The sequence below is a fragment of the Mucilaginibacter agri genome, assembly GCF_009928685.1.
Lineage (GTDB): Bacteria > Bacteroidota > Bacteroidia > Sphingobacteriales > Sphingobacteriaceae > Mucilaginibacter > Mucilaginibacter agri.
This window is the reverse complement of the sequence record NZ_WWEO01000041.1, coordinates 1-115,343: the sequence shown is the minus strand read 5'-3', so window position 1 is coordinate 115,343 and position 115,343 is coordinate 1. Positions and strand designations below refer to the sequence as shown.

Here is a 115,343-nt window from a genome sequence, read left to right as displayed (position 1 = left end):
CATAAAAGCTAACTTCAGAAATATAGTTGCGGAGTTCTTCCCAATCGAAAAGCGGTACGCCCGCTACCTGGCAGCTAAATTTAAGCTCCTCATAAAGCGGCACGAACCGGATACCCGAAACGCCATTTTGTATCGAATTTAAAAAATCGGGCACCCCAACGCCATTTGGCGCAACAACTCCTAAGCCGGTAACTACAACCCGTTTACTCATTTCTTAAATCCGGCATTTTTGATGATGCCCGAAAACATCCCTTTGGCAATCAATTCGTTATTGGTATCTAACATCTCTACGTAACACTTAAGCTTACCAAAGCGAAAGTATTGCTTTTGCGATTTTACAATAACCTTTTGCCCCGGTAATACCATTTTATAAAAAGAAACGTCTGTTGAGGTAAGCAGGGGAAACATTAACTCATCGTCCGCAAAATTAGTATCAGTATCGTGTAATATCAAGAAAATTCCTAAAACCACCAAGCCTATCTGGGCCATAATTTCTGTTACAATTACGCCCGGTGTAACAGGGTTTCCGGCAAAATGGTCTTCGTAAAAAAAGGCATCTTCCTTTAATGTGTACTCGCCCACAACGGCGTTTTCATCTAACGATGAAATATGATCTACAAACCTAAAAGATGATTTATAAGGTAAAAGGTTTAATATATTTTTATACATAGGTTTAATTAACAGGGAATTAGCGACAATGTTCGCCGCCATCAACATGTATTATCGATCCGTTTATCCAGGCTGCCTCATCGGTGCAAAGCAAATAAATTACCCCGGCTACATCGCCCGGCTGGGTTATGCGGCCATAAGGGTTGCGTGCCGTAGCCATATCAATCAGCTGATCGTGGCCCGGTATTTTGCGTAACGAAAAGGTATCGGTAATGCCAGCCTGTATCACGTTGGTGTTGATGCCGTACTTGCTATACTCAACAGCCATATAAGTACAAAGGCTCTCCAAGGATGCCTTAGCCATAGACACTGCTGCATAGCCGTCCCAATACTTGTGCGAACCTTCGCTGGTTAGGCCAATAATGCGGGCGCCCTTGCAAAACAGGTTATTATTGATAAGTAGGTTTGCCCAGTCTAGCAAACTGTTAGACATGGCGTAGGTGGTTAACTGAATATCTTCGGCGGTTAAAGTGCCGTAAGTTTCCGCCTCCGGGGTGTCGGCGGTTAACGGTTTTAGATTGCCGCGCGCAATGGCATGAAGTAACAACTTTACAGATGATGTTTCGCCTACAGAGGCTGTAAACTGTTTCAGAAAATCATTGCGGCCATCTTCAGTAAGCGCATTGATGTTGTATGACAGCACTTGTACATCGTTTAACGAAGCAATGCCTGCAAATTTTTCCCGAACCTGTTTATCAGCAGCAGCCATTTCGCGATAAACCACTGCGATGTTCATGCCCTGTTGTGCCAGTTTTTCAGCAGCAGCCAGCCCAAAGCCACCCGATCCGCCTAATATAACTGCCCATAAGCCTTTAAATTGTAAAGTTTTATCCACCCTTATTGTTTTGTACCCTGTTGCAAGCTACCCCTTAATTTTAGTCTGCTATTTGGCTAACAAGTATTTATAAAAAATAATAACCTTCAAAGTAAGTGAAAGTTATTGGATTTTAGGCAAAGAGAATCAAGAATCGAGAGTCGGGAATCAAGAGTGCATAACGATTCTTAACGAGGGCTGTCATACTGAGGCTCTCGAAGCATCGCGCGCAGAAGCCACTTCACCATGCTTCGAGTCCCTCAGCATGACCCAGATTTTGTTCCTTAAGATTATTTAAAAGAGAAGCTTACTTCAGCTTCTCATTATTCTTATGCCTGTCGGCGTCGCGGATGCTTTTCTTAACCAGGTTTTTCTCCAGCGCTTCGGTTAAATCGATGCCGGTTTGGTTGGCCAGGCAAATCAATACAAAAAGCACATCGGCCATTTCGTCGGCCAGGTTAACTTCGGTATCTGATTTTTTGAATGACTGCTCGCCGTACTGTCGCGCCATAATGCGGGCTACTTCACCAACTTCTTCCATTAAAATGGCGGTGTTGGTAAGTTCATTAAAGTAGCGGATCCCCATGGTATTTATCCACTTATCGACTAATTCTTGGGCTTCTTTGATTTGCATAGGTGTAAAAGTATTAAATCAGACCGTCATGCCGAACTTGTTTCGGCACCCCACTTGCTAAGTTTGCGTTGTGCTTGGTTAATCGTACATCTGTCCTGTGGGGTGCCGAAACAAGTTCGGCATGACGAGGAGGTGAGGGAATTGCTTACTTAAAAATTCTCCTTATCCTTTGTATCCATCACAATCGTAACCGGGCCATCATTAACCAATGCCACTTTCATATCGGCACCAAAAATGCCGGTTGCTATTTTTTTGCCTAATAGGGATTCCAGCATTACAATCATTTCTTCATAAAGTGGAATGGCTATCGGCGGCTTTGCCGCACGAATAAAGGATGGACGGTTGCCCTTTTTGGTTTGGGCATACAGGGTGAATTGCGAAATGAGCAGGATATTACCGTTAACATCGGCAAGAGATTTATTCATTAAGCCATTCTCGTCGCCGAATATCCGCATGTTAACGATCTTTTGAGATAGCCATTGCAGATCGTCGGTATTGTCGGTTTCTTCGATGCCTAGTAGGATCATGAAGCCGTTTTGTATTTCGCCGGTTATTTGGCCTTCAACGGTGCATGATGCCTGTGATACTCTTTGAATTACTGCGCGCATAGGTCAAAAATAGAATCGGGAATCGAGAATCAAGAATCGGGATGTGAATTTGGTGATTTTCATTTCCTTTGAGAAACAATACTTTGTGTCTCTCGATGCGCTGGTCTTGATCCTCGATTCTTGTTTCCTGATTCTCTTCACGCTACGCCCGCGTATCATTACCATGATAAATACTCAGGTAACTTTCATAACGCGAGGGTTCTATTTCGCCATCTTCTAAGGCAGCCAGCACGGCGCAGCCGGGCTCGTTAATGTGTCGGCAGTTGTTAAAGCGGCAATCGTGCATGCGCTGGCGCATTTCGGGGAAGAAATGGCCGAGTTCCTGCTGTTCTATATCGATAACACCTAATTCGCGGATACCGGGGGTGTCTATAATAAAGCCGCCTTCGGGCAATTCAAACATTTCGGCAAAAGTGGTGGTGTGCATCCCCTTGTCGCTCCAGTCAGATACTTGGTTGGTACGTAATGCTAATTCAGGCAGAATGGCGTTCATCAGGCTGGATTTACCTACGCCCGAATGACCGGAGAAAAGCGTGATCTTATCTTTAAGTTCGGCCTGTACTTCGGGAATATTAGTGCCTTCCAAGGCCGATACCTTAAAGCAACGATAACCAAGGTTTTCATAAACGGCTTCGTATTCGGCTAAAATTTCGAGGCCCTGGTCGCTAAACAGATCCAGCTTATTGAATACCAGGCAAGCGGGAATGTCGTAGGCTTCGGCCGTAACCAAAAAGCGGTCGATAAAACCTAACGAGGTGCGGGGCGAAGCCAGCGTAACCACCAGAAAAGCCTGATCGAGGTTGGCTGCTATAATCTGCGCTTGTTTAGACAGGTTGATAGACTTGCGGATGATGTAATTCTTTCTATCAAAAAGCTTGGTAATTACACCGGTGTCCTGATCGGGTTCGGCTTCGAACTCCACCCGGTCGCCAACGGCAATGGGGTTGGTAGTAGTGATGCCTTTTATACGGAACTTGCCCTTTATGCGGCAATCAACCACATCACCTTCTGGTGTTTGTACCTGGTACCAGCTTCCGGTTGATTTTGTAACAAGTCCCTGCATAGCTGCCAAAATTACAAAACTAAGCTGCGCGAAAAAATAAAAACGCTTTGTCTTGCATATTTAAATATAATCAGCTTAATTTACATCCGTCAAACAAAGACATAACAACGTGATTATTAACAACACCATTATTACATCGATTATTATGACCACATGCCGAGTGCATGGAGGAAGATAACCGTATGGTGTAAACAAATACAAACCAACAAGGCGCCTTCCTCCAACCGGGGAAGGCGTTTTTGTTTTAACAAGCTTATGAAAGTTTTAAAATTCGGAGGTACATCAGTAGGATCGGCAACAAGTATCAAAACGCTGATCGAGATCTTAAAGCAGGAAAGTAAGGCTGAAAACAAGCCGGTTATCGTGCTATCTGCCATGAGTGGCGTAACCAACCTCTTAGCATCAATGGCCGAAAAGGCCGCAGCCGGCGAAAGTTTTACCCCGCAACTGGCAGAATTGCAAACGCGCCATTTCGATGCCGCTAAAGACCTGGTTGATATTCACAACCAAAACCCGCTGCTTACCCGCCTTAAAATTTATTTTAACGAGCTGGAAGACCTGCTGCAAGGTGTGCTGACCCTGCGCGAACTTACCCCGAAGACCCGCGACCTGATTTTAAGCTATGGCGAGCGCTGCTCTGCCCTGATGGTGAGCCGCATTGCTTTGCAATACATCCCCGAAGTAATTTTTGTGGATAGCACCACACTGATTAAAACTGATAGCGCTTTTGGCCAGGCTAAGGTTAATACCGAATTAAGCGAACTGCTGATCAGCGGTTTCTATAACGAAAACAAAGGCAAGCTGTTAATCGTAACCGGTTTTATTGCCAGTAACGATGCAGGCCAGATAACTACGCTGGGCCGTGGTGGCAGCGACTATACTGCTGCAATTTTTGGTTCGGCATTAAATGCATCGGCTATTGAAATCTGGACCGATGTTAACGGGATGATGACTGCTGATCCTCGTATTGTGAAGAAAGCGTTCTCTTTAACAGATTTGACCTATACCGAAGCCATGGAGCTTTCATACTTCGGTGCAAAGGTTATCTACCCGCCAACCATGATCCCGGCGTTTTTGAAGAAGATCCCTATCGTGATCAAAAACACTTTCGAGCCCGAGTTTGAAGGTACTGTGATCAGCCATACCTCTAAAGAATCGCATTTGCCGATAAAAGGGATCTCGTCTGTAAACGAGATCAGCGTAATTAACCTTACCGGTAGCGGCATGGTTGGCAAAGCTGGTTTCAGCGGCAGGTTATTCTCCTTGTTATCGCGTGAGCAGATCAACGTGATCCTAATTACCCAATCGTCATCGGAGCATACCATTACGTTTGCCGTACAACCAGCGGATGCACATAAAGCTAAAGCTTTAATTGAGCAGGAGTTTGAACTCGAATTGCTGGCTAATAAATTGGAAGCCCCTGTTATCGAAGATAGCCTGGCGGTATTAGCCGTAGTGGGCGAGAATATGAAACAAACCCCAGGTATGAGCGGAAAATTGTTCCACGCGCTGGGCCGTAATGGTGTTAACGTAAGGGCAATTGCGCAAGGTTCGTCAGAATACAATATCTCGGTAATTATTTCGGCGGTTGATTTGGCTAAGGCCCTTAATGCTGTACACGATGCCTTCTTTACCCAATTAAATAAAACTTTAAATGCGTTTTGCCTGGGTACAGGTAATATTGGCCGCACTTTGTTTAAACAATTGCACCAGCATAACCAGTTTCTGCGCGAAAAAAACAAGATCCAGGTTAAGATTGCCGGCATTAGCAACAGTCGTAAAATGACTTTCAGCGCCGACGGTTTGCCGTTAGACAATTGGGCCGAAGAACTGGAAAAGAACGGCGAGCAAGCCAACTTAGAAGAGTTTGTTGACCGCATGATTAACATGAACCTGCCAAACTGCGTATTTGTAGATAATACCGCAAGCCCGCTGCCAATTACTTTTTACGAGAAATGTTTCAAAGCCAATATCTCGGTGGTTACTTGTAATAAGATCGGTAACTCATCGTCGTACGCGCAGTACCGCAACTTTAAGGACACTGCATTGCAACACGGTGTAGATTTCTTTTACGAAACCAACGTTGGTGCAGGCTTACCAATTATCCGTACCCTGCGCGACCTGATGGTGAGCGGAGATAGGGTACAGCGTATGGAGGCTATACTTTCGGGAACCATCTCCTTTATATTTAACAACTTTAAGGGCGACGCCAGCTTTCACGACGTAGTTAAAATGGCGCAGGAAAAAGGCTATACTGAACCAGATCCTCGCGACGATTTACGTGGTACCGACTTTATGCGTAAGGTGCTGATCCTTGCCCGCGATGCCGGTTACGCCATGGAAGCATCAGACATCGTGATCGATAATATATTGCCGCAATCGTGCCTTGATGCACAAACGGTAGAAGATTTTTATACCGCACTTAAAAACGAAGAAGCCTACTTCAGCGAGTTGAAAAACAAAGCCGAGGAAGAGAAAAAGGTGTTGCGTTATGTAGGTAAACTGGATAATGGCAAAGCAACCATCAGCCTGCAAATGGTTGACGAGAACCACCCTTTCTACATGATGTCGGGTGCGGATAACATCATCGCCTTTACCACAGATCGTTATTACGAACGCCCTATGGTAGTAAAAGGCCCTGGCGCCGGTGCCGAAGTAACCGCAGCAGGTGTATTTGCAGATTTGATAAACGTAGGCGCTAACTAGAATCAAGATCAAGAGACAGGAATCAAGACAAAAGACTCTTGTCAAAATATAATCCGATGGAAAACGAGATACTAATGTCAGAAAAAAAAGAAGCCAGCCCAGAGTTTAGCCTCCCATTTGGGGGCCGCGAGAGCGTTCGTGTTTTTGCACCGGCCACCGTAGCTAATGTGGTTTGCGGTTTTGATGTGCTCGGGTTCGCTGTTGAGGCACCAGGCGACGAGGTAATTATGCGGTTGACCGATAAACCGGGCATAACCATTAGCAAAATTACCGGCGACGACGGCCGTTTACCGCTTAACCCCGAAAAAAATACGGTGAGCGTGAGCGTTCAGCATTATTTGAATAGCATTGGCCGCCCTGACATTGGCTTCGACATCGAATTACATAAAAAAATGCCTATCGGTAGTGGATTAGGTTCAAGTTCGGCTAGCACGGTGGCGGGTTTGTTTGCTGCCAAAACCTTATTGGGCGACGAAAGCGATGCTGCCAAATTGTTGCCATTTGCTATGAAAGGCGAAGAAATGGCCTGCGGACATGGCCACGCGGATAATGTGGCACCCGCGCTGATGGGCGGCTTTGTGTTGATTCGCAGTTATGAGCCACTGGATGTAATCCGTCTGCCGCATCCTAAGGAGCTGTATTGCGCCATCGTATTCCCAGATGTGGATGTGCCTACGCGTGAAGCCCGCCAGATTATCCGCAACAAAGTATTGTTAAAAGATGCCGTAACCCAGTGGGGTAACATTGCCGGCCTGGTAAGCGGTTTATATACCAATGATATTGACCTGATGGGCCGCAGCATGCAGGATGTGCTGATAGAACCGGTACGCGCCATGCTGATCCCTGATTTTTATAAACTGCGCGAAATTGCGATGGAAAACGGTGCCGTTAGTTTCGGTATCTCGGGCTCTGGCCCGTCGGTGTTTTCTTTTACCCGAGACGAGCAAACAGCACACACCATTACCCGAAAAATCCAGCAACATCTGGATAAGATCAAGATAGACTCGCAAGCCTTCGTATCGCCAATTAATGATGCCGGGCCGAGAGTCTTAGAATAACCCCTCCTAATCCTCCCCAATTGGGGAGGACTTAAAGAAATAATAAATCCGAAATCGAACATCCGAATTCCGAAATCAAAATGAATTTTTACAGTACCAATAATACCGCTCATCAGGTTGAATTTAAAGATGCAGTGTTTAACAGCATGCCGCAGGATAAAGGTTTATATATGCCAGAGCATATCCCGCAATTGCCATATAGTTTTTTTAATAACCTGGATCAATATACTCTGCCCGAAATTGCTTTTCACGTGGCTAAGGCTATGTTGGATGGTGCCATTCCGGATGAAGACCTGAAGGCAATTGTACACGATGCCATTAACTTTTTAGCCCCTGTGGTGAAACTGGAAGAGCAGGTATATGTGCTGGAACTTTTCCACGGCCCATCGCTGGCATTTAAAGATTTTGGCGCCCGCTTTATGAGCCGCATCATGAGCTGGTTTCTGGAAGATGGCGAAAAGCAACTGGACGTATTGGTAGCAACATCGGGTGATACTGGTGGCGCTGTAGCTCTTGGCTTTTTAGGCGTGCCGAACACCCGTGTAACTATTCTTTATCCTAAAGGAAAAGTAAGTGATATTCAGGAGCAACAGTTAACCACCAATGGCCAAAACATCCGCGCGCTGGAAATTGATGGCACCTTTGATGATTGCCAGGCACTGGTTAAACAAGCCTTTACTGATAAAGAACTGAATGAGAAGTTCCGTTTAACTTCGGCCAACTCTATTAACATCGCCCGTTTAATACCGCAAACGTTTTACTATTTTAATGCCTATGCGCAGCTGCTGCGTCAGGGTAAAAGTAAGGTGGTATTCTCGGTGCCGAGTGGCAACTTTGGTAATATCGGTGCTGGTTTACTGGCCTGGAAAATGGGCTTGCCTGTTGAACATTTTATTGCGGCAACCAACGCTAATGATACTGTGCCTGCGTTTTTAAAAACAGGTGTTTACGAGCCAAAGCCATCGGTGCAAACTATATCAAACGCCATGGATGTTGGTAATCCAAGCAACTGGGCGCGTATTGCCGATATGTTTAAAGACGATCTTTCGGCTGTGGGTAAACTTATAGATGGCTACAGCTATAACGACGAAGAAACCCAGCAAGCTATTCAAGAGGTGTTTGATGAATACAACTATGTAGTTTGTCCGCATACCGCTATTGCCTGGAAAGCGCTTAAAGCATGGCAGGTACAGAACACTTCAGAAGATGTAACAGGTGTGTTTTTGTCAACAGCACATCCTTGCAAATTCCCTGATGTATTTACCGATGAGGTTGCAGCAGCCATTAAAGTACCAGCCTCCGTAAAAGAATTGGAAGGCAAAGAGAAACAAGCTGTTGCCTTGGGTAAAGATTTTGAAGGGTTTAAAGAGTTTTTGTTGGAGAATAACTGATAATTCGCCAATTTGTCATCCAGAGCGATAGCGAAGGATCTTTTTCGCCCTGTATGCGATAAAGCATAACGAAGAAGATTCCTCACTACGTTCGGAATGACAACTGGGGTAAAGGGAGAAATAAATCCGAAATTGAACATTCGAAATCCGAAATTAAAATGACAAACACCATTATCTTCGACCTTGGCGCTGTATTGATAGACTGGAACCCCGACTACCTGTATACCAAGCTATTTACAGATGAAGCGGAAATGCGCCACTTCCTCACCAATATTGCCACTTCCGATTGGAATGAGGAGCAGGATGCCGGCCGCAGCTTACAGGACGGTACCGAATGGTTAGTTGCAAAGCATCCCGACCATGAAGCCAATATCCGTGCGTTTTACGGCCGATGGGAAGAGATGCTGGGCGAACCGTTTCACGATGTGGTAGAGATTTTCAGAAAGCTGAAAGAAAGCGGTAAATATAAGATCTACGCGTTGACGAACTGGTCGGCAGAGACATTTGGGGTTGCCAAGGCCCGTTATGATTTTCTGCACTGGTTTGATGGGATTGTAGTGTCAGGAGAAGAGAAATTGCGCAAACCCAGTCGGGATTTTTACCAGATCTTGTTAGATCGTTATCGCATTAACCCCGAAGAAACTGTGTTTATTGACGATAATTACCGCAACGTACTGGCGGCACGAGAAATGGGTATCCCAACTATCCATTTTACATCAGCTGCTGCATTGGAGGAAGAACTACCTGCGTACGGCGTAACGATATAAAAAAGGAGATCTTTAAAAGATCTCCCTTGCTATGCGTTTAGTGGGCTCTGGATTGCCCATTGTATAAAAGTGGAGTACCGGTGCGCCGAATTCAACCAGCTCTTTACACTGGTTTATCATCCACTCAATACCAACTTCTTTTACTTCCGAATCATTTTTACAGGCCTGCACCGCATCGCTCAGATCTTCAGGGATATCGATGTGGAATATCTTTGGCAGGTTAATAAGCTGCTTGGCCGTGGTAAGCGGTTTTAAGCCGGGTATAATCGGAATGTTTATATCGTTTTCGCGGCACTGCGTTACAAATTGTTTGTACTTGTTATTATCATAAAACATCTGGGTTACAATAAAACCGGCACCGCCATCTACCTTTTGTTTCAGGTAACGGAAGTCGGTTTTAAGATTGGGTGCCTCGAAATGTTTTTCGGGATACGCTGCAACACCAATGCAAAAATCGGTTTTAAAGGCCGTGTTTTGATCGTGCAGATAAACACCGTTGTTCATATTGGTAACCTGCTCTAACAAGTCTGTAGCATAGCAGTGTCCGCCAGGAGTAGGCACAAAACCAGAGTCGCCTTTACGGGCATCGCCGCGTAAAACCAATACGTTATCGATACCCAAAAATTGTAAGTCGATCAGCGCGTATTCCGTCTCTTCCTTTGTAAAGCCACCACAAATCAAATGCGGAACGGTATCAACCTTATACTTATGCATAATGGCCGCACAAACAGCCACTGTACCAGGTCGCTTACGGTAAGTAACCTTTTCTAACAGGCCATTAGGCTGCTCTTTATAAACATGATCCTCGCGCGATGAAGTTACGTCGATAAACGGAGGTTTAAACTCCATTAACGGATCAATAGAGTTAAATATGCCCTGTATGCTCGAGCCCTTAACAGGCGGTAATAATTCGAAAGAAAAAAGTGTTTTGCCCTTTGCGTTGGCAATATGTTCGGTGATTTTCATTTTTTAGTATCGGGTAGCAAGTATCAAGTAGCAAGACTTTTTTGAAGTCCGAATAGCATTTTTTGAATCTCAATTATTTGAATACTTAACTGTTGTAATTTTTCTTCAGTTATATAGTTAAATTCTTTAGCAAGTATAACATGTGTTTCAAGTTCAAATGATGAACCTGTTGCGATGCTTAAAAACTGGTAAAGTTCTTTGTTGGATTTTCGGCCGCAACCTTCAGCTATGTTTGACGGTATCGAAACTACAGCACGTGTCATTTGCGATATCAAACCAAATCTTTCAGACGAGGGAAAATCTTTTGTAATTTCAAATACAGCTTTGGACAAATCGATGCCGGCTTTCCAAACTTTCAACTCTTTAAAATTATGCATTTTTTGTCTTGATACCTGATACTTGCTACTTGATACAATCTTAATAATTTATATTCGGGCTCAGCCATCGTTCCACGGTCTCAAGACTCATGTTTTTGCGTTTGGCGTAATCTTCAACCTGGTCTCTACTAATTTTTCCCAATCCGAAGTAACGGGCTTGCGGATGGGCAAAATAAAAGCCGCTTACGGATGCAGCAGGCATCATGGCCAGGCTTTCGGTCAGGTACATGTGCGCGTTATCTTCGGCTTTAAGCAAATCAAATAAGGTTGTTTTCTCAGTATGATCCGGACAAGCAGGATAACCCGGTGCCGGACGGATGCCTTGATACTCTTCTTTGATCAATTGCACATTATCCAATTGCTCGTCTTTAGCATAACCCCAATGTTGGCGGCGCACCAGCTCGTGCATTTTCTCTGCAAATGCTTCGGCGAGGCGATCGGCAAGGGCTTTGGCTAAAATGCTGTTGTAATCGTCATAGTCGGCCTCAAATTTGGCAACCAACTCGTCGCAACCAATACCGGTTGTAACGGCAAAGCCACCGAAGTAATCCGGAACACCGCTGTCTTTCGGTGCAATAAAGTCTGAAAGGGCATAATATGGTTCGCCCTTAACTTTTTCCGATTGCTGACGCAGGGTATGAATCTTACTTAGCAACTGGGTGCGGGTTTCGTCGGTATATAGTTCAATATCGTCGCCCACGCTGTTAGCAGGCCAAAAGCCAATTACGCCGTTTGCCTGTAATAGTTTTTCTTTAATAATTCTTTCTAACAACACCTGCGCGTCATCGTAAAGCTTTTTAGCTTCTACACCTACATACGGATCGTTAAAGATTTTCGGGTAACTGCCGCGCAGCTCCCATGTATGGAAGAATGGTGTCCAGTCTATATAGGGTACCAGTTCTTCGAGCGGGTAAGCCTCGAATACTTTTGTGCCGGTAAATGTTGGTTTAGGCGGCATCATTCCGTTAAGGTTTATCTCGCAGTGCTGTTTGCGGGCTTCTTCAATTGTAACAAAACGTTTGTCGTTACGCTTGTTTAAGTGTGCTTCGCGGGCTTTTTCATATTCGGCTTTGATCGACTCTACGTATGGGGTCTTATTCTCGGCACTCATCAGGTTACTGCAAACCGTAACACTTCGCGAAGCATCCAGAACGTGTATAGCAGGGCCCGAATAGTTTGGCGCAATTTTAACAGCAGCATGGATACGTGAGGTAGTTGCCCCGCCAACAATCAGCGGAAGATTTAACCCTTCGCGTTCCATTTCTTTGGCAAAGTGTACCATCTCATCAAGTGATGGGGTAATTAAACCGCTAAGGCCAATTATATCAACGTTTTGCTTTTTAGCCTCGTCTAATATTTTTTGGGCAGGTACCATTACGCCAAGGTCTATTACCTCGAAGTTGTTACAGGCCAATACCACGCCTACTATATTTTTGCCGATATCGTGTACATCGCCCTTAACAGTTGCCAGTAAAATTTTACCTGCATTACTGCGCGATGATGCATCTGCATTTTTTAACTTTTCTTCTTCAATAAATGGCAGTAAATACGCCACGGCCTTTTTCATAACCCGGGCTGACTTTACCACCTGCGGCAGAAACATTTTACCCGAACCAAATAAGTCGCCTACGATGTTCATACCGTCCATCAGCGGACCTTCAATCACCTCTAACGGGCGGGCATATTGCTGGCGGGCCTCTTCTACGTCGGCATCCAGGTATTCGATAATACCTTTTACCAACGCGTGCGACAAACGCTCCTGCACCGGGGCATTGCGCCAGGCCTCGTCGCGCACAATCTCCTTGCCTTTACTTTTAATAGTATCGGCATACTCTACCAGGCGTTCGGTAGCTTCAGGATGGCGGTTTAATAATACGTCCTCTACCTTTATTAACAAGTCGGCTGGGATTTGCTCGTAAACCTCCAGCATACCCGCGTTAACAATACCCATATCCATACCCGCTTTAATAGCGTGATATAAAAATGCCGAGTGCATAGCCTCGCGTACCACATTATTACCGCGGAAAGAGAAGGAAATATTACTTACCCCACCGCTCACTTTAGCCATCGGCAGGTTTTCTTTGATCCAGCGGGTGGCGTTTATAAAGTCAACGGCGTAATTATTATGCTCTTCTAAACCAGTAGCAACGGTAAGGATGTTTGGGTCGAAGATGATATCCTGTGGTGGGAAACCCATCTCATTAACCAGTATATCGTATGATCGTTTACAGATCTCGATACGGCGTTCGTACGAGTCGGCCTGGCCTTGCTCGTCGAAAGCCATTACTACAGTAGCGGCTCCATAGCTTAGTATTTTACGGGCGTATTCTTTAAACTTTTCTTCGCCCTCTTTAAGCGAAATAGAGTTAACAATGCCTTTGCCTTGCAAACACTTTAGCCCGGCTTCGATAACCGTCCATTTCGATGAATCGACCATGATGGGCAACTTGGCAATATCAGGCTCTGACGCAACCAGGTTAAGGAATTTTACCATAACCTCTTCCGAGTTGATCATCCCTTCGTCCATGTTGATATCGATAACCTGTGCGCCACCTTCTACCTGCTGGCGGGCAACGGTTAAGGCTTCCTCGTAGTTTTCGGCCAGTATCAGTTTAGAGAATTTTGGCGAACCGGTAATGTTGGTACGCTCGCCTACGTTCACAAAATTAGTTTCGGGCGTTACGGTAACGGCTTCCAAGCCGCTTAGCCTCATAAAAGGATCGCGCTCGGGAATTGGGCGTGGCGAATATTTTTCGGCACGGTCTGCAATGCATTTAATGTGATCTGGTGTGGTGCCACAGCAGCCGCCAACAATATTTACAAAACCGGCCTTCATAAAGTCGTCAACCAGATGCGCAGTTTCGTGCGGCATCTCGTCGTACCCGCCAAACTCATTTGGCAAACCGGCGTTAGGGTAGGCCGAAATAAATACATCGGCTTTTTCTGAAAGTTCTTCGATATGCGGGCGCATTTCTTTAGCACCCAAAGCACAGTTTAAACCTACCGATAGCAAGTTGGCATGGCGGATAGAGTTCCAGAAAGCCTCAACCGTTTGCCCCGAAAGGGTACGGCCAGATGCATCTGTAATAGTGCCCGATATCATGATCGGGAGGTGCTTGCCAGTTTCTTCGGCATAACGCTGCACGGCAAATAAAGCTGCTTTGGCGTTCAGCGTATCAAAAATAGTTTCTATTAATATCACATCGCTGCCACCATCAACCAGTCCGCGTACCTGTGCGTAGTAGGCGTCACTAAGGTCATCAAAAGTAACGGCGCGATAGCCCGGGTCATTTACATCGGGCGATAGGGAAGCAGTACGGTTGGTTGGGCCAACAGCACCGGCAACGTAGCGGCGTTTTTCGGGCGTTTTAATATTCCACTCATCTACCACTTCGCGTGCAATGCGCGCACCTTCGTAGCTCATCTCATAATCGAGCTCTTCCATGTGGTAATCGGCCAGCGAAATGCGCTGAGTGCTGAAGGTATTGGTTTCAATAATATCGGCACCCGCAGCCAAATATTCGGCATGAATTGCCTTAATCACATCCGGACGCGTTAGGTTAAGCAGGTCGTTATTACCCTTCAAATCTGACGGGTGATTTTTAAAACGCTCGCCACGAAAGTCTTCTTCGGTTAATTGGTACCGCTGTATCATGGTACCCATTGCGCCGTCGATAACTAATATTCTTTTCTTTAATTCTTCTCTGATGTCCATGTTAGTATCAAGTAGCAGGTATCAAGTATCAAGTACACACTTAATACGTAACTAACAGATAGCTTATCATCGCATCAAAATATCTTGATACATGATACTCGCTACTTGATACCCCTATAAAGCTTATTCGAAAAAGTCGGTTTTACCACCATCTGACTTTCGCTTATCTTTCCCAAACGTGTTTGAAGTGTTTGAGTAGAATGCAGCACCTTGTTGGCACAGGTTGCTAAGATTTCGCAGGGTCTAATCCCTCCATCTTTCTCTATAAGCGATGCAAAATTGCACAATAAACTGGTAATATGCAAGTGGTTTCGTTAATGTGCGGATGTGGAGGATAAGCAGATGTGCAGATTTGGAGATATGAGGATGAGTGGATAGGCACATGAGCATATGCGCGGGCGTGCAGATGCTTAAAGGGCTTTTCTTTAATTCCACTCTTGAGAGGGGTTAGGGCGTCTCTACGCCGCAAAGGCTAATTATAAGTATTATACCTCTGGTGATATCTATTTTTTAATGATTCTAAGATAAGGCAGCTGCCAAAATACTGTCATCAAAAATACTTTTAAGTAAGGAAAGTGGTGCACAGGTCAATGTTAATGACTTTTAAGTCATTGATGCAATTAGTTGTATGCCAGCAATATAAGCGCTTTTTGCGCCGAAAAATGACTTTTAAGTTGGAACACAGTGGTGCATGTGGTGCTTTGCACCACGCACCATCCGGAAATAAAAAGAGCCGCTCTGATAAGAGCGGCTCTTTTTGTTATATCCTTGGGCCAAGATTAGCGTTTTCTGCCGAAAATTCTTAATAAAGAAAGGAACAGGTTCAGAAAATCAAGGTACAAAGTTAATGCACCCATAATAGCCATCTTTTTGCCAGATGCATCGCCATACTCGATACCAGCGCCAATGCGTTTTAGTTTCTGTACGTCGTAAGCGGTTAAACCTGTAAATACTGCAACACCAACGTAGCTTAAAATCATGCTTAAACCTTCGATGTGTAAGAACATGTTTACTAAAGAGGCGATCACCATACCGATTAAGCCCATGATCATTAACGAACCAAATTTGGTTAAATCCTGATGCGTGGTGTAACCAGCTACTGCCATAATGCCAAACACTGCCGACGCGGTAATAAATACCCCAGCAACAGAAGATGCGCTATAAACCAATAAGATAAAACTTAAGCTGATACCTAAGATTGATGCAAAAGCTACAAATAAAATTGCTAATACCGGGTAAGACAACCGGTTTAAGCCAAATGACATGGCGAGTACAAAAGCAAACGGTGCAAACATGGTGATAGTACCCAAGCCAGTGTTATGGCCGGTAACTGGGTCTATTAAAAGTGTTAGTAAGCTTAAGTTGCTTGCAAACAGATACGCGCACAATGCAGAAATACCTAATGCCAGGAACATCCACAAAAATACGTTAGCTATAAACCTGCGCGATGAAGCAACCTCGTCGTCCAATTGGATAACGGTATCGTCGTAGGTGTAATTACGGTTATTTTCCATTGTTATTTTAAAAATTTAATGATCTAAGTTAATACAAATTTATGAAGAACGCATTAAGTGAGCCTGCGCGTTAATTGCTCTTCTATTTTCTTAAAAACCTGCAGCGGCTTTAATGCCCGCCAGTTAAAATCGTCCAGTTCGCCGCCAAAGTTAATGTAATAGTCGATGTTGTTACGTTTAAACTCTTCTATCACATGTTCGCGGAAGTTAATGCCGGCAATCCACCCGTCTTCCACATCCTGAAACCACTCCTCATAGTAACAATCGTCGGACGAATGGAAGTTCAAAACGTTTTCGCCAATGAGTACAAACTTGTTAATGCCATTGTCTATCATTAACTCCAGTAGCTCACGCTTCATTAGCATCACATCGTTATTGATGGCATCGTTCCATTCACCTATCAGTTCTATAATACTATAGTTGCGATCATAGTCGGCATACAATACCTTTAAATAGAGCGTGTTGGAGCCAAACGAATCCCACTGTGGATGCAACAAATAGTTATATACCTGCTTATCAAACTCAAACTCGTTATACACCGTAGCATAAAACGGCGAAAGCTCATCTTCTGCTGCAACGTAATCATCCCTCCAGCGGTAATATGGTTCTATCTCGTGCATATACCCTCCAAACCTTCCGCTGTAAGCAAAAGGCGTTTTATTTCGTTTTTAAATATTCGTTAACTGCGTTACGCACGCTACCGAATTGCTTTAATATGTCGGCAGCGGTAGTCTCGTCAAGCCCGGTTTCTTTCATCACCATGCGTGTGCCGCGGTCAACCAATTTGTTATTAGTTAACTGCATATCTACCATTTTATTACCCTTTACACGGCCCAGGCGTATCATCACGGTGGTGCTCAGCATGTTAAGGGCAAGCTTTTGCGCGGTGCCGGCTTTCATACGGGTTGAGCCTGTTACAAACTCCGGACCGGTTACTACTTCAACCGGGAATTGTGACACGGCTGCAACCGGGCTATCGGCATTACATACAATACAACCTGTAGCCAGGCCATGCTCGTTGGCGGCTTTTAACCCACCAATAACATACGGTGTGCGGCCCGAAGCGGCAATACCTACAACCACATCCTTATCACTAATTTCGTACTCCTCCAGGTCTATCCAGGCTTGCTGTTCATCATCTTCAGCAAATTCAACTGCTTTGCGTATGGCGCTATCGCCACCTGCAATAATACCAACCACCCAATCAAACGGAATTCCGTAGGTAGGTGGGCATTCAGAAGCATCTACAACACCTAAACGGCCGCTGGTGCCAGCGCCTATGTAAAACAAACGGCCGCCATTGCTCATGCGGTCAACAACAATGTCAACCAGTTTTTCTAATTGGGGTATTGCTTTAGCTACAGCATCGGGTACGGTACGGTCCTGCTCGTTAATGTGTTGCAATAGCTCTGCAATAGGCATTTTGTCGAGATTTTGATAATAAGAATCCTGTTCTGTGGTGTTTTCCATTTAAGTGCTAATATTCCGCAAATTTCCGCAAAATTTCAAACAGATGAATTATCAATTAATTATTAATTCTGTTTTTGTCTGCAACAGTTAAATTTGTAGCAGTAAAATGAAACACGCAGCCTCAGTAATATTCAGAACGGTAATTATACTCCTTGCCGGTATTACAATAGGCATGCTGATTAACGGGCAGGGCTACGTAGCGCGGCGGGTGGCCGGTAAATACAAGATAGATAGTGCCTTACGATATATTAAGCAGCATTATGTTGATACTGTTAATGCTGATACCATAGAGGTAAAAGCGATATCAAAGGTACTGGAGGAGCTCGACCCGCATTCGGTATACCTGCCCAAGCAACTGGCGCAATCTGTTCATGAGCGCCTGGAGGGCCGCTTCAACGGAATTGGTATTGAGTATGTTTTACTGCGAGATACCATGTTTATTACCCAGGTTTATCCTGGTAGCCCCGCCGCCAAAGCAGGCATTATTAATGGCGACCGGGTGATTACTGTTAATTATAAAAAAGCGTCGGGACTTAAATTGGGTACCGACAGCATCAATCATTTAATAAGGGGCACGGTTGGCAATAAAGTAGAGATGAGCGTTATGCATCTCGAAAGTAAAAAAGTTAACAGGTATATGCTTGCCCGGGGCCACGTGCCGTTAAGTAGCCTCGATGCTGCTTACCAGCTCACTCCGCTTGCGGGTTATATTAAGCTAAGCAAATTTGCCACTACTACCGACAGCGATTTTCGGGCGTCACTTACCGATCTGCAAAAACGAGGAGTGAAGAAATTAATCGTAGATCTGCGCGGCAATCGCGGCGGATACCTGGATGCGGCTACTGCGCTCGCTGATGAGTTCTTGATCAAAGATAAGCTGATTGTTTACACCCAGGGGGCGCACGAGTCGAGGGTGAATTACTATTCGAGTAACTCGGGATTATTTCAGGAGGGTAAAGTTGCGGTGCTGATAGATGAGTACTCCGCATCGGCCAGCGAAATTGTGGCCGGGGCTTTACAAGATCTGGACCGGGCCGTGATAGTTGGCCGCCGTTCATATGGCAAAGGACTGGTGCAACAGCAGTTTTCTTTCGACGATGGATCAGCCTTGAACCTTACGGTTGCGAGGTACTATACACCTTCGGGAAGATCAATCCAAAAATCTTATAAAAATGGTGTTGAAGATTACCGTAACGAAATAAACAACCGCCAGCAAAAAGGCGAGCTTACTTCGGCAAATAAGAACATGGTTGACAGCACTTTTAAAACCCACGCTTATTATACCCAGGCCGGCCGTAAGGTATATGGTGGTGGTGGCATTATGCCCGATATTTTTGTACCCGAAGATACCACTGCTAATATTAAATTGATAGGTGAATTAGCCCATGCCCAGATTTTTACTGCCTATGTGATAGATCACTTGCAACCTTCGCTGTCCAAATATCCAACACAGCAAAGTTTCATCAAGCAATTTAATGTGACTGACGGCCAACTGGACGATTTTCTGCTTTATGCCTCGCAAACCATTAAAGAAATGGATTCGACTGAAATACGCCAGGCACGACCACATCTTAAGCAATATATCAAGGCATTTGCAGCACGGTTTAAATGGGGCGATAATGCTTATTTTGAGGTGATGAACCTTGACGACAACGGTATCAGAAAGGCACTAGCTGCTATTAACTAAATCAAATAAAAAAGGCTTCCCCATTCGGGAAGCCTTTTTTATTAAATCATAATGTTACGATTAGTGATGACCATGTCCATTGTCATGATGATCATCGTGACCATGGTTATTATGGCCATTGTTATTATGATTGTCATGACCATTATCATGTTTATCGTGACCATAGGCGTGGCCGTTATTACCATTCCAATGATTTTGGTAGCGCTGATCGTGGCTGTCGCGAATTACCGGCTGGCCGCGATGGCCTTTGTACTGCGCATATTTGGTACGATAAGTAGCCGAATGTAACCACGGGCTTGGCTCGTTAATTACCGCTTTGTAACCATTGTATACGTTATAGTTGCTGTAACGTGGCGGCAAAGCACTAGAGCGTGTCCACCTGCTGCCAGATAAATAAATGTATTGGTGGTTAGGCACATCGTAATAAGTGTCGATATCCGGCATGTAGTAGTACTCGGCATGATCATACCCTGTCGGGCCCCATGCTGGCTGGCTGCCAATGTTTAAACCAAGGCTAATACTTACCTGCGCATCTGCTAATTTAAAGCTGAGTGAGCTAATGAGCATCACTGCAAAAAAAATAATCTTTTTCATTTGAGTAGTCTGTTAGTTAAAGTTTCGATGTTGTGCCGGCGTTTATTTATTGGGGCTGCGGGCAGGTCCATCTTTATATAAATTTGGATGTATGACAATCAAATTCAGATATAGTTTAACAATTAACACGAAGGTGTTGTAACTACTTGATTACGAAAGTGGTTTTTTGAAAGAAATGCCGTGTTAATTGATGTTGATATGGCTTTGTAAATCAGCTTTTTAACATTTGTATATATTCCTTTCTACTGATGTCACGTGCTCCCATAGAGGTTAGGTGATCAGTATGCACTTGGCAATCAATTAGATTGTATAGGCCACTGGTGCAAAGGCTTATAAGAGCAGTTTTAGAAGCATTGCTCACCTTGCTAAACATACTTTCGCCACAAAAAACCTGGCCAACTGCAACGCCGTAAAGCCCGCCTACCAGGATATTATTTTCCCATACTTCGTAAGAGTGTGCGTGGCCTAGGCGGTGGAGATTGATGTAGGCCTCCTGCATTTCATAGGTTATCCAGGTTCCGTCCTGTCCTTCGCGTGGGGCTGCGGCACAGGCCCTGATCACGCTCTCGAAATCCAGATCTGTAGTAACAGTAAAGCGCCCGGAGTTTAAAACCTGGCGCATGCTTTTGGAGATCTTCAATTCGCCTGGAAATAGTACGAATCGCTCGTGAGGCGAGTACCAAAGGATAGGGGTATCATCGCTATACCAGGGGAAAATGCCATTATGATAGGCAAGCAAAAGGCGTTCTGGCGAGAGGTCGCCCTCTACAGCCAGAAGCCCGTCGTCTTCTGCCAATTCCGGATCCGGAAATACTAAACGTTCGTCGAGCCTGAAAATCATCAGGCGCAAATTTAGGAAGCCTTATGGCGGATCACTAATTTTTTATTTTGTGCTTTGGCAATATTATCAAGATACTGCTGTAATTCGTTGTATTTTGCTGCCGGTATCTGCTGGTTGGTTAAAGCAAAGGTAGTTGTGCTTAACACCTGATTTTTATCGGCGATGTATTTATAATTTACATCATATGAGCCATAGGTAAACTTGAGGCTCACGTTGGTTGGCAACGATTCTATTTCAAATCCTGCCGGTAGATCAATCGTAGTTGTGCAGATTTTTTGCATGGGGTGTTCGAAATAGAAATCTGCCCGGCGCTTATCAACAATCGGAATAGTGTAGCTCCAAAGGTCGAAGGCGCGCGGACGGTAGAATTGTTTGTCGCCGGCAGATACATCGCAAAAACGGTCGAACCCCAGCTCTATGTCTACTTCTTTAACATCCTCCTTGTTATCACTTATTTTAAAATCGAGCGTAGACGGCTGTTTCATGTGTAGCTGCTTGATCAGGAATTCTTTTTGCTGATCTGTTTTGGCAGATGCCATGTTTACATAAGTGTCACGATATTCGCCGGTGCTTAAAATTTTAATGTTCGCCTTGGCGCCTCCGTCGGCGTTTAGTGTTAAATGCACATCGCTGTTAAAAATATTGTTTTGCATGGTGCTGCGCGGTGTATTTACCAACTTGCCGCCATCTTCAGTAATTAACAGGGCTTTACGGTTTTCTGTAAAGGTTCCTAATTGTCCAAATGGTTGGGTGGTGCTTGTGCACTCCAGCCAGGTAGTGTCGCTCTTAAATGGTATGCACAGGATCACGTGATTAAAAGGGTCGTATGGAAATTTTTCATCAGCGGATTCTTTATTCACGCCTGCGTTAATAATAGCATAGTACGAAGGGATATTAACAGCTTTTAACAATGCATACATATAATTGCTGAGCGCCTTACAATCGCCGTATTTTTTTTGATCTACAAATGATGCCGGGAAGGGTTTAAGCCCTCCTATGCCGAGCTGTATGCTTACATACCGGGTATTCTGCTGCATGTATTTATATAAAAACTTCGCCTTTTCCTTATCTGTTTTAAGGTCGGCTGTCATTTTTCTGATTTCTTCAGCCCGTGCCTCGGGCAGCGTGCAAACATCATTATTCAATCCTTGTATCCATTTGCCAAAATTTAGCCATGTACTTATATCGCCCTGGCGGCCAAAAAAGTTAAATTGATTAGTAGCAAAGCTAATTGCCTTGTGTGTACGCCAGCCGGGTACATCGTCTTCTGGCTTTTCGGCTTTAATGTTTTTTGCCTGCCAAGAGTAGGTCTCTAACTCACCTTCAGCTTTTTTATCTACCGGCAGGTTTACATTTTTAGCGCTATATCTAAACCCTAATGCAGGGTTAACAGATACTTTGCAATAAGCGGTTTGTACAGCGGTCTCCGAATCCTGTATATCCCACGATGGCAGGTTTATAAAACTGCTCATGTCATATTCATAATTCACCTCAATTGTTGCTGGATAACTGGCAATATTATGTTTTATGGCCAAATACCTGTCATCTGTAACGATGGTCATATCGCTAACGGCCGATCTATCGTACATATCGCCTTTGCGGTACTTTTTGATAAGCTTGCCGTTGGCGTCGTAAATGTTCATTTCGATAGATTCTACAGAATTATATTTTCTTTCGTACGGTAAAACTAAAAGAGCTTCATCGTCAGCCTTGTCGTTTAAAACGGTTATTAGATGGTAGCGGCTGTATGTAGCTTTACCCGATGACTTAACCACAATTTCGTCGGATGAATACCTTAGAACAGCATTGGCATTTTCCTTTAGCGAATCGGGTATAGTAGATGCTTTGTATAAGTTTTTATCAATGTCCTTTGGCTGAGCAAACAGGGTGCCGCACAAAAACAGCAGCACTGTGCTAAAAAGCACAGTGCGATATGGTGTTTTAATAAACATAGTTTAAGACTTTTTCAGTACGATTTGTTCGTTCAATAACTCCTGCATTTTCTTGTAGAATTCGTGCAGTTGGTCATAATCTTCTTTAAAAAATACGGTTTTGGCATAGGCTAATTGATAGCTTACCCTAATCATCCCGTCTTGTTCAACAATAATGCGTTTGATGCTTATACTTTTATCCGGCATAACCATGCTTACACTTTTAGGCAACGCATCAGCTTTATAACCGGCGGGTATTTTGTACATCCCGGTTACCGAACAATTATTACGATAGCCAAAATCTATATCAGAATGTCGGTTCTCACTTAAGAAAGGATTGGTGTGCAGGGATGTAAAAATGTTCGGCGCAAAATAAATATAAGTACCGTCAGAGCCGGTAAGGTCGAGCTTAAAGTCAATATTCTGCGTCAACGGGATTGAATCGATTTCGAGTCCATCCATTTTTAAAGAGGAGATCTTTAAATTATTATCGTGGTCGGTAAGCGATTCCATGTATTTTTTCTCCCCATCGGTCTTATAATCCCGTACTGCCTTGATGCGGCTATAACTAGAGCTATTAATACTTGCCGTGCCGCTCATCTGGCCATCGGGCGTAATTTCGGCTTGAATATAAACCGAGCGATACGATGGTTTTGCTTTTTCTAAAAAGACAAGGTCATAAGCCGCTTTTTCTTTGTTAATGCAAAAGCCAAAGGAGTTAAGCAAATTATCTGGGGTTTCATTATAAACATTGTATTTACTGGTAGCATCCAATACATAATGTGTGGTGCTATCAATGGGTACGTAGGCAACAGTGCGGTTAAATTGATAGGTAAACGGAAATGCCGGGTTAACTTTGCCATGCGCCCTTGTGCTCACTACCATCGGGTAAACATCAACACCGGCTTGTTTAAGCAAGTGATAAAGAATGATGTTGATCTCGGTAGAGTTACCCGATTTTTTATCCCAGGCAGATCGCGTTCCTTCATTAGTGTACCAACGGTCTACATTGTTCCACTTTAAGGTATTTTTTACTTCGTTAAAAATGTAGCTTATTTTTTCATCCTGAGTTTTTAAAGTTTTGGCTTTGGCGATAATCGGTTCTTCGTTAGTAAGCTTTCTTTTTAGCTGTCCGCCAAAATCGTCATTATCAGCAAGTGCCTCGCCTACTTTCGGCCATGTATCAGCGTAGTTTTTAATAAAACCACCTGCCGGCGCGGTAATATTCACCAATTGGAAATAAATGCTTTGCAGGTTATCATTATCTGAGGTCATATAAGGTTCATCAGGTAAAGACGGGATATTTTCAAGAGCCCGCTCGTTCTTTACAACAGTGAATGTTAACGCATTTGTCCCGGTGCCTAGGGTACCGCTTGAGCTTGAGGGTTTATCTTTAACCCAGGGTTGCACCGTATGTATCTGTGTTTTAAAGGTAAAGATATCGGGGATGGCAGTATCCAACTCGCTATACTTTACAGGTATATGCGCCTGGAAAAACCAATCGGGTATGCCGTTATACGAACCTGTAACGGTACGGACATATTTATATTCGATTACCGAGCCCGCCTTTACATTCGGAAATGAAAACGTGTATTGATTCTCAGCCTTATCGATAATTTGATTAAATATTTGCTTTTTATCTACCTTGGTTATCTCTACTTTATCGCCTTCGAGATTAATGGTTTCTGCCTGTATATTGGTAACGTTTTCGTAATGATTACCACCGTAATAATCAATTTTAACGTTTGCCTGGTCTTTGCCATTTTCGTTAAATATTTTAACACGTTTGTGATATTCCAGAACGATATTAAAATCCTGATCGAAATAAAGGTCTCCTTTTTCGAAGAGTACCATGGCATTGGCGTCGGGTTCAAAAGAACAGGTTTTCAGCTCCAGATCGGCTTTGTCAATTTTTCCGTAAGGTTGAGTTGGTTTGACAACCTGAGCGGTTGCCGACAATTGGAGCACAGCGCAGCCAATTGCCAGAAGGGGGGTAAACAGTTTCATGGGTTTAATTAGTGAGGTTGAGAGGTTGAATTAATTGTTAGATTTTTTCTAAAACGATCTGCTCGTTTAGGTATTGGTACATGGTTTTATAGAACTCGTGTAATTGTGGATAATCTTCTTTAATGTAATAGGTTTTAGTGTGAGCTATAACGTAGCGAACGTTTATGATACCATCTTCTTCGGCAATAACACGTCTTAAAGAAATGCTTTTGTCGGGCATTTCCAGGCTGCCGCTTTTAGGGAAAGCGCTCACTTTATAGCCTGCCGGAATTTTGTACTGACCCGCAAGGCTCAATTTATCGAGGTGCCCAAAATCTATTATCGTACTTCTGCTTTCACTTAGCAGGGGATTGTTATGTAACGATGTGAAAATGTTAGGGCTGAAATATATGTAGTGCTCATCTGAGCCAGCCAAATCGAGGTTAAAGTTTATGTTTTGTGTAAGCGGAAGAGAGTCTATGCCAAGGTTTTCTAATTTTAAAGAAGATATCTTCAAATTATTATCATGTTGGGCAAGCTCCTCTATATATTTTTTTTCACCGTCGGCCTTATAAGCCTGTAAGGCATTAATGCGACTGTAACTGTAATTGTTAACACTGGCAACACCGGTCATTTGCCCGTCTGCTTTAATTTGGGCATTAACGTAAACCGAGGTTACAGAGGGGTTAAGCTTTTCTAAATAAACAAGATTATAATCTGCCTTTTGCTTGTCAATACATAAGCCATAAGAGTTGAGCAACTCTTCTGGTATTTCGTTAAATAAATTGTACTTGTTTGTGGCGTCTAATACGTAGTGCTTAGCGCTGTCAACAGGTAGGTAAACAACCGCGCGGTTAAACTGATAAATAAACGGAAATGCGGGGTTAACCTTGCCATGCTCGCGTGTGCTGGCTACCATAGGATATACATCAATGCCAACCTTCTTAAGCAAATGGTAAAGTATCAAATTAACTTCGGCCGAGTTGCCCGACTTTTTATCCCAGGCAGCACGCGTACCATCGTTGGTATACCATCGGTCTACATTATTCCATTTAAGGTTGTTTTTTACTTCATTGAAAATGTAGTTTACTTTTTCGTCCAGAGACTTAAATGTTTTGGCCTTATTTATAATAGTTTCTTCGTTGGTTAGATATCGGTTCAACTGCCCGCCGAAGTCTTCATAATTAGCAAAAGTCTTGCCCACTTTGGTCCAGGTATCGTCATACGTATTTGTATTATTAACCGATGGAGCCACGGCTATTAGTTGAAAATGGATGCTTTGCAGATTATCTGCTTCGGATGTCATGTAGGGCTCTTTACGCAGTGAGGGCACGTTCTCCAATGCCCTTTCTTCGACAAGATCATTATATAAAACCGTCTTAGTCTTATACTTCGCCCATGGCAACGAAGTATGCACATGGGTGTTAAATGTGAAAATGCTCGGTATATTCGTATCCAGTTCGCTATACCTTACCGGTATATACGATTGGAAATACCACTCGGGCATACCAACAAATGAGTATATGGTACGCGTATATTTATACTCAATTATCGACCCTGGTTTTACATTTGGGAACGAAAAAGTGTATTGGCTTTGTACTTTATCTATTGCCTGTAAAAAAACTTGTTTCTTATCAACTTTGGTGATCTCCGGCTTGCCGCCATTAAGGTTAATGGTTTCGGCCTGAATTTCATTAATGTTTTCGTATCTGTTACCCCCGTTGAAATCAATTTTAACATTGGCCTGGTCTTTACCATGCTCGTTGAAGATTTTAACTCGTTTGTGGTATTCTAATACAATGTTAAGATGGCTGTCAAAATACAGGTTTCCTTTCTCAAACAAAACCATGGCGTTGGCGTCGGGCTCAAAATCACATTTTTGAAGTTCCAGATCTGCAATTTCTACTTTTCCGAAAGGTAAAGGTGTGTTTGGGGTTTGTGCAAATACGGGCAGTTGGAGCATGGTGCAACCAAGTGCAATTAGGGGGGCAAATAATCTCATAGTCCAATTGATAGGGTTTGGGCGTACGAATGTAGCTAAATAATTGCTTTTGCAAAAAATGGGCTTTATGTAGTCTAGTAAGGTTGCTGTACGCACACAGGAAATGTGTTACTGACTCGTTTGCAGATTTTGATCAAAAATTTTTTTGACAGAAAATGAATTAATTGTAGGTGATTAAAATTTCAACCAGGGAAATTTTTGGCGATGAGAATACCAGAAACTTCCTGTTGTTAACTTTTAGGGTTTTCCTCAGCCAAATGTGACGCGGCTGAAATGGGCTTAAAAATGTATAAATCTGTGCGTATAATGGTGAAGTGCTAACAAATATGCAATCGATAGCAGAATATTACAATAAATGTTTGGATGACGGTATTTTTAATCCTACATTTCTTTTACCAATTGGTGATTAACCCAACAACCTTCATTTTTTATGATAAAAGATACTGTAAATGTTAACGGTAAGGCCAAAGCGGGCAACACTTACGATGCCATTGTAATAGGCTCGGGTATAAGCGGCGGATGGGCTGCCAAAGAGCTTACCGAAAAAGGCTTAAAAACTATTATGCTGGAGCGTGGCCGAAATTACGAGCACCTTAAAGATTATAAAACTGCTACCAAAGATCCCTGGGAGTTTGAGCACAGGGGCAGTATAACGCAGGAGCAGAGAAAACAACATCCAATCATTGCACGGGGCTGGGGCGCTGCCGAGCAAATTATTGATAAATGGGCTAACGACGTTGACGCCCCTTATACCGAAATAAAACCTTTTAATTGGTGGCGCTCTTACCAACTGGGCGGCCGCTCGCAATTATGGGGACGGCAGAGTTACCGTTGGAGTGACCTGGATTTTGAGGCAAACGCCAAAGATGGCTGGGCGATAGACTGGCCTATTCGCTACGCCGACCTGGCACCATGGTATGATTATGTAGAGAAATTTGCCGGAATTAGTGGTTCGAGGGAAGGCTTACCGCAGCTACCGGACGGCCATTATCTCCCACCCATGCAAATGAACGTGGTGGAGAAAGATGTAGCCCGCCGCATTCAGGAAAAATATAAAGGCAACCGCCACATGATCATTGGTCGCACAGCTAATTTAACGCAAGCAATACCCGGTCGTACGGCATGTCAATTTAGAAACCGCTGCTGGGAGGGATGTCCGTTTGGCGGGTATTTCAGTACACAATCGTCTACCTTGCCGGCGGCTGTAGCTACAGGTAATTTAACGGTGAGGCCGTTCTCTATTGTTACCAAAATATTGTACGATAAGAATACGCAAAAAGCCACCGGCGTTGAGGTATTGGATGCAGAAACGAACCAAACCTATGAATACCATGCTAAGATCGTTTTTGTAAATGCTTCGGCTTTAAATAGTGCCTGGGTGTTAATGAATTCGGCAACTGATGTATGGGAAGGCGGCTTGGGTAGCAGTAGCGGCGAATTGGGGCATAATGTGATGGATCATCATTATAATCTTGGCGCCGCAGGCGTGGCAGAGGGTTTTGAAGACAAGTACGTTTACGGTCGCCGGGCTAACGGAATCTACATACCCCGCTTTACCAACCTTTTTGGCGACAAGCGAGATTATTTGCGGGGCTTCGGTTACCAGGGAAGCGCTAACCGTGATGGATGGAGTCGCGATGTTGCCGAAATGGAGTTTGGTGCTGGCTATAAAGAGGCTTTAATAGAACCAGGCCAATGGAGTTTCGGGATGACCGGTTTCGGCGAGTTATTGCCTTATCATGAAAATAAGATCAGCCTGGATAAAAATCGTAAAGATAAATGGGGACTTCCTGTTTTGGCTATGGATGCCGAGATTAAAGATAATGAGCAAAAGATGCGGGTTGACATTATAGCCGAGGCCAAAGCCATGTTGGAAAGTGCAGGTATTAAAGACGTGCGCACCTGGAACAACGGCCATAACATAGGCGACGGCATCCACGAGATGGGCACCGCGCGTATGGGCCGTGACCCTAAGACTTCGGTACTTAACGCGCATAACCAGGTTTGGGATGCCAAAAATGTTTTTGTAACCGATGGCGCCGCCATGACATCGTCTGCCTGCCAAAACCCATCGTTAACTTATATGGCGCTAACTGCACGCGCAGCCGATTTTGCGGTTAGTGAACTTAAAAAAGGTAACATTTAATCAACAGAAACCATGAACAGAAGAGATGCAATTACCCGTGTAGCCTTATTAATGGGCGGTACTGTTATTGGTGCCGACCTTTTTTTAAGCGGATGTAAAACCAAAGAAGATAAAGTTGAAGACTTGTTTGCAACGGACGATGCCAATTTTTTTAACGAAGTAGGCAATACCATTATCCCCGACACCAATACTCCCGGCGCTAAGGCCGCCAACGTTGGTGGCTTTATGGCGGTAATGGTGCAGGACTGTTATTCGCCAGACGATCAGAAGATATTTTTAACCGCCAAAGAAAAGATCAACAAAGAAGCTCAAAAACAATTTGGCAAAGATTTTATGGCCTGCGATGTGCCGCAACGTACCAAAGTGTTAAACCAACTCGATAACGAGCAAAAGGAATATAATAAAACAAAAGAGAAGACAGCACCCAACCATTATTTTAAAATGGTGAAGGAGTTAACTCTATTGGGTTACTTTACTTCGAAGATTGGCTGTACCGAAGCATTACGCTATGTAGCCATCCCGGGGAAATATGAGGGCGATGTGCCTTATAAAAAAGGCGACAGAGCCTGGGCTACGAGGTAGCATTGTAAAATGTGTCTTTGCGAGGTACGAAATAATCTTGTAATATATCATCGATAACGTACGACGAGATTGCTTCGTACCTCGCAATGACATAAAGGATCGATCATTCTTGCTTTTAATTCCCTCCGCAATATTTAAAAATAAAAGAATCGGCACGGCTGCTGCCAATGTTTCGGATAAAGTTCCAATCTTCGCACGCACCAGATTGATCGCCTTGCTTTAATTTCTGGCCGGCTTGCTCCAGCATATCACTAATAAAGTCGTCGTCATAGCCAAGCTGCTTTTTAAGCACCAATATCTGGCCCTCTTTGGCAGGGTCGGCCTTACCTGCTTGCTTGTTTTTGTAGTAATTAGTAACCGCGTTTTGCAGTTCCTGCTGGGCTTTATAATTGTTGATGGCCAGTGTAATACTTGCTTCGGTTACGTTAATGCAGCGGGTATTATCCGGAACAAAACGTATAGGGATAATGACAGAAGTAGTTGGGTTATAACCAAGAGGTAAAGTCCATTTACCCGATGTCAATTTAACCACACGTATGGCCTCATCATCCAAATCTATACCCGGACCATCTACCACAGTAGCATTGTTTACGTTACCTGCCGAATCAATTTTAAAACTTACTTTAATGGTGGCGGGTATACAGTTCTGCCGGGAGTATTCGGGATAAACGATATTGTTTGTCAGGAATTGGTTAAACGCTTCTGTTCCACCTTTAAAGCTGGGCTGCGCATAACTTTTTACTGATAGCAATGCACAAAATAGAAGTGATAATAATACCCGCAACCGCATGATGATCAATTGTATAATAAATATACAACGATTTTATCGGATGATAGTTGTTGGCGGTATCTGTAAAATAATATCCGGGTCGGGGATGTTGACCTCGAGGCTTTCTTTTTGGGAGAATTTGCCAACACCGGGGTAATCGCCGCGCATATCTCCAATGTCAAACATCAGTTGAAAATGCAGGTGAGGCGGCCAGCTGCCGTTTTCGTCGGCATGTCCAAGCGAGCCTATCTTTTGGCCCGATTGGATGTTGTCGCCAACTTGAAGCGCTGTTAAGCTCGTGCGGCTTAAATGTCCGTACAGCGAATATAAGGTTAAGCCATCCAGATCGTGTTGCAGGATGATGGTAGGGCCATAATCACCGAAATGATTATTGTCCTGAAAACTGTGGATCTTTCCAGCCAACGGCGCAAAAACCGAAGTGCCTGACGGACCCCAGATGTCGACACCTAAATGTAAAGTGCGGGGTTCATCGTAATTGTCGAACAAGGCACTGCGTCTGTAAATGGTGCGGTTTTCCATATAACCGCCAATGCCAAAACGAGCGTTATGCTGCAATAACTGTGCATTAACCCACTTGCCGAATTTTTCGGTATCGGTAACGTCGTCGAGGTTCAATTGCTTGTTGGCGGCCGTAAAATCCAGCTGAAAAAAATGGTCGGTGGCCGCATTATACTCCACCACCTTGCTTAAAGCATTGGGATGCTCACTAATATAGCTGCGGAGTTGCAGAGCCTTGTCCATCGTAATTATTCGCTGTCTGTATCCGGCTGGCGATCTTCTTTGCTAATTTTGTCGAATATTTTGTCCATACGTTCAACGTATTCGCTGGTATCATCAACAAAGAATTCTAATTGGGGTACAATTCGGGCCTGGTCCTTAATGCGGGCACCCAATTTGTAGCGGATCTCTGAGGCGTGCTGTTTAATAGTTGCCAGAGATTGTTGCGTATTGGCGTTGTTAAAAAAGCTCAGAAACACACGTGCAATGGCCAGGTCGGGTGTAACGCGTACTTTGGTAATGGTAACCAGCGTATTGGGTAGATAGTTCATGCCCTCGCGCTGAAATATAGCGGCCAGATCTTCTTGTATTACTCCGGCAAATTTTTGTTGGCGTTTTGATTCCATGTGTTTATAATGGTTAGGGGAGGATAAGGTTATTTAAGAAGTTAAAAGTTAAAAAGTTAAAAGATGAAAGCATTTTGTCTTTCATCCTTACACCTTTACTTGCTTTCACCCTTAATTACACATGTCCTGTGGTATTTCTTTAGTAATCTTAATTAGCTTCTTTACAATGAGGGTGCTGTCTAATTCGGCGCCCAGGCCTTCTTTGCCCGATTTTACCTTTACACCTTCTACTTCAACATAAACCGGTACGTAAGGTTTTTCGATATTCATTTGCGAATATTTCAATTCCAATTGGGCCGACTCGTCGGTTACCCAAAACTCATGACCATTATCGTCGCAATCTTTAAATGATTTCGAATCGGGGCCAAAACTATATAAGCCCTTGTATACTGTATTGTCGCCATTATTGTGCTTGTTACCGCACGAGCAAATGAAAACAATAACTGCAAGCGTAAAATATTTGATCAGCCTTAACTGCATTCGGCAAATTTATAAATCCTGTTTAAATTCATTTAGTCCTTTAACACTTAGCCGGGCGCTTATGCCCGATGCTATTACCGCAATGCCCGCAACAGTTAAAAATACCAATATAAAATCGGATATTTTAAACTCAACCGGGTAAGCGCTTACAACCGTGAGGCCGCTCCCCATGCCAATAAAGCCATATTTTTGCTGCAGCAGGCCAATAACCAGGCCCGTAAGCATGCCACCTATGCAGCCCACCAGAGAAATCATCATCCCCTCGTAAAAAAATATGCCTTGTATTAATAGAGGCTTTGCGCCCAGGCTGTTTAATATAGCAATATCCTTTTTCTTATCAATAACCAACATGGTTAGCGAGCCGATAATATTAAATATAGCAATTACCAGAACAAAGCTCAGTATTAAAAATACCGCCCATTTTTCGGAATGCAACAGCTTATACAGTAACGTATTTTGCTCGTAGCGGTTTTTAATACTGTATTTATCTGTACCGATCCTGTCTTTAACGTCGTTTTCGGCCTTATTAATATCTGTGCCCGGCTTAAAATTAAGTTCGATGGCAGATACCTGTGTAGGTTGATCGAGTAAATTGCGCATAAACTCTATCGGCACAATCACCATGTCGTCAAAATCCTGCTGAACGGTAAATATGCCCGAAGGATATACATAACGCACCGTAAACTCATCGGCAGGGTTAATACTGTTTATAGCTGCCTTCCGGCTTGGCGAATAAACCTGCAGCGGACTAAGCGGATCGTTCACATTTACACCCAAACTGCCTTGTATGGTTGCGCCCAAAACGGCCGCAGGCTGATTGAATACATTTAAGGTAAATGAACCTTTGATAATAGTACTATCTAAGCGCGGATTCTTTAAGAAATCGGTGCTAACGCCCTTCATTGTGGCAATTACCTGTCGGTCGTTATAGCGAAGCAAGGCACGCTCTTGTAATACCTGGGTATAAGAAAATAGCTTTGGATCTTTACGAAGGCTATTGAAAGCAGCGCTGTTAGCATCAAACGTTTTACCCAGTTTAGGTTCTATCTTAAGCTCGGGCGTGAAGTTATCATAGAGCGACAAGATCACATGCTCCAGCCCGTTAAACACAGACAAAATGAGTACAAGCGCGGCACTGCCAATAAACACTCCAAGCATCGAGATACCCGAAATGATATTAATGGCATGCATCTTTTTTACAGAAAAAAGATAACGCTTGGCTATGTAGATAGAAGTGTTCAAGCGCAGCCCCCTAACCCCCTAAAGGGGGAACTTATGCCTTTTACTCCCCCTTTAGGGGGCTGGGGGGCTCTAAAAGAACGGATTAGTTTCTTTCTCATAACCTATTGTTGTTTCGGGGCCGTGGCCTGGATATACGGTGCAATCGTTGGGCAAGGTAAAAAGTTTTTCTTTGATGTTTTTGATCAACTGCTGATGATTGCCTCCAGGAAGATCGGTACGGCCGATACTGTTACGGAACAACACATCTCCTCCGATAACTATGTTGGCGGCTTTATCATAAAAACAAAGGTGCGCGGGCGAATGTCCCGGTGCAAAGATCAGCTCGAGTGTGGTGTTGCCGAATTTTATCTCTCCGCTTTCTGGCAAATAAGTATCCGGCTTTGGCGAAAGCTCGTACCTGATCCCAGATTGCTGCGCCCATACAGGCATGGCATCCATCACAAATTGCTCACCTTGATGAAATTGTGGCTTTAAACCGTACTGATCGAATACGAACTTATTACCTAATATATGATCGATGTGGCAATGGGTGTTAAGCAGCATAACAGGCTTAAGGTTATTATCCTTAATAAAGTTAACTACCGCGTTTTGCTCGGCACCGGTATCCATACCCGGATCAATGATCACACACTCACCCGTTTCGTCGTAGAGTAGATAGGTGTTTTCCTGGTATGGGTTATTGGTAAATGATTTTACTGTAGACATGGTCTTATATTATAGTGTCATTGCGAGGTACGAAGCAATCTCGTCGGTACTTATTCGATATACACAGCTACGAGGTTGCTTCGTACCTCGCAATGAGAATTTTTATTAGTTTACTTTTTCCACTTAAAGCTTTTGATCATTACATCAACATCCTTCTTTACAAAATCCAGCACAGGTTGAATGGAATCCAGGCGTGGTTCTGAGTTAAAGTAAAGAGCGCCGCGCAGGTAATGCTGTGTGCTATCGGTTAAGTAAAACTGTGCCGATGATGCCGCGTTACCATCGATGGTGTAATAGATGCCATAAACCTTGCGGTCGGGAAAGCGGATAACGCCTTCATCAATAGATGTAGCTTTAACCGTGTGTTTAAAAGCAAACGTGCGGGCATCTTCCACCAATTCGTTAAATATCTTTTTAGATGTAACCGGCTGATAGCTTAAATGTAAAGTGCCCTTAAAACCCGGGAACTGCATGTTTAACCAGCAGGGTTTTGCGCCTCGCGCCATATCCGGCTCCAGTTTGGCGTAAACGGGGTATTCAAAGCTGATGGGGCATCCTCCGGTGTATTCCTGATACTCGTGCTTGGGGAATACGATTCTGTAAAAGCCTCGGGGCTTGGGTGCATAGTCGTGGTTGTTGCCACAGGCAGCTATAAACAACACTGCAATACATAATAGTTTGATGCCTACGGATGCAGTGCTTTTGAATTCCATATTTCCCATGATTTTTCTGCCTGCAATACTAACATTTCGTAGCCATTTTTTATGGCTGCACCCTGATCTATTCCTTTTTTTAAGAACAGGGTGGTTGGCGGGTTGTAAATAAGGTCGTATAATAAGTGCTCCTGGCCGATGAACTCGTATGGTATCGGTGGACAAACGTCCACATCGGGGCTGGTGCCCAGTGGTGTGGTATTAATAATTAATTTATGCGATTCTATAATTTCGGCTGTAAGGTCTTGGTATAAGGTGCAGCCGGGCGTAGGCTTGCGTACCACCGTAATAAATGGTATGTCGAGTTTCCGTAAAACAAACTTTACCGCTTTGGCGGCGCCACCGTCGCCTAATATTAATGCCTTGTTATGTGCCGGTTTAAGCAATGGCTTTAGCGATGTTTCGAAACCATATGCATCCGTATTAAAACCTTCTAGCATAAAGTTTTTTCCCTCGATACCCACTTCGCCGGTAAGAGCCGCGGTAACCGGACTTTCAGCCGAAATGCGGATACAATTTACTGCACCTATCTCTTTTGCCTCAACGCTCATCCAGTCCATGTATTTAATTACATCAACCTTGTGCGGTATGGTTACGTTAAGGCCGCACAGATTAGGATGCTTATCTAAAAGTGCGTCGAAATCGTCTATAGATTGTAATGGATGCACGTCGTATCTAACGCCATCAATTTTGTCGTGAGCAAATTTATCGGTGAAAAATTGCTGCGAGAACGAATGAGAAAGGGGGTAGCCTATAATCCCGTATGTTTTCATATCAGTAGCGTTTAGCCTGGTCGTATAGCGGGTAAATATAAAGGTTTGATACCAATCTCCCGAATACGAACGAATTACAGGAGTTTAAAGGCATGAACTATGCCAATTGTGAGGAAAGCTAAATTACACGAATTCTGCTTGAAGCAAAATTCGTGTAGCGGCTATAGATCAGTAATAATTACTGTTGATTAAGAAAATGATCGAACGTATCGCTTCTGATACCTAAGCGCAAAGTTTCTAGTGGAATCACATCTGCAGTAGCAATATTGCCCAGGTTTACGTTAGCACCTAAAAGTTTGATAAACCAAACCTGTTGCGCTTTTTGCGGAGCCTCCCAGATAATGGTGTCCTGCGGAATTTTGGTAAGGATCTCATCAACCAAACCCTGGCGCACTTCGCCCGAATCGCGGTAGATGCCCACATTTCCGCTTTCGCGTGCTTCTGCAATTACTTTCCAAGAGCCGGCTGCCAGTTCGGCCTCCATTAACTGGATCCATTTATATGGTGCGAAGATTTTGGTAACGTCTTTAGAACCCACCTCAGAAATTACGGTGAAGTTTTTAGCCAGTTTGGCAATGTATTCACATTTCAGACCGTGATCTATCGTGATAGAACCGTCGGATACTTCGCAATGCTCCATCTGGTAACGATCGAGCGTGCGGCAATACTCGTCATATTGGCCACGCACCAAAAACGCCTCGAACAAGGTACCGCCAAAATAAACAGGGATGCCGGCATCGCGATAAAGCTTCAGTTTTGCATCAAGGTTAGGCGTAACGTACGATGTTGCCCATCCTAATTTAACAATGTCGGTGTAAGCACCGCTTACCTCAATAAAATCTTCAACCTGGCGTAAGCTAAGCCCTTTATCCATCATCATGGTCATTCCGCTGCTCCTTGGTTTCGCTGTCCGTTCGGGTAAGTTATCTAAATGGTAATTCATTGTTAAATTATGGTTATAAGCTATAACTAAAAGTACTATCGGCGCAAAGGTCACAAAAAAAACCAAACCGTAAAACTGGTTTGGTTTTTTCTAAGTCATTATAACTTTATTTCATATAGCGGGCAATGATATCCACTATAATCTTGTTTTTTTGCAGCTGAGGCAAATAATCAAACAAAATATAGTGTTTCTCAGGGTCGGCTGTTAAGGCCATTTCGAGATGAGCCAATGCCTCATTGTATTCGCCTTTGGCAAATAAGTAAGCAACCATACGATAATACAACTCGGCCGATTCCGGGTTGTTCTTAATAGCCTGCGACATCACTTCAATAGCATCAACCAAACGCTCCTGCTCATACATGATAGACGAGTAGTCGAGCCAGGCATCAACATCAAGCGGATTTAATTCAACCACTTTTTCGTATGCTTCTTCGGCTTTGGCCATATTGCCTAATTTATACTCGGCATCTGCAATGGCAAACCAGTAATCGGCATTAAGCGCATCTATATCCAGTGCTTTTTTGTAAAAGTGCAGCGCTTCGAAGTAACGCTCTTCAAAATCTAAGGTTACACCGATACCAAACCAGGCATCTGCCAATTTAGGATCCAGCCTAACTGATTTCTTGTAGAACGAACGCGCCTCGTCCATTTGCTCCAGTTTCTCATAGCATTCGCCAATTGCGCAATAGGTGTCGCCGTTTGGTTGTTCGTATTCGAAAGTCTGGCGGTATACTTCAATAGCTTCCGCAAATTTTTCGAGGTTAACCAATGCATTGCCTTTATTAAAGTAAGCCGATGCAAAGCTGTCCTTAATTAATATGGCATAATCGTAAGCATCGATAGCTTTCTCAAACAGGCCGAGCTTGGTGTAGGCGTTGCCCAGGTTATACCATGCTGCGTAGCTGTAAGGCTCATTATCAATGTACTGCATGTAAAACTGCACGCTCTCTTGCTGGTTGTCCATTACATCGTAACAGAAAGCCAGCTCATACAGCGCATCCTGGTTTTCCATATTGTATTCCAGGCAGCGTTTCAAGTACGATATTGCATCTTCATAGTCGCCCATGCTTTGGTAAACGTACGCTATATGCAGCAGAATGTCATCCTTCTCCTCGGCCATATCAAGGGCCTTTTCATAGTTCTCCAGCGCTTCTGCAAAACGCTCCATATTTTCATACAGGTTACCCCGTATAATGTAAATGTCAGCTTCAGAAGCTTCCAGCATTTCTGCTTTATCAAGGGCACTAAATGCCTCAGACATGCGGTTGGTTACTACTAAAAGCTGTGCTTGTTTTATTAAAAACACTGCCGCGAAGGGGTGCTGGTTGCGGGCGTATTCTACTACCTGTAAAGCCTTTGCCGGATCGTTCTTCTCTATGTAATAATCAATAATATTTTCAAAGGCCTGTGCATCGAAAAAGTACTGATCTTGGTTGCGGATCATTTCCTCGTATCTTTCAACGGAAAACTTAGGATCCTCGGTAAAACCGAATTCAAATTCTTCTTCCATCCGATAGGTTTTTTATACTAAGACTGGTAATATCAGCAAAAGTGACATCTTCTTTCACTTTTCGTCAATTAAATTACAATAATAAGACCCTTATAAAACAATTAAGTTTTCAACATATAAACGTTTTCAACACACGCTTTTCGTAAATGATTGATATTAAGTTCCTATTTATTGCGTTGTAACTTTTAAGCAAACAGTTATAGGATGCCTGTGTGAGATGTTTACCTTTGGAGAAAATTTTTGTTATGGTCGATATTGCAGCTGTACTCCATCATTTTAATATTAACGCTATAAACCCTGCTTTTAGTACTGGTGCCCATTGGGGCAGCAGTGAAGGGGCTTTTGTTAAAGAAATTATTTCGCCGGTTGACGGTAAAAAGATAGCAGCTGTGCAAATGGCAACAGAGGCCGATTACGATGCCGTAGCTGATAAAGCAACTGAAGCATTTAAGCAATGGCGTACCCTGCCAGCACCAAAGCGTGGCGAAATTGTACGCCAAATAGGAGTTGCTTTGCGCGAAAATAAAGACGAACTGGGCAAACTGGTTTCGTACGAAATGGGCAAAAGCCTGCAAGAGGGTTGGGGCGAAGTACAGGAAATGATCGATATCTGCGATTTTGCTGTAGGGTTAAGCCGTCAGTTGTATGGATCGACCATGCAATCGGAACGCGCTAACCACCGTATGTATGATCAATACCACCCGCTGGGAGTTGTTGGTATTATTTCAGCATTTAACTTTCCGGTTGCAGTTTGGAGCTGGAACAGTATGTTGAGCTGGGTATGTGGTAACGTGTGCGTTTGGAAACCATCAGAAAAAACACCTTTAACCGCAATTGCCTGCCAGTACATTGTACAACAGGTGTTTGCTAAAAATAATATTGCCGAAGGCGTATCGTGCCTGGTTATCGGAGATCGCAACATCGGCGAGCGACTGGCAGCCGATTCACGCATCGCTCTGGTATCTGCAACGGGCTCAACCCGCATGGGTAAAGCCGTAGCCGTTACCGTGGCCCAACGGTTGGGAAAATACCTGTTAGAGCTCGGCGGCAACAATGCCGTAATTGTCAGCGAGCACGCTAACGATGAGATTGCTTTGGTTGGCGCGGTGTTCGGTGCTGTGGGTACAGCCGGGCAACGTTGCACCTCAACACGCAGATTAATTATCCACGAAAGCAAGTATGAGGCTTTGAAACAAAAGTTGGCAAGTGCTTATGCTCAGATCCGCATAGGCAACCCGCTTGATGAGCATAACCACATGGGTCCGCTGATTGATCACGATTCTGTTAACACTTATTTGGCGGCGATTGAAGCTTGCAAAGCCCAGGGCGGTAAATTTATCGTAGAAGGCGGTGTGTTGGAAGGCGAAGCTTATGCATCGGGTTGTTATGTGAAGCCTTGCATTGCAGAGGTAGAGAATCACTTCGATATTGTACAGCACGAAACTTTTGCTCCGATACTCTACCTTATTAAGTATAAAACCATTGATGAGGCTATCGCACTCCAAAACGGTGTGCCTCAGGGTTTGTCATCATCTGTAATTACTAATAATTTACGGGAGGCTGAACAATTTTTATCATTTGCGGGTTCTGATTGCGGGATAGCTAATGTAAACATTGGAACGTCGGGTGCCGAAATTGGGGGGGCTTTTGGTGGCGAGAAAGAGACTGGCGGAGGCCGCGAATCGGGTTCTGATGCCTGGAAATCGTATATGCGCCGTCAAACCAATACCATTAACTACTCTGCCAATTTACCATTGGCCCAGGGTATAAAATTTGATCTGTAGACCATATATTGCTGTTATTTTAATGAATGTTTTTTTTGCGCGTGTTGCCGGTTATGTTATTTGTTTAAGCTTATTAACTTCCTTTTCTTCCGATGCACAAGACCGGGCTACCGATGCTCCGGTGCCCAACAATTGGTTTACACTCGATGCTAAAGCCGATGGCTATTATGGTATTAGCCTTAACCAAGCCTACCAGTTTTTAAAAGGCAAAAAAAGTAAAACGGTTGTTGTAACCACAATAGATAGCGGCATTGATACCGCCCAAAAAGATCTGCAATCCGTTTTATGGGTTAACCCTAAAGAAAAGCCCGGTAACGGCAAAGATGACGACAATAACGGCTATGTTGACGATATACACGGCTGGAACTTTTTAGGCGGACCGGAGAACAAATGCGATTGTAAGGAAACATCCGAAGAAGTACGCGAGTACGAGCGCCTGAAGCCTAAATACATTAATGCTACGGCGACCACCGCTACCGATAAAAAGGAATATACCTATTGGCTGCACGTGAAGCATCTGCGCGATTCGACAGTAGACAAGGCCAGCAGCGAGCTTAAACAGCTTACCCCAATAATGAGCGCCCTGGTTGAAACCAGCGGTATCATTAAAAAGGCACTGAAACTTAAAGCCGACCAAAGTTTTACGTTGGAGGATTTGAACCGCGTACACGCCACTAATGACACGCTGAAAGATGTTAAGTTTTTGTGGAATGCCACACTTTCCGCTGCCGGCGACAAAGCGACCAGTGTTAAGATTTTAAAAGACTACTCTGAATACATCGCCAAACTGAACAATGACATTAGCCCTGATCTGGATATGCGCAAACGCACGGTAGGAGATAATCCCGATGTGCTTAGAGATAAACCTTACGGCAACAATATTTTAAAGTCCGACCAATCCTTCCACGGCACCATGGTGGCGGGTTTTATAGGCGCTGTACGCGATAATGGGTATGGTATTAATGGGGTGGCCGACAATGTACGCATCATGTCCGTAGTGGCTTCGCCTGATGGTGATGAGTATGATAAGGACGTAGCCAACGCTATTTATTATGCTGTTAACAATGGCGCCAAGATCATCAACATGAGCTTCGGCAAAAAACTATCTCCGCATAAGGATTGGGTTGACGCCGCCATAAAATATGCCGGTGCGCACGATGTGCTGCTAGTGCTGGCATCAGGCAACGACAGCCAGAATGTTGACGACGTGCCCGACTATCCAAACGATACTTTCTTAGATGGCTCGGCCACTGATGCAGATTACCTCATCAACGTAGGCGCATCGGGTATGAAAGCCGACGATGCCTTGGCGGCCGACTTTACCAACTATGGTAAAAAGAATGTTGATTTATTTGCACCTGGTGTACAAGTAACTTCGGTAACCATCAACGCCGAAACACAGACCGAAGATGGCACCAGCTTTTCATCACCCATTACGGCAGGTATAGCCGCGCTGGTATTAGAATACTATCCCGACCTAAGTGCCCGCCAGTTAAAGCAGGTGTTGATGCAATCGGCACACCCGTTAACGGGCATGATGGTTAACAAGCCGGGCACCAAAGAGAAAGTTGATTTTGCCACCCTATGTAAAAGCGGCGGTATAGTAAACGCTTACGAAGCGGTGCAGATAGCCTCGAAAATGAAGGGCGAGCGCAAGTAGGACTGATGCCTTATTTTCATGTTGTGGTGGATCGTGGATCGGATCGACCACGTCGTCCGCGGGAATCCGACGTAAAAGTCATTATTTTGCTCGAAAATGGGGTTGTCTAACTGATAGTCAAATTGATGAATCGATGACTTTTAAGTCATTAAAACCAGCTACTCGTCCACTTTTACCTACTTAAAAGTATTTTTGCTGCCATGCTGATGTCAGCAAAAAGCCCTTGGCTACTTCAAGCGTGCCGGTTTGTGGCTTACTCTCGCTACCGCAGGTTTTCAACCAATGGTTAACATGTGGTAAGGTTTCACCTTACGTAAGCTGGAAGCTTACAGTAGATATTGTCACAAGTTACGCTGTGCTAAACTTGCGACAGCGTGTGTTGCTATCGGGAAGGCCTTTAAAGCTCCCTAAGTTTATAAAAGTAAATAACATAGGATTGACTGATGAAATTGAAGGTAGTGTAAGCAGGTGCCCCAATGGCCGGGATTTTGTCTTGATTAAAGGTGGCGGTAATTTCAGCTTTTATCCGGTCTTCAATCTTTTCAAACATACGCAGGGTTATAGGAGAGGTCTGCTGGGTTGAAAATGTCATATCCAGTACGCTACCATCTTGTTTAAAATGTATGATCAGGCCTACATAATTCTGAGCGTCAGCGGCTAGCCGCTGAAAAACCGACGGCTCAATTTCCTCCTTAAAAATATTGTTTAAAGCGGCATTGTTTATTTTCACACCTAAAAGTACCGGATCTACATAATCGAGCCGGTTGCTTTTCATGCGCTGCTCACTTGTTTTATTTTGAGTATTCGCAATGGATACCAGTGGCCTGTTTGATGGAAAATCTCTTGTCTTGACAATGTAGGTGTGACTTGCACCCTTCATTGTTCCAGCCGAATAAATTTGCTGAGCATGCGTGGCGGAAGCTATAGCTATAAATAGAATGGTTAATATCGTTTTCATTTTTAGTCTCTCCACGTAATATGTATAAACCCTTCCCCAATTTCCCGTGGGAGGAAACTGTTTTGCAGCCTCAATCAATTAACCCTCAAATACTTATATTTTATCTTTCCTTCATCAACCCTGCGGCTTGTAATTAGGGTATCCTGGGTGAGTTTCTCTAAAAGAAGATCATCGGTATACGTTTTAAATTTAATATAAAGCTTCCCGTTTTTTATGCTGAAGGAAGCTGGAAAATTGGAACTGGGAACAGAGTTGGTAAAGAAACTACTATCGGCGTTAAATACGGAGATACCGGCTTCAACTGATGTTACGGGGTGCCATTTAAAATCTCCACCTAAAGAATATCCTGCAAAATATTCGATATGATTCCAGGTGCCAATAATGTTATTTGAAGGTGGTTGTTCGATATGAATTTCTTCTGCCGGCTTGTTTTTCTTACATGCCGATAAGAAAAATAGGCATAAAACTACAATTAGCAGGGCCGCTGTCGTGGTAATTTTCATGATAATAGGTTTGGTAAATTGGTAGGCAATTATACGGTAAAATTCAGTAAATCTGCAATTTGGCACCAGGATAGATGTGAGAAGCCTTATTATAAAGAGTAGAAGATCCCTCGCTATCGCTCGGGATGACAAAATTAAAATAGGTAACTATAAAGACTCGCAAAAAACTGTGTATAAATAAAAAGCCCCCCAGTCTTGCACCGGGGGACTTTCAACCTAAACCTTATCACAATTAAACCGGTAAGTTTACCAGTTCGTGTATGGTAATACAATTACTGTACCAAAAGTATTGTGTCAAAATAACACAGTCTTAAAACGTCAAAAGCCCCTTGAGATGCTCAAGAGGCTTTTGTGGGGAATTCCATTACACTAAGATGGTAGAATTTTGTACACATAGTGTTTACAATGTTATACACTCGTGTACACATTTCGGTAAAACAGGCCTAAAACTGTTTGGCCGCACGCTGCTTGCGCAGGTAAGCGTCGAAGAAAAATAAGCCAAGTACCACATCAAAAAAGAAAAATGCTTTTAATACAGGTGCGCTGCTTAGTACATTTTTAGCAGGTGGCAAGTTTACAGGTAATTTAACTTCGGGTAAATTAAGGCTTGCGGTACCAGTGCTGCCGGCGCTCCAATTAATTGTAAACAGGGCATATATGATAACGGCAGCTATAATAAACCCAAATACGGCAAACAGGCTGCGGATAATATTTTTGTTAATAGCTGCTTTAAGCGGCACTGCGGCTTCTTCGGTACGTATGGCTTCCATCACCCGGTAGGTAAAGGCCATAGGCGGTTCGTCCAGCTCCAGGTTGCTAAACTCCTGGTTAAGGGCTAGCAATTCTTCGTACTGGCTGCGATAAACCTCATCAGTTTCTATCAGCATACTAATGGCCTGCTGCTCCTCGGGCGTGCAGGTGCCATCAATATAATTCCAAAGTTTTTCTTCTATGCTGTTCATATCAGTTCTTTAGCTTCGTGTTTTAACAGCTTCTCTAATTTCTCTTTCAAACGCTGCCTGGCCCTAAATAATTTAACTTTAACGGTATTGGCCTCCATACCTAAAGCTTCGGCAATTTCTTCCAGCGACTGTTCCCCGTTGTAAAACAAGGTGATAATGGTTGCATCATCGGGCAGTAGCTGCGATATAGCCTGGTTAACATAATACGACCGCGATTTCTTTTCTGCCAGGTTGTTGTCGAAACTTCCTCCCTGGTTTTCTAATTGAAGGTACACATTCTCATCGTCGATAGACGAGGTGTCCACCCGCTTTTTACGCAGAAATGTCATGGCCGTAGTGTACACAATACTGTAAAGCCAGGTACTGAATTTAGATTGCTGCTGAAAGCTCGATAGCGACCGGTAGGCCTTTATAAAGCAATCTTGCGCAATTTCTTCGGCATCCTCGCGGCTTTTGGCAAAACGCATAGCCAACGTAAAAACAAAACGCTGATGGCGTTTCACCAAATCGGCATAAGCCGCCTGGTTACCACTCAGGGTCTGTTCTATCAGTTCTATGTCGGTTAGCTTACTTTGCATTGTATATAGCTCTCTGACGCGCGGTTTAATTGCCAGGTTACAGGTGATGTAAAAATAAGTTATTTATCGGGTATTTATAGTTTATGGTTGATAGATCATGGTTCCTAGCAGAAAGTTCATTGATTAATAGTCATTAGTCATTGGTCAATAGTTTTTGGCGGATGTTTATATACTATATATACTTAAAGTTTATGGTTGATAGCCCATTGTCTTCTCACATACTGCCACTCACCACTGCCACTATATATTACACTCTTGTCTCTTGATTCTCGATTCTTGACTCTTTTTAATTTTTTTCAATCAAGGTGTAACCTCGTTTAAAAACAGGTAGTCATAGCTTACAAATACACCAGTTAGGGTGTGCTTAACGAAACAAAATTTTTAAACAATTAAAATATAAATTACAATGGAAGGCCCAGAAATACTGATTCCGATCGTGGTACCAACTGCAATGTTCTTAACAATCTTTGGTATCGTTTATTTGTACAAACGCGAGCGCATGGCCATGATAGAGCGAGGTATGGACCCCCGCCGTTACAAGCCGCAATCGGCTCCTTTTCAAAACCTTAAATGGGGCTTGCTATTAATTGGCTCTGGTTTGGGTTTGTTTTTAGCTTACCTGTTAGATCGTACCGCTTTTGGTAACGACAGCGATAACGAAGCGATTTACTTTTCACTCATAGCGGTATTTGGTGGCTTAGGCTTATTTATCTCTTACCTTATCGAAAAGAAAGAGATGCCGTCTGCCAAAAACAACGCCGACGAATTTAAGATAGAAGAATAAAAATTTGATGTTGTTGTGTTAAAAGCCTCCCGGTGCAAGCCGGGAGGCTTTTTTGATGGATACGAAATATTGAGAATAAGGATAATACCCTTCTTTTTCTTAAACGTCGTTGTTTTAAGAGGGGCGGCCAGACAGAAAAGCGGGGCCGAGGGCAGGCCTGTGCGTTGGAGCTTTTTTCTGTCTTGATCTTTTGGTTACTTTTGGATCAAGCCAAAAGTAACTAGGCCTCCGTGGCTATGAGCGGGCTGACAATAATAATGACACAACCGTTCATCGTTAACAACAGCATCGTCCTTCCGCAAGTAATTAACCAACAAACGTTAAGAAGCTAATAGAAACTTTACTGGCGAAAACAGGTGTTAGAATTTCATTCATCCCCTCCTCTTTTATCCCCTTTCCGCCGCTTAAAATCGACCTAAAAAACAATTCCGAAAAAACGTTTTCGGTTTGTTGAAAAAATCCCTACATTTGCGGGCTAATTATCGCTCATTGAAATCGTTAAAAACATATTCGATTCCTTTTACAGGCCTTAAGCTTGGGAAGCATCTTTTTGAGTATGCTATAACAGATGCTTTTTTCGACGAGTTTGAATACTCGCTGGTAAAGAAGGCCAACCTGCAATGCACGGTTGAACTGGATAAGCAGGAAACAATGCTTATTCTCGACTTTAAAATTACCGGCAGTATCGACCTTACTTGCGACAAATGCTTATCGCCATATCCGCAACCGCTGGATATACACGAGCAGCAGATCGCTAAGTTTGCCGACGAGGAAATAGACGAGGATGAGGAGATCATCACCCTGAAAAAAAACGATTTTGAAATAAACGTTGCAGGGTTAATATATGAATATGTAACCGTTGCGGTGCCGTTTTTTACGCGGTGCAACGACGAGGGGAATACCCCATATTGTGATAAAGAAATGCTCGACAGGTTAAAACAACTGGAGGGTGGAAGTGAAACAAACAATGAGCAGCATGACCCACGGTGGGATGCACTCAAAAAATTTAAATGATCATAAAATAGAAAGTTATGCCAAATCCAAAACGGAAATTTTCGAAATCGAGAAGAGATAAGCGCAGAACGCATTACAAAGCAGAAGCTCCAGGTTTAACAACTTGTCAAACAACTGGCACTGTGCATTTACCACACAGAGCTTATACTGTTGATGGTAACCTTTACTACAACGGCAAAATCCTTGTTGAAAAAACTGCAGTAGCTTAAGTTAATTTTCCGAAATGAAGATTGGCTTGGATATTATGGGCGGTGATTACGCTCCCAAAGCAACCGTTTTAGGGGCAATTGAAGCCTGTAAAGTATTATCAGCAGATCATCAGCTTGTACTTATTGGTGACAAGCCAACGGCTTTAGCCTTGCTCGAAGAGCAGGGTTTTAGTGCTGATAAATTTGAGTTTGTGCATACCACCGAGGTGATAGGCATGGGCGAACATCCAACCAAAGCAATCGTTCAGAAACCCGATTCGAGCATAAGCGTAGGCTTTAAAATGCTTAAAGAGGGCCAGATCGATACCTTCTCATCGGCCGGAAACACAGGCGCCATGCTTGTGGGTTCTGTATTTAGCGTAAAAAGTATTCCGGGCGTTATCCGCCCTGCCATGGCATCCATTGTACCCAAACTGAAAGGCGGTTTGGGTATTTTGTTGGATGTAGGTGCCAATGCCGATTGCAAGCCCGAAACATTGCTGCAATTTGGCGTGTTGGGCAGCATCTACGCCGAGCTTATCTACAACATTAAAACACCCCGCGTTGCCCTGGTTAATATTGGCGAAGAGGAGGAGAAAGGCAATATGCTTGCCTTGGCCACCTATCCTTTAATGAAGGAAACTGAGCTGTTTAACTTTGTGGGGAATGTGGAGGGGCGTGATATTTTTAGTGATCACGCCGATGTAATTGTTGCCGATGGTTTCACCGGTAATGTAATATTGAAAATGGCCGAGTCTTTTTACGTGATTACCATGAAAAAGGGCCTGAGGGACGAATTCTTTGATCGCTTTAACTATGAGCAATATGGTGGCAGCCCTATTTTGGGTGTTAATGCCCCTGTTGTGGTAGGGCATGGCATCTCTAACCCCGAAGCTATTAAAAATATGGTGCTTTTATCAAGAGATATGGTTGAGAGCGGTTTGATTGAGAAAATAAAACAGGCTTTTCAGTAACAAGATATTTATATAAAATGCAAAAAATACATGCTGCTATTACAGCTGTAAATGGTTACGTACCCGACTATGTACTTACTAACCAGGAGCTGGAAACAATGGTAGATACAAACGACGAATGGATTACCAGTCGTACTGGTATTAAAGAGCGTCGTATCCTCAAAGGCGAGGGCCTTGCCACTTCAGACCTTGCCGTACCAGCCGTAAAAGGCCTGCTCGAAAAACGCGGCATTTCTGCCGAAGAAATTGAACTTATAATTTTTTGTACTACCACACCAGATATGCCTTTCCCGGCTACGGCAAATATTTTAGCAGATAAAGTAGGCGCTAAAAATGCGTGGGGATACGATTTGCAGGCTGCTTGCTCTGGCTTTGTGTTTGGTTTAGCTACCGGCGCTTCTTTTATAGAGAGCGGCCGTTATAAAAAGGTATTGGTAGTAGGTGGCGATAAAATGTCGTCTATCATTAACTATCAGGACCGCGCAACCTGCATTATTTTTGGCGATGGCTGTGGCTGTGCCCTGCTTGAGCCTAATACAGAAGGTTTCGGAATTTTAGACTCTGTTTTAAAAACCGATGGCTCGGGCCGCGAGTTTTTAAACATGAAAGCCGGTGGTTCTCTACACCCGGCAACGCATGCAACCGTTGATGCGAACGAACATTATGCCTACCAGGAGGGTAAAACCGTATTTAAGTTTGCCGTTACCAACATGGCCGATGTTGCAGCCGAAGTAATGGAGCGCAACAGCCTCCAGTCTGACGATGTTGCATGGCTGGTACCACACCAGGCAAATAAACGTATTATAGATGCTACCGCAAACCGTATGGGTGTAAACTCAGATAAGGTTATTATTAACATAGAGCGTTTTGGTAATACCACCAACGGTACCATACCGCTTTGTTTATGGGAGTGGGAAAGCAAATTTAAGAAAGGCGATAACCTGGTGCTTGCTGCTTTTGGCGGTGGGTTTACCTGGGGCGCCATGTACATCAAATGGGCGTATTAATTTCGCTCAACTTTTTTCGTTTATTTTGTTATAACTTAGATATTTAATCTTTATCCAACCAATTTTTCACTTAAACATGGATATTAAACAAATACAGGATTTGATTCGCTTTGTTGCCAAAGCAGGTGTAAGCGAAGTCTCAATTGAGCAGGAAGAATTTAAAATCACGATAAAAACGCAGCAGGCTCCTACCTACGTTAATGCTACTATTCCGGCATTACCAGCGGCGGCTGCAGCGCCAGCTCCTGTAGCTACTACTGTGGTTGAACACGCGGCGGCTCCGGTTGCAGCAGCGCCAGCGGCAGATGCATCAAATTACATCACCGTTAAATCGCCAATGATCGGTACTTTCTACCGCTCTTCTACCCCAGAAAAACCTTCGTTTGTTAACGTTGGCGACGAGATTAAGCCAGGTACCGTATTATGTATCATCGAGGCTATGAAACTGTTCAACGAAATAGAATCAGAAGTTTCTGGCCGTATCGTAAAAGTATTAGTTGATAATGCATCACCTGTTGAGTACGATCAACCTTTATATTTAGTAGAACCGATGTAATTAATTTGTTAATGAGGTGATTTGGCAATTTGTTAATGAGCCTTGTTATACAGATACCTAATAATTGACAGATTAATAAAACGATTATTTGTCAATCAATTAGTTAATTTGCGCCCCTTGTTGATGATCACTATTAAGCGATGATTACAATTAACAAATTAGCTAATTGACAAATCAACAAATTAAAAGCATGTTTAAAAAGATATTAATAGCTAACAGAGGTGAAATTGCCCTGCGTATCATACGTACCTGTAAAGAGATGGGCATTAAAACCGTAGCTGTATATTCAACCGCCGACCGTGACAGCCTTCATGTGCGTTTTGCAGATGAGGCAGTTTGTATCGGTCCGCCGGCCAGCCGCGACTCTTACTTAAATATTCCAAATATTATCTCAGCTGCAGAATTAACCAACGCCGATGCAATTCATCCGGGTTATGGTTTCTTATCAGAGAATGCCAAGTTCTCTGCTATTTGCGCCGAGTACGGTATTAAATTTATCGGTGCAACTGCCGATCAGATCAACGCTATGGGTGATAAGGCCTCGGCCAAAGCTACCATGAAAAAGGCTGGTGTACCAACTATCCCTGGTTCTGAAGGTTTGTTAACCACCGTTAAAGAAGGTATTACCATTGCCAACAAAATTGGCTACCCTGTTATACTTAAAGCTACCGCCGGTGGTGGTGGCCGAGGTATGCGTGTGGTTTGGAATGATATGGACTTTGAACCGGCCTGGGATTCTGCCCGTGCCGAATCTGGCGCTGCTTTTGGCAACGACGGTTTATACTTAGAAAAATACGTAGAAGATCCACGCCACATTGAGATACAGGTAGTGGGTGATCAATACGGTAAAGTTTGCCATTTATCTGAGCGCGATTGCTCTATTCAGCGTCGTCACCAGAAATTGGTTGAAGAAGCCCCTTCGCCATTTATGACAGAAAAACTGCGTAAAAAAATGGGCGAAGCTGCTATTAAAGGTGCTAAAGCCGTTAAATACGAAGGTGCCGGTACTGTAGAATTTTTGGTTGATAAACACCGCAACTTCTACTTTATGGAGATGAACACCCGTATCCAGGTAGAGCACCCGGTAACCGAAGAGGTAATCAACTTCGACCTGATCAAAGAACAGATTAAGGTTGCAGCGGGTATCCCTATCTCGGGCAAAAACTACGAACCAACCATGCACGCTATTGAGTGCCGTATAAATGCCGAAGACCCTTCTAATAATTTCCGCCCTTCACCGGGTAAAATTACCAACTTCCACTCTCCGGGTGGCCATGGTGTAAGGGTTGATACGCACGTATACACTGGTTACATTATCCCGCCAAATTACGACTCGATGATTGCCAAGCTGATCTGTGTGGCCCAAACCCGCGAAGAAGCTTTGAACACCATGGAGCGCGCACTGTCTGAATTTGTGATAGAGGGTGTAAAAACCACCATTCCGTTCCACTTGCAATTGCTGCAAGACCCTAATTTTAGGGCTGGTAACTTTACCACAAAATTTATGGAAACATTTGAGTACGCTGAGTAACGATTTTCCGTATATAGATTATAATTTTACATACCATTCTAAATATAAATAGAATGGTATTTTTGTTTCCGAACACATGAGCGATAATAGAATAGTAAAGGCCATCAAAGAAAAAAGTAAATCGATGGAGGCCGAGATGTCATTTTTTGACCACATCGAAGAACTTCGTTGGCATTTGATTCGTGCCTCAATTGCCATTATAATTTTCATGATAGTGGCATTTATTTATTACGATTTTATATTCGACACGATTATTATGGGGCCTAAAAAGCCAACATTTTGGACGTATCGAATGCTTTGTAAACTTGGCGAGGCACTCCACAGGCCTGGTTTTTGTATTGATAAAATTCCGGGCAAAATTATAAATACAGAAATGGCCGGCCAGTTTACGCTGGAAATCAACTCGGCTTTGATAATAGGCATTACCCTGGGTTTTCCTTATTTGCTGTGGGAAATCTGGCGTTTTATTAAGCCCGCTCTCCACGAGAAAGAACGTAAAGCAGCCAGCGGTTTTGTATTCTACGCATCCTTATTGTTTATTATCGGGATACTATTTGGTTATTATGTTATCGTGCCGGAATCTATTAGCTTTTTAGCTAACCTCAGCGTAAGTAAGGAGATAGAGAATACTTTTACCGTCGATTCATATTTATCTTCGGTTGCCACACTTACATTGGCAACGGGTATCGTTTTTGAATTACCTATCCTAATTTATATTTTATCAAACCTTGGTATTCTTACCGTAAAGTTTATGCGTGCAGGGCGCCGCTATGCTATTGTAATCATCCTTATCATAGCTGCGGTTATTACACCAACGCCAGATATGCTTACCATGACCGTAGTAAGTATACCATTATTTGTACTTTATGAAGTGGGTATTGTTGTAGCTGGTACTGTAGAAAAAAGAAAACTTAGACAGGCCCAGGAAGCTTAAATTAATGAAAGATCTTAAAATTGCCATCGGTGCCGACCACGCCGGCTTTGAATATAAACAAGCAATACAAGCGTTTCTGGATGTTGCCGAAGTAAAAGACTTTGGCACCTACAGCAGTGACTCGGCAGACTACCCAGATTTTGCCCACCCAGTTGCCAGTGCTGTTGAAAATGGTGAATTTGACTTGGGTATCCTTATATGCGGCAGTGCAAATGGTGTGGCCATAACAGCCAACAAACACCAGGGAATCCGCGCAGGCTTATGCTGGAATACCGAGGTTGCAACATTGGTACGCTTGCATAATAACGCTAATGTACTGTGCATCCCGGCGAGGTTTGTGACCATAGAAGAAGCAAAAGCTATTACCGAGACCTTTTTAACCACCGAATTTGAAGGCGGCCGCCATGCTACCCGAGTGGGGAAAATTTCGTGCTAATTTCCAGTAACATACCAGCTTTAAGTATCAATAAAGTTATAAATCGATATTGCAAAAATTGCAATATTTGTGGTTAATGCTTAGTCGATACCGACCCAAGCTCGAACCCTTATTAATCAAAATGAAGAAAGTATTATTCTTAAGTGCCTGTGCATTGGCTTTTGTTAATTGCACTTATGCACAAAAAGATCCGGTAGCCGAAAAGTTTGCGGGCTACATCACCGTAAAAGATGCCACCAAGCACCTGAGCATTATTGCCTCAGACGAGTTTGAAGGCCGCGAAACAGGAACCCGCGGTGCCGATATGGCGGCCAATTATCTCTCTAACGAATTTAAAAAACTAGGCCTGCAGGGTGCAAACAATGGCTCATACTTTTTAGATGTACCGCTTACCTCAACATCAGCCAAAGTAACCTCATTTGATGTTAACGGCTCGCAACCTGTTTATGGAAAAGATTATACTGCCGGTGGCATTACTGCCAATGGTACTATCAATGCCAGCGAAGTAGTATTTATCGGAGCTGCCACCGACGTTGATTTGGGTAATACAGATATTGCCGGTAAAGTTGTTTTGGTCGCTAACGAAACCAAAGCAGGCTCTAACGAAAGTTTCAGACAAGTTGCAGCCCGTTTTATGGGTGTGTTAAAAACCTTACAAGCTAAAAAACCGGCGCTTATTTTAGTAGCCAGTAGCAACGCGCGTATGCGTGGTGTTAACGGGGCCGAGCGTATTGCCTTGAAAAAGGATGGCGCTACAGCAAATGCTACTGTCCCTTATTTCAGCATCACTGGCGCTATTGCCGATCAGTTACTGAAAAACAGTGGTAAAACGTATGCCCAAATTGTAGAGGCTGCGCAGGTTCAAACTGTTAAAGCTGCCATTACGGTAAACTACCAATACATTACTAAAGACGCTAAAGCGGTTGACGTGGTAGGCTTTCTGCCAGGTTCTGACGCTAAGTTAAAAGACGAAGTGTTGGTATTTTCGGCACACTACGACCACATTGGTTTAAACCCTAATGGCCCGGATAAAGTTAACAACGGTGCCGACGATGATGGTTCTGGTACAACAGGTATCCTCGAAATTGCAACAGCATTTACTCAAGCTAAAAAGCAAGGCCACGGCCCGCGCCGCAGCATTTTGTTTTTAGGTAACGTGGGCGAAGAAAAAGGCTTACTAGGTTCGGAGTACTATACCGATCATCCGGTTATTCCTTTAAATCGCACCATTGCCGATTTAAATATTGATATGATTGGCCGTACCGGCTTTGAGCATCAGGGCAAAGCAGATTCGTCTGATTATGTTTACGTAATTGGTTCGGCCATGCTAAGTACCACGCTACATAAAGTAAACGAGGAAGCTAATACCAAATACACTAACCTGGTATTAGACTATAAATATGACGATCCTAACGATCCGAACCGTTTTTACTATCGTTCTGACCACTATAACTTCGCTAAACACAATGTGCCGATCATTTTCTATTTCGATGGCGAGCACCAGGATTACCACAAACCAGGCGACGAAGTAAGCAAAATCAACTTCCCGTTGTTAGTTAAACGTGCGCAACTGGTATTTTACACCGGCTGGGATTTAGCCAACCGCGACCAACGCCCGGTAGTTGACGTGGTTACAGAAAGTAAATAATATTGGTCCGAAAGTTAGTAAAGTCCGAAAAAAGGAGTTGATTGAGATCTTTCAGACTCATTGACTTCCCGACTCCAATAAAAGAAAAAAGCGGCCTCGAGCCGCTTTTTTCTTTTATTACCTGCAAAAAATTTAATTTAGCTGATATGCCTACCATTGCCGAAGAATTTGACGTAGCATCGGACCATAAGGCTTTTGACCTTGAGCACCGGAGGATTATCAATTATAATATTGGTAAGTATGATGCTGCCGTGGCTAAAGGCCTCGCCAGAATGATTAACCTCGATTATGCCAAGCGCAAATCGCATGTGATCAAGTGGCGGGTAATGGAAAACCTGGATAAATTTTTGCCCGAGTTCGAGGCAAATTTCCAACGTAGGGGTGGCAAGGTAATTTGGGCCAATGATGCCGAAGAAGCCAACCGTGAGATCCTGAACATTATTCAGCGCGCCGGGGCTAAAACGGTAGTGAAGTCAAAATCTATGACCACTGAGGAGCTTGGCCTTAACGAGTTTTTGGAAAGTCACCATATCGAGTCGCTCGAAACAGATCTGGGCGAATATATTGTACAGTTACTCGGCCAAAAGCCCTACCATATCGTAACACCTGCCATGCACCTCTCTAAAGAGAACATAGCAGAGCTGTTTAACCAACGGTTCGGCACGCCGATAGATGCAACGCCCGAGCAACTGACCATGAAAGCACGCGAGTTGCTCAGAGAAAAGTATGTGCAGGCCGATGTAGGTATTACCGGGGCTAATTTCTTAATTGCCGATACCGGAAGCATTGCCATTACCGAAAATGAAGGTAACGCGCGTTTAAGTACCTCGTTTCCCAAAATACATATTGCCATTGCGGGTATCGAAAAAATTATCCCCGCGTTGAGTGATCTGGGCTTATTCTGGCCAATGCTTTCTACACACGGCACCGGTCAAAATCTTACAGTTTATAATAGCATTTTAAGCGGCCCAAGGCAGCCGGGAGAATCCGACGGTCCGGAGGAAATGTATGTTATTTTACTGGATAACGGCCGTACCGATCTGCTCGCCCAAAAAGACCAACGCCAGGGGTTATATTGCATTCGTTGCGGAGCCTGCTTAAATGCTTGCCCCGTTTATAAAAACATCGGCGGACATAGTTATAACACCACCTATAGCGGGCCTATAGGCTCCGTTATTACCCCGCACGAGCAAGGGATGAAGGAGTTTAAACATCTTAGCTATGCTTCGAGCCTTTGCGGGCGCTGTACCGAAGTTTGCCCTGTTAAAATAGATATCCATAAAATGCTATTGCTTAACCGTCGTGATGCGGTAAGAGAGCAGCTGGTTACTAAAAAAGAACAATGGGGTTGGAGCATGTTCAAAAAGGCAATGCTTAACCGCAAGTGGGTGGACTTTTTTAAGGGTAAAACCAAAAACATTTTGCTAAAAACTTTCTTTAAGAAGAGCTTCGGTCAATATCGAGAACTTCCCAAAGTGGCAGATCAGTCGTTTACCGAGCAATGGAAAAAACAACATAACGAAGCTCAGTAATGCGTAAAGTGATCTTGAACCTGGCTGTAAGCCTGGATGGTTTTATTGAAGGCCCAAATGGCGAGTACGATTGGTGCCTGATGGATCAGGATTATGGGCTAACCGAATTTTTCGGTGATATAGACACGTTGTTTTTAGGGCGCAAAAGTTATGAGCTCATCAGCTCTACCGGCGACATCAACCACTTCAACGCCAACAAAATGTATGTGTTTTCGGATACGCTGGCCGAAGTGCAGCACGATAACATAGAAATTATCTCAAATGCTAGTTTCGTTGGAGATGTGAAGGCTATCAAAAATCTCGATGGTAAAAACATCTGGCTCTTCGGCGGTGCCGCCCTGGTAAGTAGCTTTATGGAGAACAGATTGATAGATGAGTTTTTACTTTCTGTACATCCAACTATATTGGGAGGTGGTAAAGCATTGTTCCAATCTATTACAGAACGCACCGATCTGCAACTGATTGAAACAATACCCTATTCGAGCGGCCTGGTGCAATTAAGGTACCAGATACTTCCCAAATTCGATCTTGATCAAATAGCCGGAGTAGGCTACTAGTGCATATTGCCCAGGCCAAACTCTTTATAAGTATTCGGCATAGTATTGTTGCTGCTAAACGCAAAAGTGAATGATGTTTGCCAGCTCTCAAAATCAAGCGTTTGATCTTTAGCAGGCTCCATATGCAGCGATTGTAACATGTAAGTGCCTTCGCGGCTAAGTTTAAAATAAAATAGTCCTTTTTCGTCGGTAGCCAAAAGCTGCGGAAACTCAACACCGCGCGGGCTACGGATAATCAGTGTTACTTTTTCCGATTTGATAGGTTCTCCTTTAAACAGCAATACCCCGGTAACATCGTCGCCATAGCTACCTTTGTAAGGATTTTGCTTCAGGATAATTTCGTAATCTTCTTTTAGAGGTTTCTCCTGTACGCCACCACCATTTTTTTCTACGGCTACCAGTGTTTTTAAGATATTGGTGCTTTTTAATCTGAAGCTTTGTTGAAACTGTTTCAAGCCGTCAACTGCTTTGTCTTGCCCGGCGTTGGTTAGGTAGTTTATAAATTCTTTACGGTCAATATCGTCAGCGCTTTGCTCAACAACAGCTAACATAGCCACGCCGGCACTCTCCAGCTTGGCATTTACAGTGGATACTTCGCCTAGCTTAATCAGGCTGGTCAAATCATTTGGTTTTCCGCCGTCCAGCAACAGTACTTTAGCCGTTCTCTTTGGATCGAACTTTTGCTCCTGTCCCTTTCCGAAACTTTCGCCGCTTAGTAAATGCAGATTGAGGTTATCGCCTTTGTGAGGAAAAAAATCTTCGGGCAATAAAAATTGACTGTGAGCAGCTCCGGCAGCGAAGGTTAAAAATATTAATGTAAGTAGAACGTTTTTCATATTTAGAAGGATAATTGGGCAAACATACAAAGTTTTAAAATTTCATTAGTTTAGCTCTATGGATTTCGACCGTAAAGACCTAAGTCATGACACTTTGCTGAACTTTTACAAAGCAATTGTGTGGCCAAGGCTTATAGAAGAAAAGATGCTGGTTTTGTTACGGCAAGGCCGCATTGGTAAATGGTTTTCGGGTATAGGGCAAGAAGCAATTGCTGTAGGCAGCACTTTAGCCATGCAACCCGACGAGTTTATATTGCCTATGCACCGTAACCTTGGTGTATTTACCGCCCGCAATATACCTTTATTTAACCTGATGGCGCAATGGCAGGGCAAAGCAGCAGGCTTTACTAAAGGCCGCGACCGCTCTTTCCATTTCGGCACACATCATTATAAAATTGTGGGCATGATATCGCACCTCGGTCCGCAAATGGCTGTGGCTACGGGTATTGCCTTGGCCGATGTATTGGCCGGTAAAAAGAAAGCTACCTTGGTTTTCACAGGCGAGGGCGCTACCAGTGAAGGCGATTTTCACGAGGCCATTAATGTAGCTGCTGTTTGGAACCTACCGGTTATATTTTTGATAGAGAATAATGGGTATGCCTTATCTACCACTACCAATGAGCAATACAAATGCGAAAACCTGGTAGACCGTGCTAAAGGCTACGGTATTGAAGGCCGGCAGATAGATGGCAATAACCTGCTCGAAGTTTATCACACCATCAACGAGCTGGCTACAAGCATCCGGCAAAATCCCCGACCGGTATTGATTGAGTGCCTCACTTTCCGTCGCCGCGGACACGAGGAGGCCTCGGGAACAAAATATGTTCCGCAGCATTTGTTGGACAGCTGGCGGGCAAAAGACCCGGTAACCAGCTATGAGAAATACCTCATAAGCCAAAATATATTAGAACCCAAGTGGGTGAGCTATACCTTTAATGATTTTGTGCCCAAGATTGAGGCTGAGGTAGAAAAGGCCATGCAGGAGCCCGATATAATACCAGACGTTGATATCGAACTGGCAGACATGTATAAAGCCCACACGCCAGCCACAAATATAAGCGAAGGCTCGAGCACACCAAGGCGCTACATGGATGCCATTGGCGATGCGCTGCGGTTATCGATGCAAAACTTTCCTAACCTGGTGCTGATGGGGCAGGATATTGCCGACTACGGCGGCGTATTTAAAATTACCGATGGCTTTATGAAAGAGTTTGGTAAAGAACGAGTGCGTAATACCCCGCTGTGTGAATCGGCCATTTTAGGAGCCGGGTTGGGTTTAGCCATCAACGGTTATAAATCGGTAATAGAAATGCAGTTTGCCGATTTTGTAAGCGTGGGCTTTAATCAGATTGTAAATAACCTTGCCAAATCGTACTACCGCTGGGGGCAAAATGCCGATGTGGTAATCCGCATGCCCGCCGGAGCAGGTACAGGAGCCGGACCATTTCATTCGCAAAGCAATGAGGCCTGGTTTACTAAAACACCCGGACTAAAAGTAGTTTATCCGGCAACACCTGCTGACGCCAAAGGGCTGTTAATGGCCGCCATTGACGACCCGAACCCGGTAATGTATTTTGAACATAAATACTTGTACCGCACTTTAACAGACGCCGTGCCCGATGGCGATTACTATGTAGAAATAGGCAAAGCGAAAACCGTGCGCGAAGGTAAGGATGCAACCATCATTACCTATGGGATGGGTGTGCATTGGGCTATCGAACAAGCTAATAAACATCCCGAAGTTTCTGTAGAGATTATCGACCTCCGCAGCCTGCAGCCCTGGGACAAGCAAGCATGTATAGCCTCGGTTCAAAAAACCAGTAGAGCTTTAATACTTCACGAAGATACGCTTACCTGCGGCTTCGGCGCAGAGATTTCCGCTACTCTCACCGAACATTGCTTCCGCTATTTAGATGCCCCCATTATGCGCTGCGCCAGCCTGGATACAGCCGTGCCTATGGATGCAGGCTTAGAAAAGCAGTTCTTAGCTAATGCACAATTGGAAGAGGCAATCGAGAGGTTATTGAGATATTAGAAAATATGCAATTTGTTTTAAAAAACTACGTCATGGCGAGGAACGAAGCAATCCCCGACCGACAGAGACTGTGCTTTAATGAACGTAATCACCCAGATCATTTGTTTGTGCTGTAATTTAAGTCAGTCCCGCTCAATCGCCGCGGGTTGGGCTGTTACTTTTGGCTTGATCCAAAAGTAACCAAAAGATGAAGACGTAAAAAAGCTCCACCGCACAAATCCAACCCTCGACCCCGCTTTTGCGTCTGGGCCACCGCGCGCAGGGGTTAGACTCTTTTCATCGAGCCGAACCAACTCCTATCTTAACATAACCTCTCCTCGTGCAGCATTGGCAATGTTGCGGCAACCACAGGCAGTGCCCAACCACTGTAAGTTCATAGCAACAGAGCCCGGCTGCGACTTTTCTTTTTGGTACTTTTTCTTTTGAGAGAAAAGAAAAAGTACATCCACTGACGAATCAAAAATCACTCTACCCTTCCTAATGAAAAATAGATTGTACGAAATGGAAGCCTCTGTACGTGACGAGATTATTAATGACGTGTTTTTTTCATCGGTATTAATGAGCGCCCTTCGGTCGATTGTCCACGCTATCACTTGCAATAGCGAAAATTCTAAATCAAGCTTCTAACACTTCCACCTCCGCAACGGGACTAAATAAATAAACCCTTTTCGTGCTCACTTCAACGCATTTAAAACGCTTGCGTAGCTGCTCGCCCTTGCGAAAAACGCGGCCGTCTTTAATTTTGAAAACAGCATTGGCCGGGAGTTTCTCTACGGTCAGCATATCCTCTTTTGGAGCGTCGTACTGGCGGAGGGAGCGGTACAGATTTAAATCCGAACAGCTGGATGCGGCCGGATTATTTAAATAATTAGTAATAGCCTTCTGTACATCGGCCGGGAATACCTGCTGATCGAAAAATGGTTGCATCATCCGTTTAAAGTTCTGCTTCCATTCAGTACCATGTGGTTTGGCTTTATGCTTGTGCTCGTTCCAGGTATGCAGGTGTGCAAACTCGTGTACGGTAGTCACCAGGAATGCGTAGGGATTAAGATCATAGTTAACCGATATACGATGGCCTTTGCCTGCATGAGGCGGGCGGTAATCGCCAAATTTGGTATTGCGGTTGCGAGAGATCTTAAACTCGCACTTAAAATAATCAATCCAACGGCCTATCAGCGGGGCTGCAGCAGGTGGCATGTATCTTTCTAAAACTTTTACTTTCTCCAACGGGGACCTCTATACAAAGATAAAGAAAAGAAAATCAGCCTGCTATAGTCTTAATTTAATTTACTCTCGGTTAAAGTTTGGAGCGATTTTATCTAAAGAAAGTATCTTATGTATATATTTATGTAATTGATTATCAATAATAAACCTAACCTTAATAAAATGGAAACTCCAAACTTAAATGAAGAATTAAACAGTTTCGACGAGAATTCACATCAAGACGAATTAAATGAAAAGCAATTAGCCAAGTTGCAAAGAATCGAAGAAGAGAAGAAGGTGCTAAGCAATAATATAGCCAGCGGTAACATTGAAAATATTAAAGACAAGGTTGCATCAATTTTAAACAATTCAATAGATGCCCGGAACTCTGATATAGAACTGGCTTGGGCATATTGGGGAAATTTCGAATCGGATAACTTTAATGGAACTGATATTACAAAAGAAAACTTATTTAAACTGACTAAGCTAAGTTCTCTTTCGCGAATACGGGCGAAAATTCAAAATGAATATAAGATGTTTCAGGCTGATGAAAAAGTTAGGAAGTATAGAGGAGTTTTGGAAGAGAAAAATCGACAAGATGCTATTTCTGATAAACCTAAAGGACTTGCCACCTATTCGGTTTATATTGATGAAACCGGAAAAACTCAAGAATTTCTTTCTGTAGGCTCAATGTGGGTGTTGAAACGTTTTAAGGAAGAAGCACGTTATCAATTAACAAAATGGGTTAAAGATCAGAATTTAAATTATGAATTTCATTTTAAAGATATTAAGTCTAATAGAGTTAATATTTATAAGGAATTTTTCATCAAATTTTTAGCCTTGTTTCCGGAAGTTAGTTTCAAGATAATAGTTCTTAAAAATAAAGGACTATCTGATGTTAATTCAGCTATTCTTCATCTTACCAATCATTTACTAATTAAGGGTGTAAATGATGAAAATGAAAGTGGAAGAGGGCCATTGCCGAGATTGTTGCAGGCATGGATTGATGAAGATGAATCCGGAAGCGATCAACTAAAAATAGAAAATATTAAGGAACGCATAAATAGCCAAAAAATAGAAGGTCTGTACGTGGGCGATTTCATCGCAGTTTCTTCAGCTAAAAACTTGTACATTCAAGTAGTTGATTTATTTACAGGTTCGATAAATAGGAAATTAAATACCCCAGATGGTACTGGGGCTAAAGATGAATTTGCGGAATTTTTACTAAACGCAATTAAGTTTGATCTAAAGAAAATTGATAAAAATAATAGTAACGCGGATAATTCAACAGTATTTAACCTTACTGCCAACTCACAATAGATAGCCGTGTAAAGTTTACTTCAGCAATTGATAAGTAATAAAACTAATGGTATAAGCCAGCACCGTCATATAAGCAAACTGGGCGGCCGGCCAGCGCCAGTCTTTGGTTTCGCGATATACGGTTGCCACGGTACTTGCGCATTGCATGGCAAAGGCATAAAACATCATGAGCGAAAATGCCACCGCGAAGGTAAATACAGGCTGCCCTGTTTGCGGATTTTTAGCATTGCCCATTTTCTGTTGTACAGATTGAATATTATCTGCATCGCCATCTACGCTGTAAATAGTGGCCATTGTGCCCACAAATACTTCGCGTGCAGCGAAAGATGTAATGAGCGCTATACCTATCTTCCAGTCGAAGCCTAAGGGCTTAATAGCGGGCTCCATAACATGGCCTAAAACACCGGCGTACGAGTTCTCCAATTTTTCGGAAGCAACCATACGTTTAAGATCGGCTTCGGGAACAGTTTTAGTGTATTGGGGCTGACTATATTTTTGTTCGATACGTTCGAAACGGTTACCGGGTCCGTATGATGCCAGTACCCATAAAATTACCGATACAGCAATAATAACCTTACCGGCTTGCACCACGAAGGCTTTAGAACGATCGTACATGGTAAGCAACACGTTGTTCCAGCGTGGCATGCGGTAAACAGGCAACTCCATAATAAAGTAACCGCGCTCGCGGCCTTTAAGTATAAACTTCATTACAAAGGCTACCACCACAGCCGATACCAGGCTTAAAACATACATGGCAGTTAAAGCCAGGCCCTGCATGTTAAATATCCACCACACGTTTTTATTGGGCACCACCAGGGCGATTAATAGCGTATAGATAGGTAAACGTGCTGAACAAGTAACCAGCGGCGTAACCATAATGGTAATCATGCGATCTTTCCAGTTCTCGATGGTGCGGGTACTCATAATAGATGGCACAGCACAGGCAAAGCCACCTATGAGCGGTACTACTGATTTTCCGTTAAGGCCAACCTTACGCATCAGTTTATCCATCATAAAGGTAACGCGGGCCATATAGCCGGTATCTTCTAAAATGGAAATAAAGGCAAACAGAATGGCAATTTGAGGGATAAATACCATTACACCACTTAATCCAGCCAATACGCCGTCTGACAGTAAGTTAGTGAGCGGGCCAGCAGGCATATAATCATGCACCAGTTGCTCTACCCAAACAAACAGGTTCGAGATCAGGTCCATCGGGTAGGCCGACCAGGCAAAAATAGCCTGGAAAATGAACATCAGGATAGCAAAGAAGATAATAAAGCCAAATACCCGGTGGGTTAATACTTTATCAATCCGGTTGCTCCAGGTTTCGCCTCCGGCGCTTTCCGCTTTATGCACGGTGTCGTAAAGCAGATCGTTAATATAATTATAGCGGGCTATGGTTTCGGTAGCCTGCGCTTTTTGCGAGTGAAAAGCGTGTACTTGCTCCAGCTCCTCTATCCGGTCACTTTCAGGAATAGAAAGGAAAGAAAGGTGCTCGTGCTGATGAGCCAACTGCAAAGCAAAATAGGGATTCTCTACCTGCATTTCTTCGCCTATCTGTGCAATCAGCTGTGGGGCTATAGCTTCTACATCAATGGTATTTTGTTGCAGCGCCAATTTGTTGGCGTAAGAAATAGCCTGTTTCAGCTTATCTATGCCCTCTAGCTTGCGTGCGCAGATTGGTACTACGTGTACACCCAATTTTTTTGCGAATGCATCAATATCAATGGAAATACCGTTGCTTTTGGCAAGGTCCATCATGTTGAGGGCAACTATTACAGGGATTTTCAGGTCGGCAACCTGCGTATAAAGTAAAAGGTTCCGCTTAAGGTTGGACGCATCCAAAATTACCACCACTAAATCGGGCGTATGGGTGCTTTTTCGATCAGCTAATACAGAAAATACAATGGATTCGTCGCGGCTTTTGGGGTAGAGGCTATACGTGCCGGGAAGATCTATTATCTCGGCATTACGGCCATCGGGCAGCTCGCTGTAGCCCGTTTTTTTATCTACCGTAACCCCCGGAAAATTTCCGATTTTTTGATTTAAACCGGTTAAAGCATTGAAAAGTGTTGATTTACCGGTGTTGGGATTTCCTACAAGTGCAACTCTAATATCTGCTTTCAACTTCCAACTACAGTAATATGATAGTTGAAGCTTCGCGTTTACGTAAACTTAACTGATATCCGGATACATTGATAGCAATTGGGTCGCCAAGGGGGGCAACTCTTTCAACACTTATCTCTTCGCCAGGTAAACAGCCCATTTCCATCAACTTAATCGACATTTCTAGGTCTGTAAACTCCTTTACAATCCCTTTACCACCTACTTTAAGTTGCGAAAGCTTCATCTTTTTTTATTTGATAATGCGACAAATGTATCCCTTATTTAAATTAAATCCAAATTAGTACCCGGCATTTCTGTTCGTTTCCAAAAAATTACTTCTTCATCACAAAACTAATCGGGATGGGCCGCTAATAATTTACGCAGGTACGGAAGCCTTAGATTTAACAAAGGGTGTAACCTTGCTAAAGTGCGGACAGTTACAGCTTTTGTGGAATAGCCCGCATGAGGATGCTGTAACAGAGATTAGTACCAGTATCGCTAAAAATATTTTATGCTTTTGCATATTTGAATGCTGAGTTTAAAACCAGGATGCTAAATGTGGCCATGCCAACACCAACTGCATCGGCAAAAAGATCGGGCCAATTGCCATCGCGCCAGGTGAACACGTATAATTGCAAAACTTCTATCAATGCCCCGAAAAGAACGCCAAGAAAACCAAGTAGAAAAATTGCGGCAGTTGATATCCTTTTATAACGGCTGATAACACCGTTGGCGGCCAATACCACAAACAAAAAGAAGAAGCCGCAATGCACTAATTTATCAAAGCCGGCGAAAAACAAATGTGATTCGCCGACCTTGCCTAATGAGATATTGCACATTACCAATATAAAAGCCGACCACAAAATTGTGAACCGCTGATATTTGAGTTTTTGCAGCATTAAGCGCCTATAACAGATTGGTAATCTTCTGCAGAAAGCAGGGTGTTAACGTCGTCGGCATTTTGCAGGGTGATTTTCACCATCCAGCCATCGCCGTAAGGGTCTGTATTTACCAGTTCTGGTTGGCTCTCTAATAAAGAGTTAATTTCTTCTACAGTACCAGTAACCGGCATAAATAGGTCTGATACAGTTTTTACTGCTTCAACAGTACCAAAAACGTCATCTTTACCAACTTCGGTGCCCACAGACGGGATGTCGATGTAAACGATGTCGCCTAATTCGCGCTGTGCAAACTCGGTGATACCAATGTAAGCCTGGTTACCTTCAACACGGATCCATTCGTGGTCTTTGGTGTATTTTAATTCGGCAGGAAATTCCATATCAATTGATTAAATGAGCCCAAAAATAAAAACTTTTTGAAGATAATTTGTCAATTTGTTAATTAGCCAATTTGTCGATTCGGCAACGTGACAATTAGCCGATTTAAGGGTTATATAAATAGTCAATTCGGCGACTAGTTAATTTGACAATTATTAAGCGGCTTGGAAATATTCTCGTTAATTTGTCGGGAACGCGAGACCATTAGCAAATTATCGAATCAACAAATCAAGGCGCGTCATTGACAAATTATCGAATCAACAAATTAACAAATTAAATATGGATGCTATTGTAACCGGGTTGTTGGCCTACGGGATGTCGGGAAAACTGTTTCACGCGCCGTTTTTGAGTACTAATCCGCATTTTAAGTTTAAGGCAATTGTAGAGCGACACGAAAAGAAGGCCTCCGAACGTTACCCCAACCTCATTAGTTACAACCATACTTATGAGTTATTAAACGATAAAGAGATAGAACTGGTGGTAATTAACACCCCAAGCTATACCCACTATCAGCTAGCCAAAGAGGCGATGGAAGCAGGCAAGCACGTATTGCTGGAGAAACCCGCAGCAGCAACATCCGAAGAAGTGAAACGCCTGTTTGATATTAGCAAAGAAACCGGCAAAAAACTGATGATCTACCAAAACCGTCGTTACGACAGCGAGTTTCTTTCGGTTAAAGAAGTAATAGAAAGCGGCCGTTTGGGCGAATTGGTAGAAGTGCATTTCCGCTATGATCGTTACCGCCTGGGTATTGGCCCTAAGGTATTTAAAGAGAGCAGCGGCTATCCGGCCAATGGCTTAATGTACGATCTCGGTCCGCACATGTTAGATCAGGCCTTTGTTTTGTTTGGCAAACCATTGAGTTATGATAAGGTAACAGGCATTCATCGCCCAAACTCACAGGTGAATGATTATTTCCATTTCAGGTTAGCCTATCCAAATGGCTTGAATGTTTTCCTTACAGGTAGCTTATTGGTGGCCGAGCGTTTAGAGTCGTCCGTAGTGAATGGCACTATAGGTAGCTTTATTAAAGGCCGTACCGATGTGCAGGAAGCACAGCTGATTGCTGAGATGCTGCCAACCGACCCTGCTTACGGCGTAGAGGCTCCTGGCAGTGAGGGTAAGTTGGTAATTATGGGTGCTGATAATCAGAAAGAAACGTTTATGATACCTTCGGCGAAAGCCAATTATAATGATATATTTGATGCTGTGTATCATACTGTAAGGCATAATGCGTTATTCCCTGTAAGCGAAGAACACATTGCCTGGCAAATAGAAATGCTGGAAGCCTGATATGACAGATCAAACAAAACTGAGAAGGGCATTGCCCCATAAACCCCTAACAATAATGAAACAATTATTTCTATCTCTTTTTGCCCTAGTTGCAATAACGGGCTGTATACAGGCACAAAACAAAAACATCGAAAACCTGCCGATGTACCACATCCTGAACACCGATAGCGTGAACGTTACCACCGCGAAGCTGAAAAAAGACAAGCCGGTAATGATCATTTATTTTTCGCCAGATTGCAGCCATTGCCAGCATTTGATGTACGAACTAAAGCCTAAATTGAAAGAGTTGAGCAATGTGCAGATTGTGATGATCTCTTTTGTGCAGTATAGAATGATCAAAGACTTTTATAAAAGCTTTGGCCTCTCTGCCTATCCTAACATCACGGTAGGTACCGAGGGTTATACTTACGAAATGCAGCAACACTTCGAGATAAAAACCACGCCGTATATCGCAATCTTCGATAAGCATGGCAAGCTATATAAAGCTTATGAAAAAGCACCTGCTGTGGATGAACTGATCGCTACCGCTAAAAAAGTTTAAAAAATCCTCATTGTCCTTTCCTGACAAGATGGAACCAAAGGCCGATATCATTTACTTGATACCGGCCTTTTTTATGAGCTTTACACCAAAGTAAAGTTGAGCTTGTCAACAAACCTTCCCCATCGGATAAACCTGATCTTTGAGCCAACAAATTAAAACGAATAATGAAAAAGGTAATATTAATAACGGGTGCGTCCTCGGGTATGGGTAAAGATTTTGCCCGCGAATTACTGAACGATGGCCATACAGTTTACGGTGCAGCGCGCAGAATGGATAAGATGCAGGATCTTGACTCGATGGGTGTAAAACTTCTCAAAATGGATGTAACCGAAGACGCCTCAATGGTGCAAGGCATTGCAGATATTATTAAAGCAGAAGGAAGAATAGATGTGCTGATTAACAATGCAGGTTTCGGGTCGTACGGAGCTGTTGAGGATGTACCTATTGCCGATGCCAAATATCAACTGGATGTTAACGTATTTGGCGCGGCGCGTTTAATGCAGTTAGTAATTCCATACATGCGGGAACATAATTATGGCCGCATCATCAATATATCATCTATCGGGGGCAAGTTTGCCATGCCTATGGGCGGTTGGTATCATGCCAGCAAATTTGCTTTAGAAGCGTTGAGTGATGCTGTGCGAAATGAGGTTAAACCTTTCGGCATTGATGTAGTGGTAATAGAACCAGGTGGGGTGAAGTCTGAATGGAGTGATATCGCTATGGATAACCTTGTAAAAATTTCGGGAAATGGAGCTTATCGTAAAATGGCCGAAAAGCTTGCCAAAATATCTAAAACCCAGGGTCACCGCGTGGCTGAACCTGATGTAATTACCAAGCTGGTAAAGAAAGCTATCGAAGCTAAAAGCCCCAAAACCAGGTATAGTGGTGGTTTTGCAGCTAAGCCGTTATTGTTTTTAAGAAAAATATTACCAGACCGGATGATGGATAAACTTTTTATGAGCCAGTTGAAGTAGTAATAAGTTGATTAAGTTTATGTTGTTGAACGAGTTGATAGTTTGAGAAGAAATAAATGGTACAGGATAACGATCATATACTGCTTAATAACCTGCTTTACTCGTGTGTTGATGCTGCACAGCGTGGAAACGAACAATTTGTTGCCGAACACTCACTGGGTTATGTGATAGCAGGTGAAGTGCAATGCACCACTGCCGATGGCATGGGCAATGTTAAAGAAGGCACCATCGGTTTGATCAAGCGGAATCAATTATTAAAGACGGTTAAAATGCCCCCGCCCGGTGGCGAGTTTAAAGCCATTAATATATTCTTTGGTCAGGATATTTTGCGGAGATATAGTATGGAGAACAACATCCATGCAGCCGGGCCTTACCTTGGCGAGAAATACCGGGTATTGCCCGATGACCCGTTTATAAAAGGATATTTCGAATCTTTACTACCGTACTTCGATCAACCCGGCAGGCTTAGTAATACAATGATTGAATTAAAAACTAAAGAAGCTTTAGAGCTGGTACTTAAAATAGAACCATCGCTAAAAGAGCTGCTTTTTGATTTTGCCGAACCTCACAAAATAAACCTCGAAGCATTTATGAATCAGAACTACATGTACAATGTACCTGTAGATAACTTTGCCAAACTTACCGGGCGAAGCCTTGCTGCATTTAAGCGCGACTTTGGGAAAATCTTTAATACTTCGCCTGGGCAATGGTTACAAGAAAAGCGCTTGAATGAAGCATACTATCTCATTAAAGAAAAAGGCATCAAGCCCTCTGCGGCTTATCTTGATGTTGGTTTCGAAAACCTCTCACATTTTTCGTTCGCTTTTAAAAAGGCTTTTGGCGTATCGCCGTCGTTGATATAGATTGTAAGCCCGGCGTATATTATTTAGATATTATTTATCGTTTTACTTATAACAATGCCTATACATTGTTTAAACAGCATATATATCCCCCAAAAGTAATAGAAATATTACCATAATACCCCGCAGTAATATCAACAAAGTTACACGCTTTATAGTTTATGGATGCTAAAAACGTTGATTTTTGCAGCATGAATTCTAAAGTACTATCTAAATTATTTATAACAGCCTGCTTACTGTTTGTAGCCTTTAATACCCGGGCGCAGACGGGAGGTGGCACCGTATCCGGAAAATTGGTTGATGCCGCTACGGGAAAAATACTCGACTTTGCTACGGTTGCCGTTGTGCGTAAGTCGGACAACCAACCGGTTAAAAGTATGCAAACCGACTTGCAAGGTAACTTTAAACTAAGCGGCATTCCGGATGGTTACTACCTGTTCAGAGCCACGTTTGTAGGTTATATTTCTTTTACAAAAGATAGTTTAAATATAAAAGGCAACACCGTAAATCTGGGTGCTGTGAAAATGCGTGCCTCTAAAGGTGTGTTGAAAGAAGTTACCGTAACGGCACAACGCAGCCAGATACAATTAAGCACGGATAAAAAAGTATTTAGTGTTGACCAAAGCTTAGTAAGTCAGGGTGGTTCTGCAACCGACCTGTTGAGCAACGTACCATCGGTACAGGTGGATGTTGACGGTAATATTAACTTGCGAGGCTCAAGCAGTGTACGGGTATTGATCAATGGTAAACCTTCAGCTTTAACGGGAGCTAACCTAAGCGATATTTTGCAATCTATCCCAGCCAGTTCTATCGAAAACATAGAGGTAATTACTAACCCATCCTCTAAATACGATGCGGAAGGCCAGTCGGGTATTATCAACATTGTTTTAAAGAGAAATGCACAGGTAGGTTTTAACGGTTCGGTTTCAGCAACTGCGGGTACGCAGCATACTTATAACGGTTCGTTAAACTTAACTTACCAAAACAAGCTGATTAACGTTTACACCAATTACAGTTACCGCAAAGGTACCCGTATTGGTAACGGCTTAAGCCAAACCCTTACGCATGATAGCCTTGGCCGTAGCATCTTGCAAAACCAGGTTAACGATCAGGAATTCCAGATCCGCTCTAACAACATCCGCAGTGGTATCGACTTTAACCTGGACCGCAAAACAGTGTTGAGCTTCTCGAACAACATCAACATCCGTAACATGGATCGTTTCCAAACGGGTAATACTACCATTGTTGGCGGTGGATTAAATCAACTGCAAACTCGTGATAACCAAAGCAACGGCAATGGCAACAACCTCGACTTTAACCTCGACTTTAGCCATAAATATAAAAAGCCACAACAAGAGTTAACGGCTAACATTGGTTACTCTACAAGTAAGAATAACAATACCGATAATCTGAATACGGCTTATAATTTCAACAATAACGGCTTGGATTCTACCTACTCGCTATTGCAAAATAACTTAACTATCGGTCGCCAGCACAACTTAAACTTGCAGGCTGACTATGTGTTGCCAATGAGCCATAACAATCGCTTAGAGATGGGCTATCGCAGTACTTTTAATAAAAACGATAACAACTACTTAGTAGATACACTGAATAACTTCACCAACGCCTACGTATTTGCCGATACACTGAGTAACCACTTTGTTTATAATGAGCAGGTGCATGCGGTGTATACCAACTATCAACAACAGTTTGGCAAGTTTGGCATACAAGGTGGTTTGCGTTTAGAGGATGCACACATCACTACTAACACTACGAGTGCAGGTGTTACAGAGCAGCATAAACAAGATTACTTTAGAGTTTACCCAAGTTTGTTCTTAACCGATAAATTGACCGAAAATCAAACTTTACAGTTAAGCTATAGCCGCCGTGTAAGTCGCCCGCGCGACAGGCAAATTTCGCCGTTCTTAGACAGGAGCGACCGCCAGAACTACCAACAAGGTAACCCTGACTTGAAGCCGGAAGATACCCATGCTTTTGAATTGAGTTATATCAACTATTGGAAAGGTTTGACGCTGACTTCGTCATTATATTACCGTTTAACAAACGATAACATCCAGCAGATACGCACCCTGTATAATAACAGCAGCACCATTACCTTAACCAAGTTTGAGAATCTGAATAGTGCATCTAACGCCGGTTACGAGTTAATAGCTAAAGTAAACGCCGGTACCAAGGTTGACCTAACAGGTAACGTAAACATTTATTACCGCAACATACAAGGCGACCCTGAACTGAATGTACAGTCGACCTCTGGTTATGCCTGGAATGGTAACTTAACCGCTAACATTAAGCCTTTCTCTAAATTTGGCATCCAGCTGCGTGGCGACTACCAAGGTCCACAGGTTATTGCACAAGGTAAAATGAAAGCAATGTATGGTATGGACGGTGGCTTAAAATATGATATCACCAAAACATTAAACTTTAGCGCTAACGCCCGCGATATCTTTAACACCCGTAAGTTTAAATCTGAAGTAGTGAGCGATGGTGGTGCATTAACCCAATATTCTGAACGCCGCTTTGCAACTCGTATAGTATTGTTTACTCTGGCTTACCGTTTTGGTGCCAGTACGCCTGCAGGCAAGCAACGCCAGCAACGCAAACAAGACCAACAACAGCCAGATCAGGACAATAACCCTGATGATGTGCCCCAGGGCGGTGGTAACAACGGTGGCGGTGCCCCAGGTGGTTCACCAAGAGGTGGCCAACCCGGTGGTCAGATCAAAATGTAATGTAAGTTCTTCGCAACATAAAAAAGCCCTCGACGAAAGTCTGAGGGCTTTTTGTTTGGGAGCGTTTTAATTAATATTAATTTTTTCCGTGTTTCTCCAAACCATTACTGCCTGTTGAAGATGGGAAATTAGCCTTGATCTTATTATAAATCCCCGTATTAACAGAACCGCTGATTAAAATAGTTCTGCTGGTGCGGGTAGCTGCATCAAGCTCGGCACTGGTTACATTATTAAGGAGCTTACTTAAATGCACGCTTATTGCGTTGGTAAAATCGTTAGTACCATCTACAATTACTGCATCATGGGTTTCGGCTTTGATGGTGGCATCTTCATTAAAATCCAATTCAATTGGTATAACCGCGCCGCCAGCCGAGGTAAAATTACCCTTTAGCACTAAAGGAATACTGTTGGATGATTTACTGATATTGGCCTTAACCTCTATTTCGGTATACGTGCCATTCTCTAATACAACGCTAACCGCTGCTGGGGTAATAGCAAACAGGTCGATATTGGTTAGATTTTGAGAGGTTATTTCTGTTTCTGTATTATTCTTCTTCGCCTCGAGTTTAAAGCTGCTTACATTGGCTACACCAGATGTCCACGTAACGCTGGATGTACTTGCATTGGTGCTTACGCTATTAGTAAAAGCGCTACTGCCAGATATTGCTCCGAGCATTGCAACCGGATTATCGGCCTTTACTGTAAATGATAATTGTGCCTTGCCCGATGGCGTTGCATTGTTATTATCTTTTTTGCAAGAGGCTAGTAAAGCGCCGGCAATAAATAATGTAAAAGCTGTGTTAAAGTGATTTAGTTTCATAATCATTATACTTTGTTGTAGTTATATAACGAGTATGTTACAATAGAAGGTTGCCTGTCAGAGGAAATTGGAGTGAAGATAAATTTTAATTCGCCAAGTCGTATTCTCGCTCGATTGATTAACCCGTCGTGCCGAACTTGTTTCGGCATCCCCAGGGCAAGTCTGTTATGTGATAGTTAACGATCTTGAATATTTGATACCCATCATATGGGGTGCCGAAACAAGTTCGGCATAACGGTGGAGATAAGAGCGTGCATTAAAAAAGGCGGCTCTTTATCCAAGAGCCGCCTTTTTTATATTCATAAAGCTATTGCTTATTATCCTTCGTGCTGTACTTCATGCACTTCTTCCTGACGGAATAATTTAGCGCTTAAGAAGTCATTATTCATGGTAGAGATATTCATAAGTGAAATCTCCTTAGGGCATTCTGCTTCGCAGGCACCGGTGTTGGTACAGTTACCAAAACCTTCTTCGTCCATTTGGGCTACCATAGTTTGTACACGACGGTAACGCTCTGGTTGACCTTGAGGCAACAAACCAAGCTGAGTGATCTTAGCAGATACGAATAGCATAGCCGAAGCATTTTTACAAGCTGCTACGCAAGCACCACAACCAATACAGGTAGCAGAGTTGAAAGCTTCATCTGCAACCACCTTAGGGATTGGAATAGCATTAGCATCGGGCACACCACCAGTGTTGATAGAGATGTAACCACCAGCTTGTTGGATACGGTCGAAAGCAGAGCGATCTACCGCTAAATCCTTCATCACCGGGAATGGTGCAGCGCGCCAAGGCTCAATGGTAATGGTTTCGCCATCGGTAAAGCTACGCATGTGCAACTGGCAGGTTGTAATAGCGCGTTTAGGGCCGTGTGGGTGGCCGTTGATGTACAATGAACACATACCGCAAATACCTTCGCGGCAATCGTGATCAAAGTGGATCGGCTCGGCACCGGTTTTGGTAAGGCTTTCGTTAACCACGTCAAGCATTTCAAGGAATGACATGTCTGGCGAAATATTTTCGGCTTTGTAAGTTTCGAACTTACCAGCAGTTTTTGCATCTTTTTGACGCCATACTTTAAGCGTCAGATTCATATGTGCGTTATCCATCTTTTAATAGATTTTCAGTATCAAGTAGCAAGTATCAAGTATGTTAGTAATCGGCTTTGCAAGTTGATCAGATCCTGATACTTTATACTTGCTACTTGATACCCCCTACAGCTACTATTTATAATTCCTTTGTGCTAAATGTACGTTCTCGAATACCAGTTCTTCTTTGTTAAGCTCTTCTTCCTGGTTTTCGCCCATAAACTTCCAGGCGGCAACAAACGCAAAGTTTTCGTCATCGCGTAAAGCTTCGCCTTCTGGTGTTTGTGATTCTAAACGGAAGTGGCCACCGCATGATTCTTTGCGCATTAATGCGTCTGTAACCATCAGTTCGCCAAGCTCAATAAAGTCGGCAACACGACCAGCTCGTTCTAATGCAGCGTTGATCTCTTCGTTTTGGCCGGTAACAATGGCGTTTTTCCAGAAATCGGCTTTCAGTGCGGCAATAAGGCCTTTAGCTTTAGTTAAGCCTTCAGCAGTACGGGCCATACCACAGTATTCCCACATAATGTTACCTAACTCGCGGTGGTATTCTACTACGGTTTTAGTACCCTTTAAAGCTAATAGCTTATTAACATGAGCAATAACGTCAGCCTTTGTTTGTGCAAAAGCAGGGTGGTTAGCGTCAACAGGTTTCGGGCCGATAGTAGCAAGGTAATCACCCAGTGTGTAAGGGATTACAAAGTAACCATCAGATAAACCTTGCATTAATGCAGACGCACCTAAACGATTAGCGCCGTGATCGGAGAAGTTAGCTTCACCTAAGCAGTATAAACCAGGTACTGTAGTTTGTAAGTTATAGTCAACCCAAAGGCCACCCATGGTATAGTGTACCGCAGGGTAAATACGCATTGGTTGTTTGTAAGGGTTTTCGTCGGTAATCTGGATGTACATATCAAACAGGTTACCATATTTAGCTCTAACAGTTTCTTCACCAAGGCGTTTAATCGCGTCAGCAAAGTCAAGATATACTGCTAAACCGGTAGTGCCAACACCACGGCCTTCATCGCTCATTTCTTTTGCATTACGTGAAGCCACGTCGCGCGGAACCAGGTTACCGAAAGCAGGGTATTTTCTTTCCAGGAAGTAATCGCGATCGTCTTCTTTAACGTCGCTGGCTTTGATCTGTCCTTTACGCAGCTTTTCGGCAGTTTCAACAGTCTTAGGCGCCCAAACGCGGCCATCGTTACGTAACGATTCCGACATCAGGGTTAACTTACTCTGGTGCGTACCCGTTACCGGAATACAGGTTGGGTGAATTTGAGTATAGCAAGGGTTTGCAAAGTAAGCACCACGTTTGTGTGCACGCCATGCTGCGGTTACATTAGAACCGATTGCGTTAGTAGAAAGGTAAAATACGTTACCATAACCACCGGTACATAATAATACTGCGTGGCCGGTGTGCGTATCAATCTCGCCTGTTTTTAAGTTACGGGTAATGATACCTTGTGCTTTGCCGTCAACAACAACAACATCAAGCATTTCGGTACGGGTATACATTTTTACTTTACCCTCATGTATCTGGCGGTTTAGGGCAGAGTATGCACCTAATAATAACTGCTGTCCTGTTTGGCCACGTGCGTAGAACGTACGTGATACTTGCGCACCACCAAATGAGCGGTTATCTAGTAAACCTCCGTATTCGCGGGCGAAAGGAACGCCTTGCGCCACACATTGGTCGATGATGTTTACCGAAACTTCGGCCAAACGGTGTACGTTGGCTTCACGTGCGCGGTAGTCGCCGCCTTTAATAGTATCATAAAATAAACGGTAAACGCTGTCGCCATCATTACGATAGTTTTTGGCAGCGTTAATACCACCTTGCGCAGCAATAGAGTGTGCACGACGGGGGCTATCCTGAAAACAGAAAGCTTTTACATTATAACCCAGCTCGGCCAGTGAAGCTGCTGCTGATGCACCTGCCAAACCGGTACCTACAATAATTACATCGTATTTACGCTTGTTGGCCGGGTTAACCAGCTTTAAGTTAAACTTATGCTTGCTCCATTTTTCGGCTAAAGGGCCCTGAGGAACTTTGGCATCTAAACTCATTTCTTTTCTAATTTATATTTAGTGAGTGGTTGACTTAGTGATGGTTGATTGAGTGAGCTGTTGATTGAGTTGATTAGGGTTTTAAAAACTTGTTCAACTTAATCTAACTTATTCAACGTAATCAACCAGCTTAACTATTCAACTAATTCTACTTCATGAAATAATAAACAACCGGCATTGCGGCAAATCCAAGCGGGATAATAGCTCCGAAAAACCATGTGCCGATAAACTCAACAATCGGGGTGTATTTGCGGTGTACCCAACCCATAGTTCTGAAAGCACTTTGGAAACCATGCGCCATGTGGAAGGTTAACGCACCCATTGCAATTACGTAAAGGGCAACATACCATAACTGGCTAAAGCTTTCCTGCACACGTGCGTGTAAGTCTTTAACACGGATAATTTCGGTATTGCCATCAAATGATTGTGAATGCTCAAAATCAGCTTTCTCTGGTGTGTAAGCTGCTTCAGTTCTTTCGCCTGTAGCAAGGTTAGTGCGGTATTCTTTAAAAGCTACCGTGTTGGTAAACTTGTACTTGTACCAGAAATCGCCCATGTGGATAACGATAAACACAAACAGGATTGAACCTAAAAGGCCCATGTTTTTTGACGACCAGCTTGCAGGCGCTTTAGTTGCTACTGCATAACCAATTGGCCTGGCCTTGCGGTTTTTGGTGGTTAAGATAATTGCATACAACGCGTGTACCAGTATACTGGCATACAAGATGTAAGCAACAACCTCAATCGGTGGAAAGTGTGTCAGGAAATTGGCATACATGTTAAAGCTGTAACCGCCATCTTTACAAAAAAGTAAAAGGTTACCGCCAAGGTGTACAATTAAAAAAGTACACAAAAACAAGCCCGTTAAAGCCATGATAAGCTTTTTTCCCAGTGACGAGTTAAAGGTTTGTTTAGTTTCGCTCATTATTAACAGATTTATTTCGGCAAAATTATTTAATTAAGCCGGGAAAGATATAAAGGGTTTCAACTTATTATAGTAGAATCGGCTATTTAGAAACGTTCTAAGTATTTTACAGTGGGATGACAGTATAAACTGCTTGGCGGGAAATTGCGCAATAGTTTATTATTGCCCGGGCAGGCAAAGTAATGTTTTTAATAAAAATGCATCCTTTTTAAGAAGAATACAATGTTTAAACATTTAATGTGCTTTATTTGCAATAATCTATCATTTCGATTAATAAAATGACACCATCCCTCCTGCTCCCTCCGCAACTATCTTTTTTTAAAAGATTGAAATATCGGCTATCACTAATATTGCTCTTGTCAGCGCTATTTAATGCAAAAGGGCAGGGCATATTGAAAGATACAGCATCTAAAACATCTGTACAGATTGCAGAACCCTGGAAAGCGGTTTTCGACGTACGCTCTGACATTGTTATGGTTTACGGTGTGGATAGCACATTTGAAAGCAGAGTAGCATCGTGGCGCAAACATGGCTATAACGTGCAGTTTATGACAGGAAGCGCCTGGGGCGAATACCAAGATTATTTTTCGGGCCGGTTTGATGGCAAGCAACACTTGAACGAAGGCCAGCAGGATATAAACGGCAAAACCATTTGGCATAACGAAGGTACCGTGCCTTACGTTGTACCCACAGCATCATACACCGAATATTTAAAACAGGCATGTAAGCGTGCGGTAGATGCAGGTGTGACCGCAGTTTATTTAGAAGAGCCCGAGTTTTGGACGCAAGGTGGATATAGCCCGGCCTTTAAAGCCGCCTGGCAGTCGTATTATAAATCGCCATGGATACCGCAGGACCAAAGCCCGGAAGCCACTTATCTGTCGTCCAAATTAAAATACCAGCTTTTTTATAACCTGCTGGGCGATGTTTTTAAATACGTTAAAGAATACAGCGCGCAGAAAGGCTTAAACGTTAAATGCTTTGTGCCAACGCACTCTTTATTAAATTACGCAGCCTGGGGTATTGTTAGTCCCGAAGCAAGCCTGGCTTCGTTAAAATATGTTGATGGTTACATAGCGCAGGTATGGACCGGCACATCTAGAGTGCCTACTTATTTTAATGGCATTAAAAAAGAACGTGTTTTTGAAAATGCCTTTTTAGAGTACGGCACTGTTTGGTCTATGACTGCGCCCACGCACCGCACCGTTTACTTCCTGACAGACCCAATTGAGGACGGCGTGCGTACCTGGGAAGATTATAAGAAAAACTATGAGGCCACCTTTACGGCCGAACTGTTATACCCAACCGTTAATAAGTTTGAGGTAATGCCATGGCCCAACCGTATTTACCTGGGTAAGTTTAAACCCAATGAGCAATCGGCTCCCGAACCCATTGACCCCGCTTTCGCCACCCAAATGCAAATTATGGTTAATAGCCTGCAACACATGCCCGTTACTGCCAACAAAGTTAGCGGGGCGCATGGTATATCGGTATTAATAGGCAATTCGATTATGTTCCAGCGTTTCCCAGAGCATCAGGGGTACAGTGATCCGCAGCTTTCTAATTTTTATGGTATGGTTATGCCTTTTGTAAAACGAGGTGTACCTGTGCAGGTTGCCCATATGGAGAACTTAGGCTACGCAGAAAGTTTAAGAGATACGAAGGTATTAATGATGAGTTATGCCGATCTAAAACCCAACAGTGCTAAGGTACATGAGCAATTGGCGCAATGGGTAAAAAATGGCGGCACACTTGTATACTGTGGTAAAGACGACGATCCATTTCAACAAGTAAAGGAGTGGTGGAACGAAGCCGGAATGGCCTTTAAAACGCCATCGCAGCATTTGTTAAAGTTGATGGGATTTACCCCCGTTGATGGTAAAGAAGAATATAGTGTAGGCAAAGGGAAATTTATCCTGATCCGCGAAAACCCTGCCGATTTAATTATGCAGCCCAATGGCGATAACCATTTTATGAGTGTGGTAGCAAAAGCATATAGCGTACAAAGCAAAGGGAGTACAATTGCCTATAAAAATAATTTTGTGTTGAAACGCGGCGCATATATCGTTTCTGCCGTAATGGACGAACATGATGGAAATAAGCCATTGGTTTTAAAGGGGAAATTCATCGACCTATTTAATACAGAACTTCCGGTTATAACCGAGAAGACGATTGCCGCCGGCACCCAGTCATTACTTTATGATCTCGATAAAATTACCTCGACAAAGCCAGCAGTATTAGCAGGAGCAGCCCGGGTTTCGGACGAAAAAATCACGGCAAACAGTTATTCGTTTATAACTAAAAGTCCCGATAATACGCAAAACGTATTGAGGATATTTTTGCCGGGTAAACCAATGCATGTGCATGCGATAAATAATGAGCATCAGTCTGTGAAAGTAGCTCAGGCTTGGGATGCCGGTAGTCATACTTTATTATTGAAGTATGGTAACGAGAGTAAGGGAGTGCTGGTGGATATTAAGTTTGCTAAGTAATCTGTTAACTATGCAATGGTGTAATTCTAAACATTAATCTTAAGTATGCAGGCGCAGTATAAGGAGCGGTGGGAAGCTGTATTCTGTTATAAAGGAGCGCTGTCATCCAGAGGGACTCGAAGGATATAGGGTCGGCCTGTTTTATGAGTTACATCTTTCTTTTAGATAACTCTGGTAATATTTCCCATTTGCCGTTAATAATCGCCTCCTTTTTTATTCTACTCCAGCCCTTTACTTGCTTCTCAAAAGCAATGGCTTGGTTGACATTCTCAAAACGTTCGTGAAAAACTAATTTTAGTGGTCGTCTTTTATAGGTATAGCATTGTGAATTAATTCCTGTTTCATGTTCTACAAAGCGTCTTTCCAGATTATTTGTTACGCCCGTATAATACGATTGATCCGCGCAATGAAGGATGTAAACAAAGTATTGGTTCATATGATTATGAATAATGATTAAGGCCATCCGCACCACACTTCGAGCGCCTCAGTGTGACACCTATTTTGCACTTTTAGAATAGTAAAGAGCGCTGTCATCCTGAGAGACTCGAAGGATATAGGGGCGGCCTGTTTATAATGCAAGTTAACCTGTCAAGCTACCCGCACCACACTTCTAAGCCCCGGGGGTGACAGCCGAAAGTTATGGTCTTGATTCCTGTTTCTCGGCTCTTGCCTCTCTTTTACCCTGCCCATCCCTCTCTATCCAAGCTCCTAAAATGTATTGCCTCGGCCAGATGCTCCAACTGGATCTCTTCGCTCGCGGCCAGATCGGCTATGGTGCGGGCTACTTTGAGTATGCGGTCGTAAGCGCGGGCGGATAAGCCCAGCTTCTCCATGGCTTTCTTCAATAGATTTTGCCCGGCGGTGCTTATCTTGCATAGTTCGCGAACCATTTGCGGACTCATTTGGGCATTGGCATGCAGATCGGGTCTTTCGCCGAAGCGTTCGATTTGGATCTCGCGTGCTTTGATCACCCGTTCGCGGATCAATTCGCTTTCTTCAGCTTTGCGGTCAGAAGATAATTCGTTAAAGTTTACCGGGGTAACTTCTACGTGGAGGTCGATACGGTCCAGTAGTGGCCCGGATATTTTGCTCAGATATTTTTGAACCACCCCGGGCGGGCAAACGCATTCTTTCTCCGGGTGGTTGTAATAACCGCAGGGGCAGGGGTTCATGCTGGCCACCAACATAAAGCTCGACGGATAATCGACTGTGAACTTAGCACGCGAAATAGTTACCCTTCGCTCTTCCAACGGCTGGCGCATTACCTCCAGTACGCTGCGCTTAAACTCAGGCAATTCGTCCAGAAACAAAACACCGTTATGGGCTAAGGATATTTCGCCCGGTTGCGGGTTACCGCCGCCGCCAACCAGCGCAACATCAGATACCGTATGATGCGGCGAACGGAAAGGCCTTACCGTTACCAGGGCATCTGCAGACGAAAGTTTACCTGCTACCGAATGGATCTTGGTAGTCTCTAGAGACTCCATTAAACTAAGCGGAGGCAATATTGAAGGCAGCCTTTTTGCCAGCATTGTTTTACCTGCTCCCGGCGGACCAATCAATATCACATTATGACCGCCTGCGGCAGCAATTTCTAGAGCCCGTTTAATATTTTCCTGGCCTTTTACTTCGCTAAAGTCGCTGTCGTAATTGCTGAGGCTGTTGTAAAACTCGTCGCGTGTATTTACTACTTCGGCTTCCAGTTTAAGGTCGCCGTTAAAAAAGTCGACTAGTTGTTTGATGCTTTCAACTCCGTAAACGTCGAGATCATTTACAATGGCAGCTTCGCGGGCGTTTTGTTTGGGGAGGATAAATCCCTTGAAGCCCTCCTTGCGCGCTTGTATGGCAATAGGCAAAGCGCCCTTAATAGGCTGCAGGGTTCCGTCTAACGACAGTTCGCCCATAATAATGTATTTGTCGAGTTCTTCCGCTTCGATCTGGCCGGAAGCGGCCATCACCGCCGTGGCAATAGTTAAATCATAGGCCGAACCTTCTTTACGGATATCTGCGGGAGCCATGTTAACCACAACTTGTTGGCGCGGCATACGATAGTTACAGTTTTTTAAGGCGGATTCTATGCGGTAATAACTTTCTTTAATGGCGTTATCGGGCAGGCCGACTATGAAATATTTGGTGCCGGCAGCAATATTAACTTCGACGGTAATGGTGGTGGCTTCTATACCGTAAACAGCGCTGCCAAATGTTTTAACTAACAAGGTGATAAGAATTTATTGATTGCTAATATAATTGGTTTGGGCGTAATTAACGCGCTTTTGCTAAATTGAATTAATTATTAACCCAAAAAAATTGCGGGCATTGTCCAATTCCGGATCTGCCGATTGATATGATGTTAAAAACGAATGATTGTTAACATTTAAATTTAAAACAACATGGACGAGTACGCATTAATTATGAGACACGAGGACGGAACTAAAATAGCTTCGCCCGAGCAAATGCAAATCTGGATGAAACAAACCATGGACTGGATTGGCGGCATTGCTGCCCAAAATAAATTTGTTGGCGGCACAGGCTTACTCTTCGATGGTGCACGGGTAGTTGGCCACGATAAGATGGTAACCAATGGCCCCTTCGGCGATATTAAAGAAACCATTGGCGGTTTGATAACCGTAAGGGCCGAGTCTTTTGACGAAGCAGTAGAATTTGCCAAAGGCTGCCCGGTTTTGCAAGGCGAAGGCAATACCATGGAAGTGCGCAAAATTGCCAAAAACGACGGCACCCACTAACTTATTAAAACCCCTATGCTACAGGCGTAGGGGTTTACTTTAAATATGCAACAGCCCGAGCTAATCCCCAACCTGTTCCGCACGGAGTTTAGTAAAATAACCGCCGTGTTGGTTAAATTACTGGGGATAGAGAACATCGATACGGCCGAAGATATTGCCAGCGAAACTTTTCTGACTGCGTTGGAAAGCTGGCCTTATAAAGGCATCCCGCCCAACCCGGTGGCCTGGTTGTATTCGGTTGCTAAGAATAAAGCTAAAAACCGGATAACCCGCGATTATATCTTTATAGATAAGGTTGCACCTGAAGTTAAGTCGAGATACGATGGCTCATACAGTATCGAAATTGACCTCTCTACGCAAAACATTGCCGACAGTCAGTTACAGATGCTGTTTGCTATTTGCACCCCCGTTATACCTCCCGAAGCGCAAATAGGCCTGGCTCTGCGCATACTCTGCGGATTGGGGATCGAAGAAATTGCCAATGCATTTTTAACCAATAAAGAAACCATTAACAAGAGGCTGTTTCGCGCTAAGGATAAGCTACGGGCCGAAAAGATCATCGTCGGTTTCCCACCCGAAGCCGAGATAGATGCCCGGCTAAACACGGTGTTAGCTACTTTGTATTTATTGTTTAACGAAGGCTATTATTCCGAAAGCCAGGATAGCATTCTCCGCCGCGACTTGTGCCTCGAAGCTATCCGCTTAACCCAGATGCTGATTAACAACCCGCAGACCAACAAGCCACAGGTTAATGCTTTGCTGGCATTAATGTATTTCCAGACCTCACGTTTCGAAGCCCGTAAAAATGAGAGCGGCGAAATAGTACTCTATGCGGATCAGGACGAACGCCTGTGGGACCACCAAATGATAGCCAAAGGCGCATGGTATTTAAAGCAGGCCGCCACCGGCAACCAACTCTCTAAATACCACCTCGAAGCCAGCATTGCCTACTGGCACACCATCAAAGCCGATACCCCCGAAAAATGGGAAAACATATTGCATCTGTTTAATCAACTGCTGGCTCTGGAATATTCGCCAATTGCAGCACTTAACCGCACTTATGCCTTAGCCAAAGTTAAAGGCAACACCGCAGCCATTGCCGAAGCCGAAAAATTGGGGTTGACCGATAACCGTTTTTACTATGTGCTTTTAGGTGAATTGTATAAAACTATTGACCCCATTAAAGCAAGGGAGCATTTTGAAAAGGCGTTAGAATTGGCGAAGACAGAAGGGGATAGGGTGGTAATTGGGAGGAAGATAGAGGGGCTGGGGGGAGTAGTGTTGTAAATCTAATCAGCCATTATTATCTTTCACCATGCCAAACCTTGTAAATAAAAATTTAACGCGCGCATCTAATCTTCTTTTCCTTTCCTCTGCACTGTGTTTTTTCAATCTGCTTTTTTTTATTAAGTCGGCTCCATTGTGGTCTACAATTCCGACTGTTTTACTTGTCATAACTCAATTAGTATTTGCCTATTTTTTACGAGAACACGCATTTAATTGGATTGAAAAACAGCGAGTGATCGGATTTCTTTTTTTGGCGTTAATCTTTAATTTCTGTGCATCGGTGGATGTGATTTCCAAAGTTTTATCAATTGCTCTACAACTCACGGCGTTAGTATTTATTTTTCGTGTTAAAGCGTCGCCGTAAAACACCCGCTTGCTATCACAAGTTTAGCGCGGCTTGGTAAGTTTCCAGCTTACGTAAGGTGAAACCTTACTACCGATTTACCATCCCGATGGCAGCCGGGACGGCCGCAAAAAACGTCTTGATTCCTGATCCTTGTCTCTCGATTCTCTTCCTCAAAATGCTTCCCTGATATTCAAATAGATCCCAGAGAAGCCGTGGCCAATGCCGTAGTCGGCGGTGATGTTCGTGCGATCGGCTTTGTTCATTTTTATACGGAGGCCAATACCACCGCCAGGGGCTATGGTGTCGAAAAGGTTCTGATTTGCATAAGGCAGTGGGTTGCTTGCGGTGGTACAGTTTAAAAACGTTACTCCGCCCAACAAACCATTACGGGTAAGTCGGAACCGAAATTCAGATTCGGCGTAAAACATATTAGGACCCCTAAACCTGCCTTGTATATATCCGCGACCAGAACGATTATAGGTATCCCAGGTAATGGATGGCAACTCTAAATAGGGCACATGCCCCGATATTACGTTTGTCCCCCAAAGCCAAAAGGCTAATAGGTTTTGCGGAATGGCTTTATTTACATTAACATAGGTGCGGTACTCGTAATAAAGCATACTGCTGCCCTGCGAACTGCCCAAAAACTTAGGGTTTACCCGGTAACTCACATTTAAATAGTACCCGCTATACGGGTTTACCGGATTGTCGCGACTGTCGTGCATCACCTGTGCAGAAAGCCCGTTAGTATTGTAACTGTTAGTTTTAAAACCATAAGTTGTCGAATAAACGTAGTGCGAAGTAAGATGAACAGGTGAATCCAATTTCAAAGACTCATCCTGAATTTTGGCATTGTAATCAATCATTACACCCATACCCGCGTACCAATGCTTATCGTTTATCTTTCGCAGGAAAGTTTCATACAGGCGCAGGTAGTTGTATTTTAAAGGTTGCGATAAATCGCCTTTGGTGGTTCCGCTGATGCCGTTCCAGCTAAAGCTATAAGGCTGACTGTGGAGGCCGTAGATTCCCAAACCATAAGTAGGTTGCGTAAAAAACAACAGGCGGTTATCTCCGGATATATACCATTTATTTTTCGGGGTGTAAAAATCATACCTGAGGCTAAATATCACCTGATCTTTTGAGGTTACCGAAAGATTAAGCAGGGCCGTGGTAAGCTTGGTGGTTTTGGGATCGGCAAAGTATTTAGTTGCACCGATAGTGAGCCCTAGCACCGCCCCATTTGAAGGACTGTAGCCAATAACCGGTAAAATAGAAGTATTCCTCTTCCCCGCTTGGGGTGTGTCGACCAGTTTAGCCGGTTTTTTGGTAATCTTTCTGAGCACGTCAAAAATATCTATCTGGGGAATTGCCTTGGCGGAATCAGCAGTTTCTTTTTGAGCATAACCGTGGCCGGCAAATACTATTAAAATAGTGGTCACCATAGTAATAAAGCGCAATGAATTAAGAAGCTTTTGAACTGAATACATGCCTGGGGTTTAACAGCTAATCACCTGATTTTTAAAGATAGGCTGATTAAGCACTGCTGTGGCAGTAGGAACGAACAAGGTAGTTCCATATTCCAAAATGCAACCACAGAGAGAGAAGAGGAGTAGAATCAAGAGACAAGATCCCGCTGCTACCGCAAGTTTAGCGAAGCGTAACTTATGATGATAGTTTGGTAAGCTTCCGGCTTACGTAAGCCGAAATCTTATATAATGTTGACCACAGGTAAGGAAGATGGTGGTAGCGAAGTGGAGGTAAAATGGCAAATAGCTAAAAAAGGTCTTTCTTTAGCAAGTTCAGAACTTTGATTTCTTCATTGATCCAGAAAAATTTCTTCCACATATAATAATAGTTTGACATTTGAGCTGAATGCATAAATATACCTTGTTTAATATTTTTGCAGTATATAAATGCTTCATAAGACACACCATCTGTGGGGATAGGTGGTAAGAATTTCTTTTGATGATATAGTTCAGTAATAAATTTATCCCGCTTATTTAAAGATGGAATTATCGATAGAAAGTACCCTATAGACTGAGGGGCGAATAATTGAGTTTTTACTATTTTATTCTCGCAGTTGTGATGGATAGAATAGTATTTTCCGAATTGCTTATAAAGTATAATATTTGAAATCTCGGTAAAACTTTCGGTGCTAAAAATGCATGACTGGTCACGGCCTCTAACACCGCATTCGCTACAATAAGTGTGATAATAAATAATTGTATCAACCTGTATATGTTTTAGGGAGTCGATTGTGTGTTTAATTAGTTTTGTAGGCGATATACTTTGTGCTTTACCAGCATGGCAACATAGCAATAACGCCAGTAATTTAAATGCGAACTTCATTTGCGCTCTAAATAATAGAAAAAGCGGCTCATCGCCGCTTTCTAATCTTGTTTACTGATTCTTGTATCTTGCCTAGGAGCTTAAGCTGTAAACGCAACTAAAGCAAGTGCAATCCTATTAACGGTTTCTTCCTGCCCTAACAACGTTGCAATATCAAACACATGCGGGCCAAATTTGCCACCAACCAGCATAATACGGAAAGGCAGCATCACATCGCCAATCTTCAAACCTTTTTCTTCGGCTAAGGCTTTAAAGGTAGCTTCCAGTTCGGCGGGTTGCCAAACAGGGGCGGCTTTAAAGGTGTCGCTTAGGGTATTGAAAAAAACGGTTTTGGCGTCGGTCCATTTTGGTTTTACGGCGTTTAGGTCGTACTCTGCAGGTACCGCAAAAAAGTAGGATGATTGCTGATAAAAATCGGGCAGTAAAACAACGCGATCTTTAATGGTGTCGATCACTTTTGATAGGTAATTATCGTCGGTAACGGTAATGCCCTTATCTTCTAAAATCGTCTTAACTTTCGGAGCCAGGCTTTCAGCCGAACTTCTTTTAATCCACTCGGCGTTGAACCATTTGGCTTTTTCGAAATCGAACTTTGCCCCTGCTTTATTAACACGCTCTATCGAGAATTTTTCTATCAGTTCGTCAAGCGTAAATATTTCCTGTTCGGTACCATCGTTCCAACCTAGGGTAGCCAACAGGTTAATAAACGCTTCTGGCAAAAAGCCTAATTCGCGGAAACCCGGTGTTAACTCTTGTGTTTTGGCATCAAACCAATTCATGGCATAAACCGGGAAACCCAGGCGTGCGCCATCGCGTTTGCTTAGTTTGCCGTGGCCATCTGGTTTTAAAATTAACGGCAGGTGTGCCCATTTTGGCATTTGATCCCACCAACCCAGGTATTTCCAAAGCAGCAAGTGAACAGGTGCGCTTGGCAACCACTCTTCACCGCGAAAAGCGTGGGTAATCTTCATCAGAAAATCGTCTACAACAACAGCCAGGTGATAGGTTGGCATACCATCTGCCTTTAGCAGTACCTTATCGTCAACCAAATTGGTATCAAAGCTTACATCGCCGCGAATCATGTCGTTAAAGCTGATATGCTCATCTTCCGGCATTTTAATACGGATCACATGCGGGGCATGTGCGTCTAACAAGGTATCAACCTCGTGCTCACTTAATGAAATCGAGTTACGCATTTCATTGCGATGAGCCTGGCCATATTGAAAGTTCGGAATCTCTTTACGTTTCTGCTCCAACTCGGCAGGAGTATCAAAGGCATAATAAGCATGGCCTTGTGCAACCAAACGCTCGGCGTATTCGCGGTAAAGCGCTTTGCGTTCACTTTGGCGGTAAGGGGCAAAAGGGCCGCCTACTTCGGGGCTCTCATCGGCATGTAAGCCGCACCAGTTAAGGCAGTCTAAAATATATTGTTCGGCACCCTCAACGTAGCGGGTTTGGTCGGTATCTTCAATACGTAAAACAAAAGTACCGTTGTGCTGCTTTGCAAAAAGGTAGTTAAACAAAACGGTACGTACGCCGCCCAGGTGCAGGCCACCTGTTGGGCTCGGTGCAAAACGCACTCTTACTTTCTGATCATTCATATCGGGTGCAAAGATAGGGTTTGGGTTGATAAAGTTGAGTGGTTGAACAAGTTGATTGCGTTAGCTGTTTACTATTTGAAACTTAGTTAACAAATTAACCTAAAGCCAACTTAATCAACGGCCTATACTAAACGACATTTTTTAGCGTAATTTGAAAGGTAAACATGATGAATCCTTACGAGCACAGAAAACGGTGGAAATATTTGCTGCTAGCCTTTGCAGTAGTTATTGCCAGCGGCTCTTTATTATACACCCAATATTTAGTAAAAAACCTGGTTAAGGCCGAGCGTACGCGTGCGCAAATTTGGGCGCAGAGTATGAAGCAGATTCTCTCGTCTGATGATGATGATAATCTTAACTATGTATTCTCGGTTAGGGATAGTCTCTCTGTACCTGCTATTGTGGTAGATGAAAAGGGCGATTTTAAATGGGCAAAGGGTTTAGATACAACTAAAACTTTTATCCCTACTGTAGCATCTTCGGGGTTTGATGTAAAGAACGGACAGAAATACGATCCTAAATATTTTAGAGACGAACTGGCGATTATGAAATCGCAGCATGAGCCGATAAAGGTTGTTATTTTCCATAATACGCACTGGCTGGTATATTATAAAGACTCTTTGCTTATTACCCAGTTGAGGGCGTTTCCGTATGTGCAGCTTACGGTTATCACTATATTCTTACTGGCGGCTTATACTGCTTTCAGCTCGTCGCGTAAATCGGAGCAGAACCAGGTTTGGGTTGGTTTGGCAAAAGAGACAGCCCACCAATTGGGTACGCCTATATCCTCGTTGATGGCCTGGATTGAATTGATGAAAGAAAAATTCAACGCCGAAAACGACCCGCTGATTGCCGAAATGGAGAACGATGTAAAGCGTCTCGAAATTGTGGCCGACCGTTTTTCTAAAATCGGCTCCAAACCGGTGCTAGAGCCTCAATTTGTTTATGAGGTGATAGAAGATTTTGTAAATTATTTCCGCGTTCGCGTAAGTAATAAGATTTCGTTTGAGGTAACGGGTAATCAGAATTTAAAAGCAGGGTTAAATATTCCGCTGTTTGACTGGGTGTTAGAAAACCTGTTAAAGAATGCCGTAAACGCCATTGAGGGCACAGGCAGCATCAAGGTTGACGTTTCTGAAAGTAAAGCGAAAAAGCAAATTTATATCGACGTAACCGATACCGGCAAGGGGATACCCCGCACAAAATTCGAAACTGTTTTTAAACCAGGATACACCACCCGTAAACGCGGTTGGGGACTCGGCCTTTCGCTTACCAAACGTATGGTGGTTAATTACCATAACGGCAATATCTTTGTCCGCGATTCTGAAGTTGGTAAAGGCACCACCTTCCGTATCGTGTTGAAGAGTATGACTAAGGATGCGCCGGAGCCTGTTGTGGTGGCGTGAGAAAAACCTCGCACGTCATCCCGAATTTATTTCGGGATCCCACACATGCTAGTATGCGATGGTAAAGTTTGCGACCTGTCCTGTGGGATGCTGAAACAAGTTCAGCAGGACGAGTTTAGATTATAAAAGCAAAAAAGGGCGACATTATCAATGCCGCCCTCTTTGCTTTGTACGATTTTCTTACTTCACCAAACCTCTGCTCTTCAACATCGATTTAATATCCGGTTCGTGGCCGCGGAAGGCTTTGAACATGTCGCCATAATTTTCGGTGTTACCCTTGGATAAGATCATATCGCGGAAACGCTGGCCGTTGGCACGGGTTAAGCCGCCGTTTTCTTCAAACCACGAGTAAGCGTCGTCATCAAGCATTTCGGTCCATGCATAGGCATAGTAACCTGCGGCGTATCCGTTTGCCCAGATGTGCAGAAAATAGCTGGATCGGTAGCGTGGTGGTACTTGCGACAAATTCAGACCGGCTTTTGCTAAAGCTGCGGCTTCAAATTTATCTACATCTTGCTTGGCGTTATCAGCGCCAAGGGTGTTCCATGCCATGTCGATAGCATCGCCGCCCAGGGCTTCGGTTAAAGCATAGCCCTGGTTAAAGGTGCCTGCTTTTTTAATTTTATCAACCAAAGCCTGCGGCATTGGGGCGCCGGTTTGATAATGCACCGCAAAGTGGGCAAAGATCTTCGGATCCATCATCCAGTGCTCATTAAATTGCGAAGGGAACTCTACGTAGTCGCGGGCAGTATTTGGGCTGGCCAGTGTAGGGTATTGCTGATTGGCAAACAAACCATGCAGGCCGTGCCCAAACTCATGGAACATGGTTTTAGCATCATCAGCACTGATCAATGCCGGTTTGCCTGGAGCTGGTTTGGTAAAGTTGCAAACGTTATAGATTACTGGTTTTTGGTTCAATAGTTTCGATTGGCCTACAATGTTGTTCATCCATGCCCCGCCATTTTTGTTGTCGCGTTTAAAGTAATCGCAATAAAAGATGCCTAACTGGGTGCTGTCTTTGTCGAATACATCGAAAACACGCACGTCTTCCTGGTAGACAGGCAGGTCTTTACGCTCTTTAAAAGTTAAACCATATAGCTGATTGGCTGCATAAAATACGCCGTCCTTTAAAACCTTATCCAGCTCGAAGTATGGTTTTATCTCATTTTCGTCCAGGTTATATTTAGCCTTGCGTACTTGTTCGGCATAATAGTTCCAATCCCAGGGTTCCAGTTTAAAGCCACCTTTTTGCTGATCTATCAATGCCTGGATATCGGCTGCTTCAGCTTTTGCTTTGCTGGTAGCTGCAGGGATCAACTGGGCTAAAAATTTCTCTACAGCTTCCGGTGTTTGGGCCATTTGGTCGTGCAGTTTCCAGTCGGCATAATTTCTGAAGCCCATTAATTTTGCTTCCAGTGCGTGTAGCTCAGCAATACGGGCTATGGTAGCGCGGGTATCATTCGCATCACCTTTTTCGGCACGATTGTATGAGGCTTCGAATAATTTTTGTCGGGTAGCACGCTTACTTAACGATTGCAACAGCGGCTGCTGAGTGGTGTTTTGCAAAGAGATAAGCCATTTGCCATCTTGTTTCGTATTTTTGGCGTTATCGGCAGCGGCTTGTATTTCTGCGTCTGATAGTCCGGCTAATTCGGCTTTGTCGCTTATCAGCAACGCGCCGGCTTTGTTAGCAGCCAAAACCATATTTACAAATTTGGCACTTAGGCCAGCTTCTTCCTGATTGTATTTTTTTAAAGTTTCCTTGTCGCTTTCGGATAAGTTGGCACCTGCCAACTCAAACTTTTGCTCGTAGTATTCTACCAAGCGTTTTGATTCGGCATCGAGCTTTAACTCGTTGCGTTTTTGGTAAATGGTTTGTACACGTTTAAACAGTTTGGTGTTTAAAAATATGGCGTCGGTATTGGCTGCCAGTTTAGGGGCTTCTTCTTCCTGTACCTTTTGCAGGGTTGGGTTAGTGTTTGCGCTGCTAACTAAGCTAAAAACATTGTTAACTCGGGTTAATAGTTGTCCGCTTTTTTCGAGGGCAACCAAAGTGTTTTCGAATGTAGGTGCCTCTGTGTTCTCGGCAATTTTGTTGATCTCTGCTTGCTGCTGCTTCATGCCTTCTTCGAGCGCAGGCTGATAGTCGCTGTCTTTTATTTTGGCAAAGTCTGGTGCCTGCAACGGTAGTTTACTGGCTTCAAAAAACGGATTGGTTTCTTCGCCGTTGTCGGCTCCGGCAGTGCTCAGGCGCTTGCACGAGGTGGTGGCTGCCAGCAGTGCCAGCACGGATAGGTAAGAGAATTTTTTTAAATTCATGTACTTGTGCATTAGTTAATTAAGACGCGAATAGAAATTTTCAATATTGTTTGAAAAACGCCGCGTGGCTAAAATTAAAATTTATATTTGAGGTATAAAGCAATTGTTTCAACCCATATGAGTGCACCCTTACCTAATGAGTATGCGCCTTTACAGGCAAGCTACGTACAAGCCGCCAGCAACCGGGGCGATATTGTTAAACTATTATCCAAACTAAAAGACAGTACCTACGATTTTTTAACGCAAATACCCCGCGGAAAAGCAAGCTTTGCTTATGCTGAAGGTAAGTGGACCGTTAAACAAGTAATTGGGCATTTAATAGATAGCGAGCGCATTTTTGCTTATCGCCTGCTTTGCTTCTCCCGGGGCGAAAAAAAAGAATTGCCAAGTTTTAACCAGGACGAATATGTTGCAGCTATTGACTACGAAGAGCGATCATTAAAAAGCCTGGCCGACGAGTTTAAGGCCGTACGTGAAGCCAACCTTTACCTATACGAAAGCCTTACCGACGAACAATTACAATTAACAGGCAGTGCGAACGGGTACTTTATGACGGTTAATGCCTTGTTGTACATTATTGCGGGGCACGAGCTGCATCATATAGGCATCCTGAGAGATCGGTACCTGCAGGTTCTGGTCTAATTAGGGCTTAGATGAGAAAATAATATATTTGGTGATAAATCACTTTATCAAATATCATGAATGCACCTCTTCCTTCAGACTATTCGCCTATGCAGGCTGGCTATATAGCAGCTGCAAGCAACAAGGGCGATATTATCGGATTATTAAACAGCCTGAAAGACGATACCTATACCTATTTAATGGCCTTGCCTGCCGAAAAAGCAGACTATGCTTATGCCGAAGGTAAGTGGACCATTAAACAATTGATTGGGCACATGAGCGATACGGAAAGGGTATTTGCTTATCGTTTGCTTTGTTTTGCGCGAGGCGAGCAGCAAGTATTGCCCGGCTTCGATCAGGATGAATATGAAGCCTCGAACAACGTTGCCAGCCGTACCTTACAAGATCTGGCCGAGGAGTTCAAGATGCTTCGCCAGGTAAATATGTATGTAATCAATAACCTTAGTGCAGAGCAATTGGAGATCAGGGGGAAGGCTTCAGATTATACCATAACTGTTAAAGCGTTGCTTTACGCCATGGCGGGACATGAGATCCATCATATGAATATTTTGAAGGAAAGGTATTAATTTGACGTGATTTGTTGATTGAGTTCACTAAGTTGATTAGTTATCAAATCGAAACCACTCATTCAACCACATATAATCAACTCAAATACTTACTAAGCTGAATGGCTCTTAAGCGAGAACTATTCAACATAATCAACCATTCACCAAATTATATCTTCAACTTAATACCAATCTTATTTAGCAAGCCGGCAAGCCATATCATCAGGAACGAAAAGACAAGAGCTTTAATCAGACCGCCCATGCCTTCGCTCAGGTATTCGGGGTAGCCAAGGTCGGTCATTTGATACATGGGGTAAAAAATGAAAGGCACCAGGTAGCAGGTAAATGTTTGCTTGCCGGCTGGTTCTATGATTTTTACCCAGTTGTATTTATGTTTGAAATCTACCACGAAGGCAAAAAACGCATAGGCTATTAAGCTGATACCGGTACAAATAAATACCCACGAAGGAGTATCATGTGCTTTAGAAATACCCCCGCTAAAGAAGCGTACTATAAAGCCAAGGTTAAATAAGATAATGGCCAAAAGGATCATGCCCACCCAAAGCAGCTTAATTTCCTTGCTTTCTTTTAGGCGCATATACATTACCGAAACAAATATACCCGCCATGGTAAAGGCCTGCATAGCACCATTACCTGCAATCCAGGCATATTTTTGAACGCCGCTCAGAAAGTCGAGCATGCCGAAGTGGAAATCGAGGTTAAAGAACAGGAAGAAAATCCAGGCAGCTGCCTGCACCCATAATAAGCCGTCGGAATAATAGTAAATAAGGCTGCACAACAGGTACGACCATCCAATTAAGCCCAATATACCCCACCATGTTAGGTGTAGCCATGTTTGGCCCGGATCTGTTGTGGTGTATAAGAAAGACATCAGTATCAACAAAGCAATACCGAATCCCTGTAGTATATACCGTTTAATTTTAGAGGTTTGGCTGTAATCCAGAAATATGAAAAAGAAGCTGATGGTAAGCAAACTTTCCCAAACAGGTTCGGGCAACAGGGCTGTTTTTTCATTATAGGTTTCCATATTGGCATGATAAAAACCTATAAGTATCAGCGCAAATGAGCGTGTAAGGATCCGCATCGGGATCTTGGTGTCGCCCAATTTCATCCGTTTTTCAAAAGCGAATGGTATTGATAAGCCTACTATAAATAAAAAGGCTGGAAAAATAGTATCGGCAAGGCCAAGTGCATCAACATTTTCTCCGGCGTGTTTCAGCCAGTGTGGCACCTTGGGTATTCCGTCCAGATCATTAACAAAGATCATCAGGAACATAGTAACCGCGCGGAACGCATCAATTGACCTTACCCGGTTGTAAACATTATTCATTAGGTAGATAGATGTTTTCGGGTATGTTTTTGTTTTAATGAAAACGAAGTTTTACACTAAAACTGTATCCTGTAAGTTAATTGTGACAAAGATTGTGACGAAAAACGGTTAGTCTCTGTCGCGGCTTAGTTTGGTAAATTTCAAAGGATTTTCGTTAAGCTCGGCTGTTTCCTGCCTGTGTTTAACAATATGTATAGCGGTGAAAACGGCCTCGCGGAAAGATATTTCCGATGCCTGATTTTTACCAGCAATGTCATAAGCGGTACCATGATCTGGCGATGTGCGCACAAATTTTAACCCCGCAGTATAATTAACCCCCGACTCGAAAGCGATGGTTTTAAACGGAATTAAGCCTTGGTCGTGGTACATGGCCAGCACGGCATCAAACTGCATATAAGTGCCGTTAGCAAAAAAACCATCGGCCGGGTAAGGGCCAAATGCCAGGATGTCGTTAGCACGGGCTTCTTCAATCGCTGGCTCAATAATGGTTTGCTCTTCTGTTCCAATTAACCCTTTATCACCGGCATGAGGATTTAGTCCTAACACAGCAATTTTCGGTTTGCGGATCCAGAAATCCTGCTGCAGCGATGTATTCATCAACTTCAGCTTGTTCAATATCTTTTCAACGGTAATGCTTTCGGCAATTTTGCTCACCGGTATGTGGCCGGTAACCACGCCAACTTTCAGGCTGTCGCTCACCAAAAACATTAAAGATTCGGGCGCATTATCACGTTCCTGCAAATATTCGGTATGGCCCGGAAACTTAAAGTTCTCGTTCTGGATGTTCTCCTTGTTGATAGGTGCGGTAACCAGTGCGTCAATTTCGCCATTTACTAAATCGTCAGTAGCGCGTTGTAGAGAAAGAAAAGCGTATTTGCCTCCGGTTTCGTTAGCCACGCCTACTTCAATTTTCACATCCTCTTCCCAACAGTTAATCATGTTGGCCTTTTTGGCTACAGCTTGAGATGCACTGCTAATGACGTTAAAATTGAGGTCGTGCACATTACTCATACGGCGGTGAAAAGATGCAACTTTAGTATGTCCGTATACAATAGGCGTACAATAATCAAAAACGCGCGCGTCGGCCAGGGTTTTAATAATTACTTCGAGCCCGATGCCGTTTACATCGCCAATACTGATACCTATTTTAATTTTTTCGCTCATACTTACAGAATTACACCGATAGCGAATGATTCAACCGCTATGGCAGAAATCACCTTCACCGCTGCAAATAAAAGATTTTAACGCCAATATTCATGACAAAAGCGTAAATATCACGTAATTTGCACTAAATAAACTCACGAATATGTCATTGGTCAGAGCCAAGAAACACCTGGGTCAGCACTTTCTGACTGATAAAAACATAGCTGCACGCATTGTAAACGGACTTACCCCCGAACGCGGATTTAACCAGGTACTCGAAGTCGGGCCGGGCATGGGTATCCTGTCGGATGTGTTGCTGCAAAAAACGGAATACGAAACCTACCTCATCGATATCGATACTGAATCTTACGAATTTCTGCTGAAACAATATCCAGCCGCCGCCACGCGCATTATCAACGCCGATTTCCTGGAAATGGATTTCAGTACGATATTTAAAGAAGACTTCGCCATTATCGGCAACTTTCCCTATAACATTTCCTCACAGATTTTATTTAAAGTACTGGATAACCGCCATCAGGTGGTAGAGGTTGTGGGCATGTTCCAAAAAGAAGTAGCCGAACGCTGCGCCGCCAAGCCGGGTAGTAAAGAATACGGCATACTCAGTGTTTTTTTGCAGGCTTATTATAAGGTAGAATATTTGTTTACGGTTAAGGCCGGGGCTTTTAATCCGCCGCCAAAAGTATTGTCGGGTGTGATCCGGTTAACACGGAACCAGATTTTTACCCTGGATTGCGACGAGAAACTGTTTTGGCAGGTAGTAAAAGCTGGCTTTAATCAGCGAAGAAAAACCTTGCGCAATGCTTTATCGTCACTGATCAACAAAGAAAAAATGGGCGAAGAACCATTGCTCGAATTACGTGCAGAAAGACTTACTGTTGCTGACTTTGTAGAGTTGACTAACAAGATCTCGGCAAATAGATAAAATCAAGATAGTTTAATGTTATATAAATGAGCACAAGAGAGATTACTTATTACATATTCTATTTCGGGTGTTTAATCTTAGCTGTGTTTGCGGGGGTAAAGTTTCCATCAAACAGCCACACGCCGCCTGGATCCTTTCTTGTTGAGATTTTGGCTCTTCTGTTAGGGTTTGTTTTATTTTTAATAGACACATTTAGATATAAGTCTACAAAAGTTCACAAAATTGGATTGGCTGTAAATGGTATTGCGATGGCAATTATCATCGCATTTTTTTAAATAGCACATTCACATTATTTTAATCAAAACATCTTAAGTTGAATAACAAAACGATACTCATTGTAGATGACCTGCATCCGGCCTTTATGGAAGGTGCTGAAGCTTTAGGATATACATGCAATTATCACCCTAAAATTACGGTTCAGGAAGCGTTGGCTATTTTGCCCGAATACGCGGGTTTAGCTATCCGCTCTAAATTTCAGGTAAGTAAAGAGGTGATCGACTTGGCGACTAGCCTGAAATTTGTTGCGCGTGCCGGTGCCGGTATGGATAATATTGACGAGGCCTACGCTTTGCAAAAAGGTATCACCCTGCTAAACGCACCCGAAGGTAATCGCGATGCTGTGGGTGAGCATGCTGTTGGTATGCTGTTATCCTTAATGAACAACTTTAACCGTGCTGATACGGAAGTGCGTAATGGCGAGTGGCGCCGCGAGGCTAACCGCGGTTTTGAGCTAAGGGGTAAAACCGTGGGCATTATTGGATATGGTTTTATGGGGAGCAGCTTTGCTAAAAAGCTTTCGGGCTTTGGGGTTGATGTTATTGCCTACGATAAATATAAAACCGGCTTCAGCGATGGCTTTGCGCGCGAGGTTAGCATGGAGCAAATTGTCAAACTAAGCGATGTGCTGAGTTTACACATCCCCTTAACCCGTGAAACTAAAGGGATGGTTGATGACGAATACCTGTTCCATTTCCGCAAGCCAATATTCTTTTTAAACACTGCCCGCGGCCCAATTGTAAAAACGCAATCGGTGCTGAATGCCATTAAAGAAGGCAAAATATTAGGAGCAGGTTTGGATGTGCTGGAGACTGAAAAATTCCCGGCCTTGGGCGAGCAAGCTTGGTATGAAGAATTGCGTAACTCGGGCAAGGTATTGTTGACCCCACACGTAGCCGGATGGACTTTCGACTCGTACCGCCGCATTAGCGAGGTGCTTGCCGATAAATTGAAAACATTTACAGCACAATAGCTGTTTATAAGCACACGTAAATAATCGACAGTTAAAAAATTTGGATATTAATATCTAAATCGCTTATCTTCGTTTTACACCAAACAAGACTATGCCGGTTACGATGCCGTTATAGTCTTGTTTGTTTTTAAAGCCCTTGCGTACTGTAAAGCCGGAAGGGCGGTTTTATTTAAAGACATTAAGAATAGTAGTTAAAATAATTAGTGAGTTATGGCAGATGTTGCATACTACACCAAAGAGGGTTTAGAAAATTTAAAGGAAGAGTTACAGTTTTTAAAAACTACAGGCCGTGCTAACATAGCTAAGGCCATAGCAGAAGCACGCGATAAGGGAGATCTTTCCGAGAATGCAGAATACGATGCAGCAAAAGAAGCACAGGGTTTGCACGAAGCTAAAATTGCCAAGTTAGGCGAATTATTGGCCAATGCACGTTTGCTAGATGAATCTAAACTTGATACATCTAAAGTGCTCGCATTATCTGTAGTTAAAATAAAAAACATAAAAAATGGTGCTACCATGAGTTATCAGTTGGTTTCGGAAAACGAAGCAGATATTAAAACGGGTAAGATTTCGGTGGCGTCGCCTATTGCTAAAGGTTTACTGGGCAAAAAGGTGGGTGAAACTATAGAGATCACCGTACCTGCCGGTAAAATGGAATTTGAAATTCTGGAAATTAGTAGGTAGTGAATAGTTGATTAGGTTGATTGAGTTAAGTGGTTTAACTTGTTCAACCTAATCAATTTAGTTTGAGCCTCTAACTTAATCAACTGCTCACTCAATCAACCAATCAACCAATCATGGGAACCATTTTTTCTAAAATTATAGCAGGCGAAATACCCGCACACAAAGTAGCCGAGAGTAATGAATACCTGGCTTTTCTGGATATTAGTCCGTTGGCGGAGGGGCATGTGTTGGTGATACCTAAAAAGGAAGTTGATAATCTGTTTGATCTGGATGATGAGACTTACACAGGGTTGCAAATGTTTGCCAAGATTGTGGCTATCGGTATCAAACGTGCTATTCCATGCTTAAAAGTTGGGGTTGCAGTAATCGGGCTCGAAGTACCGCATGCACATATCCATCTTATCCCTATCAACAAGGTAAGCGATATTGATTTCTCTCGTCCGAAGTTATCTTTTAGTAGCGATGAATTAGCCGCAACTGCCGCTAAAATAAAAGCCGCAATACACAACGAAATTGCAGAGGAAGAGGCGTAGTTACTGGGTTGTTTAGTTATTTGTTATTGGGGATGGCTCTAAGCAAAGTAACACTTAGTAACCTAATAACTCAATAACCAACAGCTACTTTTTAAACTTAATAGGCGCATTTACCCGCGCCTTATTGTCTTTCACAAAAGATTCCCAGCCAGAATAGCTAATTTTACTTCCCCTGCCTGTGGTTATCTTTTGAAAACTGTGGCATACCGCAACGGCCAGTCCATCGGTAGCATCTAAAAATTCGGGAGTTTCTTTAAATTGTAATAGCTGCTGCAGCATGGCGGCAACCTGCTCTTTGGTAGCGTTACCATTACCGGTGATAGCCTGCTTTATTTTACGGGGCGAATACTCGTTAACCGGGATATTGCGCGATAAGGCTGCAGCTATAGCAACCCCTTGCGCACGGCCCAGTTTAAGCATTACCTGTATGTTTTTACCGTAAAAAGGGGCTTCGATAGCTAAAGCATCGGGGTGATAGTTATCTATCAGCGCAACCGTTTTTTCGAAAATGCGCTGAAGTTTCAGCATATGGTCATCGCCAGCGGGAATTTTAACGATCCCCATACTGATCAGCTCTGTTTTAGAACCAAGCTCCTTAACCAATCCATAACCCATAACAGAGGTACCGGGGTCGATACCCAAAATAATCCGCTCCTTGCTGCCTGGCAATCCCATGCGGTAAATATACAATTTAGGTTGTCAGTTGTCGGTTATCCGTTGTCTGTAATTTGAATGAACATGCTTGGCTTCTCTAGCTGATGTTAAATGATAATCTCGTTTTTTCCGACAACCGACAACAGATAACCGATAACCAACTTACACTACCGCTATATCTTCCGCTCTTCTAATAATCTCGTTTTCTAAATAGTCAGCCACGCGTTCGTATGGGTCGAAGCCGGTAACGTTCGCAACATCAGGTACAAAATCGGCATGGGTGTTTACTTCATAATATAGTATATCGCCATTCCGGTCGTCAATCACATACTCAACACCACCTATGTCAACACCTGCCATCTGTACAATGGTTTCAACAGTTTTAATCACTTCGGCCGATGGGATATAAGCATCGGCCTTTGAATCATTTTTGCGGACGGCGTATGAATATTTACCACCGAGCGTTTCCACACGATGGGTGTACCCACCACGCGCCGGTATAAATTCTTGTAACAGTAACGTATGGTCGGCTGCTAAGCCGATTTGGTTTGCTTTTATCGCTTCTCGAACTTCTTCAATTGAACCGAAAGGCGTTAACGGTTCGTTTTTGCCACCAACATTAGCTTTAATAACAACCGGAAAACGAAGGCCTGCCGTTGCTGCCTCTATCTGAGATACATCGCTGGCTACATGGGTTTTCGGGTGTTTGATGCATAGCTGCTGCATCAAAATAAGTTGAAGCGATTTGGAGGTTTCATGTGCAAAAGCACGGTACCCGTTAATTACTCGTACGCCGTGGTTTTCCAGGTGTTTTAAATGGCTCAAGGTATGAAATATCTCCTGCACACCGCAATGTTGCAGATAAACATCGGGGCTCATACTGTTAAAGAATATGCCGTACCTCGGTGTCTTATCTTCAATAGCAAAAAAATGATGGACCGGGTTTTCGGTTTTATAAATTATACCGCGTTTATCTAAGGCAATAAGAAGCGGCTTAACCCAATCGGGATGCTGGTTTGAAATAACAAAAGGTTGCATAATGTATCAATTTAGTAATCGTTCAATCGAGCCAATACGTGCTAAAAACGCCGGAGGGGTATTAAATGGATATACATAACAGCTAATGACTCAAGTTTGTTACAACTTTTGCGAACTTTAAAGTCATTTTTTTATAAATAATCATATCTTGTAATAGTATTTAATTATAGATTTGAAGCGAGACACTGTGTCTCAGCATATTGCAATCCTCTTCTCTCACTGCAATGAAAAGACCAATTATAAACGCGCTGGCTTTTAGCCTGTTGCTCATTCTGTGTATAAACCAAAGCTTCGCCCAAAAGGCCAGCCTAGATAGTAATGCAAATAGTTTTGTAGAAAGCTATGTGGTAAACTATTATAATAAATCTGTGGGGCAGCAATCGCGGCTTTACAATGGCGCAGAGTACACGCCGTACAGCCCGGTGATAAAAAATAACCCTTATTTTCAAGATCTTACAGATGTAAAGCCGGGCACGGTTACGTTTGATGGTTACACCTACACCAAGGTGCCTATGATGTATGATATGTATAAGGATGTGCTTGCGGTGCAACTATATAATAACTTCACTAAATATGTTTTAGCAAGCGAACGCGTGGGGAGCTTCGACCTATCAGGTCATCATTTTGTATATGTATCGGCAGATACGGTGGTTAATGCTGGTTCCTTTGCGTCAGGATTTTATGAGCAGATGTACGGTGGTAAAACCGAGGCGCTGGCCAGGTACTCCAAAAGCATCCAGAACCAATCATCTGGCAATGATATCGAAACCTATTTCACAAAAGTTAAAACCCTGTACTACATTAAAAAGGGAGGCTCATACCACGAAGTAAGTAGCGAAGGAGATGTGTTAAAACTGCTTAAAGACCGTAAAAAAGAACTGCAGCAGTATATAAAAACCAACAATATAAATTTCAGGAAAGCGCCTGTTGAGGCATTGACGAGTGTAGCCGGATACTATGACCGAATAAATAGCTAGTATGAGAAAACCTTACCTATTGCTACTGTACCTTTTTTTTAATTGCACATTAGTGATGGCGCAAGGTACAAAGCTCATCACCGTCGATTTTAAGCAGGCAACCATAGGCCAGGTAGCAACCGACCTGCAAACCAAAACCGGCTATCACTTTTATTATGATGCCGCCCAGTTTGATAGTTTGCGCGTAACCCTGCAACTCACTGATAAACCACTGGAAGCAGTGCTTAACCAGGCATTTGCCAATACCAATTATCATTTTGCGATTACAAGCGACCACGATGTTTTCCTGACACGCGAGCATGAGCTGCAACCTCAACTCGCCACAGGCTATTATGGTAAAGGTAGTTCGGCCGCTGGCGTATCAGGAGCGGCTGCCATAGTGGTGGTGCCCGACTACACGGAGCTTGCCGAAAAAAAGGTGGCCAATGCTACTACAGAAAATAAGTTGTATGAGGTAGGTATAAAAACCAATAACGTTAAAGGAGGCAACGTTACGCTGGCAGGCTACATCCGCGATATTAAAACAGGGGAACCTGTAGTAGGGGCTAGTGTTACGCTGCTCAACTCAAAAAATGGCATAGCAACTAATCAATTTGGATATTTTTCACTTAGCCTGCCAAGGGGCCGTAACGTGATTAATATCAAGGCGCTGGGTATGCGCGATACCCGCAGGCAAGTAACCATGTACTCCGACGGTAACCTAAATATAGAGGTACAGGAGCAGGTAACAACTCTTAAAGAAGTAAAAGTTTCTGCTGATAAAGTGGCTAACGTGCGCAGTGTGGAACTGGGTGCTACAAGGCTGGATATTAAAAGCATTAAGCAAGTACCGGCAGTATTTGGCGAAGCTGATGTATTACGCGTGGTTTTAACATTGCCAGGTGTAACATCTGTGGGTGAAGCTACAACAGGTTTTAACGTGCGCGGTGGTGCGGCCGATCAAAATCTGATATTGTTAAACGATGCTACAGTGTATAATCCAGCCCACTTCTTTGGATTCTTCTCAGCCTTTAACCCCGATATCGTTAAGAACATTGAACTATATAAAGCCAGTATTCCCGAGCGCTTTGGTGGTCGCCTGTCGTCGGTGTTGGATGTTACCAACCGCGAGGGTAATAAAAAGCTATTCACCGGTTCGGCGGGTATCGGGTTGCTTACCAGTAGACTTAATATAGAAGGGCCTATTGTTAAAGATAAAACCTCTTTCATTTTCGGAGGGCGTACCACGTATTCAGACTGGTTGCTGAAACTATTGCCCGATGAGTACAAAAACAGCAGCGCTTCTTTTTATGATCTTAACCTGGATATCAGCCATCAGATCAACGAAAAAAACAATCTTTATTTTACGGGCTACATCAGCCATGATGCCTTTAGGTTAAACAGCGATACTACTTATGGCTACAGCAATAGAAACGCAGGTTTAAAATGGAAACATACTTATAATAATAAATTGTTCAGCCTGATATCGGTAGGTGTCGACGATTATAAGTACAACGTAGCGAGCGAAGGAAATGAGGTTAACGGCTACAAGCTTAATTTTAATGTTAGTCAAACTTATGCCAAGGCTGATTTTACGTACTACCTAAGCCCCAAACATACCCTTAGCTACGGTATAAGTACATTGCTTTACCATTTAAACGGTGGCGATCTGGAACCTGAGGGTAATAAATCACTAGTAGTGCCAGATATGTTAGAGCCGGAGCGTGCGCTGGAAAGTGCATTATATCTTGGCGATAAATACGATGTAACCAGCAATCTTTCTTTTAACGTTGGCTTACGCTATTCGCTATATAATTACCTAGGCCCGCATACGGTATACGAGTATGCAGATGGTCAGCCTAAAACAGAGAATTCTTTGGTTGATAGCACCAGCTATGGTAAGAATAAAGTTATTAAAACGTATGGCGGTCCGGAGATCAGGGTATCGGGCAGATATAACATCACCGACGACTTTTCGGTAAAAGCAGGTTACAATACTTTAAGGCAATACATTCATCTATTGTCCAACACTACAGCTATTTCGCCAACAGATGTATATAAACTAAGCGACCCCAACATCAAGCCGCAATACGGCGACCAGGTGTCTTTCGGTTTATATAAAAATTTCAAATCGAATACAATCGAAACTTCTGTTGAGGTTTACTATAAACGCATAAAAGATTACCTCGACTATAAGAGTGGTGCCGTTTTGGTAGTGAACCATCATATCGAAACAGATGTACTAAACACCCGAGGTAAAGCATATGGTATTGAGTTTTTACTGCGCAAAAACGTAGGCAAGTTAAACGGCTGGACGAGCTACACTTACTCGCGCACTTTCTTAAAACAAGATGATCCGAACGCCGGGGAGCTGATTAACGAGGGCACCTATTATCCAGCTAACTACGATAAACCGCATAACTTTAATTTCACGGGTAACTATCGTTTTACTCACCGTTACAGCGTTTCATTAAACGTGGTGTACAGTACAGGCCGGCCAATTACGCTGCCTATTGCCAAGTATGACTATGCGGGCTCGGAAAGGGTTTATTATTCGGACAGGAATCAGTACCGTGTACCCGATTATTTCCGGTCCGACTTTTCTATCAATATAGAGGGCAACCACCGTGTACATCAGAAAACCCATAACACCTGGACACTGGGGGTGTACAACTTAACCGGTCGAAAAAATGCCTACTCAACCTACTTCACGTCGGGTGGGGGCACTATAACCGGTTATCAGCTATCAATTTTTGCAACAGCTATTCCATTTATAAATTATAACATCAGGTTTTAAGGAGATGAAACGCAGGGGCATTTTAACCGGTTTATTTATAACTCTCACTACTATGTGGGGGTGTAAAAAGCCATTTACGCCCGAGGTGATCAATAAACCCTCTAATTACCTGGTTGTAGAAGGAACGCTCAACACCGGCGGCGATACTACCACTTTGAAATTAAGCCGGACGACTCAACTTAACGATACCGCAAAAACTCAGGCGGAAAATGGTGCTGCCTTATATGTGGAAGATAATAACAATATCAGGTATAGTTTTATCCCGGAATCGAAAGGCGTGTATAAAGCTCAGCTTATCTTGCAAGGCTCTAAAACCTGTACGCTGCATATTACAACTAAAGATCAGCAGCAATATGCTTCTGATGTAATACCCGTACTAACAACGCCACCAATAGATAGCCTCCAATTTACGGTTCTAAGTAACGGCCTCCAGTTTTATACTTCCACCCATGATCCTACAAACACGGTTAAATATTACCGTTGGGATTATGACGAAACCTGGGAGTATGTATCCTTTTACCAAAGCCGTTTAAAATACGTAAATGACCAGATCCAGTACCGGGATCTGGCCACAGAAGATATTTATCGTTGCTGGGCGCAGGCTCCGGCATTAGCTATTGTGGTAGCCAGCACTGCAGGTTTAAGTCAATCGGTTATCAATAATGAGCCGGTGGGTTATGTCGATATCAGTTCGGGAAAGTTAGCCCACGGCTATAGCTTATTACTTAAACAATACAGTTTAACAAAAGAGGCTTACGAGTATTGGCAAAAATTGAAAAAGAATACGGAACAACTGGGCAGTATCTTTGATGCGCAACCTTCGGACCTGAAAGGTAACATGCATAACGTTGCCAATTCAGATGAGCCTGTTTTAGGTTTTGTAAGCGCGTCTGGTATAACTACCAAACGTATACTTTTCGATCCTACCAATCTTACACTTCCGGGTACCTCATATTTTCCGCCGCCTTATGCAGATGAATGTGGGAAGGCTTTTATTCCCCTGGATCCTACCGATTCTTTCGATACCCGGGCGCATAACAAATTTTCTAAGGGAGATAGCCTGTTGATAGAAGTGGAGGAGCGGAAGCCCGATGGTAAATTAATAGGCTATAATTATGCGCAGGCAAACTGCGTTGATTGCCGGTTGAAAATTAAAAATGGAACAAATAAAAGGCCTTCTTATTGGCCGGGTTATCTATGATCAAAAATAGATTTTATATCGTCTTAGTAGTTGTAATTGCGGTGTGTACATGGCAATGCAAAAAGGTATATACGCCAAATGTGGTATCCAGCGCCCCTAACTATTTAGTTGTGGAAGGTGTAATAAATACCGGGGCCGACTCTACAACTATAAAGCTGAGTCGAACCACCAATCTGGCCGATAGCGCTAAAACAATAAAGGAGCTTGGTGCATCATTGTATGTAGAAGATAATACCGGACGGCGACACAATCTGACGGAGTTTGGTAATGGACTTTATAAATCGGCACCGTTAAACTTGCAATCCACACAGCAATGCCGCCTGCATATTATAACTAAAGACCAAAAGGAATATGTTTCAGACTTTGTGGATAACATCAAAACCCCGGCTATTGATAGCATAACTTATACTATAACTGGTACAGGAGCGCAGTTTTATGCCAATACGCACGACCCAACCGGCACAGTAAAGTATTATCGATGGGATTTCGACGAAACATGGCAATACGTGGCATTGCTGCAATCGTTTTATAAATACGATGCAATCAATAATAAAATAGTGCCCCGTGCCGGCGAAAACATCTATAACTGCTGGAAAACAAACCCATCAACGCAGGTTTTGCTGGGCAGCACAGCCGGGTTAAGTCAGGCGGTTGTATCTGCATTGCCTGTGTCCTATGTTGATGAGTCAACCGGCAAGTTGGCCCACGGTTACAGTATGTTATTAAGACAATATGGATTAACCAAAGAAGCTTACGAATATTGGCAGAAACTAAAAAAGAACACCGAACAGCTCGGAAGCATTTTTGATGCTCAGCCGTCTGCACTTACCGGCAACCTGCATAATGTAAATGACGCTAAAGAACCCGTGCTAGGTTATATCAGTGCATCAACGGTGTCTGTTAAGCGTTTTTTGATCGGGCATAATGCTATCCCTTTGTATTCGCAGAGCTATTTCCCACCACCTGGGGCTGGGGATTGTACAGGAGGGACAATAAATCTGCTCCCAGCGAATACCTTCGACGCTCGTTTAAAAGCGGCGATGAGCAGTGGTAATTTCACATTGACTGATGACAACGGGTCTGCCGGTGTTTTAATAGGATATAACTATGCGTCATCAGAATGTGTGGATTGTCGCGTAAAATTGTTAGGCGGCACAAATATTAAACCGTCGTATTGGCCAGACGTTTTATAAATTTTAATATGAAGAATACCAGGCAACTATTTACGGGAATTATGCTATTGCTGCTAATTTATAGCTGCAAGCGGCCGTTTGCCCCCGATGTTGTTGCCAGCGACGTTAATTACCTGGTTGTAGAAGGTAATATAAATACGGGTGCCGACACAACCATCATTAAACTAAGCCGTACCACACAATTAAGCGACAGTACTAAACGGAAAAACGAAACGGGTGCAAAAGTTTATGTGGAAGATGATAAGAATATACAATATGCGCTGCCAGAGTTAGCAAGTGGAATGTATAAGGCTGCGCTCAATTTAAAAAATGTACAAAAGTGCCGGTTGCATATTGTAACTAAAGACCAGAAGGAATATGTATCCGATTATGTGGATGCACTTACCACGCCGCCTATAGATAGCATTAGCTATACCGTAACCGGCACCGGCATCCAGCTATATACATACGCGCATGACCCGACAAACCAGATCAAATATTACCGTTGGGATTTTGACGAAACATGGGAATACGTTTCATATTATCAAACACTTTACAAATACGATGCAGTAAATAATAAAGTTGTGCCCCGTGTGGGCGAAGACATATTTCATTGCTGGATAGACGGACATTCGAATCAAATATTACTAGGCTCTTCGGCAGGGTTAAGTCAATCGGTTATCAATAATCAGCCCATTGCCTATGTCGATCAGTCTTCGGGTAAGTTGGCACAGGGATACAGTATGTTGCTGAAACAATATGCTTTAACTAAAGAAGCCTATGAATACTGGCAAAAAATTAAAAAGAACACCGAGCAGCTAGGAAGCATTTTCGATGCCCAGCCATCGGCCCTTACAGGGAATCTGCATAATTTGAATGATGCCAACGAGCCGGTTTTAGGATACATTGGTGCGTCGTCGGTTACGAGTAAGCGTTTCTTAATTGGGCACAATTCGTTACCTATTTCTTCCGCAGTTTATTACCCGCCGCCAGATAGTTCGGATTGTAAACAAAAGGCAATACAGTTTAGCCCTGATGATACTTACGGAGTGCGTTTGAACAACACTTTCGCTAGAGGAGATTCACTGATTACATCAGACTATGGGCTACCTGGTAGAATACTTGGTTATCTATACACCGGAGCGGAATGTGTTGATTGCAGGGTGAAAATGAAGGGCGGCCGAAATGTTAAACCGCCATATTGGCCTGACGTATTATAAATAGAGCTTATTCATTTCAACATGAAGACAAAAATATATTCACTGTTAACTCTCTTTTGCCTTGCAACTGCTTTTGGGGCAAAGGCTCAGGTTAGCACGATCGAAAGCAGTTTCAACAACTATCAGCAAAAAAACCTGCACGAGAAACTCTTTGTGCATACCGACAAAAGCTTTTACCTCACAGGCGAAATCCTTTGGCTGAAAATCTATGATGTTGACGGCGCAACTAACAAGCCATTAACCATTAGCAAAACAGCCTATATAGATATATTAGATAAGGGCAATAGCCCCGTTCTACAAGCCAAAATTGCCCTTAACCAGGCTAGTGGTAATGGTTCGCTATACATTCCGGTTAATTTAACCAATGGTAATTATAAGCTTCGGGCTTATACCAGCTGGATGAAAAACTATGGGCCGGATTATTATTTCGAGAAGCAGATTAGTATTGTAAACCCTTTGCGCTCGCCCGACGTGCAGGCAGCTAAAGCGGCTGATGGTGATTACGACGTGCAGTTCTTCCCCGAAGGAGGCACACTACTTGGCAACGTTGCTAATAAAGTTGCCTTTAAAATTATAGATAACAATGGCAAGGGTGCCGATTTAAGAGGTGCGGTAATAAATCAACGCAATGATACACTGGTAAGGTTCCGATCTTTAAAGTTTGGTATGGGCAGTTTTATGCTTACTCCCACAGCAGGCGAAACCTATCGGGCAGTAATTAAGTCTGCGGGTAAAAGCATGGTGAGGAATCTTCCTGCAGTTGCAAAAGAAGGCTATGCCATGATCCTTACAGATGCAGGGGCCGGAAAGTTAAACATACAGATAAATAGTAATATCCCGGGTCCGGTTTATTTGTTCGCCCACGCAGCCCGAACAGTGAAAGCCGCCGAAAGCATGTCTATTAATAATGGTTCGGCTACATTTTCTATTGATAAAACTAAGCTCGAAGGGGGTATCACCCATTTCACCGTATTTAACAGTTCGCAACAACCGGTATGCGAGCGTTTATATTTTATAAGGCCGAAGCAAAAGTTGGTGGTGCAGGCCAGTTCGGTACAACCGGGATATGGAATTCGGAAAAAAGCTGGAGTTGCTTTTAGCACCCAAACGCAGGATGGCAAGGCAGTAACAGCCGATTTATCGATGGCCGTTTTCCGCATCTATTCTTTGCAGAAGCCAGAGCAAATGGATATTCAAAGCTATCTGTGGCTAACCTCCGAATTAAAAGGTGGCATCGAATCACCTGCCTATTATTTCGCTAACACTAATGCCGAGACTGACCAAGCGCTCGATAACCTGATGCTCACCCAAGGCTGGCGCCAGTTTGAATGGACAAATGTGCTAAGCAATGCGGCACCATCATTCAAATTTTTGCCCGAGTATAACGGACATCTTGTTATCGGTAAAATAGTAAGCAGTGTAGACAACACCCCGGCCAAAGGCGTAATTGCTTATCTGGGTGTCCCGGGCAGAAGGGTGCAGATGTACCCGGCGTTGAGCGACTCAACAGGCCGGTTGATATTTAATACCAAAGAAATGTATGGTCCCGGCGAAATCATCGTACAAACCAATACCGAAAAGGATAGCACATACCGTATCGAGATATTAAGCCCGTTTTCGGAGCAATCTTCAACAACAGTTTATCCAGATTTTAAGCTGACCAGCATTGCGCCATCATTATTAGAAAGTTATAACGTTGGTATGCAGGTGCAAAACCTGTACGCGGCAGGTAAACTAAAGCAGTTTTACGACCCGCAGGTGGATAGCGCTGCGTTTTACTTTAAACCTTACAAAAGTTACAAGCTCGACGACTTTACCCGCTTCACCACCATGGAGGAAGTTTTACGGGAGTACGTAACCGAGGTAAATATTATTAAACCCAAAAATCATTATCATATTAAGGTGATTGGCGAAACCGGGGTGTTAGGCTACGACCCGCTGGTAATGGTAGACGGTGTGCCGATTTTCAATACCGACAAAGTGATGGCCATTGATCCCTTAAAAGTCAACAGGCTCGAGGTGGTGCGCAATCGTTATTTTTATGAGCCTACCTCTAACGATGGGATCTTTAGTTTCGTAACCTATAAAGGCGACCTCGGCGGCATCGAGCTAGATCCAAGGGCGATAGTACTCGATTATGAAGGGATGCAGTTGCAACGCAAATTTTATTCGCCGGTATACGATACCGATGCCCAGATCAATAGCCACATGCCCGATTTTAGAAATGTGCTTTACTGGCTGCCAAATGCGAACACAGATATCAACGGTAAAAATCAGGCCACATTTTATACCTCAGATCAGCCCGGAAAATACATAGTTATTATACAAGGTATCACCAAAAACGGCGAAGCAGGTAGCGGGTATGTGACCTTTGAGGTAAATAAATAAGATGAGAAGGCTGTTATCCTGAGGCACTCGAAGGATGAGCGCAGAGGCCTCGCCCGCATGTTTCGAGAGCCTCAACATGACACCCGAAAAACATGTACAGGTTAAACGTGTTTACGCTCTCAAACAGGTCTTCTCCAGCACAATGGTATCAATCCACTGTTTTTGTTTTTCTTCGCTGAAGAATTTGGCCGGGGTTTCGAGCTTGCACATGCGGATGCCTTTTTGCTGGCAATGTTTAGCAATAGCCACCACCTGGCCGCGAATATTAGGGATACCGTTAAAAGTTTTACGGATAAAGTAAACCGATTTTAAATTCGGCAGGGTGTCAATCAGGGCAATAACATCTTTCCATTCGTGCACGTGGCTGTCTTCGAAGGCGTCATCGGAATTTAGTTCTTCGCCATCGGGTATTTCTAATGATTGGATAACATCAGCAAAATCAACTTTGTATTTTGCCATCAAATTTTGCTTGTCGGCAAGCGGAGCATCCTTTAAAGATTCCATTCCCCAGCAGATGGGCAACAGGTGCCATAGAAAATTGCGTTGGCGGCCATGGAAAAAGTCGGGGCCATCAGCCAGATCGGGGGTAAAGGTGCCGAGTATTAAAATTTCTGTTTGCGGGCTAACCTGGTGATCCCTGAACTTGTGTTGTATGATGGCCATAATTTTTTGCTGATTATTGGAATTGCGCAAATTACTAAAACATATTCAGACAAAGCTTTTTGTTCTGGCAGCCGGTGGTGCATGGTGCAAAGTTCCACATGCACCACTGTGTTCCAACTTATAAGTCATTTTTGTATTGGTTTTTAATTCATTTATCTGATAACTAATAAGTTGGAATTTGATGCTTCTGTTAAAAAAGTGATACATGCACCACTTTACTGACTTATAAGTCTAATTTACAGGTCTTGTAAGTTGGCAAATCTAAATTATTCCTGGTCGCCAAAGAGCCGCAATTGCCCGTGTAGTTCGTTCGCTCCAACCGTTGCTGCCTCATTAAAATTGGATAACGAGATGCCTAGCAGCCTCACCTTTTTATCAGGATCGATTTGGGTGAGGAGTTGTTTAGCCGCCTGTTGGATAGTTTCCAGATCGCCGATTGGAGTGGGGAAAGACTGGTTCCGCGTGATTTGTTTAAAATCGCTGTACTTAACTTTCAGCGTCACGGTTCTACCTTTCAGTTGATAACGCTGCAGGCGCTCAACTACTTTAACGGCTAATTTATCCAGTTCGGCGTGCATTTCGGTAGTATCACTCAGGTCGTAGGCAAAGGTATCTTCGGCCCCCATTGATTTGGTTTCGCGGTCAGGTTGCACGGCGCGGTTATCAATACCCCGTACAATCTGGTAGTAAAACCTGCCTGCTTTACCAAAGTGGCGGATCATCTCATCTTCGCTCAGTTGTTTCAGGTCGAAGCCGGTGTGCAGGTTCATACCCTTCATTTTTTGCGCGGTTACTTTACCCACGCCATGAAATTTCTCCACCGGTAGTTTTTCCATAAAGCGCTCTATTGCCGAAGGTCCAATAAATTTCAGCCCGTCGGGTTTATTGATATCCGAAGCAATCTTCGCCACAAATTTATTAATAGATACCCCGGCAGAGGCGGTAAGGTTCAGCTCATCTTTTATCGCCTGCTTTATCTGCTGCGCAATTTCAATAGCCGAGCCAATATTCAGTTTGTCTTCGGTAACATCAAGGTAGGCTTCATCCAGCGATAACGGTTCGATCAAATCCGTATACCTCGAAAATATTTCCCTTATGCGCCTCGAAACTTCTTTATACTCTGCAAAACGCGGCCGTACAAATATGGCATGCGGACAAAGTTTCTGCGCCGTTTTTGATGGCATAGCCGACCGCACCCCAAACTTGCGCGCTTCATAACTCGCAGTAGCCACCACACCGCCCCGCCCTTCGGGCGAACCACCAACCACCAAAGCCTTGCCCCGCAGTTCGGGGTTATCCCGCTGCTCAACCGAAGCATAAAAGGCATCCATATCAATATGGATGATTTTTCGGTGGGCGATATTTTCGGTGTCTGGTGTCAACGTTACAAAGTTGGTAATAAAAATCCCTCCTTTGGAAGAGTAATAACCGATGATTGGACGGAGTTGTTATATTCCCTCCCTCGGGAGGGGCGCAATCGGTTTGTGCAGTGGCAGGGAGGGGCCTTGTCGTAATTAAATCGAAGAAACCCCTCCCTGCACCCTCCCAAGGGAGGGAATCGCGCATTCCAATACGCTTTTAAGAAGCCTTCTGCCTACAGCATCAACAAAAAGCAAACTACAGCCCCAATCAATGTATTCAAAAAATTAACCACGTTATTACCAATAAGGTTCTTCCGCTCTAGAGTTGCGCCTAATACCGAGTCGAAAATATTACCTACGGCACCAGCTATTACAATCCACCAAAAATTAATTCCCCAGCCAAAACCAATAGAATAAACGATGGCAATTAAGGCTGCACCGACTGTACCTATCAAAGTACCTTCTAAACTAATTACGCCATCCAACCCCCGCTGATCTTTTTTAAAGGTGATGATATTATAAAACCGGCGCCCGTAAACAGTACCCAGTTCCGACGATAGGGTGTCGGCCGTTGCAGCAGCTAGACTTCCGGCCATCATTAAATGGTGTACAGCCGCCGTTTGTGGCATTAACCATGTTACGCCGCCCAATATTGCGGCTATGCCGCCGTTTGCCAATACCTGCCCGCTGGTTCTTCGTCCTTTGTCCCGTTCGGCTGCGCCAATTTGTTGTTTGCTGCGTATTTGCCAACCGGTAGCGACCGAGCCTAAAATAAAGAAAAGGGTAAGCATGGCTAAGCCGGTTAGTCCGCCTCCCTGAAAAATTAATAAACCGGTTATACCCCCTGTTATGGCTGCTGGCACGGTCAGCTTTTTAAAGCGGACGCTCAGCTGCATCCCCAGTATCAGGAACAGGTAAACAATGTAATTTTGGATGGGCATGCTTTAAATTGTAGTCCAAATATAACATCAATGGTTCAGGCTTTATACCTTTGCCTTAATGAGCGACATTTTAGGCCAGGCACTGCACGGCTATTACACCGAGAAGGCAAAACACAAACTCTGGATCCATAATAAATATGGGCCGAAAGAGGAAATGCCCATTGCCACTTATTTTAGGGAAGAAGATGATATGCCCGACCTGGAGTGGATGGCGGTAGAACAATGCAGGGGTAAGGTGCTGGATATTGGTGCCGGTGCAGGCAGCCATGCTTTGTTTTTACAGCAGGAAGGTCATGAGGTTACGGCCATAGATATTTCGCCGCTCTCGGTGCAGGTAATGAAAGACCGTGGCGTAAACCATGTTTTGCAGGCAGATATTTATACTTTTAATCAAGGCAAGTACGATACCTTACTGTTGTTGATGAACGGTATTGGTTTAGCTGGAACTATCGAAAACCTGAAACGCCTGCTCATACATTTTAAAACACTGATGGCGGAGGATGCGCAATTGCTGTTCGATTCGTCGGACGTGGCATACCTGTATGAAGGTAACTTGCCAACGGAAGGCTATTATGGCGAAATTCAATATCAATATGAGTACAATAAGCAAACGTCGGATTGGTTTAACTGGCTATATATTGATGAGCATACCCTGCAGGCCGTAGCCGAAGAAATGGGTTTTAATATGGACGTATTAATAGAGGACGAGTACGGACAATATTTGGCACGCTTAACGCAGGTAGTATAATATGGCAGTATTTAAATTCGGTTTCGACGAAAAAGAATATCAGCGTTTGCAAAGCGGGGAGATTAATGATAAAGACTTTCTGAATAACGTGATCAATACCGAAGCCAACCGTAAATCTATAATAGAACAGTTGCTATCTTATCACGAAGTGGAGGGCGGTATCGAAGTCAAAGGCTTCGATATAACAGAAGCAACTTACAATCCGTCAACTCAAAACGGCAAAGTGACACTCACCTATACCCGAAACTATTTCTATACATGTTCGGACATTAAGAAAAACTACGCTGATAAAGAGACCTGGGCATTCAAGATTGATGCAGACAATCGTCTGTTAATTATAGATGCGCCTGATTTGGAGGTGTTGAGTCCGGGGGATGAGTTTTAGTTATTTAAAGTATAGCTTATAAAGTTCTTCGATTTCCACTGGGCTTAAATCCATGGGATCTTTCGTGGGTTTAAATAAATAGAGGCTCCAAATCGAAGTTAAAGTGTCAACCTTGACAAGAGTTGATGAATTATTGGATTGTATAAACTTCACGAATTTCTGATCGCCGATATGTTCTACCTTAATCTTGTGCTTGTTTAAATAATCTTCGGCCGTGCTCATATAATAAACGTTATCATCGGCTGCAGCATAGAAATCATCTTCTCCTAATGCTTTCTTTTCTTTTTCAATGCGGATTGTGTCCGGATCAATAAATACTGCCGAGGTAGAACGAATAATTAATGTATCGCCCGAAATTTTTGCGGGGATATAAGCGTGTTGGACTCTAGTTTTTTTCTTTTTAATCGAAAGCTGATGCGGTTTGGTCTGCTTGCAAGCAGTAAGGGCTATAAAAGCAAAAACTATAAAATAGGATGAGCGCATGAACTTGTGTTAAGGAGTAGTAATTATAATGAGTTAATAACACATTTCCAATAACTGGTAGACAACGTAAGCTGTAAAGTGTTGATATTAAGCCCCTATTTTAAACCAATTTCTCTCTGATACCAAAAATGCGCCTTAAAAAGGGTAAATTTGTCGCCCCTTCGGGATTTTAAAAATAGAAATGTATGGCGTGGTCAGAGAAATTGAAGCTGAAAAAAGGATTAGTACTGTCGGTAACCCAAGCTGGGTATCACGGTCCTAAAGAAGTACAACAAAGAACCATGGCCCGTATAGTAGGCGGTCAGGATGTAATTGTTGTAGGCCCCGAAGGCTGCGGAAAATCTACCACCGCTATATTAGCCGCGCTAAACAAGTTTAACTACACGCCCGATGGTATCCCCAAAGTATTGTACCTGGTGCCCGATAAGGAAAGTGTAGATAGGGTGATCGAACAGATCAGTCAGTTAAATAACAACAAATCCATTTCTGTCGTTGGCCTGTTTGCCGCTCCCGGTATCGAAGCGCAGATGGATGCCATGGCAGATGGCGCCGATATAGTTGTAGCTACTCCCGACAGGGCCCGCGCCATTTATTTGAAACTCGGCCTCGACGTAAATAAAATAGAGTTGCTTGTTTTGGATGATGCCGACCTGATTGTAAAGCAAGGCCTGCAACTACCCGTAGCCGAACTGGCCAACAGTATCCCAAAATGCCAGCACCTGGTATTTACCGAAGTTGTGCACGATAGGCTGAACAAGATGATAGCGCCCTTTATGAAACAGCCCGCTACCATTGAGATTGAAGAAATAGGCGAACCCTTGTTTGAAACCCATCCGCAGGTATTGTACCATGTACCCAACTTCGGCACCAAAGTAAACCTGCTTAACTTGTTTATGCAGGACGATGAGCTGTTTACCAAAGTAGCCGTATTTGTTAATACCCGCCCAACGGCCGAAAAACTCTATAAAACTTTACAGAACCGTAAAACGGGAGTAGCCCTGCTTAATTCGTGGTTTTTCGAACTGAATAGTTTCGACTCTATACATGATTTTAAAGAGGCCACGGATTTCCAGGTATTAATCGTGGTGAACGATGCCGGGAAAAAGCTCGATCTGGATGATATTCCGTTCCTGATCCATTTCGAATTGCCGGAAGAAAAGGACATCTACATAGAAAGAATGATCAACCATTCACCCGAGGTGGAAGACGAGATCATGGCCATTACCTTCGCCACCGATCTGGAGCTTACCCAGGTAAAGAAAATAGAACAAGCTGTCGGCACCAGAATTCCACTGGGCGAACTGCCCGAAGACCTGATCATAGAAAAAGAGCGCAAAGCGCCCACTGCCGAAGAGAAGAAAGCTGCCGCTGCCAAAGCAGATGAGAACGCACCTGGCGCTGCTTTCCACGAAAAGAAAGCCAGCAACGCTAAAACGTATAACTACCGCGCAGGCCTAAAAGCCAAAATGAGCAATAAGCGGAAACATTAATTTAGTCGATAGCATATAGATATGGTTCCTGGTAGGAGGTCGGTATCTGGTTAAGTCCGGCTGAACCATCAACTATTAACTAATCTCATTTAAACGGGGTGGAAACGTAAAGGTCTTCCACCTTTTTTCTTGCCCAATCAGTTTTCCTTAAAAACTTCAGGCTCGATTTTACGCTCGGATTATCATTAAAACAATTGATCCGGATACGATTACCCAGCTCGGGCCAGCCATAATAAGCCACCAACTCATTTAATATAGTCTCTAACGTTTTGCCATGAAGCGGATTATTGGGTTGTTGCTGCATGTTTCAAATGTACAACTCCATTAATAAGATATGCTGTTTTGAGCTGCTTTATATAATATATAAAAGGCTGGTGAAGGCTTTTATCGGCGGATGTTTAAAAATATGGCAGCATTGTTATTCTGTTAATGCCTGATAATCAGTGTGCTGTTTATGGTGTGTTTTAATGCAGGTAAATTATTTCAACTTTTTTCTAAAAACAATTTGGAAAACAAGTAAAAGTTCTCATCTTTGCAGCCCGCAAACGAGATAGCGGGATGTTCATTGAAGGTGCAAAGAGGGGGTTAAAAAGGGGTTAAAAAAATGTTAAAAAAACATTTTGAGATTTCAGAAAAGATGTTCATCTTTGCAGCCGCTTCTAAAGGGAGCGAAAGTTCTTAGAAAGTCGGGAAGGAAG

102 protein-coding genes and 1 riboswitch (1 of these 103 running past the window's edge) are annotated in these 115,343 nt (G+C 43.4%); of the genes, 47 read left to right on the top strand and 55 right to left on the bottom strand.

All coding sequences use genetic code 11. The annotated features are described in order from the left end of the window. The 6 genes from GSY63_RS07775 to rsgA form a co-directional block, all read right to left on the bottom strand. Nucleotides 1-211: the 5' portion of a beta-ketoacyl-[acyl-carrier-protein] synthase family protein gene (locus GSY63_RS07775; RefSeq protein ID WP_166585234.1), read on the bottom strand. 1,061 nt of this gene lie to the left of the window's left edge; 211 of the gene's 1,272 nt are visible here — the first part of the coding sequence; its start codon is at nt 209-211; its stop codon lies beyond the left edge, outside the window. Beyond that, the gene (locus GSY63_RS07770) at nt 208-669 is read right to left on the bottom strand and encodes a 3-hydroxyacyl-ACP dehydratase FabZ family protein (protein WP_166585233.1); all 462 of its coding nucleotides are present in this window, start codon (nt 667-669) and stop codon (nt 208-210) included. The genes GSY63_RS07775 and GSY63_RS07770 overlap by 4 nt, the downstream gene beginning before the upstream one ends. Nucleotides 670-688: 19 nt before the next feature. Next, a complete protein-coding gene (locus GSY63_RS07765) occupies nt 689-1,504 on the bottom strand; it encodes an SDR family oxidoreductase (RefSeq protein WP_166585232.1) in 816 nt (271 codons plus the stop codon). A 286-nt stretch (nt 1,505-1,790) separates the two neighbouring features. After that, a complete protein-coding gene (locus tag GSY63_RS07760; RefSeq protein ID WP_166585231.1) occupies nt 1,791-2,117 on the bottom strand; it encodes a nucleotide pyrophosphohydrolase in 327 nt (108 codons plus the stop codon). A gap of 149 nt (nt 2,118-2,266) precedes the next feature. After that, on the bottom strand, nt 2,267-2,725 hold the full coding sequence (gene dtd / locus GSY63_RS07755; RefSeq protein ID WP_166585230.1) for a D-aminoacyl-tRNA deacylase: 459 nt from the start codon (nt 2,723-2,725) through the stop codon (nt 2,267-2,269). Nucleotides 2,726-2,867: 142 nt separating this feature from the next. Further along, nucleotides 2,868-3,788: a ribosome small subunit-dependent GTPase A gene (gene rsgA / locus GSY63_RS07750; protein WP_166585229.1), complete on the bottom strand. Its 921-nt coding sequence runs from the start codon at nt 3,786-3,788 to the stop codon at nt 2,868-2,870. Nucleotides 3,789-4,043: 255 nt separating this feature from the next. Between rsgA and thrA the strand changes: the two genes are divergently transcribed. The 4 genes from thrA (at nt 4,044) to GSY63_RS07730 (ending at nt 9,710) form a co-directional block, all read left to right on the top strand. After that, entirely contained in the window at nt 4,044-6,494 is a 2,451-nt protein-coding gene (thrA, locus tag GSY63_RS07745; protein ID WP_166585228.1) for a bifunctional aspartate kinase/homoserine dehydrogenase I, read from the top strand. A gap of 74 nt (nt 6,495-6,568) precedes the next feature. Continuing rightward, nucleotides 6,569-7,552: a homoserine kinase gene (locus tag GSY63_RS07740; protein WP_243749184.1), complete on the top strand. Its 984-nt coding sequence runs from the start codon at nt 6,569-6,571 to the stop codon at nt 7,550-7,552. Between the two features lie 80 nt (nt 7,553-7,632). Next, nucleotides 7,633-8,943 (top strand): threonine synthase, encoded by a 1,311-nt coding sequence (thrC, locus tag GSY63_RS07735; RefSeq protein WP_166585226.1) that lies wholly within the window; start codon nt 7,633-7,635, stop codon nt 8,941-8,943. Between the two features lie 158 nt (nt 8,944-9,101). Then, entirely contained in the window at nt 9,102-9,710 is a 609-nt protein-coding gene (locus tag GSY63_RS07730) for an HAD family hydrolase (RefSeq protein WP_166585225.1), read from the top strand. A gap of 12 nt (nt 9,711-9,722) precedes the next feature. Here the strand turns inward: GSY63_RS07730 and metF are convergent, their stop codons facing one another. The 6 genes from metF to murQ all read right to left on the bottom strand — a co-directional run bounded on the left by metF (nt 9,723) and on the right by murQ (nt 17,752). Next, on the bottom strand, nt 9,723-10,676 hold the full coding sequence (gene metF / locus GSY63_RS07725) for a methylenetetrahydrofolate reductase [NAD(P)H] (protein WP_166585224.1): 954 nt from the start codon (nt 10,674-10,676) through the stop codon (nt 9,723-9,725). A 23-nt stretch (nt 10,677-10,699) separates the two neighbouring features. Then, the gene (locus GSY63_RS07720; protein WP_166585223.1) at nt 10,700-11,053 is read right to left on the bottom strand and encodes a four helix bundle protein; all 354 of its coding nucleotides are present in this window, start codon (nt 11,051-11,053) and stop codon (nt 10,700-10,702) included. Nucleotides 11,054-11,093: 40 nt separating this feature from the next. Next, complete coding sequence (metH, locus tag GSY63_RS07715; RefSeq protein WP_166585222.1) at nt 11,094-14,768, bottom strand: methionine synthase; 3,675 nt, start codon at nt 14,766-14,768, stop codon at nt 11,094-11,096. A gap of 160 nt (nt 14,769-14,928) precedes the next feature. Further along, a riboswitch (SAM riboswitch) is annotated at nt 14,929-15,039 on the bottom strand. Between the two features lie 508 nt (nt 15,040-15,547). Further along, nucleotides 15,548-16,282, bottom strand: a complete 735-nt coding sequence (locus GSY63_RS07710) for a Bax inhibitor-1/YccA family protein (RefSeq protein ID WP_166585221.1) — start codon at nt 16,280-16,282, stop codon at nt 15,548-15,550. A 53-nt stretch (nt 16,283-16,335) separates the two neighbouring features. Beyond that, entirely contained in the window at nt 16,336-16,902 is a 567-nt protein-coding gene (locus GSY63_RS07705; protein WP_166585220.1) for a hypothetical protein, read from the bottom strand. Nucleotides 16,903-16,939: 37 nt separating this feature from the next. After that, complete coding sequence (murQ, locus tag GSY63_RS07700; protein ID WP_166585219.1) at nt 16,940-17,752, bottom strand: N-acetylmuramic acid 6-phosphate etherase; 813 nt, start codon at nt 17,750-17,752, stop codon at nt 16,940-16,942. A 106-nt stretch (nt 17,753-17,858) separates the two neighbouring features. Here murQ and GSY63_RS07695 point away from each other — a divergent pair, with 106 nt between their 5' ends. Beyond that, nucleotides 17,859-19,439 carry a S41 family peptidase gene (locus GSY63_RS07695; protein WP_166585218.1) on the top strand — a complete coding sequence of 527 codons (1,581 nt, stop codon included), beginning with the start codon at nt 17,859-17,861 and terminating at the stop codon, nt 19,437-19,439. A gap of 60 nt (nt 19,440-19,499) precedes the next feature. On the opposite strand, the gene GSY63_RS07690 is transcribed toward GSY63_RS07695, so the two are convergent. The 5 genes from GSY63_RS07690 to GSY63_RS07670 form a co-directional block, all read right to left on the bottom strand. Continuing rightward, nucleotides 19,500-20,033, bottom strand: a complete 534-nt coding sequence (locus tag GSY63_RS07690; RefSeq protein WP_208094488.1) for a hypothetical protein — start codon at nt 20,031-20,033, stop codon at nt 19,500-19,502. Nucleotides 20,034-20,244: 211 nt separating this feature from the next. Further along, nucleotides 20,245-20,874, bottom strand: a complete 630-nt coding sequence (aat, locus tag GSY63_RS07685; protein WP_166585217.1) for a leucyl/phenylalanyl-tRNA--protein transferase — start codon at nt 20,872-20,874, stop codon at nt 20,245-20,247. Nucleotides 20,875-20,885: 11 nt separating this feature from the next. Beyond that, nucleotides 20,886-22,826, bottom strand: coding sequence for a DUF3857 domain-containing protein (locus tag GSY63_RS07680; RefSeq protein ID WP_166585216.1), 1,941 nt, complete (start codon nt 22,824-22,826; stop codon nt 20,886-20,888). Between the two features lie 3 nt (nt 22,827-22,829). After that, the gene (locus tag GSY63_RS07675; protein WP_166585215.1) at nt 22,830-24,812 is read right to left on the bottom strand and encodes a DUF3857 domain-containing protein; all 1,983 of its coding nucleotides are present in this window, start codon (nt 24,810-24,812) and stop codon (nt 22,830-22,832) included. Between the two features lie 37 nt (nt 24,813-24,849). Continuing rightward, the gene (locus GSY63_RS07670) at nt 24,850-26,793 is read right to left on the bottom strand and encodes a DUF3857 domain-containing protein (RefSeq protein ID WP_166585214.1); all 1,944 of its coding nucleotides are present in this window, start codon (nt 26,791-26,793) and stop codon (nt 24,850-24,852) included. A gap of 430 nt (nt 26,794-27,223) precedes the next feature. Here GSY63_RS07670 and GSY63_RS07665 point away from each other — a divergent pair, with 430 nt between their 5' ends. Together GSY63_RS07665 and GSY63_RS07660 are read left to right on the top strand one after the other, a co-directional pair. Then, entirely contained in the window at nt 27,224-28,939 is a 1,716-nt protein-coding gene (locus GSY63_RS07665; protein WP_166585213.1) for a GMC oxidoreductase, read from the top strand. A 12-nt stretch (nt 28,940-28,951) separates the two neighbouring features. Beyond that, a complete protein-coding gene (locus GSY63_RS07660; protein ID WP_166585212.1) occupies nt 28,952-29,521 on the top strand; it encodes a gluconate 2-dehydrogenase subunit 3 family protein in 570 nt (189 codons plus the stop codon). A 115-nt stretch (nt 29,522-29,636) separates the two neighbouring features. Here GSY63_RS07660 and GSY63_RS07655 read toward each other — a convergent pair whose 3' ends face one another. From GSY63_RS07655 to GSY63_RS07610, 10 genes are all read right to left on the bottom strand, one after another. Further along, entirely contained in the window at nt 29,637-30,272 is a 636-nt protein-coding gene (locus GSY63_RS07655) for an energy transducer TonB (RefSeq protein ID WP_166585211.1), read from the bottom strand. A gap of 72 nt (nt 30,273-30,344) precedes the next feature. Then, nucleotides 30,345-31,052 (bottom strand): peptidoglycan DD-metalloendopeptidase family protein, encoded by a 708-nt coding sequence (locus GSY63_RS07650; RefSeq protein WP_166585210.1) that lies wholly within the window; start codon nt 31,050-31,052, stop codon nt 30,345-30,347. Between the two features lie 5 nt (nt 31,053-31,057). After that, entirely contained in the window at nt 31,058-31,435 is a 378-nt protein-coding gene (gene rbfA / locus GSY63_RS07645; RefSeq protein WP_166585209.1) for a 30S ribosome-binding factor RbfA, read from the bottom strand. A 111-nt stretch (nt 31,436-31,546) separates the two neighbouring features. Continuing rightward, a complete protein-coding gene (locus GSY63_RS07640; RefSeq protein ID WP_166585208.1) occupies nt 31,547-31,915 on the bottom strand; it encodes a hypothetical protein in 369 nt (122 codons plus the stop codon). Between the two features lie 9 nt (nt 31,916-31,924). Further along, nucleotides 31,925-33,157 (bottom strand): ABC transporter permease, encoded by a 1,233-nt coding sequence (locus GSY63_RS07635; protein ID WP_166585207.1) that lies wholly within the window; start codon nt 33,155-33,157, stop codon nt 31,925-31,927. A 69-nt stretch (nt 33,158-33,226) separates the two neighbouring features. After that, the gene (locus GSY63_RS07630) at nt 33,227-33,862 is read right to left on the bottom strand and encodes an MBL fold metallo-hydrolase (protein WP_166585206.1); all 636 of its coding nucleotides are present in this window, start codon (nt 33,860-33,862) and stop codon (nt 33,227-33,229) included. A 110-nt stretch (nt 33,863-33,972) separates the two neighbouring features. Then, the gene (gldD, locus tag GSY63_RS07625; RefSeq protein ID WP_166585205.1) at nt 33,973-34,575 is read right to left on the bottom strand and encodes a gliding motility lipoprotein GldD; all 603 of its coding nucleotides are present in this window, start codon (nt 34,573-34,575) and stop codon (nt 33,973-33,975) included. Next, entirely contained in the window at nt 34,548-35,348 is an 801-nt protein-coding gene (locus GSY63_RS07620; RefSeq protein ID WP_166585204.1) for a shikimate dehydrogenase family protein, read from the bottom strand. The genes gldD and GSY63_RS07620 overlap by 28 nt, the downstream gene beginning before the upstream one ends. A 178-nt stretch (nt 35,349-35,526) precedes the next feature. Beyond that, the gene (locus tag GSY63_RS07615; protein WP_166585203.1) at nt 35,527-36,291 is read right to left on the bottom strand and encodes a phosphosulfolactate synthase; all 765 of its coding nucleotides are present in this window, start codon (nt 36,289-36,291) and stop codon (nt 35,527-35,529) included. Between the two features lie 106 nt (nt 36,292-36,397). Next, nucleotides 36,398-37,801, bottom strand: coding sequence for a tetratricopeptide repeat protein (locus tag GSY63_RS07610; protein ID WP_166585202.1), 1,404 nt, complete (start codon nt 37,799-37,801; stop codon nt 36,398-36,400). A gap of 245 nt (nt 37,802-38,046) precedes the next feature. Between GSY63_RS07610 and amaB the strand changes: the two genes are divergently transcribed. Both amaB and GSY63_RS07600 read left to right on the top strand, forming a co-directional pair. Next, nucleotides 38,047-39,585: an L-piperidine-6-carboxylate dehydrogenase gene (gene amaB / locus GSY63_RS07605; RefSeq protein WP_166585201.1), complete on the top strand. Its 1,539-nt coding sequence runs from the start codon at nt 38,047-38,049 to the stop codon at nt 39,583-39,585. 22 nt (nt 39,586-39,607) lie between these two features. Further along, nucleotides 39,608-41,245, top strand: coding sequence for a S8 family serine peptidase (locus GSY63_RS07600; RefSeq protein ID WP_166585200.1), 1,638 nt, complete (start codon nt 39,608-39,610; stop codon nt 41,243-41,245). A 397-nt stretch (nt 41,246-41,642) separates the two neighbouring features. On the opposite strand, the gene GSY63_RS07595 is transcribed toward GSY63_RS07600, so the two are convergent. The 4 genes from GSY63_RS07595 to GSY63_RS07580 all read right to left on the bottom strand — a co-directional run bounded on the left by GSY63_RS07595 (nt 41,643) and on the right by GSY63_RS07580 (nt 44,246). Then, nucleotides 41,643-42,203, bottom strand: a complete 561-nt coding sequence (locus GSY63_RS07595; protein ID WP_166585199.1) for a hypothetical protein — start codon at nt 42,201-42,203, stop codon at nt 41,643-41,645. 74 nt (nt 42,204-42,277) lie between these two features. Continuing rightward, entirely contained in the window at nt 42,278-42,706 is a 429-nt protein-coding gene (locus GSY63_RS07590) for a hypothetical protein (RefSeq protein ID WP_166585198.1), read from the bottom strand. A 443-nt stretch (nt 42,707-43,149) separates the two neighbouring features. Next, nucleotides 43,150-43,668, bottom strand: a complete 519-nt coding sequence (locus GSY63_RS07585; RefSeq protein WP_166585197.1) for an anti-sigma factor family protein — start codon at nt 43,666-43,668, stop codon at nt 43,150-43,152. Then, entirely contained in the window at nt 43,665-44,246 is a 582-nt protein-coding gene (locus tag GSY63_RS07580; RefSeq protein ID WP_166585196.1) for an RNA polymerase sigma factor, read from the bottom strand. Before GSY63_RS07580 ends, GSY63_RS07585 begins: the two co-directional genes overlap by 4 nt. 406 nt (nt 44,247-44,652) lie before the next feature. Between GSY63_RS07580 and GSY63_RS07575 the strand changes: the two genes are divergently transcribed. The 12 genes from GSY63_RS07575 to GSY63_RS07520 all read left to right on the top strand — a co-directional run bounded on the left by GSY63_RS07575 (nt 44,653) and on the right by GSY63_RS07520 (nt 55,407). After that, nucleotides 44,653-45,030, top strand: a complete 378-nt coding sequence (locus GSY63_RS07575) for a DUF6249 domain-containing protein (protein WP_166585195.1) — start codon at nt 44,653-44,655, stop codon at nt 45,028-45,030. A 489-nt stretch (nt 45,031-45,519) separates the two neighbouring features. After that, nucleotides 45,520-46,044: a YceD family protein gene (locus GSY63_RS07570; RefSeq protein ID WP_166585194.1), complete on the top strand. Its 525-nt coding sequence runs from the start codon at nt 45,520-45,522 to the stop codon at nt 46,042-46,044. 17 nt (nt 46,045-46,061) lie between these two features. Continuing rightward, on the top strand, nt 46,062-46,253 hold the full coding sequence (rpmF, locus tag GSY63_RS07565) for a 50S ribosomal protein L32 (RefSeq protein ID WP_166585193.1): 192 nt from the start codon (nt 46,062-46,064) through the stop codon (nt 46,251-46,253). Nucleotides 46,254-46,267: 14 nt separating this feature from the next. Beyond that, nucleotides 46,268-47,206 (top strand): phosphate acyltransferase PlsX, encoded by a 939-nt coding sequence (gene plsX / locus GSY63_RS07560; protein ID WP_166585192.1) that lies wholly within the window; start codon nt 46,268-46,270, stop codon nt 47,204-47,206. A 17-nt stretch (nt 47,207-47,223) separates the two neighbouring features. Continuing rightward, nucleotides 47,224-48,213 (top strand): beta-ketoacyl-ACP synthase III, encoded by a 990-nt coding sequence (locus tag GSY63_RS07555; RefSeq protein WP_166585191.1) that lies wholly within the window; start codon nt 47,224-47,226, stop codon nt 48,211-48,213. 76 nt (nt 48,214-48,289) lie between these two features. Continuing rightward, the gene (gene accB / locus GSY63_RS07550; protein ID WP_166585190.1) at nt 48,290-48,769 is read left to right on the top strand and encodes an acetyl-CoA carboxylase biotin carboxyl carrier protein; all 480 of its coding nucleotides are present in this window, start codon (nt 48,290-48,292) and stop codon (nt 48,767-48,769) included. 190 nt (nt 48,770-48,959) lie between these two features. Further along, nucleotides 48,960-50,300 (top strand): acetyl-CoA carboxylase biotin carboxylase subunit, encoded by a 1,341-nt coding sequence (gene accC, locus GSY63_RS07545; RefSeq protein ID WP_166585189.1) that lies wholly within the window; start codon nt 48,960-48,962, stop codon nt 50,298-50,300. 76 nt (nt 50,301-50,376) lie between these two features. Then, a complete protein-coding gene (gene tatC / locus GSY63_RS07540) occupies nt 50,377-51,234 on the top strand; it encodes a twin-arginine translocase subunit TatC (RefSeq protein WP_166585188.1) in 858 nt (285 codons plus the stop codon). Nucleotides 51,235-51,238: 4 nt separating this feature from the next. After that, nucleotides 51,239-51,670 (top strand): ribose 5-phosphate isomerase B, encoded by a 432-nt coding sequence (rpiB, locus tag GSY63_RS07535; RefSeq protein ID WP_166585187.1) that lies wholly within the window; start codon nt 51,239-51,241, stop codon nt 51,668-51,670. Between the two features lie 121 nt (nt 51,671-51,791). Further along, the gene (locus tag GSY63_RS07530; RefSeq protein ID WP_166585186.1) at nt 51,792-53,318 is read left to right on the top strand and encodes a M28 family peptidase; all 1,527 of its coding nucleotides are present in this window, start codon (nt 51,792-51,794) and stop codon (nt 53,316-53,318) included. A gap of 146 nt (nt 53,319-53,464) precedes the next feature. Next, entirely contained in the window at nt 53,465-54,850 is a 1,386-nt protein-coding gene (locus tag GSY63_RS07525) for a LutB/LldF family L-lactate oxidation iron-sulfur protein (RefSeq protein WP_166585185.1), read from the top strand. Next, nucleotides 54,850-55,407 (top strand): dihydrofolate reductase family protein, encoded by a 558-nt coding sequence (locus tag GSY63_RS07520; protein WP_166585184.1) that lies wholly within the window; start codon nt 54,850-54,852, stop codon nt 55,405-55,407. The genes GSY63_RS07525 and GSY63_RS07520 overlap by 1 nt, the downstream gene beginning before the upstream one ends. Here the strand turns inward: GSY63_RS07520 and GSY63_RS07515 are convergent. Further along, on the bottom strand, nt 55,404-56,243 hold the full coding sequence (locus GSY63_RS07515; RefSeq protein ID WP_166585183.1) for a DUF4198 domain-containing protein: 840 nt from the start codon (nt 56,241-56,243) through the stop codon (nt 55,404-55,406). The genes GSY63_RS07520 and GSY63_RS07515 overlap by 4 nt on opposite strands. 58 nt (nt 56,244-56,301) lie before the next feature. Here GSY63_RS07515 and GSY63_RS07510 point away from each other — a divergent pair, with 58 nt between their 5' ends. Beyond that, on the top strand, nt 56,302-58,278 hold the full coding sequence (locus GSY63_RS07510; RefSeq protein ID WP_166585182.1) for an alpha-ketoacid dehydrogenase subunit alpha/beta: 1,977 nt from the start codon (nt 56,302-56,304) through the stop codon (nt 58,276-58,278). Between the two features lie 615 nt (nt 58,279-58,893). Here the strand turns inward: GSY63_RS07510 and GSY63_RS07505 are convergent. Next, complete coding sequence (locus GSY63_RS07505; protein WP_166585181.1) at nt 58,894-59,475, bottom strand: SprT-like domain-containing protein; 582 nt, start codon at nt 59,473-59,475, stop codon at nt 58,894-58,896. A 189-nt stretch (nt 59,476-59,664) separates the two neighbouring features. Between GSY63_RS07505 and GSY63_RS07500 the strand changes: the two genes are divergently transcribed. After that, on the top strand, nt 59,665-60,801 hold the full coding sequence (locus GSY63_RS07500) for a DUF3800 domain-containing protein (protein ID WP_166585180.1): 1,137 nt from the start codon (nt 59,665-59,667) through the stop codon (nt 60,799-60,801). Nucleotides 60,802-60,816: 15 nt separating this feature from the next. On the opposite strand, the gene feoB is transcribed toward GSY63_RS07500, so the two are convergent. From feoB to gcvH, 4 genes are all read right to left on the bottom strand, one after another. After that, nucleotides 60,817-62,931: a ferrous iron transport protein B gene (feoB, locus tag GSY63_RS07495; RefSeq protein ID WP_166585179.1), complete on the bottom strand. Its 2,115-nt coding sequence runs from the start codon at nt 62,929-62,931 to the stop codon at nt 60,817-60,819. Between the two features lie 7 nt (nt 62,932-62,938). Continuing rightward, a complete protein-coding gene (locus GSY63_RS07490) occupies nt 62,939-63,154 on the bottom strand; it encodes a FeoA family protein (protein ID WP_166585178.1) in 216 nt (71 codons plus the stop codon). A 265-nt stretch (nt 63,155-63,419) separates the two neighbouring features. Then, nucleotides 63,420-63,809: a VanZ family protein gene (locus GSY63_RS07485; protein WP_166585177.1), complete on the bottom strand. Its 390-nt coding sequence runs from the start codon at nt 63,807-63,809 to the stop codon at nt 63,420-63,422. Then, on the bottom strand, nt 63,809-64,189 hold the full coding sequence (gcvH, locus tag GSY63_RS07480; protein ID WP_166585176.1) for a glycine cleavage system protein GcvH: 381 nt from the start codon (nt 64,187-64,189) through the stop codon (nt 63,809-63,811). The genes GSY63_RS07485 and gcvH overlap by 1 nt, the downstream gene beginning before the upstream one ends. 277 nt (nt 64,190-64,466) lie before the next feature. On the opposite strand from gcvH, the gene GSY63_RS07475 reads away from it, so the two are divergent. The 5 genes from GSY63_RS07475 (at nt 64,467) to GSY63_RS07455 (ending at nt 70,608) form a co-directional block, all read left to right on the top strand. Further along, entirely contained in the window at nt 64,467-65,480 is a 1,014-nt protein-coding gene (locus GSY63_RS07475; protein ID WP_166585175.1) for a Gfo/Idh/MocA family oxidoreductase, read from the top strand. Nucleotides 65,481-65,535: 55 nt separating this feature from the next. Continuing rightward, on the top strand, nt 65,536-66,021 hold the full coding sequence (locus GSY63_RS07470; RefSeq protein WP_166585174.1) for a TlpA family protein disulfide reductase: 486 nt from the start codon (nt 65,536-65,538) through the stop codon (nt 66,019-66,021). Between the two features lie 164 nt (nt 66,022-66,185). Further along, nucleotides 66,186-66,998: an oxidoreductase gene (locus GSY63_RS07465; RefSeq protein ID WP_166585173.1), complete on the top strand. Its 813-nt coding sequence runs from the start codon at nt 66,186-66,188 to the stop codon at nt 66,996-66,998. Between the two features lie 56 nt (nt 66,999-67,054). Beyond that, on the top strand, nt 67,055-67,861 hold the full coding sequence (locus GSY63_RS07460) for a helix-turn-helix domain-containing protein (RefSeq protein WP_166585172.1): 807 nt from the start codon (nt 67,055-67,057) through the stop codon (nt 67,859-67,861). A 188-nt stretch (nt 67,862-68,049) separates the two neighbouring features. Next, the gene (locus GSY63_RS07455) at nt 68,050-70,608 is read left to right on the top strand and encodes an outer membrane beta-barrel family protein (protein ID WP_166585171.1); all 2,559 of its coding nucleotides are present in this window, start codon (nt 68,050-68,052) and stop codon (nt 70,606-70,608) included. A gap of 76 nt (nt 70,609-70,684) precedes the next feature. Here the strand turns inward: GSY63_RS07455 and GSY63_RS07450 are convergent, their stop codons facing one another. The 4 genes from GSY63_RS07450 to GSY63_RS07435 all read right to left on the bottom strand — a co-directional run bounded on the left by GSY63_RS07450 (nt 70,685) and on the right by GSY63_RS07435 (nt 75,511). Further along, a complete protein-coding gene (locus GSY63_RS07450) occupies nt 70,685-71,434 on the bottom strand; it encodes a hypothetical protein (protein WP_166585170.1) in 750 nt (249 codons plus the stop codon). A 311-nt stretch (nt 71,435-71,745) separates the two neighbouring features. Next, nucleotides 71,746-72,537, bottom strand: coding sequence for a succinate dehydrogenase/fumarate reductase iron-sulfur subunit (locus GSY63_RS07445; RefSeq protein ID WP_166585169.1), 792 nt, complete (start codon nt 72,535-72,537; stop codon nt 71,746-71,748). Nucleotides 72,538-72,651: 114 nt separating this feature from the next. Continuing rightward, nucleotides 72,652-74,586 (bottom strand): fumarate reductase/succinate dehydrogenase flavoprotein subunit, encoded by a 1,935-nt coding sequence (locus GSY63_RS07440; protein WP_166585168.1) that lies wholly within the window; start codon nt 74,584-74,586, stop codon nt 72,652-72,654. 148 nt (nt 74,587-74,734) lie between these two features. Then, nucleotides 74,735-75,511, bottom strand: coding sequence for a succinate dehydrogenase cytochrome b subunit (locus tag GSY63_RS07435; RefSeq protein ID WP_166585167.1), 777 nt, complete (start codon nt 75,509-75,511; stop codon nt 74,735-74,737). Nucleotides 75,512-75,867: 356 nt separating this feature from the next. Between GSY63_RS07435 and GSY63_RS07430 the strand changes: the two genes are divergently transcribed. Further along, nucleotides 75,868-78,003, top strand: a complete 2,136-nt coding sequence (locus GSY63_RS07430; RefSeq protein WP_208094487.1) for a hypothetical protein — start codon at nt 75,868-75,870, stop codon at nt 78,001-78,003. Nucleotides 78,004-78,151: 148 nt separating this feature from the next. Here the strand turns inward: GSY63_RS07430 and GSY63_RS07425 are convergent, their stop codons facing one another. Beyond that, on the bottom strand, nt 78,152-78,439 hold the full coding sequence (locus GSY63_RS07425; protein ID WP_166585166.1) for a GIY-YIG nuclease family protein: 288 nt from the start codon (nt 78,437-78,439) through the stop codon (nt 78,152-78,154). A gap of 241 nt (nt 78,440-78,680) precedes the next feature. After that, nucleotides 78,681-80,219: a YifB family Mg chelatase-like AAA ATPase gene (locus GSY63_RS07420; RefSeq protein ID WP_166585165.1), complete on the bottom strand. Its 1,539-nt coding sequence runs from the start codon at nt 80,217-80,219 to the stop codon at nt 78,681-78,683. Nucleotides 80,220-80,393: 174 nt separating this feature from the next. Here GSY63_RS07420 and GSY63_RS07415 point away from each other — a divergent pair, with 174 nt between their 5' ends. Both GSY63_RS07415 and GSY63_RS07410 read left to right on the top strand, forming a co-directional pair. Next, nucleotides 80,394-80,747 carry a YciI family protein gene (locus tag GSY63_RS07415; RefSeq protein ID WP_166585164.1) on the top strand — a complete coding sequence of 118 codons (354 nt, stop codon included), beginning with the start codon at nt 80,394-80,396 and terminating at the stop codon, nt 80,745-80,747. 45 nt (nt 80,748-80,792) lie between these two features. Further along, entirely contained in the window at nt 80,793-82,034 is a 1,242-nt protein-coding gene (locus tag GSY63_RS07410; RefSeq protein ID WP_166585163.1) for an RNA polymerase sigma factor, read from the top strand. A gap of 516 nt (nt 82,035-82,550) precedes the next feature. Here the strand turns inward: GSY63_RS07410 and GSY63_RS07405 are convergent. Next, nucleotides 82,551-83,870 (bottom strand): BamA/TamA family outer membrane protein, encoded by a 1,320-nt coding sequence (locus GSY63_RS07405; protein WP_166585162.1) that lies wholly within the window; start codon nt 83,868-83,870, stop codon nt 82,551-82,553. A 942-nt stretch (nt 83,871-84,812) separates the two neighbouring features. Then, on the bottom strand, nt 84,813-86,333 hold the full coding sequence (gltX, locus tag GSY63_RS07400) for a glutamate--tRNA ligase (RefSeq protein ID WP_166585161.1): 1,521 nt from the start codon (nt 86,331-86,333) through the stop codon (nt 84,813-84,815). Nucleotides 86,334-86,500: 167 nt separating this feature from the next. Between gltX and GSY63_RS07395 the strand changes: the two genes are divergently transcribed. Continuing rightward, entirely contained in the window at nt 86,501-87,739 is a 1,239-nt protein-coding gene (locus GSY63_RS07395) for a sensor histidine kinase (RefSeq protein ID WP_166585631.1), read from the top strand. A gap of 180 nt (nt 87,740-87,919) precedes the next feature. On the opposite strand, the gene dcp is transcribed toward GSY63_RS07395, so the two are convergent. After that, the gene (gene dcp / locus GSY63_RS07390) at nt 87,920-90,058 is read right to left on the bottom strand and encodes a peptidyl-dipeptidase Dcp (protein ID WP_208094486.1); all 2,139 of its coding nucleotides are present in this window, start codon (nt 90,056-90,058) and stop codon (nt 87,920-87,922) included. Nucleotides 90,059-90,175: 117 nt separating this feature from the next. On the opposite strand from dcp, the gene GSY63_RS07385 reads away from it, so the two are divergent. Both GSY63_RS07385 and GSY63_RS07380 read left to right on the top strand, forming a co-directional pair. Next, nucleotides 90,176-90,700 carry a DinB family protein gene (locus tag GSY63_RS07385; protein ID WP_166585159.1) on the top strand — a complete coding sequence of 175 codons (525 nt, stop codon included), beginning with the start codon at nt 90,176-90,178 and terminating at the stop codon, nt 90,698-90,700. A gap of 56 nt (nt 90,701-90,756) precedes the next feature. Further along, the gene (locus GSY63_RS07380; RefSeq protein ID WP_166585158.1) at nt 90,757-91,266 is read left to right on the top strand and encodes a DinB family protein; all 510 of its coding nucleotides are present in this window, start codon (nt 90,757-90,759) and stop codon (nt 91,264-91,266) included. Between the two features lie 148 nt (nt 91,267-91,414). On the opposite strand, the gene GSY63_RS07375 is transcribed toward GSY63_RS07380, so the two are convergent. Further along, nucleotides 91,415-92,596, bottom strand: coding sequence for a DUF5009 domain-containing protein (locus tag GSY63_RS07375; RefSeq protein ID WP_166585157.1), 1,182 nt, complete (start codon nt 92,594-92,596; stop codon nt 91,415-91,417). Nucleotides 92,597-92,704: 108 nt separating this feature from the next. Next, nucleotides 92,705-93,760, bottom strand: a complete 1,056-nt coding sequence (gene pdxA, locus GSY63_RS07370) for a 4-hydroxythreonine-4-phosphate dehydrogenase PdxA (protein WP_166585156.1) — start codon at nt 93,758-93,760, stop codon at nt 92,705-92,707. 142 nt (nt 93,761-93,902) lie between these two features. Between pdxA and rsmA the strand changes: the two genes are divergently transcribed. The 4 genes from rsmA (at nt 93,903) to GSY63_RS07350 (ending at nt 97,148) form a co-directional block, all read left to right on the top strand. After that, a complete protein-coding gene (rsmA, locus tag GSY63_RS07365) occupies nt 93,903-94,682 on the top strand; it encodes a 16S rRNA (adenine(1518)-N(6)/adenine(1519)-N(6))-dimethyltransferase RsmA (RefSeq protein ID WP_166585155.1) in 780 nt (259 codons plus the stop codon). A gap of 313 nt (nt 94,683-94,995) precedes the next feature. Further along, nucleotides 94,996-95,931, top strand: a complete 936-nt coding sequence (locus GSY63_RS07360; RefSeq protein ID WP_166585154.1) for a 2-hydroxyacid dehydrogenase — start codon at nt 94,996-94,998, stop codon at nt 95,929-95,931. Between the two features lie 210 nt (nt 95,932-96,141). Further along, nucleotides 96,142-96,615 (top strand): transcription elongation factor GreA, encoded by a 474-nt coding sequence (gene greA / locus GSY63_RS07355; protein WP_166585153.1) that lies wholly within the window; start codon nt 96,142-96,144, stop codon nt 96,613-96,615. 113 nt (nt 96,616-96,728) lie between these two features. Continuing rightward, nucleotides 96,729-97,148 carry an HIT family protein gene (locus tag GSY63_RS07350; RefSeq protein ID WP_166585152.1) on the top strand — a complete coding sequence of 140 codons (420 nt, stop codon included), beginning with the start codon at nt 96,729-96,731 and terminating at the stop codon, nt 97,146-97,148. An 84-nt stretch (nt 97,149-97,232) separates the two neighbouring features. On the opposite strand, the gene ruvC is transcribed toward GSY63_RS07350, so the two are convergent. Together ruvC and GSY63_RS07340 are read right to left on the bottom strand one after the other, a co-directional pair. Then, a complete protein-coding gene (ruvC, locus tag GSY63_RS07345; protein WP_166585151.1) occupies nt 97,233-97,823 on the bottom strand; it encodes a crossover junction endodeoxyribonuclease RuvC in 591 nt (196 codons plus the stop codon). Between the two features lie 141 nt (nt 97,824-97,964). Beyond that, on the bottom strand, nt 97,965-98,840 hold the full coding sequence (locus GSY63_RS07340) for an ATP-grasp domain-containing protein (RefSeq protein ID WP_166585150.1): 876 nt from the start codon (nt 98,838-98,840) through the stop codon (nt 97,965-97,967). 224 nt (nt 98,841-99,064) lie between these two features. On the opposite strand from GSY63_RS07340, the gene GSY63_RS07335 reads away from it, so the two are divergent. From GSY63_RS07335 to GSY63_RS07310, 6 genes are read left to right on the top strand one after another with little or no spacing between them, the layout of a single operon-like run. Beyond that, complete coding sequence (locus GSY63_RS07335) at nt 99,065-99,817, top strand: hypothetical protein (RefSeq protein ID WP_166585149.1); 753 nt, start codon at nt 99,065-99,067, stop codon at nt 99,815-99,817. Nucleotides 99,818-99,872: 55 nt separating this feature from the next. Next, nucleotides 99,873-102,593: a TonB-dependent receptor gene (locus GSY63_RS07330; RefSeq protein WP_243749183.1), complete on the top strand. Its 2,721-nt coding sequence runs from the start codon at nt 99,873-99,875 to the stop codon at nt 102,591-102,593. 4 nt (nt 102,594-102,597) lie between these two features. Beyond that, on the top strand, nt 102,598-103,794 hold the full coding sequence (locus tag GSY63_RS07325) for a DUF4249 domain-containing protein (RefSeq protein WP_166585147.1): 1,197 nt from the start codon (nt 102,598-102,600) through the stop codon (nt 103,792-103,794). Then, nucleotides 103,791-104,987 (top strand): DUF4249 domain-containing protein, encoded by a 1,197-nt coding sequence (locus tag GSY63_RS07320; protein WP_166585146.1) that lies wholly within the window; start codon nt 103,791-103,793, stop codon nt 104,985-104,987. The genes GSY63_RS07325 and GSY63_RS07320 overlap by 4 nt, the downstream gene beginning before the upstream one ends. Nucleotides 104,988-104,995: 8 nt before the next feature. Next, complete coding sequence (locus GSY63_RS07315) at nt 104,996-106,186, top strand: DUF4249 domain-containing protein (RefSeq protein WP_166585145.1); 1,191 nt, start codon at nt 104,996-104,998, stop codon at nt 106,184-106,186. Nucleotides 106,187-106,207: 21 nt separating this feature from the next. Then, nucleotides 106,208-108,574 (top strand): hypothetical protein, encoded by a 2,367-nt coding sequence (locus GSY63_RS07310; protein WP_166585144.1) that lies wholly within the window; start codon nt 106,208-106,210, stop codon nt 108,572-108,574. A gap of 111 nt (nt 108,575-108,685) precedes the next feature. Here the strand turns inward: GSY63_RS07310 and GSY63_RS07305 are convergent, their stop codons facing one another. From GSY63_RS07305 to GSY63_RS07295, 3 genes are all read right to left on the bottom strand, one after another. Next, complete coding sequence (locus tag GSY63_RS07305) at nt 108,686-109,237, bottom strand: uracil-DNA glycosylase family protein (protein WP_166585143.1); 552 nt, start codon at nt 109,235-109,237, stop codon at nt 108,686-108,688. A gap of 266 nt (nt 109,238-109,503) precedes the next feature. Then, nucleotides 109,504-110,619: a DNA polymerase IV gene (gene dinB / locus GSY63_RS07300; RefSeq protein ID WP_262887345.1), complete on the bottom strand. Its 1,116-nt coding sequence runs from the start codon at nt 110,617-110,619 to the stop codon at nt 109,504-109,506. 212 nt (nt 110,620-110,831) lie between these two features. After that, nucleotides 110,832-111,539 carry a DUF92 domain-containing protein gene (locus tag GSY63_RS07295; protein ID WP_166585142.1) on the bottom strand — a complete coding sequence of 236 codons (708 nt, stop codon included), beginning with the start codon at nt 111,537-111,539 and terminating at the stop codon, nt 110,832-110,834. A gap of 58 nt (nt 111,540-111,597) precedes the next feature. Here GSY63_RS07295 and GSY63_RS07290 point away from each other — a divergent pair, with 58 nt between their 5' ends. Together GSY63_RS07290 and GSY63_RS07285 are read left to right on the top strand one after the other, a co-directional pair. Beyond that, nucleotides 111,598-112,287, top strand: coding sequence for a class I SAM-dependent methyltransferase (locus GSY63_RS07290; RefSeq protein WP_166585141.1), 690 nt, complete (start codon nt 111,598-111,600; stop codon nt 112,285-112,287). A gap of 1 nt (nt 112,288) precedes the next feature. After that, a complete protein-coding gene (locus GSY63_RS07285) occupies nt 112,289-112,672 on the top strand; it encodes a hypothetical protein (protein WP_166585140.1) in 384 nt (127 codons plus the stop codon). On the opposite strand, the gene GSY63_RS07280 is transcribed toward GSY63_RS07285, so the two are convergent. After that, a complete protein-coding gene (locus GSY63_RS07280) occupies nt 112,673-113,155 on the bottom strand; it encodes a hypothetical protein (protein ID WP_166585139.1) in 483 nt (160 codons plus the stop codon). A 185-nt stretch (nt 113,156-113,340) separates the two neighbouring features. On the opposite strand from GSY63_RS07280, the gene GSY63_RS07275 reads away from it, so the two are divergent. Continuing rightward, the gene (locus GSY63_RS07275) at nt 113,341-114,645 is read left to right on the top strand and encodes a DEAD/DEAH box helicase (protein ID WP_166585138.1); all 1,305 of its coding nucleotides are present in this window, start codon (nt 113,341-113,343) and stop codon (nt 114,643-114,645) included. Between the two features lie 85 nt (nt 114,646-114,730). On the opposite strand, the gene GSY63_RS07270 is transcribed toward GSY63_RS07275, so the two are convergent. Next, on the bottom strand, nt 114,731-114,949 hold the full coding sequence (locus GSY63_RS07270) for a VF530 family protein (protein ID WP_166585137.1): 219 nt from the start codon (nt 114,947-114,949) through the stop codon (nt 114,731-114,733). Nucleotides 114,950-115,343: the final 394 nt, after the last annotated feature.

Excerpts from the sequence above, each read along its gene's own strand:
- GSY63_RS07770 (WP_166585233.1), bottom strand. The coding sequence starts at position 669 with ATGTATAAAAATATATTAAACCTTTTACCTTATAAATCATCTTTTAGG.
- GSY63_RS07760 (WP_166585231.1), bottom strand. The coding sequence starts at position 2,117 with ATGCAAATCAAAGAAGCCCAAGAATTAGTCGATAAGTGGATAAATACC.
- dtd (WP_166585230.1), bottom strand. The coding sequence starts at position 2,725 with ATGCGCGCAGTAATTCAAAGAGTATCACAGGCATCATGCACCGTTGAA.
- rsgA (WP_166585229.1), bottom strand. The coding sequence starts at position 3,788 with ATGCAGGGACTTGTTACAAAATCAACCGGAAGCTGGTACCAGGTACAA.
- thrA (WP_166585228.1), top strand. The coding sequence starts at position 4,044 with ATGAAAGTTTTAAAATTCGGAGGTACATCAGTAGGATCGGCAACAAGT.
- GSY63_RS07740 (WP_243749184.1), top strand. The coding sequence starts at position 6,569 with ATGTCAGAAAAAAAAGAAGCCAGCCCAGAGTTTAGCCTCCCATTTGGG.
- thrC (WP_166585226.1), top strand. The coding sequence starts at position 7,633 with ATGAATTTTTACAGTACCAATAATACCGCTCATCAGGTTGAATTTAAA.
- GSY63_RS07730 (WP_166585225.1), top strand. The coding sequence starts at position 9,102 with ATGACAAACACCATTATCTTCGACCTTGGCGCTGTATTGATAGACTGG.
- metF (WP_166585224.1), bottom strand. The coding sequence starts at position 10,676 with ATGAAAATCACCGAACATATTGCCAACGCAAAGGGCAAAACACTTTTT.
- GSY63_RS07720 (WP_166585223.1), bottom strand. The coding sequence starts at position 11,053 with ATGCATAATTTTAAAGAGTTGAAAGTTTGGAAAGCCGGCATCGATTTG.
- metH (WP_166585222.1), bottom strand. The coding sequence starts at position 14,768 with ATGGACATCAGAGAAGAATTAAAGAAAAGAATATTAGTTATCGACGGC.
- GSY63_RS07710 (WP_166585221.1), bottom strand. The coding sequence starts at position 16,282 with ATGGAAAATAACCGTAATTACACCTACGACGATACCGTTATCCAATTG.
- GSY63_RS07705 (WP_166585220.1), bottom strand. The coding sequence starts at position 16,902 with ATGCACGAGATAGAACCATATTACCGCTGGAGGGATGATTACGTTGCA.
- murQ (WP_166585219.1), bottom strand. The coding sequence starts at position 17,752 with ATGGAAAACACCACAGAACAGGATTCTTATTATCAAAATCTCGACAAA.
- GSY63_RS07695 (WP_166585218.1), top strand. The coding sequence starts at position 17,859 with ATGAAACACGCAGCCTCAGTAATATTCAGAACGGTAATTATACTCCTT.
- GSY63_RS07690 (WP_208094488.1), bottom strand. The coding sequence starts at position 20,033 with ATGAAAAAGATTATTTTTTTTGCAGTGATGCTCATTAGCTCACTCAGC.
- aat (WP_166585217.1), bottom strand. The coding sequence starts at position 20,874 with ATGATTTTCAGGCTCGACGAACGTTTAGTATTTCCGGATCCGGAATTG.
- GSY63_RS07680 (WP_166585216.1), bottom strand. The coding sequence starts at position 22,826 with ATGTTTATTAAAACACCATATCGCACTGTGCTTTTTAGCACAGTGCTG.
- GSY63_RS07675 (WP_166585215.1), bottom strand. The coding sequence starts at position 24,812 with ATGAAACTGTTTACCCCCCTTCTGGCAATTGGCTGCGCTGTGCTCCAA.
- GSY63_RS07670 (WP_166585214.1), bottom strand. The coding sequence starts at position 26,793 with ATGAGATTATTTGCCCCCCTAATTGCACTTGGTTGCACCATGCTCCAA.
- GSY63_RS07665 (WP_166585213.1), top strand. The coding sequence starts at position 27,224 with ATGATAAAAGATACTGTAAATGTTAACGGTAAGGCCAAAGCGGGCAAC.
- GSY63_RS07660 (WP_166585212.1), top strand. The coding sequence starts at position 28,952 with ATGAACAGAAGAGATGCAATTACCCGTGTAGCCTTATTAATGGGCGGT.
- GSY63_RS07650 (WP_166585210.1), bottom strand. The coding sequence starts at position 31,052 with ATGGACAAGGCTCTGCAACTCCGCAGCTATATTAGTGAGCATCCCAAT.
- rbfA (WP_166585209.1), bottom strand. The coding sequence starts at position 31,435 with ATGGAATCAAAACGCCAACAAAAATTTGCCGGAGTAATACAAGAAGAT.
- GSY63_RS07640 (WP_166585208.1), bottom strand. The coding sequence starts at position 31,915 with ATGCAGTTAAGGCTGATCAAATATTTTACGCTTGCAGTTATTGTTTTC.
- GSY63_RS07630 (WP_166585206.1), bottom strand. The coding sequence starts at position 33,862 with ATGTCTACAGTAAAATCATTTACCAATAACCCATACCAGGAAAACACC.
- gldD (WP_166585205.1), bottom strand. The coding sequence starts at position 34,575 with ATGGAATTCAAAAGCACTGCATCCGTAGGCATCAAACTATTATGTATT.
- GSY63_RS07620 (WP_166585204.1), bottom strand. The coding sequence starts at position 35,348 with ATGAAAACATACGGGATTATAGGCTACCCCCTTTCTCATTCGTTCTCG.
- GSY63_RS07615 (WP_166585203.1), bottom strand. The coding sequence starts at position 36,291 with ATGAATTACCATTTAGATAACTTACCCGAACGGACAGCGAAACCAAGG.
- GSY63_RS07610 (WP_166585202.1), bottom strand. The coding sequence starts at position 37,801 with ATGGAAGAAGAATTTGAATTCGGTTTTACCGAGGATCCTAAGTTTTCC.
- amaB (WP_166585201.1), top strand. The coding sequence starts at position 38,047 with ATGGTCGATATTGCAGCTGTACTCCATCATTTTAATATTAACGCTATA.
- GSY63_RS07600 (WP_166585200.1), top strand. The coding sequence starts at position 39,608 with ATGAATGTTTTTTTTGCGCGTGTTGCCGGTTATGTTATTTGTTTAAGC.
- GSY63_RS07595 (WP_166585199.1), bottom strand. The coding sequence starts at position 42,203 with ATGAAAACGATATTAACCATTCTATTTATAGCTATAGCTTCCGCCACG.
- GSY63_RS07590 (WP_166585198.1), bottom strand. The coding sequence starts at position 42,706 with ATGAAAATTACCACGACAGCGGCCCTGCTAATTGTAGTTTTATGCCTA.
- GSY63_RS07585 (WP_166585197.1), bottom strand. The coding sequence starts at position 43,668 with ATGAACAGCATAGAAGAAAAACTTTGGAATTATATTGATGGCACCTGC.
- GSY63_RS07580 (WP_166585196.1), bottom strand. The coding sequence starts at position 44,246 with ATGCAAAGTAAGCTAACCGACATAGAACTGATAGAACAGACCCTGAGT.
- GSY63_RS07575 (WP_166585195.1), top strand. The coding sequence starts at position 44,653 with ATGGAAGGCCCAGAAATACTGATTCCGATCGTGGTACCAACTGCAATG.
- rpmF (WP_166585193.1), top strand. The coding sequence starts at position 46,062 with ATGCCAAATCCAAAACGGAAATTTTCGAAATCGAGAAGAGATAAGCGC.
- plsX (WP_166585192.1), top strand. The coding sequence starts at position 46,268 with ATGAAGATTGGCTTGGATATTATGGGCGGTGATTACGCTCCCAAAGCA.
- GSY63_RS07555 (WP_166585191.1), top strand. The coding sequence starts at position 47,224 with ATGCAAAAAATACATGCTGCTATTACAGCTGTAAATGGTTACGTACCC.
- accB (WP_166585190.1), top strand. The coding sequence starts at position 48,290 with ATGGATATTAAACAAATACAGGATTTGATTCGCTTTGTTGCCAAAGCA.
- accC (WP_166585189.1), top strand. The coding sequence starts at position 48,960 with ATGTTTAAAAAGATATTAATAGCTAACAGAGGTGAAATTGCCCTGCGT.
- tatC (WP_166585188.1), top strand. The coding sequence starts at position 50,377 with ATGAGCGATAATAGAATAGTAAAGGCCATCAAAGAAAAAAGTAAATCG.
- rpiB (WP_166585187.1), top strand. The coding sequence starts at position 51,239 with ATGAAAGATCTTAAAATTGCCATCGGTGCCGACCACGCCGGCTTTGAA.
- GSY63_RS07530 (WP_166585186.1), top strand. The coding sequence starts at position 51,792 with ATGAAGAAAGTATTATTCTTAAGTGCCTGTGCATTGGCTTTTGTTAAT.
- GSY63_RS07525 (WP_166585185.1), top strand. The coding sequence starts at position 53,465 with ATGCCTACCATTGCCGAAGAATTTGACGTAGCATCGGACCATAAGGCT.
- GSY63_RS07520 (WP_166585184.1), top strand. The coding sequence starts at position 54,850 with ATGCGTAAAGTGATCTTGAACCTGGCTGTAAGCCTGGATGGTTTTATT.
- GSY63_RS07515 (WP_166585183.1), bottom strand. The coding sequence starts at position 56,243 with ATGAAAAACGTTCTACTTACATTAATATTTTTAACCTTCGCTGCCGGA.
- GSY63_RS07510 (WP_166585182.1), top strand. The coding sequence starts at position 56,302 with ATGGATTTCGACCGTAAAGACCTAAGTCATGACACTTTGCTGAACTTT.
- GSY63_RS07505 (WP_166585181.1), bottom strand. The coding sequence starts at position 59,475 with ATGCCACCTGCTGCAGCCCCGCTGATAGGCCGTTGGATTGATTATTTT.
- GSY63_RS07500 (WP_166585180.1), top strand. The coding sequence starts at position 59,665 with ATGGAAACTCCAAACTTAAATGAAGAATTAAACAGTTTCGACGAGAAT.
- GSY63_RS07490 (WP_166585178.1), bottom strand. The coding sequence starts at position 63,154 with ATGAAGCTTTCGCAACTTAAAGTAGGTGGTAAAGGGATTGTAAAGGAG.
- GSY63_RS07485 (WP_166585177.1), bottom strand. The coding sequence starts at position 63,809 with ATGCTGCAAAAACTCAAATATCAGCGGTTCACAATTTTGTGGTCGGCT.
- gcvH (WP_166585176.1), bottom strand. The coding sequence starts at position 64,189 with ATGGAATTTCCTGCCGAATTAAAATACACCAAAGACCACGAATGGATC.
- GSY63_RS07475 (WP_166585175.1), top strand. The coding sequence starts at position 64,467 with ATGGATGCTATTGTAACCGGGTTGTTGGCCTACGGGATGTCGGGAAAA.
- GSY63_RS07470 (WP_166585174.1), top strand. The coding sequence starts at position 65,536 with ATGAAACAATTATTTCTATCTCTTTTTGCCCTAGTTGCAATAACGGGC.
- GSY63_RS07465 (WP_166585173.1), top strand. The coding sequence starts at position 66,186 with ATGAAAAAGGTAATATTAATAACGGGTGCGTCCTCGGGTATGGGTAAA.
- GSY63_RS07460 (WP_166585172.1), top strand. The coding sequence starts at position 67,055 with ATGGTACAGGATAACGATCATATACTGCTTAATAACCTGCTTTACTCG.
- GSY63_RS07455 (WP_166585171.1), top strand. The coding sequence starts at position 68,050 with ATGAATTCTAAAGTACTATCTAAATTATTTATAACAGCCTGCTTACTG.
- GSY63_RS07450 (WP_166585170.1), bottom strand. The coding sequence starts at position 71,434 with ATGATTATGAAACTAAATCACTTTAACACAGCTTTTACATTATTTATT.
- GSY63_RS07445 (WP_166585169.1), bottom strand. The coding sequence starts at position 72,537 with ATGGATAACGCACATATGAATCTGACGCTTAAAGTATGGCGTCAAAAA.
- GSY63_RS07440 (WP_166585168.1), bottom strand. The coding sequence starts at position 74,586 with ATGAGTTTAGATGCCAAAGTTCCTCAGGGCCCTTTAGCCGAAAAATGG.
- GSY63_RS07435 (WP_166585167.1), bottom strand. The coding sequence starts at position 75,511 with ATGAGCGAAACTAAACAAACCTTTAACTCGTCACTGGGAAAAAAGCTT.
- GSY63_RS07425 (WP_166585166.1), bottom strand. The coding sequence starts at position 78,439 with ATGAACCAATACTTTGTTTACATCCTTCATTGCGCGGATCAATCGTAT.
- GSY63_RS07415 (WP_166585164.1), top strand. The coding sequence starts at position 80,394 with ATGGACGAGTACGCATTAATTATGAGACACGAGGACGGAACTAAAATA.
- GSY63_RS07410 (WP_166585163.1), top strand. The coding sequence starts at position 80,793 with ATGCAACAGCCCGAGCTAATCCCCAACCTGTTCCGCACGGAGTTTAGT.
- GSY63_RS07405 (WP_166585162.1), bottom strand. The coding sequence starts at position 83,870 with ATGTATTCAGTTCAAAAGCTTCTTAATTCATTGCGCTTTATTACTATG.
- gltX (WP_166585161.1), bottom strand. The coding sequence starts at position 86,333 with ATGAATGATCAGAAAGTAAGAGTGCGTTTTGCACCGAGCCCAACAGGT.
- GSY63_RS07395 (WP_166585631.1), top strand. The coding sequence starts at position 86,501 with ATGAATCCTTACGAGCACAGAAAACGGTGGAAATATTTGCTGCTAGCC.
- dcp (WP_208094486.1), bottom strand. The coding sequence starts at position 90,058 with ATGAATTTAAAAAAATTCTCTTACCTATCCGTGCTGGCACTGCTGGCA.
- GSY63_RS07385 (WP_166585159.1), top strand. The coding sequence starts at position 90,176 with ATGAGTGCACCCTTACCTAATGAGTATGCGCCTTTACAGGCAAGCTAC.
- GSY63_RS07380 (WP_166585158.1), top strand. The coding sequence starts at position 90,757 with ATGAATGCACCTCTTCCTTCAGACTATTCGCCTATGCAGGCTGGCTAT.
- GSY63_RS07375 (WP_166585157.1), bottom strand. The coding sequence starts at position 92,596 with ATGAATAATGTTTACAACCGGGTAAGGTCAATTGATGCGTTCCGCGCG.
- pdxA (WP_166585156.1), bottom strand. The coding sequence starts at position 93,760 with ATGAGCGAAAAAATTAAAATAGGTATCAGTATTGGCGATGTAAACGGC.
- rsmA (WP_166585155.1), top strand. The coding sequence starts at position 93,903 with ATGTCATTGGTCAGAGCCAAGAAACACCTGGGTCAGCACTTTCTGACT.
- greA (WP_166585153.1), top strand. The coding sequence starts at position 96,142 with ATGGCAGATGTTGCATACTACACCAAAGAGGGTTTAGAAAATTTAAAG.
- GSY63_RS07350 (WP_166585152.1), top strand. The coding sequence starts at position 96,729 with ATGGGAACCATTTTTTCTAAAATTATAGCAGGCGAAATACCCGCACAC.
- ruvC (WP_166585151.1), bottom strand. The coding sequence starts at position 97,823 with ATGGGATTGCCAGGCAGCAAGGAGCGGATTATTTTGGGTATCGACCCC.
- GSY63_RS07340 (WP_166585150.1), bottom strand. The coding sequence starts at position 98,840 with ATGCAACCTTTTGTTATTTCAAACCAGCATCCCGATTGGGTTAAGCCG.
- GSY63_RS07335 (WP_166585149.1), top strand. The coding sequence starts at position 99,065 with ATGAAAAGACCAATTATAAACGCGCTGGCTTTTAGCCTGTTGCTCATT.
- GSY63_RS07330 (WP_243749183.1), top strand. The coding sequence starts at position 99,873 with ATGGCGCAAGGTACAAAGCTCATCACCGTCGATTTTAAGCAGGCAACC.
- GSY63_RS07325 (WP_166585147.1), top strand. The coding sequence starts at position 102,598 with ATGAAACGCAGGGGCATTTTAACCGGTTTATTTATAACTCTCACTACT.
- GSY63_RS07320 (WP_166585146.1), top strand. The coding sequence starts at position 103,791 with ATGATCAAAAATAGATTTTATATCGTCTTAGTAGTTGTAATTGCGGTG.
- GSY63_RS07315 (WP_166585145.1), top strand. The coding sequence starts at position 104,996 with ATGAAGAATACCAGGCAACTATTTACGGGAATTATGCTATTGCTGCTA.
- GSY63_RS07310 (WP_166585144.1), top strand. The coding sequence starts at position 106,208 with ATGAAGACAAAAATATATTCACTGTTAACTCTCTTTTGCCTTGCAACT.
- GSY63_RS07305 (WP_166585143.1), bottom strand. The coding sequence starts at position 109,237 with ATGGCCATCATACAACACAAGTTCAGGGATCACCAGGTTAGCCCGCAA.
- GSY63_RS07295 (WP_166585142.1), bottom strand. The coding sequence starts at position 111,539 with ATGCCCATCCAAAATTACATTGTTTACCTGTTCCTGATACTGGGGATG.
- GSY63_RS07290 (WP_166585141.1), top strand. The coding sequence starts at position 111,598 with ATGAGCGACATTTTAGGCCAGGCACTGCACGGCTATTACACCGAGAAG.
- GSY63_RS07285 (WP_166585140.1), top strand. The coding sequence starts at position 112,289 with ATGGCAGTATTTAAATTCGGTTTCGACGAAAAAGAATATCAGCGTTTG.
- GSY63_RS07280 (WP_166585139.1), bottom strand. The coding sequence starts at position 113,155 with ATGCGCTCATCCTATTTTATAGTTTTTGCTTTTATAGCCCTTACTGCT.
- GSY63_RS07275 (WP_166585138.1), top strand. The coding sequence starts at position 113,341 with ATGGCGTGGTCAGAGAAATTGAAGCTGAAAAAAGGATTAGTACTGTCG.
- GSY63_RS07270 (WP_166585137.1), bottom strand. The coding sequence starts at position 114,949 with ATGCAGCAACAACCCAATAATCCGCTTCATGGCAAAACGTTAGAGACT.